The 110,731-nt window shown below is 33.5% G+C and carries 95 protein-coding genes; 65 read left to right on the top strand and 30 right to left on the bottom strand.

The window, feature by feature from the left end; all coding sequences use genetic code 11:
* The first annotated feature begins 777 nt into the window (after positions 1 to 777).
* From B0A65_RS21805 to B0A65_RS21785, 5 genes are all read left to right on the top strand, one after another.
* The gene (locus B0A65_RS21805) at positions 778 to 11,187 is read left to right on the top strand and encodes an Ig-like domain-containing protein (protein ID WP_074657519.1); all 10,410 of its coding nucleotides are present in this window, start codon (positions 778 to 780) and stop codon (positions 11,185 to 11,187) included.
* Between the two features lie 47 nt (positions 11,188 to 11,234).
* Positions 11,235 to 12,167: a PorP/SprF family type IX secretion system membrane protein gene (locus B0A65_RS21800; RefSeq protein WP_074657522.1), complete on the top strand. Its 933-nt coding sequence runs from the start codon at positions 11,235 to 11,237 to the stop codon at positions 12,165 to 12,167.
* An 11-nt stretch (positions 12,168 to 12,178) separates the two neighbouring features.
* A complete protein-coding gene (locus tag B0A65_RS21795) occupies positions 12,179 to 14,113 on the top strand; it encodes an OmpA family protein (protein ID WP_074657526.1) in 1,935 nt (644 codons plus the stop codon).
* 246 nt (positions 14,114 to 14,359) lie between these two features.
* Positions 14,360 to 16,366 (top strand): NAD-dependent DNA ligase LigA, encoded by a 2,007-nt coding sequence (gene ligA / locus B0A65_RS21790; RefSeq protein WP_074657528.1) that lies wholly within the window; start codon positions 14,360 to 14,362, stop codon positions 16,364 to 16,366.
* On the top strand, positions 16,353 to 17,048 hold the full coding sequence (locus B0A65_RS21785) for a lysoplasmalogenase family protein (protein WP_074657530.1): 696 nt from the start codon (positions 16,353 to 16,355) through the stop codon (positions 17,046 to 17,048). Before ligA ends, B0A65_RS21785 begins: the two co-directional genes overlap by 14 nt.
* Here the strand turns inward: B0A65_RS21785 and B0A65_RS21780 are convergent.
* Positions 17,034 to 17,945 carry a bifunctional metallophosphatase/5'-nucleotidase gene (locus B0A65_RS21780; RefSeq protein WP_074657533.1) on the bottom strand — a complete coding sequence of 304 codons (912 nt, stop codon included), beginning with the start codon at positions 17,943 to 17,945 and terminating at the stop codon, positions 17,034 to 17,036. The two genes, B0A65_RS21785 and B0A65_RS21780, sit on opposite strands and share 15 nt — an antisense overlap.
* Before the next feature lie 52 nt (positions 17,946 to 17,997).
* The gene (locus tag B0A65_RS21775) at positions 17,998 to 18,777 is read right to left on the bottom strand and encodes a 5'-nucleotidase C-terminal domain-containing protein (protein WP_074657536.1); all 780 of its coding nucleotides are present in this window, start codon (positions 18,775 to 18,777) and stop codon (positions 17,998 to 18,000) included.
* A gap of 47 nt (positions 18,778 to 18,824) precedes the next feature.
* Between B0A65_RS21775 and B0A65_RS21770 the strand changes: the two genes are divergently transcribed.
* The 15 genes from B0A65_RS21770 to B0A65_RS21700 all read left to right on the top strand — a co-directional run bounded on the left by B0A65_RS21770 (position 18,825) and on the right by B0A65_RS21700 (position 33,990).
* A complete protein-coding gene (locus B0A65_RS21770; RefSeq protein ID WP_074657538.1) occupies positions 18,825 to 19,337 on the top strand; it encodes a DUF6913 domain-containing protein in 513 nt (170 codons plus the stop codon).
* Positions 19,338 to 19,352: 15 nt separating this feature from the next.
* Entirely contained in the window at positions 19,353 to 20,240 is an 888-nt protein-coding gene (gene dapA / locus B0A65_RS21765; RefSeq protein WP_074657541.1) for a 4-hydroxy-tetrahydrodipicolinate synthase, read from the top strand.
* A 130-nt stretch (positions 20,241 to 20,370) separates the two neighbouring features.
* Positions 20,371 to 21,165 (top strand): outer membrane protein assembly factor BamD, encoded by a 795-nt coding sequence (locus B0A65_RS21760; protein ID WP_074657543.1) that lies wholly within the window; start codon positions 20,371 to 20,373, stop codon positions 21,163 to 21,165.
* 8 nt (positions 21,166 to 21,173) lie between these two features.
* Positions 21,174 to 21,491, top strand: a complete 318-nt coding sequence (locus tag B0A65_RS21755; protein ID WP_007807938.1) for a DNA-directed RNA polymerase subunit omega — start codon at positions 21,174 to 21,176, stop codon at positions 21,489 to 21,491.
* A gap of 9 nt (positions 21,492 to 21,500) precedes the next feature.
* Positions 21,501 to 22,715 (top strand): bifunctional phosphopantothenoylcysteine decarboxylase/phosphopantothenate--cysteine ligase CoaBC, encoded by a 1,215-nt coding sequence (gene coaBC / locus B0A65_RS21750; protein WP_074657546.1) that lies wholly within the window; start codon positions 21,501 to 21,503, stop codon positions 22,713 to 22,715.
* Between the two features lie 67 nt (positions 22,716 to 22,782).
* Positions 22,783 to 23,667: a type IX secretion system protein PorD gene (gene porD / locus B0A65_RS21745; RefSeq protein ID WP_074657548.1), complete on the top strand. Its 885-nt coding sequence runs from the start codon at positions 22,783 to 22,785 to the stop codon at positions 23,665 to 23,667.
* Positions 23,668 to 23,720: 53 nt separating this feature from the next.
* On the top strand, positions 23,721 to 25,373 hold the full coding sequence (recN, locus tag B0A65_RS21740) for a DNA repair protein RecN (RefSeq protein WP_074657551.1): 1,653 nt from the start codon (positions 23,721 to 23,723) through the stop codon (positions 25,371 to 25,373).
* 106 nt (positions 25,374 to 25,479) lie between these two features.
* Positions 25,480 to 26,670, top strand: coding sequence for an enoyl-ACP reductase FabV (gene fabV / locus B0A65_RS21735; protein WP_074657554.1), 1,191 nt, complete (start codon positions 25,480 to 25,482; stop codon positions 26,668 to 26,670).
* 121 nt (positions 26,671 to 26,791) lie between these two features.
* Positions 26,792 to 27,790 carry a glycosyltransferase gene (locus tag B0A65_RS21730; protein WP_074657557.1) on the top strand — a complete coding sequence of 333 codons (999 nt, stop codon included), beginning with the start codon at positions 26,792 to 26,794 and terminating at the stop codon, positions 27,788 to 27,790.
* A gap of 1 nt (position 27,791) precedes the next feature.
* On the top strand, positions 27,792 to 28,388 hold the full coding sequence (gene coaE / locus B0A65_RS21725; RefSeq protein ID WP_074657559.1) for a dephospho-CoA kinase: 597 nt from the start codon (positions 27,792 to 27,794) through the stop codon (positions 28,386 to 28,388).
* A 59-nt stretch (positions 28,389 to 28,447) separates the two neighbouring features.
* Positions 28,448 to 30,034, top strand: a complete 1,587-nt coding sequence (locus B0A65_RS21720; RefSeq protein ID WP_074657563.1) for a sensor histidine kinase — start codon at positions 28,448 to 28,450, stop codon at positions 30,032 to 30,034.
* A 3-nt stretch (positions 30,035 to 30,037) separates the two neighbouring features.
* Complete coding sequence (locus B0A65_RS21715) at positions 30,038 to 30,754, top strand: response regulator transcription factor (protein ID WP_026985497.1); 717 nt, start codon at positions 30,038 to 30,040, stop codon at positions 30,752 to 30,754.
* Between the two features lie 530 nt (positions 30,755 to 31,284).
* Complete coding sequence (locus tag B0A65_RS21710; RefSeq protein WP_074657566.1) at positions 31,285 to 32,676, top strand: RtcB family protein; 1,392 nt, start codon at positions 31,285 to 31,287, stop codon at positions 32,674 to 32,676.
* A 13-nt stretch (positions 32,677 to 32,689) separates the two neighbouring features.
* Positions 32,690 to 33,379 carry a peptide chain release factor H gene (gene prfH / locus B0A65_RS21705; RefSeq protein ID WP_074658310.1) on the top strand — a complete coding sequence of 230 codons (690 nt, stop codon included), beginning with the start codon at positions 32,690 to 32,692 and terminating at the stop codon, positions 33,377 to 33,379.
* Between the two features lie 77 nt (positions 33,380 to 33,456).
* On the top strand, positions 33,457 to 33,990 hold the full coding sequence (locus tag B0A65_RS21700) for a hypothetical protein (RefSeq protein WP_074657569.1): 534 nt from the start codon (positions 33,457 to 33,459) through the stop codon (positions 33,988 to 33,990).
* 320 nt (positions 33,991 to 34,310) lie between these two features.
* Here B0A65_RS21700 and B0A65_RS21695 read toward each other — a convergent pair whose 3' ends face one another.
* The 9 genes from B0A65_RS21695 to B0A65_RS21655 all read right to left on the bottom strand — a co-directional run bounded on the left by B0A65_RS21695 (position 34,311) and on the right by B0A65_RS21655 (position 42,037).
* The gene (locus B0A65_RS21695) at positions 34,311 to 35,057 is read right to left on the bottom strand and encodes an acyl-[acyl-carrier-protein] thioesterase (RefSeq protein WP_074657572.1); all 747 of its coding nucleotides are present in this window, start codon (positions 35,055 to 35,057) and stop codon (positions 34,311 to 34,313) included.
* 78 nt (positions 35,058 to 35,135) lie between these two features.
* Positions 35,136 to 36,056 (bottom strand): tRNA (adenosine(37)-N6)-dimethylallyltransferase MiaA, encoded by a 921-nt coding sequence (miaA, locus tag B0A65_RS21690; RefSeq protein ID WP_074657575.1) that lies wholly within the window; start codon positions 36,054 to 36,056, stop codon positions 35,136 to 35,138.
* A 155-nt stretch (positions 36,057 to 36,211) separates the two neighbouring features.
* Complete coding sequence (locus B0A65_RS21685) at positions 36,212 to 37,051, bottom strand: ion transporter (RefSeq protein ID WP_074657577.1); 840 nt, start codon at positions 37,049 to 37,051, stop codon at positions 36,212 to 36,214.
* Positions 37,052 to 37,080: 29 nt separating this feature from the next.
* Complete coding sequence (locus B0A65_RS21680; RefSeq protein WP_074657579.1) at positions 37,081 to 38,442, bottom strand: exonuclease domain-containing protein; 1,362 nt, start codon at positions 38,440 to 38,442, stop codon at positions 37,081 to 37,083.
* Between the two features lie 222 nt (positions 38,443 to 38,664).
* Positions 38,665 to 38,892: a four helix bundle protein gene (locus B0A65_RS21675; protein ID WP_242670333.1), complete on the bottom strand. Its 228-nt coding sequence runs from the start codon at positions 38,890 to 38,892 to the stop codon at positions 38,665 to 38,667.
* Between the two features lie 46 nt (positions 38,893 to 38,938).
* Positions 38,939 to 39,598, bottom strand: coding sequence for a YggS family pyridoxal phosphate-dependent enzyme (locus B0A65_RS21670; protein WP_074657583.1), 660 nt, complete (start codon positions 39,596 to 39,598; stop codon positions 38,939 to 38,941).
* Positions 39,588 to 40,073, bottom strand: a complete 486-nt coding sequence (locus B0A65_RS21665; RefSeq protein ID WP_074657586.1) for an HIT family protein — start codon at positions 40,071 to 40,073, stop codon at positions 39,588 to 39,590. Before B0A65_RS21665 ends, B0A65_RS21670 begins: the two co-directional genes overlap by 11 nt.
* 20 nt (positions 40,074 to 40,093) lie before the next feature.
* On the bottom strand, positions 40,094 to 40,981 hold the full coding sequence (locus B0A65_RS21660) for a 3-hydroxyacyl-CoA dehydrogenase family protein (protein ID WP_074657589.1): 888 nt from the start codon (positions 40,979 to 40,981) through the stop codon (positions 40,094 to 40,096).
* A gap of 90 nt (positions 40,982 to 41,071) precedes the next feature.
* Positions 41,072 to 42,037, bottom strand: a complete 966-nt coding sequence (locus tag B0A65_RS21655) for a Gfo/Idh/MocA family protein (RefSeq protein WP_026985489.1) — start codon at positions 42,035 to 42,037, stop codon at positions 41,072 to 41,074.
* Positions 42,038 to 42,180: 143 nt separating this feature from the next.
* Between B0A65_RS21655 and B0A65_RS21650 the strand changes: the two genes are divergently transcribed.
* Positions 42,181 to 42,822, top strand: a complete 642-nt coding sequence (locus tag B0A65_RS21650; protein ID WP_074657591.1) for a protein-L-isoaspartate(D-aspartate) O-methyltransferase — start codon at positions 42,181 to 42,183, stop codon at positions 42,820 to 42,822.
* A 27-nt stretch (positions 42,823 to 42,849) separates the two neighbouring features.
* Here the strand turns inward: B0A65_RS21650 and B0A65_RS21645 are convergent, their stop codons facing one another.
* The 3 genes from B0A65_RS21645 to smpB all read right to left on the bottom strand — a co-directional run bounded on the left by B0A65_RS21645 (position 42,850) and on the right by smpB (position 45,167).
* A complete protein-coding gene (locus B0A65_RS21645; protein WP_074657594.1) occupies positions 42,850 to 43,899 on the bottom strand; it encodes a Fic family protein in 1,050 nt (349 codons plus the stop codon).
* A gap of 95 nt (positions 43,900 to 43,994) precedes the next feature.
* Positions 43,995 to 44,633 carry a hypothetical protein gene (locus B0A65_RS21640; RefSeq protein WP_074657596.1) on the bottom strand — a complete coding sequence of 213 codons (639 nt, stop codon included), beginning with the start codon at positions 44,631 to 44,633 and terminating at the stop codon, positions 43,995 to 43,997.
* A 78-nt stretch (positions 44,634 to 44,711) separates the two neighbouring features.
* Positions 44,712 to 45,167: an SsrA-binding protein SmpB gene (gene smpB / locus B0A65_RS21635; protein WP_074657599.1), complete on the bottom strand. Its 456-nt coding sequence runs from the start codon at positions 45,165 to 45,167 to the stop codon at positions 44,712 to 44,714.
* A gap of 140 nt (positions 45,168 to 45,307) precedes the next feature.
* Here smpB and B0A65_RS21630 point away from each other — a divergent pair, with 140 nt between their 5' ends.
* Positions 45,308 to 45,952 carry a porin family protein gene (locus tag B0A65_RS21630; RefSeq protein ID WP_074657602.1) on the top strand — a complete coding sequence of 215 codons (645 nt, stop codon included), beginning with the start codon at positions 45,308 to 45,310 and terminating at the stop codon, positions 45,950 to 45,952.
* 108 nt (positions 45,953 to 46,060) lie between these two features.
* Positions 46,061 to 46,282 carry a VF530 family protein gene (locus B0A65_RS21625; protein WP_074657604.1) on the top strand — a complete coding sequence of 74 codons (222 nt, stop codon included), beginning with the start codon at positions 46,061 to 46,063 and terminating at the stop codon, positions 46,280 to 46,282.
* On the opposite strand, the gene B0A65_RS21620 is transcribed toward B0A65_RS21625, so the two are convergent.
* The 3 genes from B0A65_RS21620 to B0A65_RS21610 form a co-directional block, all read right to left on the bottom strand.
* On the bottom strand, positions 46,279 to 46,836 hold the full coding sequence (locus tag B0A65_RS21620) for a DUF3575 domain-containing protein (RefSeq protein ID WP_074657607.1): 558 nt from the start codon (positions 46,834 to 46,836) through the stop codon (positions 46,279 to 46,281). The two genes, B0A65_RS21625 and B0A65_RS21620, sit on opposite strands and share 4 nt — an antisense overlap.
* A 133-nt stretch (positions 46,837 to 46,969) precedes the next feature.
* Entirely contained in the window at positions 46,970 to 47,518 is a 549-nt protein-coding gene (locus B0A65_RS21615) for a GNAT family N-acetyltransferase (protein WP_074657609.1), read from the bottom strand.
* A gap of 12 nt (positions 47,519 to 47,530) precedes the next feature.
* Positions 47,531 to 48,382, bottom strand: coding sequence for an aldose 1-epimerase family protein (locus B0A65_RS21610; RefSeq protein ID WP_074657612.1), 852 nt, complete (start codon positions 48,380 to 48,382; stop codon positions 47,531 to 47,533).
* Positions 48,383 to 48,568: 186 nt separating this feature from the next.
* Here B0A65_RS21610 and B0A65_RS21605 point away from each other — a divergent pair, with 186 nt between their 5' ends.
* The 12 genes from B0A65_RS21605 (at position 48,569) to argH (ending at position 62,646) form a co-directional block, all read left to right on the top strand.
* A complete protein-coding gene (locus B0A65_RS21605; protein ID WP_074657615.1) occupies positions 48,569 to 50,836 on the top strand; it encodes a M1 family metallopeptidase in 2,268 nt (755 codons plus the stop codon).
* A gap of 615 nt (positions 50,837 to 51,451) precedes the next feature.
* On the top strand, positions 51,452 to 52,093 hold the full coding sequence (locus B0A65_RS21600) for a GNAT family N-acetyltransferase (protein WP_074657617.1): 642 nt from the start codon (positions 51,452 to 51,454) through the stop codon (positions 52,091 to 52,093).
* A gap of 64 nt (positions 52,094 to 52,157) precedes the next feature.
* Complete coding sequence (locus B0A65_RS21595; protein WP_074657620.1) at positions 52,158 to 53,351, top strand: argininosuccinate synthase; 1,194 nt, start codon at positions 52,158 to 52,160, stop codon at positions 53,349 to 53,351.
* On the top strand, positions 53,344 to 54,321 hold the full coding sequence (gene argC, locus B0A65_RS21590) for an N-acetyl-gamma-glutamyl-phosphate reductase (RefSeq protein WP_074657622.1): 978 nt from the start codon (positions 53,344 to 53,346) through the stop codon (positions 54,319 to 54,321). The genes B0A65_RS21595 and argC overlap by 8 nt, the downstream gene beginning before the upstream one ends.
* A gap of 83 nt (positions 54,322 to 54,404) precedes the next feature.
* Entirely contained in the window at positions 54,405 to 55,544 is a 1,140-nt protein-coding gene (locus B0A65_RS21585) for an aspartate aminotransferase family protein (protein WP_074657625.1), read from the top strand.
* A 9-nt stretch (positions 55,545 to 55,553) separates the two neighbouring features.
* Positions 55,554 to 55,913 (top strand): hypothetical protein, encoded by a 360-nt coding sequence (locus B0A65_RS21580; RefSeq protein ID WP_074657628.1) that lies wholly within the window; start codon positions 55,554 to 55,556, stop codon positions 55,911 to 55,913.
* An 88-nt stretch (positions 55,914 to 56,001) separates the two neighbouring features.
* Positions 56,002 to 57,195 (top strand): glutamate-5-semialdehyde dehydrogenase, encoded by a 1,194-nt coding sequence (locus B0A65_RS21575; protein WP_074657631.1) that lies wholly within the window; start codon positions 56,002 to 56,004, stop codon positions 57,193 to 57,195.
* 98 nt (positions 57,196 to 57,293) lie between these two features.
* On the top strand, positions 57,294 to 58,055 hold the full coding sequence (gene proB, locus B0A65_RS21570; protein ID WP_074657634.1) for a glutamate 5-kinase: 762 nt from the start codon (positions 57,294 to 57,296) through the stop codon (positions 58,053 to 58,055).
* A gap of 133 nt (positions 58,056 to 58,188) precedes the next feature.
* Entirely contained in the window at positions 58,189 to 59,136 is a 948-nt protein-coding gene (locus B0A65_RS21565; protein ID WP_056185276.1) for an N-acetylornithine carbamoyltransferase, read from the top strand.
* Between the two features lie 94 nt (positions 59,137 to 59,230).
* Positions 59,231 to 60,007: an acetylglutamate kinase gene (argB, locus tag B0A65_RS21560; protein ID WP_074657637.1), complete on the top strand. Its 777-nt coding sequence runs from the start codon at positions 59,231 to 59,233 to the stop codon at positions 60,005 to 60,007.
* A 190-nt stretch (positions 60,008 to 60,197) separates the two neighbouring features.
* A complete protein-coding gene (locus tag B0A65_RS21555; RefSeq protein WP_074657640.1) occupies positions 60,198 to 61,268 on the top strand; it encodes a M20 family metallo-hydrolase in 1,071 nt (356 codons plus the stop codon).
* Positions 61,269 to 61,365: 97 nt separating this feature from the next.
* A complete protein-coding gene (gene argH / locus B0A65_RS21550) occupies positions 61,366 to 62,646 on the top strand; it encodes an argininosuccinate lyase (RefSeq protein ID WP_074657642.1) in 1,281 nt (426 codons plus the stop codon).
* 72 nt (positions 62,647 to 62,718) lie between these two features.
* Here the strand turns inward: argH and B0A65_RS21545 are convergent, their stop codons facing one another.
* Complete coding sequence (locus tag B0A65_RS21545) at positions 62,719 to 64,032, bottom strand: pectate lyase family protein (RefSeq protein WP_074657645.1); 1,314 nt, start codon at positions 64,030 to 64,032, stop codon at positions 62,719 to 62,721.
* 224 nt (positions 64,033 to 64,256) lie between these two features.
* On the opposite strand from B0A65_RS21545, the gene B0A65_RS21540 reads away from it, so the two are divergent.
* Together B0A65_RS21540 and B0A65_RS21535 are read left to right on the top strand one after the other, a co-directional pair.
* Complete coding sequence (locus B0A65_RS21540) at positions 64,257 to 65,258, top strand: DUF2157 domain-containing protein (protein ID WP_074657648.1); 1,002 nt, start codon at positions 64,257 to 64,259, stop codon at positions 65,256 to 65,258.
* A complete protein-coding gene (locus tag B0A65_RS21535) occupies positions 65,255 to 66,421 on the top strand; it encodes a hypothetical protein (protein ID WP_074657650.1) in 1,167 nt (388 codons plus the stop codon). The genes B0A65_RS21540 and B0A65_RS21535 overlap by 4 nt, the downstream gene beginning before the upstream one ends.
* Before the next feature lie 94 nt (positions 66,422 to 66,515).
* Here B0A65_RS21535 and ytxJ read toward each other — a convergent pair whose 3' ends face one another.
* Positions 66,516 to 66,905 (bottom strand): bacillithiol system redox-active protein YtxJ, encoded by a 390-nt coding sequence (gene ytxJ / locus B0A65_RS21530; protein WP_074658312.1) that lies wholly within the window; start codon positions 66,903 to 66,905, stop codon positions 66,516 to 66,518.
* 207 nt (positions 66,906 to 67,112) lie between these two features.
* Between ytxJ and clpB the strand changes: the two genes are divergently transcribed.
* The 5 genes from clpB to B0A65_RS21505 all read left to right on the top strand — a co-directional run bounded on the left by clpB (position 67,113) and on the right by B0A65_RS21505 (position 73,431).
* A complete protein-coding gene (gene clpB / locus B0A65_RS21525) occupies positions 67,113 to 69,716 on the top strand; it encodes an ATP-dependent chaperone ClpB (RefSeq protein ID WP_074657653.1) in 2,604 nt (867 codons plus the stop codon).
* 387 nt (positions 69,717 to 70,103) lie between these two features.
* Positions 70,104 to 70,994, top strand: coding sequence for a DUF808 domain-containing protein (locus tag B0A65_RS21520; RefSeq protein WP_074657656.1), 891 nt, complete (start codon positions 70,104 to 70,106; stop codon positions 70,992 to 70,994).
* Between the two features lie 337 nt (positions 70,995 to 71,331).
* The gene (locus tag B0A65_RS21515) at positions 71,332 to 71,742 is read left to right on the top strand and encodes a fimbrillin family protein (RefSeq protein ID WP_074657658.1); all 411 of its coding nucleotides are present in this window, start codon (positions 71,332 to 71,334) and stop codon (positions 71,740 to 71,742) included.
* Between the two features lie 159 nt (positions 71,743 to 71,901).
* A complete protein-coding gene (locus tag B0A65_RS21510) occupies positions 71,902 to 72,159 on the top strand; it encodes a hypothetical protein (protein ID WP_123890411.1) in 258 nt (85 codons plus the stop codon).
* Positions 72,160 to 72,543: 384 nt separating this feature from the next.
* Entirely contained in the window at positions 72,544 to 73,431 is an 888-nt protein-coding gene (locus tag B0A65_RS21505) for a carbon-nitrogen hydrolase (RefSeq protein WP_074657663.1), read from the top strand.
* A 112-nt stretch (positions 73,432 to 73,543) separates the two neighbouring features.
* On the opposite strand, the gene B0A65_RS21500 is transcribed toward B0A65_RS21505, so the two are convergent.
* Together B0A65_RS21500 and B0A65_RS21495 are read right to left on the bottom strand one after the other, a co-directional pair.
* Complete coding sequence (locus tag B0A65_RS21500; RefSeq protein ID WP_074657665.1) at positions 73,544 to 74,806, bottom strand: OmpA family protein; 1,263 nt, start codon at positions 74,804 to 74,806, stop codon at positions 73,544 to 73,546.
* Positions 74,807 to 75,006: 200 nt separating this feature from the next.
* On the bottom strand, positions 75,007 to 76,524 hold the full coding sequence (locus B0A65_RS21495; protein WP_074657668.1) for a choice-of-anchor I family protein: 1,518 nt from the start codon (positions 76,522 to 76,524) through the stop codon (positions 75,007 to 75,009).
* A gap of 187 nt (positions 76,525 to 76,711) precedes the next feature.
* Between B0A65_RS21495 and B0A65_RS21490 the strand changes: the two genes are divergently transcribed.
* The gene (locus B0A65_RS21490; RefSeq protein WP_074657671.1) at positions 76,712 to 77,752 is read left to right on the top strand and encodes an agmatine deiminase family protein; all 1,041 of its coding nucleotides are present in this window, start codon (positions 76,712 to 76,714) and stop codon (positions 77,750 to 77,752) included.
* A gap of 188 nt (positions 77,753 to 77,940) precedes the next feature.
* On the opposite strand, the gene fahA is transcribed toward B0A65_RS21490, so the two are convergent.
* Positions 77,941 to 79,224: a fumarylacetoacetase gene (gene fahA, locus B0A65_RS21485; RefSeq protein ID WP_074657673.1), complete on the bottom strand. Its 1,284-nt coding sequence runs from the start codon at positions 79,222 to 79,224 to the stop codon at positions 77,941 to 77,943.
* 108 nt (positions 79,225 to 79,332) lie between these two features.
* On the opposite strand from fahA, the gene glyA reads away from it, so the two are divergent.
* The 5 genes from glyA to B0A65_RS21460 all read left to right on the top strand — a co-directional run bounded on the left by glyA (position 79,333) and on the right by B0A65_RS21460 (position 83,905).
* Positions 79,333 to 80,607, top strand: a complete 1,275-nt coding sequence (gene glyA / locus B0A65_RS21480; protein ID WP_074657675.1) for a serine hydroxymethyltransferase — start codon at positions 79,333 to 79,335, stop codon at positions 80,605 to 80,607.
* Between the two features lie 209 nt (positions 80,608 to 80,816).
* Positions 80,817 to 81,410 (top strand): tRNA-(ms[2]io[6]A)-hydroxylase, encoded by a 594-nt coding sequence (gene miaE, locus B0A65_RS21475; protein WP_007810758.1) that lies wholly within the window; start codon positions 80,817 to 80,819, stop codon positions 81,408 to 81,410.
* Between the two features lie 342 nt (positions 81,411 to 81,752).
* Positions 81,753 to 82,793, top strand: a complete 1,041-nt coding sequence (locus tag B0A65_RS21470; protein WP_074657677.1) for a GMP reductase — start codon at positions 81,753 to 81,755, stop codon at positions 82,791 to 82,793.
* A 21-nt stretch (positions 82,794 to 82,814) separates the two neighbouring features.
* Positions 82,815 to 83,324 (top strand): GNAT family N-acetyltransferase, encoded by a 510-nt coding sequence (locus B0A65_RS21465; protein WP_074657679.1) that lies wholly within the window; start codon positions 82,815 to 82,817, stop codon positions 83,322 to 83,324.
* A 59-nt stretch (positions 83,325 to 83,383) separates the two neighbouring features.
* The gene (locus tag B0A65_RS21460; protein ID WP_074657681.1) at positions 83,384 to 83,905 is read left to right on the top strand and encodes a hypothetical protein; all 522 of its coding nucleotides are present in this window, start codon (positions 83,384 to 83,386) and stop codon (positions 83,903 to 83,905) included.
* Positions 83,906 to 84,069: 164 nt separating this feature from the next.
* Here the strand turns inward: B0A65_RS21460 and B0A65_RS21455 are convergent, their stop codons facing one another.
* Positions 84,070 to 84,648, bottom strand: a complete 579-nt coding sequence (locus B0A65_RS21455; RefSeq protein WP_074657683.1) for a pentapeptide repeat-containing protein — start codon at positions 84,646 to 84,648, stop codon at positions 84,070 to 84,072.
* 247 nt (positions 84,649 to 84,895) lie between these two features.
* Here B0A65_RS21455 and B0A65_RS21450 point away from each other — a divergent pair, with 247 nt between their 5' ends.
* The 5 genes from B0A65_RS21450 (at position 84,896) to B0A65_RS21430 (ending at position 90,195) form a co-directional block, all read left to right on the top strand.
* Positions 84,896 to 86,116, top strand: a complete 1,221-nt coding sequence (locus B0A65_RS21450; RefSeq protein WP_242670334.1) for a BamA/TamA family outer membrane protein — start codon at positions 84,896 to 84,898, stop codon at positions 86,114 to 86,116.
* Positions 86,117 to 86,322: 206 nt separating this feature from the next.
* On the top strand, positions 86,323 to 86,997 hold the full coding sequence (locus tag B0A65_RS21445; protein WP_074657687.1) for a response regulator transcription factor: 675 nt from the start codon (positions 86,323 to 86,325) through the stop codon (positions 86,995 to 86,997).
* Between the two features lies 1 nt (position 86,998).
* Positions 86,999 to 88,402, top strand: coding sequence for a sensor histidine kinase (locus B0A65_RS21440; RefSeq protein WP_074657689.1), 1,404 nt, complete (start codon positions 86,999 to 87,001; stop codon positions 88,400 to 88,402).
* A 77-nt stretch (positions 88,403 to 88,479) separates the two neighbouring features.
* Complete coding sequence (locus B0A65_RS21435) at positions 88,480 to 89,202, top strand: adenine nucleotide alpha hydrolase family protein (RefSeq protein ID WP_074657692.1); 723 nt, start codon at positions 88,480 to 88,482, stop codon at positions 89,200 to 89,202.
* Between the two features lie 45 nt (positions 89,203 to 89,247).
* Positions 89,248 to 90,195, top strand: a complete 948-nt coding sequence (locus tag B0A65_RS21430; RefSeq protein ID WP_074657694.1) for a bestrophin family protein — start codon at positions 89,248 to 89,250, stop codon at positions 90,193 to 90,195.
* A 61-nt stretch (positions 90,196 to 90,256) separates the two neighbouring features.
* Here the strand turns inward: B0A65_RS21430 and B0A65_RS21425 are convergent, their stop codons facing one another.
* On the bottom strand, positions 90,257 to 91,675 hold the full coding sequence (locus B0A65_RS21425) for an aminotransferase-like domain-containing protein (protein ID WP_074657695.1): 1,419 nt from the start codon (positions 91,673 to 91,675) through the stop codon (positions 90,257 to 90,259).
* Positions 91,676 to 91,776: 101 nt separating this feature from the next.
* On the opposite strand from B0A65_RS21425, the gene B0A65_RS21420 reads away from it, so the two are divergent.
* Complete coding sequence (locus B0A65_RS21420; protein ID WP_074657696.1) at positions 91,777 to 92,694, top strand: EamA family transporter; 918 nt, start codon at positions 91,777 to 91,779, stop codon at positions 92,692 to 92,694.
* Between the two features lie 232 nt (positions 92,695 to 92,926).
* A complete protein-coding gene (locus B0A65_RS21415; protein ID WP_074657697.1) occupies positions 92,927 to 95,188 on the top strand; it encodes an acyl-CoA dehydrogenase family protein in 2,262 nt (753 codons plus the stop codon).
* Between the two features lie 300 nt (positions 95,189 to 95,488).
* Here the strand turns inward: B0A65_RS21415 and B0A65_RS21405 are convergent, their stop codons facing one another.
* The gene (locus tag B0A65_RS21405; protein WP_074657699.1) at positions 95,489 to 95,833 is read right to left on the bottom strand and encodes a 5-carboxymethyl-2-hydroxymuconate Delta-isomerase; all 345 of its coding nucleotides are present in this window, start codon (positions 95,831 to 95,833) and stop codon (positions 95,489 to 95,491) included.
* Between the two features lie 219 nt (positions 95,834 to 96,052).
* Between B0A65_RS21405 and B0A65_RS21400 the strand changes: the two genes are divergently transcribed.
* From B0A65_RS21400 to B0A65_RS21385, 4 genes are all read left to right on the top strand, one after another.
* Positions 96,053 to 97,684 (top strand): DUF6377 domain-containing protein, encoded by a 1,632-nt coding sequence (locus B0A65_RS21400; protein WP_242670332.1) that lies wholly within the window; start codon positions 96,053 to 96,055, stop codon positions 97,682 to 97,684.
* Between the two features lie 206 nt (positions 97,685 to 97,890).
* The gene (locus tag B0A65_RS21395; RefSeq protein WP_074657703.1) at positions 97,891 to 100,107 is read left to right on the top strand and encodes a glycoside hydrolase family 3 C-terminal domain-containing protein; all 2,217 of its coding nucleotides are present in this window, start codon (positions 97,891 to 97,893) and stop codon (positions 100,105 to 100,107) included.
* A gap of 135 nt (positions 100,108 to 100,242) precedes the next feature.
* On the top strand, positions 100,243 to 100,893 hold the full coding sequence (locus tag B0A65_RS21390) for a DUF1349 domain-containing protein (RefSeq protein WP_074657705.1): 651 nt from the start codon (positions 100,243 to 100,245) through the stop codon (positions 100,891 to 100,893).
* 236 nt (positions 100,894 to 101,129) lie between these two features.
* A complete protein-coding gene (locus B0A65_RS21385; protein WP_074657707.1) occupies positions 101,130 to 102,284 on the top strand; it encodes an acyltransferase family protein in 1,155 nt (384 codons plus the stop codon).
* 204 nt (positions 102,285 to 102,488) lie between these two features.
* Here the strand turns inward: B0A65_RS21385 and B0A65_RS21380 are convergent, their stop codons facing one another.
* Together B0A65_RS21380 and B0A65_RS21375 are read right to left on the bottom strand one after the other, a co-directional pair.
* On the bottom strand, positions 102,489 to 103,595 hold the full coding sequence (locus B0A65_RS21380) for an NADH:flavin oxidoreductase (protein ID WP_074657710.1): 1,107 nt from the start codon (positions 103,593 to 103,595) through the stop codon (positions 102,489 to 102,491).
* A 6-nt stretch (positions 103,596 to 103,601) separates the two neighbouring features.
* Positions 103,602 to 103,904, bottom strand: a complete 303-nt coding sequence (locus B0A65_RS21375) for an ArsR/SmtB family transcription factor (protein ID WP_074657712.1) — start codon at positions 103,902 to 103,904, stop codon at positions 103,602 to 103,604.
* 262 nt (positions 103,905 to 104,166) lie between these two features.
* On the opposite strand from B0A65_RS21375, the gene B0A65_RS21370 reads away from it, so the two are divergent.
* Positions 104,167 to 104,667, top strand: a complete 501-nt coding sequence (locus B0A65_RS21370) for a TlpA family protein disulfide reductase (protein WP_074657714.1) — start codon at positions 104,167 to 104,169, stop codon at positions 104,665 to 104,667.
* 19 nt (positions 104,668 to 104,686) lie between these two features.
* Positions 104,687 to 105,157 (top strand): hypothetical protein, encoded by a 471-nt coding sequence (locus B0A65_RS21365; protein WP_074657716.1) that lies wholly within the window; start codon positions 104,687 to 104,689, stop codon positions 105,155 to 105,157.
* Positions 105,158 to 105,394: 237 nt separating this feature from the next.
* Here the strand turns inward: B0A65_RS21365 and B0A65_RS21360 are convergent, their stop codons facing one another.
* Genes B0A65_RS21360 through B0A65_RS21350 form a run of 3 tightly spaced genes read right to left on the bottom strand, consistent with a single transcriptional unit; the run spans position 105,395 to position 107,211 of the window.
* Positions 105,395 to 105,895, bottom strand: a complete 501-nt coding sequence (locus B0A65_RS21360) for a hypothetical protein (RefSeq protein ID WP_074657718.1) — start codon at positions 105,893 to 105,895, stop codon at positions 105,395 to 105,397.
* Positions 105,896 to 105,951: 56 nt separating this feature from the next.
* Positions 105,952 to 106,818, bottom strand: coding sequence for a chromate resistance protein ChrB domain-containing protein (locus B0A65_RS21355; protein ID WP_074657720.1), 867 nt, complete (start codon positions 106,816 to 106,818; stop codon positions 105,952 to 105,954).
* A gap of 9 nt (positions 106,819 to 106,827) precedes the next feature.
* The gene (locus B0A65_RS21350) at positions 106,828 to 107,211 is read right to left on the bottom strand and encodes a hypothetical protein (protein WP_074657722.1); all 384 of its coding nucleotides are present in this window, start codon (positions 107,209 to 107,211) and stop codon (positions 106,828 to 106,830) included.
* Positions 107,212 to 107,535: 324 nt separating this feature from the next.
* On the opposite strand from B0A65_RS21350, the gene B0A65_RS21345 reads away from it, so the two are divergent.
* The 4 genes from B0A65_RS21345 to B0A65_RS21330 all read left to right on the top strand — a co-directional run bounded on the left by B0A65_RS21345 (position 107,536) and on the right by B0A65_RS21330 (position 110,685).
* Positions 107,536 to 108,408, top strand: coding sequence for a helix-turn-helix domain-containing protein (locus tag B0A65_RS21345; protein WP_074657724.1), 873 nt, complete (start codon positions 107,536 to 107,538; stop codon positions 108,406 to 108,408).
* Positions 108,409 to 108,590: 182 nt separating this feature from the next.
* Complete coding sequence (locus B0A65_RS21340) at positions 108,591 to 109,004, top strand: (R)-mandelonitrile lyase (protein ID WP_074657726.1); 414 nt, start codon at positions 108,591 to 108,593, stop codon at positions 109,002 to 109,004.
* Positions 109,005 to 109,031: 27 nt separating this feature from the next.
* Positions 109,032 to 109,436 carry a cupin domain-containing protein gene (locus tag B0A65_RS21335; protein ID WP_074657728.1) on the top strand — a complete coding sequence of 135 codons (405 nt, stop codon included), beginning with the start codon at positions 109,032 to 109,034 and terminating at the stop codon, positions 109,434 to 109,436.
* Between the two features lie 196 nt (positions 109,437 to 109,632).
* Entirely contained in the window at positions 109,633 to 110,685 is a 1,053-nt protein-coding gene (locus tag B0A65_RS21330; RefSeq protein ID WP_074657730.1) for an NAD(P)-dependent alcohol dehydrogenase, read from the top strand.
* Positions 110,686 to 110,731: the final 46 nt, after the last annotated feature.

The following is a 110,731-nucleotide window of genomic DNA, read 5'->3' as shown; positions in this document are numbered from 1 at the left end:
CACAAAATGCTTATAAGGCTTAAAATTTTGTTTCTTTTTTTGGAAAGAAAATGTAATTAGTTTTTATTTCATTTAGAGTTTAAAGTTTTTTAAAATAACTTAATTAATTTGCTTATGGAATTGACAGTTACTCTACTTATCAAATTTGCATTAGGTCTTCAAATTATTTTAGCTTTATTTTTTATTTCTTTAGATAAAATTAAGCGTATTCAAAAAGCAAATTTTAATTTCACTATCAACGTTTTTCAAAAAAACCAACATTATGTCAGCTTTTTATTTACAAACCCCAGTCTGCGGTTTTGTTTATAAAAGGTAATGTCATATTTTTTTTTTGATAATCCTTAGCATTTAAATAATGTTTCAAAAGTTTTCGAATCTCTCAAATTTTTTAAATTAAAGATAGATTGTCTAATCAACACTTTATCGATTGAAACATACTCACAATATTTAATAGAATTTCCCCAAATTCTACTTTAAAACATAGATTTTCTTTCAGGAAATTAACCTAACAACAAATCACTCCATTTATCCGGAAATTGATTCATATCAATATTCCACAAAATTTTTAAGACATTTTTTATTCGAAGGAACAAGAAGTGGTCTTTGTATGCTTCCGTATACGCAACATTTTTTAATGAAATGAAATTTAAATTAACAGTCGACTAGTATTTTAAATTTCATTTTAAGTAGCTGATTATTAACGTTTTTTAAAATTGCCTAAGCATACGTGCTTATCGCAACAGGTATTTTATTGTCCATTTTCTAATCTTCCAAATTATGAAAAAAAAATTTACTTTTTATGATCTCATCGTAAAGAAGAGATTATTTGGTTTGTTGTTTTTGTTGCTTTTTTGCAGTAAAAACTTTGCGCAAACTTTTTGTAGACCAGACTCCCAGACCAATAGTACTGGTGGTCTTTTATGTGTAGGAATGAGTGTTACGAATCCAACCAATGCGTTCGATACTAGTATGACAACTTATGCATCGATTACAAACACGCTTGGTTTGGCTTGTTTTGCTCAGGAAACATTACATTTTAATCAGACTGCAAAAGCAGGAGACCAAATAGTTATCTATTTTGGTGAAGGAAATGGAGTGTTAGATGTTGGTTTATTGTCAAACGCAACTATCCAGGCAAAAAATGGCTCAACTGATGTTGGTGGTGCGGTTGCGATGAATAATTCGTTACTGAATCTTCAATTATTATCTGCGACTAATTCGGCAGTAATAAAATACACATTGCCGGGAGATGCCAATCAGATTCAAATTCAATCTGGAGGGCTTTTGGCAGTACTGGTAAATTTAAGAATTTATGATGTGCGTTTGCAATTTGCAAAACCAACAATTGTTGGAGGAGAAACACAATCTGTATGTTCGGGGCAATCTGTAGCGCTTACAGCAACTGCAGCAGCAGGAACAACGGTTGCCTGGTATGATTCTCCGACATCTACTACAGCACTTTCTAATGTTGCTACATTTACTACGCCAAACCTGACAGCTACAACTACTTATTATGTTAGTACTTCGAGAGTTGCAGGTTGCGAAAGCAGTGATCGATTACCTGTTACAATAAATGTTATCAATCCTGTACAGCCCACAATTAGTACTCCAGGCACAGCGATTTGTTCTGCGGGTGCAACTCAGGCAACTACATTATCAGTAATTAGTCCGGTACCCGGAACTATATATTCCTGGTATAATGTGCCAAATGCAGGTGTAGCTTTAGCAACAGGTAGCACTTATACGCCATCTGTCCCAACAGGAGCGACTGATTTTTATGTAGAAGCTTCTATTGGTACTTGTAAATCGGCACGAACTCAGGTTACTGTGACATCAACTCCGGTTCCTGCGCTTGCATCGATACTGACACAAAGTGTAACAATTATATCCGGACAAAATGCAAATTTAAGTGCCTCAACGACTGAGGCAAATGTTGCGTTAGACTGGTACGATGTACCTACAGGCGGAGTAAAATTATTAGGAGATTCTAATACTTTTACAACTCCAATTTTAACTGCGAGTAAAACCTATTATGTTGAGTCACGCAATACTATTGGTGGTTGTGTTAGCGCTACAAGAGTTGCTGTTCCTGTAACAGTTTTACCTGCTGCGTTAGGAGGTTGTCTGGAAGCGAATAGTCAACAAACAACTCAAAACGGACTTTGTTTGCTTTGTTCTTCTACAACTCCAAATAATTCTGTAGATGGAGATATTAATACCGCGGCGAGACTTACTCTTCCGGTTGGTTTATTAAACGGATATATTCAGCAAACGTTACAATTTAATAATCCTGGAAAAGCAGGTGATATTGTAGATGTAGTATTGGCTTTGCCGGGTGGTATTGCCGATCTTTCGTTATTAGGAGCTGTGAGTTTAGCCACTTACAATGGAGCTACTTATAATAATGACAGAGTTTCTACTAATAATAATGCTTTGGTGACTCTGCAATTATTATCAGGAAATCGCTTTAGAGCCAGTATTGTTGCTGGTGCCAATTTTGATCGTGTCGAAATTAGATTGGGTGGTTTGGTTACTGCCTTAACCAATTTAGATATTTATCAGGCAACTTATAGATATAAAGCGCCAACTATAACTGGTAACAGTACTCCAATTTGTGGTGGATTGACTACTACCTTAACAACTGTTACAAATTTAGGGGATACTATAAAATGGTATGATGCTTTAACAGGCGGAAACTTATTGGTTAGTACACCATCTTATACAACACCAGCATTGACTGCTAATACAACTTATTACGTAGAACTTACTCGGAATGGTTGTGTAAATAGTGAAAGAAATCCTATTCTGGTTACTGTGAATAATCCTTTGGCACCATCGACAGTTGTTGCTACTCCGGTAAATTTATGTAGTGGAGAGACAACTACTTTAGCGATTCAAAATCCGGTTTCAGGGACAACCTATAATTGGTATGATGAATCTGCTGGTGGAAATTTATTGTTTACGGGTACTTCTTTTACAACTCCAAGTTTGACTACTTCTTTGACTTATCATGTTGAAGCAGTTATTGGAAATTGTGTAAGTGCAACTCGTACTCCGGTACCTGTAACTGTTAACCCATTGCCTGCGGCACCTGTTCCTGTATCTTCAAATGTTATTATTCAGTCAGGTCAAAGTGTGATGTTGGCAGTTACGAATAATCCGGGATTTTCATATATGTGGTATGATGCTCCAACGGGAGGAAATCTTTTGCAAGGAACTGGAAGCAGTACTTATATACCTAATCCGGTTTTAACTGCAAATAAAACATTTTATGTTGAGGCAAGAGATTTATCATCTGATTGTCCCAGCAGTACAAGAGCTGTAATTAATGTTGTGGTAATTAGTACGGTTAGTAGCTGTTTACAACCTAATGCACAGGTAACATCTACAGATGGTTTGTTATGTTTGTTATGTACTTCTACTAATCCAAATAATTCTGTAGATGGAAATATAAATACAGCAGCAACTCTTTTTACTCCTGTTGCGGCAGCCGGTGCATATATACAACAACAACTTACTTTTCCTACACCTGGTCAGGCAGGAGATATCATTGATGTTGAATTAGATTTGCCAGGAGGTCTTGCTGATCTTTCATTACTGGGAGGAGGGATTAGTTTGGCAACCTATAATGGGGTCACTTTTAATAATGACAGAGTCTTGCTTAACAATAATTTATTAAATGTACAATTATTGTCAGGAAATAAATTTAAAGCCAGCTTTACTGCAACAGCAGCATTTGATAAACTTGAAATTCGTATAGGAAATGGTTTAGCTACTTTATTAACTACTTTGAATATTTATGGCGCTTCTTATAGATTTCCAAATGCAACAATAACAGGAGCGACAGCGCCAATTTGTGCAGGAGGAACTGCTACATTATCTGCATCTTCTACAGGAACGGAAACATTTACTTGGTATGATGCTCCTACTGGAGGAAATATAGTGGCTGTAAGTCCAACTCTTCCGTTGACTGCTACTAAAACTTATTATTTAGAAGGAACTCGTGCCGGATGTGTAAACAGTGTTCGTCAAGCTGTTACGGTTAATGTATTAGATATTCCAACGGATGCAAATATTACAATTGCAAGTCCTTTGACGGCTTCTTGTGCCGGAGGTATTGTATTGGCTCCAACATCGGCTTTAGCTGGAGCGACATTTAAATATTATACAGATCAAAATAAAACAGTTGAGATTACATCAGGAACTGTTGGCGGAGTAACTTATGTTAAAGACGCTACAACAGGTGCTTTAACTATTAGTGGACTTATTGCTGCAAATGCTCCTTATACTTATTATGTTTCTGTTCTTAACGGAGGTGTATGTGAGAATGTAAACGGAACTTTAAAAGCAGTTGTCGTAAATTATCCGGCAGGTTCGGCTTTAACAGTTACGCCAACTTTGGCTGGTTGTGCTAAAGCAAATCTAAAAGATGCTATTGCAAATTTTGATACATCGGGAAATACAACTTATACTTTCTTTGATCCTTCAAATAATCCAATAACAGATGTAGCTGCGGCAAATATTACTGTTAACGGAATTTATTCAATTCAGGCTCAAACTACGGGTATTGATTGTCCTTCGATAAAATTACCAGTAACAGTTACAATTAATCCATTACCAACGTTAACAGGAGTAACAAATTCGATAGCAGTTACACCAGGAACTTCAGTTGCATTAGCTGCAACATCAAACGGAACAATTACTTGGTACGGACCTCAGGGGAATGTTTTACCAACAAATAATACCGGAATTCTTAATACTGTAGGTGTTTATACTTATACAGTAATTGCCACTCTTGGAACTTGTACCACTAGCCAGACAGTTACTATTAGTGTTATAGATCCTGCGACTTGTGATCCATTATTCGAAAGAGTTTATGCTACTACAGAGTTATCAGGTTCAATTATTACTGGTGGAGTAACAAGCGGACCTTTGGCTGTAGATGGTGATCCAAGTACATTTTCTACAATAACTACAGGTTTAGGACTTTTAGGCATTGGAACTACATGGCAAAATTTACAATGGCCAACAACTATTGCAAAAGGTACTCCTGTAACAGTAAAATTAGGCTTAGCTAATAGCGCAGTTGCAGTTGGACAAAGTATTTCTGTAATAGGTACTAAACGCAATGGTTTAAATAATCCAATTGATATTGGAACTTTACAATCGGCTTCAGGATCATTACTGAACTTATTGCCGGGTCAAAATTCATTTGAATTTACATTTGTACCTTCTAATACTTCAGGACCTCAGGATTATGATGGTATAAGAGTACAATTAGGATCTGTTCTTAGTCTTGCACAAAATATCAATGTTTATGATGCTCATTATAGTAAACAAGTAACTCAAATTTCTTGTGGAAAAGGTGATATTGAAGATCTTTTTTATGGAGTAAGAGATTTAGGAGTTGGAGCATTAACAGCTACTGTAGGTGTTTCTAATGCCTGGAATGTTGCTGACGGAGATGTTGCTACTTATGCAACAATGTTTAGTGGAGTAGGTGTACTTGCTGCCGCTGAACTTACGACTAAGTTTAGAACACCATCTATGGTTGGTGACAGTTTAAGAATTACTATTTCAAAACCAGGAACAATTTTAAATCTTAATTTGCTTACAGGATTCACGATCCAGCTTTATTCAGGAAATATTGCAGTTGGTGCGCCAATACAAAATACAAGCAGTTTATTGACTTTAAAATTACTTTCAGGAGATACAATGGCAATGACAATCGTTGCACCTCAAACACAGCCGTACGACAAAGTTGTAATCACTTTTGGAGGAGTTGCAAGTGTTTTAGATCAGCTTAGAGTTCATACAATTGATCGTGTAACTAATACCAAAGTTATTGGCAGTGATCCTGATAATAAAATCACGGTCTGCCCCGGCGCAGATATAACGCTCACGGTTCCGCCAAAAGCTTGCGCGAATTATGCTTGGTATGATTCTCCAACAGGAGGAAATCAAGTTGCTACAGGTCAAACGTATACACTTCCTGCATCATTAGCTGCTGGTACTTATAAATATTACATTCAACCAATTCGCTACGGTTGTCCTGCTCTTGAAAGAGGTGAAGTTACTGTAGTAGTAAGAGCAACAACGCCAGCAAGCGCAATAGCAAATGTTACTATAAACGGAGGAAATAATACTGTAATTTGTGCCGAAGATGGAAAAGTAACCTTAGATGCAGTTTTAAACACTACACCTGTACTAACTAATCCGATATATCACTGGTATAAATTTGATGGCACAACAAGTGTGGCTGTCGCTGGCGAAACAACTTCTAAATTAGTATTGACAGGATTAGTTCCTGGAACATATACTTATTATGTGGGAGTTAGCTCAGATGAGTATTGTGAAACTATGGAAGCTGATAGAAAACAGGTAACATTCACGATTTTACCAACTTCACTTGAAACTGATATTATAGTAGACAATGCTAGTATTTGTCATGATACAGATGCTGTGTTGACACCAACAAGTTCTTTAACAAATCCCGTGTTTTTCTGGTATTTAGATGCTAATAAAACGCAGCCAATTTTTAACGGAGTAATTGGAGGAGTAACTTATACAATTAGTTCTACCGGAGCATTAACAGCTTCAGGATTAACAACCGCAATGAGCCCTATTACTTATTATGTAGCTGTTACTAGCGATAATACATGTCAGAATAAAAATGGCGAACTTAAAGCAGCAACTGTAATTGTTAATGATCCTGCTACACCAACGACTAATGATCCAACACAAGATTTCTGTTTGGTAAGTAATCCAACGGTTGCAAATCTTCAGGTAAATGAGGCGAATGTAGTTTGGTACAATGTATCAACAGGAGGAACAGCATTAGCAACTACAGCAGCATTAGCAAATGGCCCTTATTATGCAGCAATTTTAGATCCGGCTACCAGTTGTGAAAGTTCAGTTCGATTATTAGTAACTGTAACTGTAACCGATCCGGGAACACCTGTAATTACCAAAACTACTCAGGATTTCTGTTTAGTTGATAAACCAACATTTGCAACAATAGACGTAACTCCGGCTACAAATATTGTTTGGTATGATGCGTTGACTGGAGGAAACTTAATTCCATCAACTACAGCATTAACAACTGGAACATATTATGCTGCTATCAAAGATCCGACAACAACTTGTGAAAGTAAAGTTAGATTAGCAATCACGATTAATGTAACCGATTCTGGAACACCAATAATAACCAAAACTACTCAGGATTTCTGTCTGATTGATGCTCCAACATTCGCAACAATCGACGTAACTCCAGCTACAAATATTGTTTGGTATGATGCATTAACTGGCGGAAACTTAATTCCATCAACTACAGCATTAACAACTGGAACATATTATGCTGCTATCAAAGATCCGACCACTACTTGTGAAAGTAATGTTAGATTGGCTATTGTAATTAATGTAAACGATCCGGGAACACCTGTAATTACTAAAACTACTCAGGATTTTTGTTTGATTGATGCGCCAACATTTGCAACAATTGACGTAACTCCAGCCACGAATATTGTTTGGTATGATGCGTTGACTGGTGGAAATTTAATTCCATCAACTACAGCATTAACAACTGGAACATATTATGCTGCTATCAAAGATCCGACAACAACTTGTGAAAGTAAAGTTAGATTAGCGATCACGATTAATGTAACCGATCCGGGAACACCTGTAATTACCAAAACTACTCAGGATTTCTGTTTAGTTGATAAACCAACATTTGCAACAATTGATGTAACTCCGGCTACAAACATTGTTTGGTATGATGCGTTGACTGGTGGAAATTTAATTACATCAGCTACAGCATTAACAACTGGAACATATTATGCTGCTATCAAAGATCCGACAACAACTTGTGAAAGTAAAGTTAGATTAGCGATCACGATTAATGTAACCGATCCTGGAACACCAATAATTACCAAAACTACTCAGGATTTCTGTCTGATTGATGCTCCAACATTCGCAACAATCGACGTAACTCCTGCCACAAATATTGTTTGGTATGATGCGTTGACTGGTGGAAACTTAATTCCATCAACTACAGCATTAACAACTGGAACATATTATGCTGCTATCAAAGATCCGACCACTACTTGTGAAAGTAATGTTAGATTGGCTATTGTAATTAACGTAACCGATCCTGGAACACCAACTTTGGTAACAGCAGGAACACAAAATTTCTGTTTGGTAAATGCACCAACATTTGCAAGTGTTCAATTTAATCAGACCAATATTGTTTGGTACGATGCTTTAAGCGGTGGAAATATAATTCCTTCTACTACAGCGTTGACAAGCGGAACTTATTTTGCAGTACTAAAAGATCCGGTATCAGGATGCGAAAGTGCGGCAAGATTATCAGTAACGATCAGCGTTACAGATCCAGGAACACCGACACTAGTAAATGCAGGAACACAAAACTTCTGTTTAGTAAACGCACCAACATTTGCAAGTGTTCAATTTAATCAGGCAAATATAATTTGGTATGATGCCTTATCCGGTGGAAATGTAATTCCTTCTGCTACAGCATTGACCAGCGGAACTTATTTTGCAGCGATAAAAGATCCTGTATCAGGATGTGAAAGTGCGGCCAGATTATCAGTAACGATCAGCGTTACAGATCCAGGAACACCGACACTAGTAAATGCAGGAACACAAAACTTCTGCTTGGTAAATTCACCAACTTTTGCAAGTGTTCAATTTAATCAGACCAATATTGTTTGGTACGATGCCTTAAGCGGTGGAAATATAATTCCTTCTACTACAGCGTTGACAAGCGGAAATTACTTTGCAGTACTAAAAGATCCGACTACTACTTGCGAAAGTGCAGCCAGATTATCAGTAACAATTAGCGTTACAGATCCGGGAACACCGACACTAGTAAATGCAGGAACACAAAATTTCTGTTTGTTAAATGCGCCAACATTTGCAAGTGTTCAATTTAATCAGACCAATATTGTTTGGTACGATGCTTTAAGCAGTGGAAATTTAATTCCATCAACTACAGCATTGACAAGCGGAACTTATTTTGCAGTACTAAAAGATCCGGTATCAGGATGCGAAAGTGCGGCAAGATTATCAGTAACGATTAGCGTTACAGATCCAGGAACACCGACACTAGTAAATGCAGGAACACAAAACTTCTGTTTAGTAAACGCGCCAACCTTTGCAAGTGTTCAATTTAATCAGGCAAACATAGTTTGGTATACAGCGCTGACCGGAGGAAATTTAATTCCTTCTGCTACTGCGTTGACAAGCGGAACTTATTTTGCAGCGATAAAAGATCCTGTATCAGGATGTGAAAGTGTAACAAGATTGCAAGTTACTATTAGTGTAACTGATCCGACTACACCAACAACAACTGCTCTTACTCAGGTTTTCTGTTCAGGAAATAGCCCAATTGTTGCTAATATTCAGGTTAACGAGAGCAATATCATTTGGTATAGTTCGGCTACTGGAGGAACAGCAATTGCTCCAACTGCAGCGTTAGTAAATGGAGATTATTTTGCAGCATTAAAAGATGCAACTACCGGTTGTGAAAGTAGTGTCAGACTTAAAGTAACAGTGACTGTTGGAAATTCAAATAACCCAACAACAAATAGCGCAGCGCAGAGTTTTTGTATAAACAACGCTGCAACTGTTGCCAATATTCAGGTAAACGAAAGCAATGTAAGTTGGTTTACTAGTGCGACAGGAGGAATCGCAATTCCATCTAACACACTATTAACTTCTGGAATCTATTATGGTGAAATTACAGAAGCAACAACAGGATGTAAAAGTGCAACTCGTTTGCAGGTTGCCGTAACGATTGTAAATCCTGCAGCAACACCAACTACAAATTCTGCAATTCAAAACTTCTGTACATTAAATGCACCAACAATTGCAAATATTCAGGTTAATGAAGCAAATGTAATTTGGTATAGTACAGCTACAGGTGGGACAGCATTGCCTGCAACAACGGCTTTAGTTACGGGTACTTATTATGGAGTTGTTTCAAGTGCAGTAAATTGTGAAAATCTGGTACGATTAGCAGTTGTGGTAAATGTAAATACGCCTGCAGTCATTACAACGCCAAGAACAACGCAAACATTCTGTTTATCAAAATTACCAACTCTTGCTAATATATTGGTAAATGAAACAAATGTAGTGTGGTATTCTTCTGCAACAGGAGGAACTCCGTTAGCAGCAAATACCCAACTTACAGCCGGAACATATTATGCCGGTGCCCTAAATAACAATACAAATGGTTGTACAAGCGCTACAAGGTTAGGGGTTTCAATTAATTTCGAAAATGATGCTTTAGTACCACTTGTATCTACTGATGATACACCATGTGTTTTCCAAGGGGTGACGTATTCAATTGCAAACGGAAAATCAAACTATGTATGGTCTGTTACAAATGGAACGATTACTTCTGGTGGAGGAACTGCCGATGGTTCTGCAACTATTTCGTGGTCTGATATCGGACCGGGTAAAGTTACGGTTACCTACATTAATAACTGTGATGAAACTACTACTAAAACATTGAATGTTACTGTTGCTACTTGTTCTGATTTAACAATCACAAACACAGTAAGTAATCCGACTCCAAATTTTGGGGAACAGATAACATTTACAGTAACTGTTAACAATGTTGGACAAGGTAATTTCATAAACACAATCGTTAGTGATTTATTACCAAGCGGATATGATTTAGTAAGCAGCACTACAAGTTCTGGTGTTTATGATCAGACAACATGGACTATTCCAACACTAAATGCTGGTCAGAGTGCGACACTTACTATTGTTGCAGAAGTTTTGCCAGGTGGTAATTACCTAAGTGTTGCAACTGTTGAAAATTCAACTCCTTTAGATGTTGATGCAGCAAACAATTCGGCTTCGGTTTCTGTTGAACCTATTTGTTTGACAGTTTACAATGAGTTTACTCCAAACAATGATGGATCGAACGATTTTTTCAGAATTGACTGTATCGAATCACATCCAAATAATGAACTTAAAGTTTATAATAGATATGGAGCATTAGTTTACAGCAAACAACATTATGAAAATGATTGGAACGGAACTGCCAATGTATCAGGAGTTATAAATAGAGGAGATATGTTGCCAACAGGTACTTATTTTTATGTGATAGACATTGGAGACGGAACGGTTAAAAAAGGATGGTTATCTATAATGAGATAAGCAAACTATGTTAATCATCTAATTAATTAAACTAAATAAGTATCGTTATGAAACTATATATAAAATCATTAGAAACGTATTTTATCTTAATATGTTCTTTTATTACTTTTTGTGTCAGTGCACAACAAGATCCGGAGTACACACAATATATGTACAACACTATGGCGGTAAATCCAGCTTATGCTGGATCTACCGGCACTTTAGAAGCAGCTCTTTTATACCGTTCACAATGGATAGGAATTGACGGAGCACCAGAAACACAATCGTTTACTATTCAGTCACCGCTTAGAAATGAGCAAATAGGTTTAGGATTAAGTGTCGTTAATGACAAAATTGGTCCATCAAACGAATTATACATTGATGGAAACTTCGCTTATTCAATTCCTTTAGGATATGAAAAAAGATTGGCCTTTGGGTTAAAAGCTGGAATGAGAATGTTAAATGTTGACTGGTCAAAAGGGAGATATTATGATCAAAATGATGTTTTGTTGAATCAGAACATCGATAATCAGGCAAAACTAGCAGTAGGAGCCGGGATTTATTATTATACTGATAAATGGTATGTGGGATTATCAGTTCCAAGTTTTATTCAGAGTAATTATTACGATGATGTACAGGAATCGATTGACTACGATCGTTTGCATTACTACTTAATGGGAGGTTATGTTTTTGATTTGAATCCGAATCTTAAATTCAAACCTGCCTTTTTAGTAAAAGCAGTGACTGGTGCTCCGGTTACTGCTGATATTTCGGCGAATTTTATGATTGCAGAAAAATTTGTAATAGGTGGTTCTTATAGGACAGATGATTCTATAAGCGTCCTGGCAGGTTTTCAAATATCAAAAAGTTTTTATATCGGATATGCTTTTGATTACACCGTGAGCGATCTGAATAAATACAACGATGGATCGCACGAAATCATTTTGCGTTATCAGTTTAACAAAGGCGAAAGTAAAATTAAATCCCCTCGATTCTTCTAAAAGTAAAACCTATGAAAAAATTATATATCCTAAGTTTAGTTTTGAGTTTTACATTTAGTTTTGCTCAGACTAATTTAAAAAAGGCCGATGCCCTGTTTAGAAATTATGCTTACGCTGATGCTTCAAAAGCTTACGAAGAAATTTTACAGAACATCAAAAGTCCCACAGCCCAAACATTAAAGAATGCTGCTGACTCGTATTATTTTATTTCAGATGCCAGAAATGCATTAAAATGGTATAAAAAATTATACGAAGTTCAAGGCAATAATTTAACGGATATTTACTACTTGCGTTATATTCAGTCACTGAAAGGTGTTATGGATTATGATGAAGCAGATAAAATGACAAAAGAATATCTTTCTAAAAAAGGAGATCAGAATGAAATAAACAAATACATTGTTCAAAAGAAGCAAATGGATAGTTTGTCTAAAGCGAAATCGCTGTATACAGTTAAAGATTTAGATATTAATACAAGTAAATCTGATTTTGGCGCTACTTTTTTTCAGGATCGAATTGTGTTTACTTCGGCAAGGGATACAACAAAGTTTAGTGAAAAATTGTATACCTGGAACAATCAGCCTTTTCTAAATTTGTATACTGCAGAAAGAAATCCTGCTGATGGCAGTTTGTTTAATGAAACAGTATTTCTTCCGAATGTAATGACCAAATACCATGAAGCAACAGCATCTTTTGATGCAAGTGGAAAAACAATTTACTATTCGACAAACATTGTTAAAAAGAACAAATTGGTCATCGATGAAAGTAAAACGAATAATTTTCAAATTGTTAAAGGTGAAATCGTAAATAATAAATTAGAAAATCCACAAAAGGTTTTCTTTGATAGTGATGATTATTCTGTTGGACATCCTTCTTTAAGTGAAGATGGAAAATGGCTTTTCTTCGCATCAGATATGCCGGGAGGAATTGGTGAAACTGATTTATACTATGTAAAAATTGCTGCCGATGGTACGATGAGTTCACCTGTAAATCTGGGATCAAAGATTAATACAATCGGAAATGATCTTTTTCCGTTTTTCCGTAATGGAAAGCTGTATTTTTCTTCTGATGGACACTATGGTTATGGAGACCTGGATGTTTATGAAAGCTCTCTTTTGGCTGATGGAAGTTTCTCAGATCCTGTAAACTTAGGATCTCCAATTAATAGCAATAAAGATGATTTTTCTTTTGTTATTGATGCCCAGGATAATTACGGTTATGTTTCTTCTAACAGAGCAGGAGGAAAAGGAGATGATGATATCTATTCTTTTACAAAAGGCAAACCTGTTTGTAATCAAAGTATTTCGGGTATGGCTATAGATCGTAAAACTAAACTACCGCTGTCTGATGTTTCTATTATGGCGTACAATTCTTATAGTGAGATTCTTGGTGAAACCAAAACAAATTACGAAGGTAAATATGCTATTGAGGTTCCATGTGGAAAAATAGTTAAAATGATCGCCGCGAAACAAAACTACAGTAGTGACGAGAAAACTGTAGAAACTACTAAGGAAAACGGTGGAGAAATTAAAGATGTTAATTTTGAATTGAGCAATTATGATGATCTGGTTGTTAAGAAAAAAGGAGTCGAGAAAGTAGATGTTAACCCAATTTACTTTGATTATGACAAGTATGATATAACGCCTCTGGCTATAGAAGAATTAACCAAAGTGGTTTTTATCATGAAGAAATTTCCAAACATCAGAATCAAGATTGAATCACATACAGATTCTCGAGGAAAAGATTCTTATAACCTGAAACTATCAGATAACAGAGCCAAATCAACAAGAGATTATATTGTTTCACAGGATATTGATCCGTCCCGAATTGAAAGTGCAATTGGCTACGGGGAAAGCCGATTGATTAATAAATGTAAAAATGGAGTAAAATGTACAGAAGATGAACATTTGTTAAATAGACGTTCAGACTTTATCATTATCCAAAAATAGCTTTATATTTGTACTCTAATTATTTGATAATCAGTGTTAAAATATAAAACGAAGAAACCATTTGGAAGTTGGTTTTGTTTAATTCTTTTTTAAGAATAGTGGACAAGAAGAAAATCAAGTTGCATCATTTTGCAGCTTGATTTTTGATTTTTTAAAACTTTTGTTTTTTGATGTTTTTCAGCGAAAATAATTCTAATTTTGATATTCAGTTAGTCAACATTACAATCCGCATCATTTTAATATTTTATGAGTATTCAAGAAACAATTCAGGCTTTACGAGAAGAACTTAATCAGCACAATTACAATTATTATGTGCTTGATAATGCCACAATTTCAGATTATGATTTTGATATTAAATTAAAACAGCTTCAGGATCTCGAAGAAAAAAGTCCGGAGTTTTTTGATGAAAACTCGCCAACACAACGTGTTGGAGGTACAGTTACCAAGAATTTTAAAACCATTGCACATCAATATCGCATGTATTCTTTGGATAACTCCTATTCAAAAGAAGATTTGCTCGATTGGGAAAACCGAATTCAAAAAGTTTTGGGGAATGTCAAATTAGAGTATACCTGCGAATTAAAGTATGATGGAGCCTCTATTAGTATTACCTATGAAAACGGAAAACTGACGCAGGCATTAACCCGCGGTGATGGCTTTCAGGGAGATGAGGTTACAAATAATATTAAAACAATAAAATCGATTCCGTTACAATTAAAAGGAAATTATCCGGATAAATTTGATATCCGTGGTGAAATTATTTTGCCTTTAAAGGGTTTCGAAAAAATGAATCAGGAATTAATTGAGATTGGAGAAACTCCTTATTCAAATCCGAGAAATACAGCTTCAGGAAGTTTAAAATTACAAGACAGTGCTGAGGTTGCAAAACGCCCGTTAGAATGCCTTTTGTATTTTGTTACCGGGAATAATTTACCTTTTTCTTCTCAGTTTGGAGGATTGGAATCAGCCAGAAAATGGGGATTTAAAGTGCCAAATGAAGCGAAATTAGTAAACAATATGCAGGAAGTTTTTGACTTTATTGATTATTGGGATACGCATCGTCATAATTTGCCTTATGAAACGGATGGCGTTGTAATTAAAGTCAATAGTATTCAGTATCAGGAAGAATTAGGATATACTGCAAAATCACCACGTTGGGCTATAGCTTATAAGTTTAAATCAGAGCAGGTTTCAACTAAATTAAAATCAATTTCTTATCAGGTTGGGCGCACAGGAGCAATCACTCCGGTTGCAAACTTAGAACCAGTACAATTGGCCGGAACGATCGTAAAAAGAGCTTCCTTACACAATGCAGATCAAATTGAGAAACTAGATATTAGAATAAATGATACTGTTTTTGTTGAAAAAGGAGGAGAAATTATCCCTAAGATTATCGCTGTCGATTTGGGTCAACGTCCTGAAAATTCAGAAAAAACAGTCTATATTACACATTGTCCGGAATGCCAGACAGAATTGGTACGTTCAGAAGGTGAAGCAAATCATTATTGTCCTAATTTCTACGGCTGCCCTCCCCAGATTATTGGCAGAATTCAGCACTACATTTCAAGAAAAGCAATGGATATCGAAGGCCTTGGTGGCGAAACGGTTGCATTACTTTTTAAAAATAATTTAGTTCATAATTATGCTGATTTGTATGAATTGAAAGTGGAGGATATTTTGCATTTAGAAAGAATGGCGCAGAAATCAGCTGAGAATCTGGTAAATGGAGTTGAGAAATCAAAAGAAATTCCGTTTGAAAGTGTTTTATTTGCGTTAGGAATTCGTTTTGTAGGAGAAACTGTTGCTAAAAAATTAGCCAAACATTATAAAAATATCGATGCATTAAGTAAGGCTTCTTTAATGGAATTAATTTTAGTTGATGAAATTGGAGAACGAATTGCAAGAAGTGTAATCGAGTTTTTTGAAAATGAAGAAAATCAAAAAATAATAGAACGCCTTAAAAGTTATGGAGTTCAATTTGAAATAGTAGAAAAAATCAACCCAAATGCTACAGAAAAATTCATCGGAAAAACTTTTGTTGTTTCAGGAGTTTTTACTCAGTTTTCGAGAGATGAATTAAAGAAAACAATCGAAGATAATGGTGGAAAAGTGGGAAGTTCCATTTCTGCAAAAACGGATTTTGTTGTTGCAGGAGATAATATGGGGCCGGCTAAATTAGAAAAAGCGAATAAATTAAATATTCCGATATTATCTGAGGAAGATTTTATAAACAAACTGAATGAAAGCGAATAAACCGTCATTGATTTTGTATTTTCTGGCGTTGCTGTTGACCATTATTTTTGATTGGGCAGAGCAGGATTTTTTGGCAATCTATGCAAAAGCTATAGTGTTGCCGGCAATATTTTTTTATTTTTTTATAAGCAATGAATCTAAAGTAGGAAAAACAGAAGCTCTTGTGTTTTTATTTTGTTTTGTAGGTCAGGTGTTTGATTTGATGGATGTTGAGGTTTCTGAAATTGGTGGCGTTTTAAGCTTTTTGGTTGTTTATCTACTTCTCTTAAAAATTTTCATCCAAGAGAGGGAAAAAGTTAAATTAAGTAAGAAAGACATTTTACCAGTTTCAATAGTGGTAATCTTTATAGTTTATTTACTTGTTTCTGTTTTAAGTCTACAGTCAGATAATATGAAAAAGTACAATGCACTTTATACTTTTTACGGAATAGTTCTTAGTGTTATGAGTTATTTCTGTTTTGTACGTTATATTACAAAAGGTACACACATTGCCTTAATAATGTCTTTAATGGCAGTCTGCTATATATTTTCAGATATCTTTTATATTTTTAATGAATATTTTTCGCACTCAGTTGTTTTGGTTTTAATTCGTGATGTAACACAAATTTTAGCCTATTACTTTATGGTCGAATATTTTCTTGAAAGAGCAAAAGCACAGAGAAAAGTATTATACAATGATTGATTTTCCTTGATTAGTATGTGCTTTGTTTTTATCAAAATAAAAATCAATTCTGCCTAAGTTTATTCCGTAGCAACCCACCTGATTCACTAAAACATTTTCTCCAGCCTTATTTTTTACAATAGTAGGTTTGTCAAGAAATGTATGTGTATGTCCGCCAATGATTAAATCAATATCTTGAGTTAATTCAGCCAATTTCAAATCGCAAATTTTAGATTCGTCATCTCTATAATTGTAACCTAAGTGAGAGAGGCAAATAACCAAATCACATTTTTCATCTTTTTTTAGTAATTGTGTCATGTCCTGAGCAACTTCTACAGGATTGTTGTACACCGTTTCTTTGTACATTTTTTTGTCAACCAAGCCATCAAGTTCAATTCCTAATCCAAAAACGCCTACTTTAATTCCATTTTTATTGAAAATTTTGTAAGGTTTTACCAGCCCGTTCATCACGGTGTTTTTAAAATCATAATTAGAATTGATAAATTCAAAAGTGGCATGTGGCATTTGTGCGTATAAACCATCAAGACCGTTGTCAAAATCATGATTTCCAATAGTTGACGCATCGTATTTCATCATGCTCATCAACTTAAATTCAAGTTCACCTCCATAATAATTAAAGTATGGAGTTCCCTGAAAAATATCGCCGGCATCTAATAAAAGTACATTCGGATTTTCCTTTCGAATAGTTTCAATCAAAGCTGCTCTTCGAGATACACCACCTTTATTTGCATTACGCGGATCATCAGCCGGAAAAGGGTCTATGTGGCTGTGAACATCATTGGTATGCAAAATAGTTAAGTGTTTTATATCGTTAGTTTCAAAACTACTTAATGACAAACCTAAACTTAATAGGGCAGTACTTGCAGCTGTTTTCTCGATAAATTCTCTTCTTTTCATTGTATATATTTTTTGCCTGAGTGCAGTAATTTAATTTTTGTGTAAGAATGTTTTATTCGACTGTAATTCGAACATCGTTTTTGACCGGGATAGTATCAACTTCCTTAAAATAATCAATCAGCACATTTCTGATTTTGTAATTCAGGTCAAATTTATCAGTAGCTTTTAGGAAGAAATTCATATTATCGCCTCCATTAGCCAAATAATCATTAGTAACTACATAATACGTTTTATTCGTATCAACAGGTTTTCCCTGTATCAATATATTTTTGGCAGTATTGTCTTTTGCTATCGTAAAAGTCATTCCGGATAAAGGTTGTGGTTTTTTCTCCTTAATAATATAACTCGCAATATCAAGAATTTGATTACCATTTAAAGCAACAACAATCAAACTGTTTTCAAAAGGCATAATTTCAAAGGCAGTTCTTGTAGTTACATTTCCTTTTGGTAAAATAGCACGTATTCCACCATGATTTAACAAACACAGATCGATATTTTTTTTCTCACGCGCTTTAAAAACTACATTACCTTTTTCTAAACAAACATCGGCCATTAAATTACCAATGGTAGTTTGCCATTTCCCGGTACTTTTATCTAAGGTTTCAGGGCAATAAGCCAGGACACTGTCTAAATCTTTATTAATATGATCGCGATAAGGTTTGATAAATTTTTCGATTTGAGGAGTTTCATTTCCTTTTTCTGTTATTGGAAGCTGTTTTCCTTCTATCTTCGTCAAATTATAATTTTTCTGACTGCAGGAAAATATAAAAAAAAGTGTTAAGAATATAACAAAAAGTTTTAAAAATCCGTTATACTTTTTTAGTTTTACCATCTTAAATGCGACTTAAATAATTAATTTTGTAATCTGGTAAAAGTACTATGTTTTTAAATTATATAAAGGAATTTTTTGTAAAAAAATCATTAAAAAATAACCTGCATATTCTCAAAAACGAAGTCTTTACAAGTAATGTACAAACAATTGGTTTATTGATAGATGAAAATCAATTTCGTCATTCAACGGAATTAGTAAAGGAGTTGGTTCTTCAGGGGATTGCCTTCGAAAACATAAAAATTGTTGCGTATAGAAGTAAATTGGAGAAAGAAAAGACGTATTCGCACCTTACTTTTTGTAAAAAGAATGTCAATTGGAAAGGGGATTTTACTGAAGATTTTCTAAATGAATTTGCCAAAACAGAATTTGATCTTTTGATTAGTTATTATGAAATTGAAACACCAATTTTAATGATGGTAACAAGTAAGTCAAATGCGAAGTTTAAAGTAGGATTTTCTTCTGTCGATATAAGATTAAATCGATGGATGATTGATACCGAAATAGGGAATTATAAACTATTCGTTTCCGAATTGTTTAAGTATTTAAAAAGTATAAAATAAATTATAAATTAGAATATGCAATCATTAATAGGAACTGGTGTTGCGCTTGTAACCCCATTTAAAAAAGACTTTTCAGTTGATATCGAAGCTTTACAGCGTATTGTTAATTTTTCGATTGATGGAGGAGTTGAATATCTTGTTGTTATGGGAACAACGGCAGAAAATGCTACCTTGACACAAGCCGAAAAAGAGTTAGTTTTAAAAACAGTAATTGATACTAACAAAGGAAGATTGCCTTTGGTTCTTGGTGTTGGTGGTAATAATACAATGCAAATTGTTGAGGAATTAAAGTCAGGAGATTTTTCTGCTTTTGAAGCTATTCTTTCTGTTTCTCCTTATTATAATAAACCAACGCAGGAAGGAATTTACCAACATTTTAAAGCTATTGCAGAAGCTTCTCCAATTCCGGTCATTTTGTACAATGTTCCGGGAAGAACATCCAGTAATATGTTGCCTGCGACTGTAGTTCGCCTGGCAAACGATTTTAGTAATGTTGTAGCAATAAAAGAAGCAGCAGGCGATATGGCTCAGGCTTTACAATTGTTAAAAAATGCACCAAAAGATTTTCTTGTAATTTCTGGTGATGATATGATTGCCTTACCAATTGTTTTAGCTGGTGGAGCAGGAGTAATCTCCGTTATTGGACAAGGATTTCCGAAAGAATTTTCAGAAATGATACGTTTAGGCCTGAACAGAAAAGTAAATGAAGCTTTCAAAACGCAATACTTTTTGTCAGATTGTATTGATATGATTTTTGAGCAGGGAAATCCAGCCGGAATTAAACAAGTGTTTCAAGCCCTTGGTATTGCTGAGAATACAGTACGTTTACCTTTGGTAGCTGTCGATGAATCATTGGCAGAAAGATTGAATAAATTTGTTAAAAACAGCATTAAATTAGAGTAAGATTGCCGGTATTTTATTATACTAAAAAATATTTTGTAGTAGCTAAATTAATAACTAAATTTGCCACCGGAACTTCGGTGTGATTTTGCTTTGGCATAATTGTCTAAGAAATCATAATAAAAGTAAGAAAATGAAAAAAATAGTATCTCTATTAATTGTTGTTGTCCTTTTTTGTTCTTGTAGTGATTACCAAAAAGCTTTGAAAAATGAAGATGTTGCGGCTAAATTTGCAATGGCAACAGAGATGTATGATGCAGGAAAATATTCAAAAGCGATCCGTCTTTTTGAGCAATTAGCACCATCATATAGAGGTAAACCTCAGGCTGAAAAGCTTTTTTATATGTTTTCGCAATCTTACTACAAAACAAAACAATATTATTTAGCTGGTTATCAGTTTGAAAGTTTTGTTTCAGGTTATCCTCGTAGTGAAAAAGTACAGGAAGCTGCATTTTTAGGAGCTTACAGCTATTCAAAACTGGCACCGGTTTATAGTTTAGATCAGGCAGACACTGTGAAAGCTTTAGAGAAATTACAAGCTTTTATTGATAATTACCCAAATTCAGAATATATAGCTCAGGCAAATGAGACTGTAAAATTACTGAATGGTAAATTAGAGAAAAAAGCATATGAAAATGCTAAAGGATACAATACTATTTCAGATTACAAGTCTGCATTAATAGCTTTTGATAATTTTATTGCTGATTTTCCGGGAACACCTTTGAAAGAAGATGCATTGTTCTATAAATACGATTCAGCATATAAACTAGCAATCAACAGTATTCCATCAAAAATGGAAGAACGTCTTAATGTTGCTAAAGTTGCTTATAATAACTTATTGAAGTATAAAAGCGACACAAAATATAAAAAAGAGGCAGATGAGATGTATGCCAGAGTTGAAACAGATTTACAAAAATTTACTAAATAAATAAAGTCATGGATTTAAAAAAGACGAATGCTCCTGTAAATACAATAACATACAATAAAACTGTTATTGAAGAGCCAACAGGAAATGTGTATGAAGCAATTACCATTATGGCTAAAAGAGCAAATCAAATTAATTCTGAAATTAAAAAAGAATTAACTGAGAAATTAGAAGAGTTTGCTACTTATAATGACAGTCTTGAAGAAGTTTTTGAAAATAAAGAACAAATTGAAGTTTCTAAATTTTACGAAAAATTACCAAAACCACACGCTTTAGCTGTTCAGGAATGGTTAGACGGAAAAACTTACCACAGAGGTTCAAACAAATAATATAGTATAATGTCAGTTTTAAACGGGAAGAAAATTTTACTGGGAGTTTCTGGTGGAATTGCAGCCTATAAAACAGCTTCATTAGTACGACTCTTTATAAAAGCAGGTGCACATGTCCAAGTGATAATGACACCTGCTTCTAAGGATTTTGTAACGCCACTTACATTATCTACGTTATCAAAAAATCCTGTACACACTACTTTCTTCAATCAGGATAATGACGATGCAGTTTGGAACAATCACGTTGAATTAGGTCTTTGGGCTGATTTGATGATAGTTGCTCCGGCAACTGCCAATACATTATCTAAGATGGCTACAGGAAACTGTGACAATCTTCTTATTGCAACCTATTTATCCGCTAAATGTCCTGTCTATTTTGCTCCTGCAATGGATCTGGATATGTACAAACACCCTTCTACTTTATCAAGTTTTACTGCCTTAAAACAGTTTGGAAATGTTATGATTCCTGCTGAAAATGGGGAGCTTGCCAGCGGTTTGTCCGGAGAAGGAAGAATGGCAGAGCCGGAAAATATTATTGCATTTCTTGAGGCTGATTTGGAAAGTAAATTACCACTTAAAGGAAAAAAAATACTTATTACTGCAGGCCCGACATACGAAGCAATAGATCCTGTGCGTTTTATAGGAAACCATTCTTCTGGAAAAATGGGTTTTGATATTGCGAATGAAGCTGCAAAATTAGGAGCGCAAGTCATTTTAGTTGCAGGTCCAACTCATTTTAAAGCAAACAACGGTTTGGTTGAAGTTATAAATGTAATTTCGGCACAAGAAATGTACGATGTATGTCATTCTTATTATAATGAGGTTGATGTTGCTATTGCAGCAGCAGCAGTTGCTGATTATAAACCGAAAGTTGTTGCTTCGCAGAAAATTAAAAAAGCGGCAGACGAATTCTCAATTGAGCTCGAAAAAACAAAAGACATTTTAGCATCATTAGGAGCAATTAAAAAAGATCAGTTTTTAATTGGATTTGCTCTTGAAACTGAAAATGAAATTGAAAATGCTAAGCTGAAAATTCAGAAAAAAAACTTAGATTTGATTGTTCTTAATTCCTTGCAGGATGAAGGGGCTGGTTTTAAAAAAGAAACCAATAAAGTTACTTTTATTGATAAAGATTTTAAAATTGAGCCAATGGAATTAAAAGCAAAAGAAGCGGTAGCAAGTGATATTTTAAATAAAGTGATTTTGCACTTTAGAAAATCATAATTGTTTTAAGGTTTCAGAATAAATAGCAGTATTTTTATATTTACGCCAAGGCAAACAGTATCTTTCTATGAAAAAAATAGTTACTCTTTTAGTGTTTTTGATTTTTGGCTTTACACAAGCACAACAGCTAAATTGTACCGTAACTATAAACACTGAAAGGTTGCCAAATCCTAATCAGCAGGTTTTTAAAACACTTCAGACATCTTTGTCTGAATTTGTGAATAAAACAGACTGGACAGGGTCAGTGCTAAAACAGAACGAGCGTATCAATTGTTCAATGTATATTACATTGTCATCAAATAATTCGGATCAGTTTTCAGGAACAATTCAGATACAATCGTCCAGGTTGATTTTTAATTCAACATACTCTTCTCCTATATTCAATTTTAACGACAAAGATTTTAGTTTTCGTTACACGGAATATGAACCATTGTTGTTTAATCCTACCACTTTTGAGTCAAATTTAGTATCTGTTGTTTCTTTTTACAGCTATTTGATTTTAGGTATGGATGCAGATTCGTTTCAAATGGGAGCAGGAAATCAATATCTTGAAACGGCACAGAACATTGCAAATGTAGCACAGCAAGGTGGTTACAAAGGTTGGAGCCAGGCTGATGGAATTCAGAATCGTTATTATTTAATAACAGATATGATTTCGCCAATGTATAGTGATTTACGTCAGGTTACATTTTTATATCACAGTGGGTTAGATAAGATGAGTGATGATTTAAAAGGTGCTAAAGAAAGAATAAAATCTTCAATACTACTTATCGGAAAATTTAATTCGGTTAAACCAAATGCTTTTTTAACCCGGGTATTTTTCGATGCCAAGTCAGATGAGATTGTTTCTATCTTTTCAGGAGGACCAAGTATTACGGTAACTGATATGTCTGATGTTTTGAATAAAGTTTCGCCTCTGAATTCTACAAAGTGGTCACAAATTAAATATTAATTACTTTTCGATTTCAATATTTTATTAACTTCTATAATTTACATTTTTATCCTATGATTACTTCCCTGTCAATTAAAAACTATGCTCTGATTGAAAAATTATCAATAGATTTTTCAAAAGGCTTTTCTATAATTACAGGTGAAACCGGTGCCGGGAAATCTATTATTTTAGGTGCTTTGGGATTAGTTTTAGGAAAAAGAGCAGATTTAACTTCTTTAAAAAATAAAGAAGAGAAATGTATTATAGAAGCACAATTTGAAATTTCTAAATACAACTTAAAAGAGTTTTTTGAAGCAAATGATCTTGATTATGAAGACGACACCATTATAAGACGCGAAATTTTGCCTTCAGGAAAATCCCGTGCTTTTATTAATGATAGCCCGGTAAATCTTCAGGAATTACAAGATTTAAGTTTGTTTTTGATTGATATTCACTCGCAACAGCAAACTCAGGAATTATCAGATGAAACTGTTCAGTTTAAAATAATTGATGCTATTGCAAATAATTTTGATGTGATTACTTCTTATCAAAAGTTGTTGAAAGGATATAAATCAGATAAATCAAAATTGAACGCTTTGTTGAAAAAACAAAGTGATTCAGGAAAAGAGCAGGAGTATAATACTTTTTTACTGAACGAATTGATAGCTGCTAAATTAAAATCAGGTGAACAAGAAGAATTGGAAGCTGAATTTGAAAAGCTAAACAACGTTGAAGTTATAAAAGAATCAATAGATAAGTCTTTAATTATTGCAAATGAAGAACAATTTGGAGTTTTTCATAATCTGAATGAAATAAAAGCATCACTTCAAAAAATCGCTCCATTTTCGACAGAATATCAAAGTTTATTTGAAAGGGTAACGAGTGTTGCAATCGAATTTGATGATGTTTCAAGAGAGTTACAAAACGTTTCTGAGAAATTATTAAATGATCCTGAAAAACTGGAACTTACAAACCAGAAATTGCAATTGATTTATAATTTACAGAAGAAACATCAGGTGATTTCTGTTGATGAATTACTGCAAATTCAGGCTAATTTAGAAAATGCGGTTATTGAATTAGGGAATATTGAAGAAGAAATCACTTTATTGACAAATTCAATAGCAATAAAAGTAGAAGAATTAGATGCTTTTTCAGCTTTAATTCATCAAAACAGAGCAAATGCAATTCCGGTTTTATCAAATAAATTAATTTCAATTTTAGAAACTTTAGGGATGCCAAATGTTCGTTTTAAAATGGAACTTTTGCCATCAGAAACCTATTTCCAAAATGGAAAAGATGAATTGCAATTTTTATTCTCTGCCAATAAAGGAACTGATTTTGGATTATTGAAAAAAGTAGCTTCAGGAGGAGAAATGTCACGTATTATGTTGGCTGTTAAAGCAATTTTAGCACAATATTCTAAGCTTCCTACTTTAATATTTGATGAAATTGATACAGGAGTTTCTGGGGAAATTGCTATCAGGATGGGGGAAATTATGAAAGAAATGAGTGCTAAAATGCAGATTTTTGCTATTACACATCTACCGCAAATAGCAGCAAAAGGCGATTCACATTTCAAAGTATTCAAATCAACTGTTGATGATGATACGCAATCAGAATTAAAGCTTCTGTCTCAGGACGAAAGAGTTATCGAAATAGCCCAGATGTTATCTGGTGCAGTTGTCTCAGATTCGGCTTTAAATCATGCCAAAGCCTTGTTGAACTAAAGAAATACTTTATATTTGTCATCTTAAAACTAAATCAATAAGCGTAAATAAACTAATCATTTACCTCACTTTAATGGTTAGCAAATGAACGATAAACAATAAAAATATGATCATAGAACCTAGAATGAGAGGCTTTATTTGCTTGACAGCACACCCAAAAGGAGCCGAGCAAAATGTTAAAAATCAAATAGAATATATAAAATCAAAAGGATCAATTGCCGGTGCAAAAAAAGTATTGGTTATTGGAGCTTCAACAGGTTTTGGATTAGCGTCAAGAATTACAAGTGCTTTTGGATCTGATGCTGCAACTATTGGAGTATTTTTTGAAAAACCACCAGTTGAAGGTAAAACGGCTTCTCCGGGTTGGTATAATTCTGCTGCTTTTGAAACTGAAGCTCACAAGGCTGGTCTTTATGCAAAAAGTATCAATGGAGATGCATTTTCAAATGAAATAAAAAGACAAACACTAGATTTAATTAAAGCTGATTTAGGTCAGGTTGATTTGGTTATTTATAGTTTGGCTTCACCAGTGCGTACAAACCCTAATACAGGCGTATTGCATCGTTCGACTTTAAAACCAATTGGACAAACTTTTACAAATAAAACAGTAGATTTTCATACAGGAAATGTTACGGAAGTTTCTATTGCTCCTGCAAATGAGGAAGATATAGAGAATACTGTAGCCGTAATGGGAGGTGAAGACTGGGCAATGTGGATGGATGCCTTAAAAGATGAAAATTTATTGGCTGAAGGTGCTACAACAGTAGCTTATTCTTATATTGGGCCATCATTAACTGAAGCAGTTTACCGTAAAGGTACAATCGGACGCGCGAAAGATCATTTAGAGGCTACTGCTTTTTCTATTACAGATAGTTTAAAATCTATCGGAGGACAGGCTTATGTTTCTGTAAACAAAGCTTTGGTTACTCAGGCTAGTTCTGCAATTCCGGTAATTCCATTGTATATTTCTCTTTTATATAAAATTATGAAAGAAGAAGGAATTCACGAAGGTTGTATTGAGCAAATTCAACGTTTGTTCCAGGACAGATTATATACTGGATCACCAATTCTTGTTGATGAAAAAGGCAGAATCAGAATTGATGATTGGGAAATGCGTGATGATGTTCAGGCAAAAGTGGCAAAACTTTGGGAAGAAGCTACTACCGAAACATTGCCGGCTATTGGAGATTTAGCAGGATATAGAAATGATTTCTTAAACTTATTTGGATTTGAATTTGCCGGAGTTGATTATAAAGCTGAAGCAAATGAAGTTGTAAATATTGAAAGTATCAAATAAGAACGTATTACTATAAATAAAAACCATCAACCTAAAGTTGGTGGTTTTTTTATGAATATAGTATATCTTTGTTAAAATTTTGAAATTAAAAAAATTGCCACTTTAATACGCACATCCCATTATGATTTTTTCTTTAATTATACCCGTGTATAATCGTCCGGATGAAGTTGATGAACTTTTAGAAAGTCTCTCGAAATCTGATTATAATGAACCTTTCGAAATTGTACTTGTTGAGGATGGTTCGTCGATTCCATGTAAAGATGTTGTAATGACTTATCAGGGGAAATTGAATATTTCTTATTATTTTAAAGAAAATTCAGGTCCGGGAGATTCGAGGAATTTTGGAATGCAAAAGGCAAGGGGTGATTATTTTATCATCTTTGATTCAGATTGTATTATTCCGCCTAATTACTTAACTGAAGTGCGTAAAGCGATAAATGAAGAATATGTGGATTGTTTTGGTGGGCCAGATAAAGCATTGGATAGCTTTTCTGATATACAAAAGGCGATCAATTTTGCAATGACTTCGTTTTTGACGACTGGAGGAATACGTGGTGGTTCTGAGAAAATAAATAAGTTTCAGCCAAGAAGTTTCAATATGGGAATTTCTAAAAAGGCTTTTGAAGCATCAAAAGGATTTGGAAATATTCATCCAGGTGAAGATCCAGATTTATCAATTCGTTTATGGAATTTAGGTTTTGAAACCAGATTGTTTTCTGAAGCCTATGTCTATCATAAACGTAGAATAGATTGGGAGAAATTTTCTATTCAGGTACATAAGTTTGGAATTGCAAGACCAATATTAAATAGTTGGTATCCAGAGCATAATAAAATTACTTTTTTCTTTCCAACGGTTTTTATACTCGGATTATTATTAGCTTTTTTACTATTAATTTTCAATATTGATATTTTATTACAATTATATTTCGTATATTTCGTTGTAATTTTTCTTACAGCAAGTGTTCGAAATAAAAGTGTTAAAATAGGATACTTATCAGTAATTGCAGTTTGGAAACAATTCTATGGTTATGGAATGGGATTTTTAAAATCATTTATAAAAATCATTCTTTTAAAGAAAAAACCACAAGAAGCTTTTCCGCGTATGTTTTTTAAAATATAATATGACAAAGGTTATCGGTTTAACAGGAGGAATTGGTAGTGGAAAAACAACTATTGCCAATTATTTTGCAGAAATGGGAGTTCCTGTCTATATAGCCGATAATGGTGCAAGGGTAGCAATGCAATTGGATTATGTTATAAATGAAGTAAAAGATGTATTTGGAGAAAGCGTTTTTGAAAATAATATTTTAAACAGAGCTAAACTTGCTGAAATTGTATTTAACGACAAGGAAAAGTTAGCTAAATTAAATGCAATAGTCCACCCAGCTGTAAAAAAGGATTTTGAGGTATGGTTATTGCAGCATAAGAATTACGAATACATAATTTATGAAGCCGCTATATTATTTGAAAGTGGCCGATATAAAGAGTGCGATTATATTATAACAGTAACCGCACCAGAAGATATTAGAATTGACAGAGTCTTAAAACGCGATAATACCACCCCAGCGCAAGTTTTAAGCAGAATGCAAATGCAATGGAAGGATGAAGATCGAATTTCCAGAAGCAATTTTGTTATTAATAACGTAAATCTTAAAATTGCTAAGGAAGAAGTTGTTAAAATTCTTAAAATTTTAGATATTAAACAAAATCAGTCTTAAATGTTAATATTTGGTTAATGTATTATTTAGTATATTGTTAAAATATTAATTTTGTTTCGATGAATAAATTATTTTTTAGAATACTTGTTTTGCTTATGAGTTTGTCTCTTATTGGGATAATACTTGTTCAAGTATTTTGGTTCAACTCTTCGTTCAAAAATAATGACGAACAATTTAAATACCACGTTACCCAGGTAATTGGTAATGTTGCTGATAAACTAGAACAGCAGGAAGAATATAGTTTTTATGATAAATACAATCGTATAAAAGACAGTACTGGTAAAATTCCTAAAAAAGAAGATTTACTGGAAGTTCTTTATGTGCAAAGAAATACCAAAACAAATAAAACAATTGTTTATTCGAATACATTAACCTCTGAAGATTATGATATAAGCGGTTCGCTTTTTAATAAAAAATTCAGTAGTGAACGATTTAAAAACTTCAGTTCAAAGCGTGTAACAGAAGTTTACAATAACAATAATGGCATTGATAATAATGCTTTAGGACAAAGTATTATTCCGGATTTAAAAATCGAAAAATCAGGAAGTTTAGATATTTTAAATAAAGTACAGCAACAAATTCAATACAAAGATATTGCGTCTTTGACACCTATTGAAGGAAGAATTACAAAAGACAAGCTTAATAAATTATTGAAAAAGGAATTAGAAGAATATGGTGTAAAAACCAAATTTGAATTCGGTGTTTTGAATAGTGGTTTGCCTACAAAAGTAAAATCGGATGGATTTCATTTTGATAAAGATGCAAGTTATCATATTCCGATATATACTGATAATGAAGGAAATAGTAAGTATGAATTATATATCACTTTTCCTTATAAAAAGAAATTTTTGTTATCAGAATTATTAAGTATTACAATATTATCAATTGTATTTACGCTTATTATTATAATTGCTTATACAAGTGCATTAAACCAATTGTTGCGACAAAAACATATTTCTGAAATTAAAACAGATTTTATAAATAATATGACGCATGAGTTTAAAACTCCAATTGCAACTATAAATTTAGCGCTTGATGCAATTAGAAATCCTAAAATTATTGAAGATAAAGAGAAAGTCTTTCGTTATCTGCAAATGATTAGGGATGAAAATAAAAGAATGCATGCTCAGGTTGAAAACGTTCTGCGCATCTCTAAATTAGAAAAAAGAGAATTGGATATTACAAAAGAACCAACTGCAATTCATGATATTATCGATGATGCAATTGAACATGTAAATTTAATTTTAGAAGATAGGCATGGTACGGTTGTAAAACATTTTAATGCTTCAAGAACAACATGTTTGGTAAATGAAGTGCATTTTACAAACGTTTTGGTAAACATTTTAGAAAATGCTATAAAATATTCTCCGGATGTTCCTGAAATTGAAATTTTTACAGAAAATATCAAAGATATGATTCTGATAAAAGTAAAAGATAATGGTCTTGGTATGAGTAAAATAGCTCAGAAAAGAGTTTTTGAGAAATTTTACAGAGAACATACAGGAGATTTACATAATGTAAAAGGACATGGTTTGGGTCTGGCTTATGTAAAACGAATAGTTGAAGATCACAATGGTCAAGTATATGTTGAAAGCGAAAAAGGAAAAGGTAGCACCTTTATAATAAAAATACCATTAATAAATTAAAATATGGAAAATAATAACAAAAGAATACTTTTAGTAGAAGATGACCTTAATTTTGGGGCAGTTCTTAAAGATTATCTAATGTTAAATGACTTTGAAGTTACTTTAGCTAAAAACGGTATGGAAGGTTTCGAAAAATTCAAGAAGGATGTATATGATTTATGTATTCTTGATGTGATGATGCCTTATAAAGATGGTTATACTTTAGCCAAAGAAATTAGAGAAAAGAATAGTGAAGTGCCTATTATCTTCTTAACTGCAAAATCTATGAAGGAGGATGTGTTAAAAGGTTATAAAGCTGGTGCTGATGATTATTTGAATAAACCTTTTGATTCAGAAGTTTTATTGATGAAGATAAAAGCAATTATTCAAAGAAAGTCTGCAGATACAAAAGCAGAGCAGGTTCAGTTTGAGTTTAACATTGGTAAATTCCATTTAAATTCTAAACTTAGATTTTTGACTTTTGAAAATGACGAGCCAATAAAATTATCTCCAAAAGAGAACGAATTGCTTAAAATGTTGATTCTTCATGAAAATGATTTAATGCCAAGAGAGTTAGCGTTAACAAAAATCTGGAGAGATGACAACTACTTTACTTCAAGAAGTATGGACGTTTACATCGCTAAACTTAGAAAATATCTAAAAGCAGACGAAGATGTTGAGATTCTTAACATTCACGGAGAAGGTTTCAGATTAGTTGTTAAAAGCAAAGTCACTGAATAACAAAATTCACCAAACTAATAAAATAGTAAAGCTCTGAGAAATCAGAGCTTTTTTTTGCCTTTTATTTTTTAAGGATTTAAATTTTAAGTTGCTTATTGTTAGTTGTTTAGATTTGTATTTATTGATGAGTTTTAGTGTTGAAAATATTTTTACATGAATTTTCTTAAAATAAATTTGGAAAATCAAAAAACAATTATGAATATTTGCAGACGAAAAAAAATAATAACCCTATAAAACGAAGAGAAATGTTTGTACTTACATCAACATCACAAAGCTTCACACCAAACGGATTTGGTGCTGCGCTTCTTCGTGGCTTATTTCAATCTTAGAAATTCATTTTTAGATATATAAAAAGCCCGAAGACATTTATTTTCGGGCTTTTTTTATTCTAGACACTTCAAATTTTCCCGAATAACAGTTTCATTATTTATCCGAAAGGATGAAAATTAGGTACGCTTATGTTTTGTTCGAACTTTTCAGTTTTAACGAGCATCGGTTTGCAAAAAAATAATAAGAATAATTAAAAATTTATGGGAAATAAATTATCCGGAAAAGACCTGATTAAATTAGGCTTTCCAAAAAACAATGCAATAAACATTGCCTTAGGGCAAATAAACAGATATAGAAAAAGAGAAAAAAAAGAATCTATTCTAACAGAAGCTAAAGAGGTTTTGCTTCATCCGGAAAAGTTTGAAGGAAACGGAACTTGGGGTAAAGTAGCTGAAGGTTTGATAAATCCTGTTCAGGTAAGAATGCGTCAGTTGAAAAACACACGGGCACCTTTTACCATTTTTGGAGAAAATGAGATTGATCAACAAGCAAAATTTCAATTGTTTGATTCTTTGAAGTTACCAATTTCAGTTGCTGGAGCTTTAATGCCAGACGCACATTCAGGTTATGGATTACCAATTGGCGGAGTTTTGGCGACAGATAATGCTGTGATTCCATACGGAGTTGGAGTAGACATCGGTTGCCGAATGAGTCTTTCGATTTTTGATTTACCAGCATCGCATTTTAAAGGAAAAGAACATCAATTAGAAGCGATTTTAAAAGATAATACCAAGTTTGGAATGAATGAGGTTCATGCTTCAAGAGTAGATCATGAAGTTTTTTACAAAAGTGAGTTTCAGGATATTCCGTTATTAAGGAATCTTTTACCTAAAGCTTACAAACAATTGGGAAGTTCTGGCGGAGGAAACCATTTTGTGGAATTTGGAATTGCAAAAATTGAGAATCCTGAGAATGAGTGGAAGATTGGAGCTGGTGAGTATTTTGCTGTTCTGTCACACAGTGGCTCCCGAGGATTAGGCGCTAATATTGCTAAACATTATACCTATCTGGCGACAAAACAATGTCCGTTGCCTAAAAATGTGCAGCATTTGGCCTGGTTAGATTTGAATACGCACGATGGTCAGGAATATTGGCTGGCAATGAATTTGGCTGGAGAATATGCTAAAGCCTGTCATGATGATATTCATAGAAGAATTGCTAAAGCTATTGGAAAAAGAGTGGTAGTAAATATCGAAAATCATCACAATTTTGCATGGAAAGAAATGGTAAACGGCCAGGAATGTATTGTACACAGAAAAGGAGCAACCCCAGCGGCAGAAGGTCAATTGGGAATTATTCCCGGATCTATGACTGCACCTGGTTATATTGTGAAAGGAAAAGGCAATGCTGAAAGTTTAAACTCGGCTTCGCATGGAGCTGGTCGTTTATTTTCGAGAGCAAAATGTAAAAGCACTTTTACGCAAAGCGAAATAAAAAAGGTTTTGAAAGCCAATGATGTAACCTTGATTGGAGGAAATATTGATGAGGCTCCAATGGCTTACAAAGACATTACAAAAGTGATGGGAAATCAAACGGATTTGGTTGAAGTTCTGGGAACTTTTACTCCAAAAATTGTTAGAATGGACCGATAAAAAGAAATTAAAAGTGGAAAAAATAATTCAGATAACAGCAGGTCGCGGACCTGCAGAATGCACTTGGGTAGTTGCCCAAGTGCTTAAAAAAGTTTTGGAAGAAGCGCAGGAACAACAATTAGAAACTGTTCTGTTACAAAGAGAAGGTGGTCAGGAAAATGGAACTGTTGAAACTGCGTCAATTGCTGTAAAAGGAGAAAAAGCAGATCAATTTGTAAAATCGTGGCTAGGAACAATTCAGTGGATTGGGCAGAGTCAGTTTCGGAAAATGCACAAACGCAAGAATTGGTTTATTGGTGTTTTTGAAATTGATCCACAGAAAGGTGCGCTAGTTTCGGAAAACGATATTCAATATCAGGCCATGCGAAGTTCAGGAGCTGGTGGACAGCACGTAAATAAAGTGAGTTCAGCAATAAGAGCGACTCACATTCCGACGGGAATCGCTGTAGTTTCGATGGACAGCCGATCGCAACACCAAAACAAAAAACTGGCAAAAGAAAGATTATTAAAAAAATTAGAAGACGAAAAACTAGCCCAACTTAAGAATCATGTAGGTAAACAATGGGAAAACCAGCTTAATATTGAGCGAGGAAATCCCGTTAGAGTTTTTACAGGAAGTGATTTCAAAAAAAATAAAGTAGAGAAAGGTTATAAAGGAATTCGTCAGAAATTAAAACAAGATTTACGAAATGAGCATAATTAAAAAGTTGGTTGCAGAAAACAATCATGATGTGCGAATTAAATGTGACCAAAAGAAAACAATAAATAGCAACACATAAAATGAAAACAATTGATAAATACCTTTTTCAGGCTTTGGATAATTATCCATATTCGCTTGAAGAAACGATTGAATCTCTAGATTATGCTTTTTCTTATGATGATAAAAATACAATGGTTTTGTGTTTATATGGAAGAATTCAAGCAGAACAATTATGGAATTATGAAGAGGCTAAATCTTATTTTCAACAGGCTCTTGCCATAAATATTCATGCACTTGAAGTGTATCCGCATTATTTGCAAACTTTAATTTTAAATGAAGATTATGAAGAAGCGCAAAAGTTGATTGATTTTGCTTTGACAATTAAAGGGATCAATAAATCTGATATATATGTGAAGAAAGCTATCCTTTTAGAAGTGCAACATCAATTTAAAAATGCACTTAGGGAAATTAAAAATGCTAAACTTTGCAATTTGCACTTTGCTTTTGATTCTGATATTAGTGAAGTTGAGAAAAGAATCAAAGTTAAAATGGAGTTGCTGAAAAAGAAAAAGAAGCCTAGTAAATCAATAAAGGATTCAAAAAAGAAATCATAATAATTTTAGTAGAAAAAAAACGATGCCATTCAAATTTGAATGGCATCGTTTTGCATTTATAGCATAATAAATATGCAGTCCCTACGGGACACTCTATTGGTATACTAAATTTATTTTACCAATATTTTCTACCATTATTTAACTCCTAACGGAGCATTTGGATGAAATAAATTGATATTTGTATGATTTTACTTCGTTTGTCGCCAATAGTTGACTTGTAATAAAATACTTCGTAGAGATTACATATTGGTAGAAAATAGTATTAGAAAAAGAATATTTGTCTCGTAGGGACTCTACATAATCTCCAATATCAAATAATATTATTTCCAATGCAATTCTAAAGCAAAACAGGTTTTTTCGTTCTTGGTTATGCTGAATGTTGCTGTAGTGTGATCATCGTCTTCACTTTCATGAATAACAACATTATCTTTTAGAGATAACTCTTTCATAAAATTCATTTCAAAGCTTTTTACTTCCTGTTTCAGAATTCTTTTTGGATCAACATGATCAAGGCACCATTCTAAATATTTGACATTATTAACATGGTTTACAATATCTAAATCAGATAAATAAACTGTTTTTTCAAAAACCGCTTCTTTTTCATGATTGATATTGATTTTAGAAAAACCTTCAGAAGTGGCTCTGTTTTCAGGAAATAATTCAAAGTGTTCATACGGCAAAGCCAAAGGTTCCGGACGACGTAATTGTGTGTTAAAAACGGCCCAATACGTTTCGCAGCCTACTATCTTTTTACCATTCACATACATTTCTAATGCACGAACAGAACGTGAATTCTCTAAACTGTTAATCCATGTTTTTACAGTAACAACATGCTGCCATTTCGGCAATTCTGAAATCTCAACTCTCATTCGGCTTAAAACCCAGGCTTGATGAAATTCCTGCATATCAAAGAAACTGATGCCTCCAACTTCAGAATGTGCAGCTGCGGTTAATTGTAAAATATTACACAAATCAGTGTATTTTAAATAACCGTTTGGCGTGCATTGCGTGAAATTGATTTCCCAGTCTTTGCTTAAAACTGATGTGAAGTTTGGTGATATAGGCATTGTAAATTTTAGATGTTAGATTGTTGATTTTAGATTTTTCCTGAGAGAATAGAATATAGAATAAAGAAAATAGATTTCTTATGTGATAAGATTTTCTATGTATCTTATGATTTCTTTTCTATCTGTTGCATAGTCAAACCATTTCGTATTTTCATTTCTCTTGAACCAGGTTAATTGTCTTTTGGAAAATCTTCGTGTATTTTTCTTGATTTCTTCTATTGCAAATGGAAGAGTAAAATCTCCGTCAAAATAACTAAATAATTCTCTATAACCGACGGTTTGGAGCGCATTTAACGCTTTATTAGAATACAATGCTTTTGCTTCTTCGAGTAAACCTTGGTTCATCATAATAGCAACGCGCTGGTTAATGCGATCATAAATTACTTTTCTATCTGCTTCTAAACCAATTAAAACAGGAATGAAGTTTCGGTTGTTTTTCTTCTGATTTAAAAAGGAAGAATATGGTTTTTTGGTTCCTAGACAAACTTCTACAAAACGCATCATTCGTTGTGGATTTTGAAGTGTTTGTGGATTTTCTAAAGTTATTTTTTGAAAATAGTCGGGATCTAAATTCTGTAATTGCTCTTGTAAATAATTGATTCCAAGTTTTTCATAATTTGAATTCACTTCAGAACGAATTTCTGGTTTGATTTCAGGAAATTCGTCAAAACCTTTTAAAACAGCATCGACATATAATCCTGAACCACCAATTAAAATGGCAAAATCATTCTTCTGAAATAATTCTTCTAATTTTAGAAGTGCTTCTTTTTCGTAATCACCAACAGTATAATTTTCGAAAATGGACTTGTTTTGAATAAAATGATGCTTTGCTGAATCTAACTCTTCCTGATTTGGAACTGCTGTCCCGATCGTCATTTCTTTAAAAAATTGTCGGCTGTCGCAAGAAATTATTTCACAATTGAAATGTTGTGCCAAAGCAATGCTTAAGGCTGTTTTGCCTATAGCTGTTGGTCCGACAATGGTAATTAAGTATTTCATATTTCTTATAGCCCAGATGGGAGTGGAAACCCCGGACTTATATTTGTTAGTTTTTTTGGGATAAAAGAGCGACCAGCGGAAGCTCCTTTTATACCTTAAAAAAACAACAAAGATAAGGAGGAGTTGGAGCGTACAGCTGGAAATAGCTCCATAAATTAAATATTAGGTAATTCTGTTCCGCATTCGTAGCAATATTTTGCATTATCAAAGTGGACTTGTGAACCACATTTTTCACAAGCTTTCTTAGTGCTAATGGTACTATTTTTAAGACTGTTTTTGGCAAATTCTGCAGTTACAATTCCGGTTGGAACTGCAATAATTCCATAACCCAAAATCATAACAAATGAAGCAACGAACTGGCCTAAAGGAGTTATGGGCGAAATGTCTCCATACCCTACAGTTGTCAATGTCACTATAGTCCAATAAATGCTAACCGGTATGCTCGTAAAACCGCTTTCTTTGCCTTCTATCACATACATAACTGAACCGATAATTACGGTACTAATCAGTACGAAATATATAAAAACGAGAATTTTTTCTTTGCTGGCTTCGATTGCTTCGCGTAATTGAACGGATTGATGGGAAATTTGTGGGATATGAAGTATTTTGAATAAGCGGAAAAAACGTAATGCTCTTACGACTGATAAAATACTCGCACCAGGGAAAAATATTGATAAGTACATTGGGAGTACAGCTAATAAATCGATAATTCCATAAAAACTGAAGATGTATCTAACTGGTTTTTGAATTGAAATGATACGAAGGATATATTCGATTGTAAAGAAGACGGTAATCACCCATTCGCACATAATGAGCTGAGAATGGTATTTTTGGTTGATTCCCTGAACGGTTTCCATCATGACCAAAAGGACACTCAATAAAATTAATCCGAGTAAGACCAGATCGAAAAGCCTGCCTAAAACGGTATCAGTTCCGTAAAGAATTACTTTGATTTTTTCTCTAAAGATTTCGTATTTGGATTTCATTTGTGTCATATCACTAAGATAATTAAAATTAGGATACTTTAAAAATGAAGAATTTTAAGTGATTTGCTTTTGCGCATGTAATTTTGAATTATGTTTTTTACATCGCGATTGTTTTGCATCGGAATTAAAATGTTTTTTAGGATTTCAATATTCGTAATCTGATAATTCAAATCGTAAAACGCATAACCTTTATAAATCCCATTTTCAATTAATACAGCGCTTCGTTCGTTTATATTTCGGCCACGATCGATAAGAATCATGCTTTTGTTTTCAAAACTGTGTTCAGAAATGAATTCTTGTACGCGTGCATTGTATATTTCCGGGCTTACTTCGCCAATACAAGCACCATCGCATTCTTTGATTTTATATTGAAAACACTCTTTCTTAGTTTGATATAAACCTGTTAATTTTTGGCACAAATGATACTTCGTTGAGAATTTGAAAAGCATATTTTTACCTTCCTGTAAAGAAGCAAACGAGGTAATCTCTTTTTTACGACCATCAGCTTTTTGAAGTTTTATATTCAAATAGCCATTTGAGTCTTTTTCTGCATATAAAGCAAATGGAAATACTGTTTTTTTCTGTGCACGATTATGTCTTGGTCGGTTTATTTTTACTTCTTCGCTTTCTTTTAAGAGCGCAATTAATTCGCTTCCGGTTTCATCATAAGTGATGGTGAAAACTTCAGCCTGGATTTTTTTGCTTTTTGTTGTGATTCCGGTAAAATGTTGATTTACTCTTTTTCTGATATTTTGACTTTTTCCTATATATATTAAAGTTCCGCCTTCGTTATGTATGTAGTAAACACCAGTTTTAGTTGGCATTTGTCCAACCAAATCTAATAATTTTGGAGCAATACCTTTTTCAACTTCCAGTTTTATAAAATCTTTTACAATTGTTTTTTCAAGATCTTTTTCTAAAAGCATCTTAAACAACTTTGTCGTTGCCATGGCATCACCACTCGCACGATGGCGATCTGCCATTGGGATACCAAGTGCGCGAACCAATTTTCCTAAACTATAAGAAGGTTGTTCCGGAATTAGTTTTTTAGCCAATTCGACTGTACAAAGTGTTCTGGCCTCGAAATCATATCCTAGGCGTCTGAATTCAGTACGTAAAATTCGGTAATCAAAAGAAGCGTTGTGTGCTACAATTATACAATCTGAGGTGATTTCGATGATTCGTTTTGCAACTTCAAAGAATTTAGGAGCAGAACGCAACATAGCATTATTTATCCCGGTTAATTTCACCACAAAAGGCTGAATCGGAATTTCAGGATTAACAAGACTAATGAATTGATCAACTACTTCATGGCCATCAAATTTATAAATGGCGATTTCAGTAATTCCTTCTTCATTAAACTGGCCTCCAGTGGTTTCTATGTCTAGTATTGCGTACATTTTCAATGTCAATATCAATATCAAAAATCAATAACAATGTCAAAAAATCAATATTTTAAAAATTGAATTTTGTTATTGTTATTGTAATTGTCATTGAAAAATTATTTTTTATTTAGTATCATTTTTGATGAAATTGCAATTAATTGTTCAACTTCAATAAGAAGTTTATTGCGCTTATCATTATCTCCTTCTTTTATATAATCTAAAATTTTTAATGAGTTTCTAGATTCTTTTAACTCTTTTTACAACTAATGAAACTTTGAAAATAAAATCTTTATCAGTTATTGTTCCCTGGGCTTCTCCAAAATTTAATGATGCACCTCCAGATGATCTGATCAATTGATTTTTATAATATTCATTTTCAAATATCTTTTCTAATTGTCTTGTAAAGAAAATACATTCTCCTGCAAATCTCACCAACCTATCTTCAAAATTGAAAATTTTCTCCATTAATACTATTGTAATTGACTTTTGATATTGTCATTGATTTTTGAAATTATCTTCCTCCAAAGATACTGCTTCCAATTCTAACCATTGTGCTTCCGCAATCAATGGCAAGCTGGAAGTCTCCGGACATTCCCATTGAAATTGTAATTAGTTTTAAATTTTCGTTTTCGATGGATTGAATTGAATCAAAAATAGATTTCAAATGTGTAAATTCTTTTTTAATTTGGTTTTGGTTATCTGTAAAAGTTGCCATTCCCATTAACCCTAAGATACGAATGTTTTTCATCTCTTTGAATTCTGGAGAAGATAATAATTCATTTAATTCATTTTCATCCAAGCCAAACTTAGATTCTTCTTCGGCTATGTACATTTGAAGCAGGCAATCAATAACTCTATTGTTCTTTATTGCTTGTTTATTAATTTCCTGCAATAATTTCAAACTATCTACACCATGAATCAAGCTCACAAATGGTGCCATAAATTTGACCTTATTCGACTGAACATGACCAATCATATGCCATTGAATATCTTTGGGCATTTCTTCCCATTTATCCGTCATTTCCTGGATTTTGTTTTCTCCAAAAATGCGCTGGCCTGCTTCGTAGGCTTGCATTAAGTCAGAAACAGGTTTAGTTTTAGAAACGGCAACTAGAGTTACATTTTCTGGTAAACTATTTTTTATATTTTCTAAGTTAGATTTAATACTCATTACAATTGTGTTTTATCATTTCTGATCTCAATTTATTCGCTAATTCAAAATTTCTATCGGCATTAAGCTTATTATTCCCAAGTCGTAAAACTCTTCTTTTCAAGTCATAAATTCCAGGAAAAGAAGCTATGATTCTATCTTTTAAGGAATTACAAGGGACAATATGAATGTGACAATGGAATATTGATTGTCCAGCTTCCTTATTCACTGCTGTCCATATTCTAATGCCTTTACAACTATATGCCTTTTGCATAGAATAATTTATATTTTTTAGAATAGGAATTAGTTCTATTGAATGATCAACAGAAAGTTCTAAAATGTTCGTGTAATGTTTTTTAGGAATTAATAAACAAATAGAACCAATGCTTGTTTGCCGGTATTTATCAGTAAGAACTATAAATAATTCATTTTCAAAAATAATTTCTTCTTTGATTCGATCTCCTCCTATTATTTTACAAAAACGACATTCTTCCATTGGAATCCAAATATTTCGACCTAAACAAACTGCTTAGAGATTTTCTCTGCTTTCTTACTTTCACTATAATCATAAAAACCTTCTCCAGATTTAACTCCCAATTTTCCGGCTCTAACCATATTCACTAAAAGTGGGCAAGGAGCGTATTTTGGATTTTTAAAACCTTCGTACATTACGTTCAAAATTGCCAAACAAACATCAAGACCAATAAAATCAGCTAATTGTAGTGGACCCATTGGGTGTCCCATTCCTAATTTCATCACCGTATCAATTTCGTAAACACCGGCTACTTTATTGTATAACGTTTCGATTGCTTCGTTTAGCATTGGCATCAAGATTCTATTTGCTACAAAACCTGGATAATCGTTTACTTCGACAGGCGTTTTTCCTAGTTTTACAGATAAATCCATGATAATTTTTGTGACTTCGTCGCTGGTATTGTATCCACGAATGATTTCCACTAATTTCATAATCGGCACCGGATTCATAAAATGCATTCCGATAACGCGTTCCGGATGTGCTACAACTGCTCCAATTTGTGTAATGGATATAGAAGAAGTATTCGTTGCTAAAATGGTATTATGAGAACAAGCTTCGTTTAATTGCTTGAAAATATTTAATTTTAATTCAACATTTTCTGTCGCTGCTTCAACGACTAAATCAACTCCCACAACACCGTCTTTAATATCTGTATAAGTTATAATATTAGTGATGGTTTTGGCAACATCTTCCTGAGTGATAGTTCCTTTAGAAAGCATTCTGTCTAAGTTGGAAGCGATAGTTGCCATTCCTTTATCTAGAGATTTTTCAGAAACATCAATAAGTTTTACGGTAAAACCACTTTGTGCAAAAGTATGAGCAATTCCGTTACCCATTGTTCCAGCACCAATTACAGCTATAGTTTTCATTTAAATTCAGGTATTATATTTATGATTTTAGCCACGAATTCACCAATTAAATTCGGGAATTCGTGGCTAATTTATTTTTGAAATTATATTTTATTTATCGAAACAATCAATAATCTGATATGCCACACGTAAAGCATCTGTAGCTTGTTCTAAAGTTACAACTGGCGTGGTGTCAGTGTTAATAGCATTTGCAAATGATTCTAGTTCATCTAAAATCGCATTGTTTTGCTCGACATCAGGATTTGTAAAGTAGATTTGTTTTTTTACACCTTCAGCATTTTGAAGAATCATATCAAAATCTCCAGGAACTTCCGGAGCATCTTTCATACGTACCACTTCACATTTTTTCTCCAGAAAATCAACAGAAATATAGGCATCTCTTTGAAAAAAACGTGTTTTACGCATATTTTTCATCGAAATTCTGCTTGCTGTTAAATTTGCCACACAACCATTTTCGAATTCAATTCTGGCATTTGCAATATCAGGTGTGTCACTGATAACTGAAACACCACTTGCATGAATGTCTTTTACTTTTGAATGCACAACACTTAAGATTGCATCAATATCATGAATCATCAAATCTAAAACCACAGGGACATCTGTACCACGCGGATTAAATTCGGCCAAACGATGTGTTTCAATAAACATCGGATTTTCGATCATGTTTTTCGTTGCAATAAAAGCAGGATTAAAACGCTCCACATGACCAACTTGTCCTTTTACATTGTATTCTTTGGCTAAAGCAATAATCTCTTCCGCTTCTTCTACAGTGTTGGCAATAGGTTTTTCTATAAAGATGTGTTTTCCTGATTTAATGGCCACTTTAGCACATTTATAATGTGAAAGTGTTGGTGTTACAATATCGATTACATCCACGGCGTGGATTAATTTTGCAATAGTGTTGAAGTTTTTATAGCCGAATTCTTTTGAAATTCTTTCGGCATTTTCTTGATTTTCGTCGTAAAATCCAACTAATTCGTATTTGTCAGATTGTTGCAATAAGCGTAAATGTATCTTACCTAAGTGACCAGCACCTAAAACTCCTACTTTTAACATGAGAATGTATTTTAAACAAAAATATAATTTATTTGTTGAAAGTAAAAGTTAATGCAATAAAGATTTAGCGATTTAATAATTAAAAATCAATATTTGATTTCTTTTTTACTTTCTTATTTTTGCCAAAATAAAACCTACCCATTTTGAAAGACACTGCCAAACATCAAGGACTTCGTAATCAATTAGTAAGCACTTTAGAACAAAAGGGAATAACTGATAGATCAGTTTTGGATGCGATAAAAAAAATCCCAAGACACCTTTTTCTGAATTCAAGTTTTGAAGATTACGCTTATCAGGACAAGGCGTTTCCTATTGGTGCTGGACAAACTATTTCTCAGCCCTACACTGTGGCTTTTCAGTCACAATTATTAGAAGTAAAAAAAGAACATAAAATTCTTGAAATTGGAACAGGTTCTGGTTATCAAACTGCAGTTTTATGTATGCTGGGTGCTAAAGTTTATAGTATAGAAAGACAAAATGAGTTATTTAAACAAACCTCAAATTTATTTCCTAAATTAAATATCCGGCCTAAACATTTATCTTTTGGCGATGGTTATAAAGGATTACCAAGCTACGCGCCATTTGATAGTATTATTGTTACGGCTGGCGCTCCGTTTATTCCTCAGCCCTTAATGGCACAGTTAAAAATAGGAGGAAGGTTGGTTATTCCGTTAGGTGAAGATGTACAGATTATGACTTTGTTGATTCGTAAAAATGAAACGCAATTTGAGAAACATGAGTTTGGAGAATTTCGATTTGTTCCTTTATTAGAAGATAAAAATTAGATAAAAAGCCCAATTAGTTGGGCTTTTTTATTGGGTAAGAATATTAATATATCTTTCCAGGCTTTCTTTTTCTATCTGAGCAATAAAAAGTAAAAAATCTTCCTTGTCTTTTTTTGTTTGGGCTTTTTCTAATGATTGATAATATTGTATTCTGTTTTCGTAATCCCCTTTTATGTTAGCAATCAAATAGCCTTTTTGCATTAATATTAAATTCATAACTAAACGTGAGGTTCTTCCGTTTCCATCAATGAAGGGATGAATGGTGACTAGTCTTTCATGCATTTCAGCAGCAAGAATAATTGGATGTAATTTGTTTTTGTTTATTTCATACCAAATAAAATATTCTTCCATTTCCTGAGCAACCATTAAGGGCTGCGGAGGCATATGAGTGCTTCCTTGAATCATTACCTGAACTTTTCGATAACGTCCGGCATCTTCAGGAATAATTCCACGGAGGATTAAATTATGAATTGATAAAAGATCACGTTCATTCAACGCGTTGTTTTTCTGCATTAAATCTTTGATAAAGCCAATTGCTTCCTGATGATTTATAGCTTCCAGATGTTCTCTCATGCTTTTTCCGGAAATAGTCAAGCCTTCATTAATAACCATATCGGTTTCACGAAGTGTCATCGTATTTCCCTCAATTCTATTACTTTCAAAAGTATATTCTAATTCAAGAGCCTGCTTGATTTTATAACTATCAAATTTTCTGTAGGTATCTAATTTATCTTTTAGAATATCAATTTCTTTTAAAATCTTTTCTAAGGAAGTTGATATTTTTAAGTTTGATATTGCATTATTATATTTTATCTCATCTTCGGCAACTTTTAAAGCTTTTAAAGCAAATTCATCATCTCCAATTTCATATAGAATTTTTTCTTTTAACCAGGCAATCATCAAAGTTTCAAAGTCAATTTCTAAGAGTTGAGAAAGTTTAGAAATTTGCTCTTTAGTAGGTTTTCTTGTTCCTGACTCAAATTTACTTATTAATGCCTGATCAATTCCAAGAAGTTGGGCTACTTCACGGGTTTTTAATCCTTTTTGTTCTCGTGCATTTTTAAGTAACGTTTTCATTTTTTTTTAGTGAAATGATTTAAATTGTCTTGACAAAATTAGTCATTTTTTAAATTGAAAAAAAAAGCAATATATTATTATTGCTTTTAATTCTTTTATTTAGGTAAAGATCCGTCTTTTTTCATTTCACCAACAACAGCTTGCATGATTGCATCAACAGTTTGTCCTAAATCCGTAACATACTCAGATTTGGTAGTTCCTGTCCAGATTAATTTGTTTTGTTTTAATGAAAAAATATTGGTTTCTACCATGTAAGATGTAGTTTCCTGATAATATCCCGGATCGTAAAAGCTTGGAGAATACATTCCGTACCAGTTTCCAAATCCATAACCATACATTCCTGTGTACATTCCGTCAAATCCTCCATAATACATACCTGTATAAGTTCCGGGAACGTAGTTTGTTTCTTTTTCAGTACTTACTAAACGCATTGTAACAACTCCGTCAAAATTTTCATCTTGTAGAATTTTTAATTTTTGTTCCTGTGTGAGTTGCTTAGTAGTTTCGTTTAAAAATTGATATGAAGTTTTAAAAATTTGATTACTGGCTGCAATCCTATTTTCTGTAATTCTTCTGGAAGCTTCATCTTTAACTAAAGCAACAACTAAAACTTTTTTAAAATGTTCCTGAGCAACTGTTACGTCAGGATCTCTCCAGCTATTTACAATTGAAGTATTACTGCCACAACTTGAAAGTGCCAGTACGGCAATTAACAAAACTAAGTACTTTTTCATATTTTACAGTTAAATTGTTTTTATAAAAATAACGATAAAATATTAATAAACACTTCTTTAAAATAAATTTAAAGCATTTTAATTGTAAGCTTTTTTAATTCGATCTAAATCACGTTTTGTGTCTTGCTCTTTCAAAGACTCGCGTTTGTCGTAGTTTTTCTTTCCTTTACAAAGGCCTATTTGCAGTTTTGCAAGACCTTTTTCATTTGTGAATAATTTTAGCGGTACAATAGTAAGTCCTTTTGCCTGCACACTTTTATGAAGGCTTTTTAATTCTTTCTTATTTAAAAGTAATTTTCGTTCACTTCTCGACTTATGGTTGAATTGATTTCCAAAAGAATATTCTTCAATATAAGTATTGATAGCAAAAAGTTCAAGGTTGCTAAATTCGCAAAAGCTTTCGGTAATATTAGCTTTTCCTAAGCGTATAGATTTGATCTCTGTTCCGGATAAAACGATTCCTGCAACATAGGTGTCGATTATCTCGTAATCGAAACGAGCTCTTTTATTAAGTATATTGACTGTTTTTAACATAGTTGCAAATGTAAAACAAAATTGAAAAACTTTCATGCTATCTAAGATAATTAAAGATTTTTTTTAATCAATGACTTTGATCATGTTTAAAGAAAAAACTTACATATAAGTTTGTTGAATAATTTAAAACAAACTCAAACATGAAAAAAATTTTATCATTAGTTGGTATTGTGTTAATCGGTTTAACTGCAAAAGCACAGGATGCAAATCAAGGTTTAAAAGGCGCATGGTTTGCTACTTCACAATTTGGTTATCAGCAAACTAAAACAGGAGATGTTAAGAATACAAATTTATCAGTTGTGCCAATTGTTGGAACATTTGTCACACCATCTGTTGCGGTAGGAGCTGCAGTTGGTTATATTAACATAAAATCGGATGGTTATGATATGGGTGATTCAAATATTAAAACTCTTGCAAAAACAGATTTGATTGTAATTGAGCCGTTAGCAAGAAAATATTGGAATGTTGCTGGTTCTTTATACTTCTTTGGACAATTAGCTGTTCCAATTATTACAGGTAAAGAAAAAGAAAGTGATTTAAAAGTAAATCAGGTTGGTTTAGCCTTGTCAGGTGGATTTGATTACTTTGTAACAAAACATTTTTCTGTTGAATTCTCTTATGATTTAGCTAATTTTACATCAACGACTTTAGACCCAAAAGTTGGAGAAAAAACAACTGTAACCAATTTTGGATTAGCACATATGGCAAATGTTGATTCAGCTTATTTAGTTGGAGCTTCAAGTTTAACAACGCCACTTTCTGTCGGATTTAAATTTATATTCTAATAGTAGTCGATTTGATTTAAATTTAATTTCAATTCGTTAATTTTGTAAAAAAGAAAGACCGTACTTTTTTGGAGTACGGTCTTTTTATTATTATTTTAAAAATATAAAATGCAAAATCAATCAAAAGATCCTTTACATGGAATTACACTTCAGGTAATATTAGAAAAATTAGTTGCTCATTATGGATTTGATACATTATCAGAATTAATTCCGATAAAATGCTTTACTTCAAATCCGAGTATAAAATCTAGTTTGACCTTTTTAAGAAAGACCGATTGGGCACGTAAAAAAGTGGAAGATTTATATATTAAATCGTTGAGTAAATTTTAATTCAATTTATAAGAAAGCATTACACCACCGCGATACGGTAACCATTCACCACTTTTGTTCCAATGTACAGCTTTTTCGTATCTTCCGGGAGTACCATCATTGTAGTAACCGTGATAAAATCCTTGATGCCAACCACCTCCGGCAAAAATATCTAATAAAAACTTATCGTTAATTTTAACATTATAGCCAACAGTTACTCCTAATCGATATCCAAATCCATGCTCATATTTAGCACTATCCCAATAATTCCATTTTTGAATTTCATAAACATCCGGGCCAGCATGAGCACCTACATAAAATCCATTGTATTTTTCTTTAAAATGATAGCGTATCTCAGGTGTTAAAGTATAAAATTTCATGGGGCTATGACCATTGAAAGATTCCCAAAATGATGCCATAACATCAACACTAAAAGTAGTTTTTTCTCCAATACTTGTTTCTATTCCTACATTTGGAATTGCAAATAAAGCAGTAGCAGCATTAAATTTTATATAAGTTTGACTTTGAGAATGAATTGAAAATAAAAGAACGATTAAGACAAGAATTTTTTTCATAAGGTAAGTTTTCGCAATTCGAAATAAGGTTTAATTTTATATTTCGCGTGCAAATATAACGCATTAGGCTACTTAACTATTATGTTTTTTTAAATTTAACAGGATATTTTTTTAAAGAAATTAGCAGTATTTTTTACTTGTCTAGTAATGAGTAGATTACTTTGTCAAGAAAGCGTCCCTCATAAAAATCAGATTCCTTAAAATGTGCTTCTTTAATAAAGCCACACTTTTGTAATACTTTTTCTGAAGCTAAATTGTCCGGATCAATTACTGCTTCGATTGAGTGTAGTTTTAAATCATCAAAACCAAATCTGATTAATCTGTTTACAGACTCTGGAATAATTCCTTTTCCATGAAATTCCGGTAATAACATGTAGCCGATTTCAGCACGGTAATTTTCAGGTTGCATTCTGTAATAGCCAATAATGCCAAGCAATTTAGGGTTATCTCTTAAAGAAATACCCCAATTGATCCCAACGTTTGTTATGATTTTATCTTCAATCATGGCAATATGTTCCAAAGCATCTTCATTTGTTTTAACCAAAGGACGCGGAATATATTTCATGGTTTCTGGATTTGAACGAAGTTCAAAAATTTCATTCACATCTTCACTAGTAATTCTTCTTAAAACTAAACGTTCGGTTTCTATAATTGGAAATGGTGAAAAATTGAATTCTAACATTTTTTTCGACTGTTATAATATTTGTATACTGAATTTTGAAGTGAAGGTCTGATTGGCATCCAATATTAAGACACCTTCTTTTTCAAATAGATCACCAGAGTTTTGAGGTGTGTCTGAATAACCAAACCAAGGCTCAATACAGATAAAGGGAGCCTGTTCTTTTGTCCAGATTCCTAAACTTGGGAAATCCTCAAAATCTACTTTTACATAAGGTTTTAAATTTTTCAATATAGTAAGGGATTTTGATTTTAATGTTTTAAAAACCAAAGCATCGTTTTCGAACAGTTTGTAGTTCAGCGGAACTAAATTTTCAATAGTTTCTAAAATTTTAGTTTTGTTAGAAACCAGATCGTTTTCTAAAAGTGAAAATTGTAAAACTTCCTCTTTTTCAAATTCAAATGCATAATCTTCAAAATTATCAGGTAAAGCAATCGCCGGATGTGCACCTATCGAAAAAGGCATTTTAGTTTCATTTTTATTAATTACTTTATATGTAATGTCTAATGCCGCTTCATGCAGGGTATAAATAAGTTGTAATTCAAAATAAAAAGGATATTTTTTTATGGTTTCGTCATCTGATTTTAACGAAAAAGTAGCACTGTTTTCTGTTTTATCTACCAATTGAAATTCCAAATCACGAGCAAAGCCATGGCGCGGCAATTGATATTCTTTCCCATTAATCCTATAAGTGTTATTCTTTAAAGTGCCTACAATCGGAAAAAGAACAGGAGAATGCTTTCCCCAAAAATCAGGATTACCTTCCCATATAAATTCTTTGTTCTGCTTGTTCTTTAATGAAGATAATTCGGCTCCTGCGTGTTTAATAGAAGCTTTAAGTGTTGAATTTGAAATAGTTGTAGTCAAAGTAATTTATTTGAAAAGAATTAGTTTTTATCTGACTGTAAATATATTTTATAAATTTTATTTTTTGAAGGAAATTGCTTAAATTATTTTTTTGATAAAATTTTCCTAAAATTAAATTTAAGCTTAAATTTTTCTCTGTACATACCTTTTTTTTTCATTAATTTGCTAGATAAACAGCTAAAAAATATGAAAAAACAATCCTCTAAAGCCTTATTAACTATGGCTTTGTTTGTAGGGATTACTTCTGTTTGGGCACAACAAACCCCAGCTACAACAGCAGCAACCCCGGTAAATAATTATAATTATCATGATGCTTTTGCACCTCATTTTTATACAAAAAACGGTACGCCAACTCGTTCTGCAAGTGGTCAGCCTGGAGCTGAGTACTGGCAAAATAGAGCTGATTATCAGATAACAGCAAAATTAAATGGAGTAAAAAATGAAATTATTGGTACTGATGAGATTACCTATACTAATAATAGCCCGGATAAATTGTCATTTGTTTGGTTAAACTTAGATCAAAACTTGTTTAAGGAAGATTCGAGAGGGAATGCTGTAGTGCCTTTAACGGGGAGTCGTAATGGAGCCCAAGGTCAGGTTTTTGATGGTGGAAATAAGATAAAATCAGTAAAAGTTATTTCTGGCGGAAAAACAAAGGTTGAAACGGATGCAAAATTTATTGTTACAGATACAAGAATGCAAATTTTTCTTCCACAAGAGTTGGCTTCAAAAGGAGGATCTGTAAAAATCAAAATTGAATTCTCATTTATTGCGCCATTCGAAGGATCAGACAGGATGGGGGTTCTTGAAACTAAAAATGGTAAAATCTTCACTATAGCGCAATGGTATCCGCGTATGTGTGTGTATGATGATGTGCGAGGCTGGAATACGGCACCGTATTTAGGGGCTTCTGAATTTTACTTGGAATATGGAAATTTTGATGTGAAACTTACAGTGCCGGCAAATCATTATGTAGTGGGATCTGGAGAATTATTAAATGGAGCAGAGGTTTTGCCTGCAGAACAATTTAAACGTTACAAAGAAGCTTCACAAAGTGATAAAACCATTATGATTCGTTCTGCGGACGAAGTTGCAGCAACTGCAAATTCTAATACTACTGCTGAGAAAACATGGCATTATCAAATTAAAAATGCTCGTGATTTTTCTTGGGCATCTTCTCCTGCATTTATTTTAGATGGAGCAAAAATTAATTTGCCAAGTGGTAAAAAGTCTTTGGCTTTGTCTGCTTATCCTGTTGAAAGCGCTGGTAACGATGCTTACGGACGTTCAACAGAATATGTGAAGTCGTCAATTGAAAATTATTCAAAAAGATGGTTTGAATATCCTTATCCGGCTGCAACAAACGTAGCAGGAAACGAAGGAGGAATGGAATATCCCGGGATTGTTTTTTGTGGATGGAAATCTAAAGGAGATGATTTATGGGGAGTTACAGATCACGAATTCGGGCACATTTGGTTTCCTATGATTGTAGGTTCTAACGAGCGTTTGTTTGCCTGGATGGATGAAGGTTTTAATACGTTTATTAACTCTGTAAGTTCTTTTGATTTTAACAATGGAGAGTACAAACAAAAACCTGCTGATCTTCATGAAGATGTAGAGTATTATACAAGCCCAAAATTAGAAACTATTATGAGTTCTCCTGATAATATGAAGGAAGCTAATATCGGTGTTTTATGTTATGCAAAACCAAGTGCAGGATTAACAATCTTGAGAGAACAAGTTTTGGGACAAGAGCGTTTTGATAAAGCATTACGTACTTATGTTGAGCGTTGGGCTTACAAACACCCAACTCCGGATGATTTTTTCAGAACAATTGAAAATGTTGCAGGAGAAGATTTAAGTTGGTTCTGGAGAAGCTGGTTTGTAAACAACTGGAGATTTGATCAGGGAATTAACTCTATTAAATATGTAAAAAATGATCCATCAAAAGGAGTTGTAATTACAGTGGAGAATTTTGATAAAATGCCGATGCCAATCATTTTAGATGTAAAAACAAAAAGTGGAAAAGTAACCAGAGTGAAATTGCCAGTTGAAATATGGCAACGTAATAATGATTGGTCTTTTAAACATAATTCTACAGAGGAAATTGAAAGTATAACTTTAGATCCTGATCACGCTTTTCCGGATTATAACCAAAGTAATAATGTTTGGACGGCGGGAAACGGTAAGGTGGAGAAAGATATTATCTTGGATGGTTATGTTGGGAATTATTCTACTGCAAAAGCACCTTTGAAAATTGAATTTACAGAGAAAAGCAGTGTTCTTAGTGCAGAAATTACAAATTATCCAAAATTTTCTGTTGAACCGGTGGCTGGAGAAAAAGATACTTTTCAGTCAAAAAGAGCAGGAGTTAAATTTAAGTTCAATGATGCCAAAACAGCTGTTGATATGATTTTAGGTGATGGAAAAGTAATTCCGTTTACTAAGAATTAAATAATATAAGCATGGTCATTTTAAACCCGATCGTTATTTTTTATAACTATCGGGTTTTTCTTTTAGTAGCCTCATGTAAGATTTCAACTCGCGAGTTTCGGTCTAGTTCCGCTATTGGTTGTTGGATAAAACGATCCAATATGAAACTTTTTATAAAACATGAATTTTAGAAAAACTCAAAACCTTAGCGTATAAGAATCTTAGGATCTTTAAAAAATAACATTACGCTAAAAAAATGTTAGAATTTTATTTTTTTGTTTTGTAAATAAAAAAATAGTGTACTTTTGCACTCGATGAATAAAATAAGTTTACATATAACTTCTTTGTCACGGACAAACTCTCCTGTAACTTCTCCCGAAGTACGGATGCTATCTCTATAGTATTCAAAGAGTTTTTCGCCGCGTATTTATTTATATTCATTTTTCATTTTGAAATCACACAATTTGTCCATTGGACAAACATATCCTAAAAGTATATATAATTTTGTAAATTTTCTTAATCAAGTTTTTGATTTTGAGAATGTTACTTCTATTTTGTCTAAATTTATTGGATTAAATTTCAGATTTCAAACTAAACAATACGTTTTAATTTTTAACTCTAACTTCAACTATTGAAATGAAAATCTCTATTGTTGTAACTCAGGAAGAACACTTCAAATTCGCACAGGAAATTTGCGATACAATAGAATCATCTGCCTTGTTAAGAGGTACAGGGATTGCTAAAAGAACTCCTGAATACATTCAGAAAAAAATGGCGAACGGCGATGCGATGATTGCTCTGGCAGATGGAAAATTTGCAGGTTTTTGTTATATCGAAAGTTGGCAGCACGGAAAATTCGTGGCCCATTCCGGCTTAATCGTTCATCCGGATTACAGAAGTTTAGGTTTGGCTAAAAAGATCAAATCTAAAGTTTTTGATTATTCTTTAAAAAGATACCCAGATGCAAAAATATTTGGAATTACAACTGGTTTAGCCGTAATGAAAATCAACTCTGATTTAGGTTACAAACCAGTGCCTTTCTCTGAATTAACAACTGACCCAAGTTTTTGGTCAGGCTGTAAAACCTGTACCAATTATGAAATTCTAAAAAGCAAGGAAAACAAAATGTGTCTTTGTACCGGAATGTTGTACGATCCAAAGGAAAAACAAAAAGATCCGCCAAGACATCCTTTTAACGAAGCTGTTTTGAACAGATTGAAAAAAATAAAACAAGCTTTATTCTTAAATAAAATGCTTTCTTTTATTTTTTTGCCATAAGAATACCATAAAAAAGAAATCTCAAACTTGCTACATACGAAAGTATTAGCCTAAATTATATAAAATGAAAAAAGTTGTATTAGCTTATAGTGGAGGATTAGATACCTCGTATTGTTTGAAATATTTAAAAAATGAAAAAGGATACGAAGTTCACACCGTACTTGTAGATACAGGAGGATTTGATGCTGAAGAATTATCAGCAATTGAAAAAAGAGCTTACGAATTAGGAAGTGCACAACACGCAAATCTTACCATCGTAGATAAATATTATGATAAAGCGATAAAATATTTGATTTTCGGAAATGTATTAAAAAACAATACGTACCCATTATCAGTAAGTGCAGAGCGTGTTTTTCAGGCAATTGAAGCTATTAAATATGCTAAAAAAGTAGGAGCAAGCGCTATCGCACACGGAAGTACGGGTGCAGGAAATGACCAAATTCGTTTTGATTTGATTTTCCAGACTATTGCTCCGGAAATTGAAATTATCACGCCAATTAGAGACTTGAAACTTTCAAGACAAGAAGAAGTAGATTATTTAGCTAAAAATGGTGTTCACTATTCTTGGGAGAAAGCGCAATACTCTATCAATAAAGGGCTTTGGGGAACCAGTGTTGGAGGAAAAGAAACATTGACTTCTAGCCAGCCATTACCAGGTGATGCTTACCCTTCGCAATTGCAAAAAGAAGGCGAAGAGAAAGTAAGATTGCATTTTGAGCAAGGAGAATTGGTTGGGTTAAACGGTATAATGGATAAACCTTCTAATAATATTGTGGCTCTTGAAAAACTGGCAAATGCTTTTGCAATTGGTAGAGATATTCACGTTGGAGATACCATTATCGGAATTAAAGGAAGAGTTGGTTTTGAAGCTGCTGCTCCATTAATTATCATCAAAGCGCACCATTTATTAGAAAAACATACACTTGGAAAATGGCAACAATACTGGAAAGAACAATTAGGAAACTGGTACGGAATGTTATTTCACGAAGGTCAGTTTTTAGATCCGGTTATGAGAAATATCGAAACATTCTTGCAAGACACACAAAAAACTGTAAATGGTGTTGTAACCGTTTCTCTAAAACCATATCATTTTTCGCTTGACGGAATTGAATCAGATAATGATTTAATGAATACTGGTTTTGGTCAGTACGGAGAAATGAACAATGCCTGGACATCTGATGATGCAAAAGGATTTATTAAGATTTTAGGAAATGCCCAAAATATTTTTTCATCTGTAAATCATTTAGATCATGATTAATGTCGGAATAATTGGTGGTTCGGGCTACACAGCCGGAGAACTTATCAGAATATTAATGTATCATCCCAATGTAAATATCGATTTTGTTTACAGTACAACCAATTCAGGTAAACCGCTTTCTGTGGCGCATCACGATTTGTTGGGTGATATTGAAATGAATTTTACTGACACCATCAATCCAGAGGTAAATGTTGTGTTTTTGTGTCTTGGACACGGAAAATCGATTTCCTTTTTGAAGGAAAATCAATTTGCAAGTCATACTAAAATCATTGATTTAGGAAATGATTTCAGGTTAAATAAAGACGCTCATTTTGAAGGAAAAGATTTCGTTTACGGTTTGCCTGAATTGAACAAATCAGAAATTAAAAAAGCAAATTATATTGCTAATCCAGGTTGTTTTGCGACAGCGATTCAATTGGCACTATTGCCTTTAGCAAAACATAATCTGTTGAATAATGATGTTCATATTAATGCAACGACAGGAAGCACAGGAGCTGGAGTTGGACTTTCAGAAACTTCGCATTTTAGCTGGAGAAACAATAATATGTCGCATTATAAAGCTTTTGAACACCAGCACTTGGGAGAAATCTCAGAAAGTTTGGTGCAATTGCAGGATGATTTTGAAAGTGAATTGCTTTTTATTCCGAACAGAGGGGATTTTCCAAGAGGAATTTTTGCAACCTTATATACATCTTCTGACGAAAGTTTGGAGCAAACAGTTGCCAAATACGAAGATTTCTATATAAACGAACCGTTTGTGACGGTTACAACGACAAATATTAATATGAAACAAGTCGTACAAACCAACAAATGTATTATCAGTTTAATGAAAAAAGGAAACCGGATTTTAGTTACCTCAATTATTGACAACTTAACCAAAGGTGCTTCAGGACAAGCAATTCAAAACATGAATTTAATGTTCGGGTTAGAAGAAACCACCGGTTTACATTTGAAACCAAGCGGATTTTAAAATAGTAAGATGTTAGAAGTAAGATGTTAAACGTCTGTACTTAAACTTCTAACTTTTTACAGATAACATTTAACTTAGAAGAAATGAATTTATTTAACGTATACCCACTTTACGACATCACACCTGTAAAAGCAGTAGACTGTACCATTACAGACATTAACGGAGTGGAATATTTAGACTTATATAGCGGACATGGTGTGATTTCGATTGGCCATACGCAACCTGATTATGTTGAAAAACTAAAAAATCAGTTAGATCACTTAGGATTTTATTCGAATGCTATTCAGAATCCTTTGCAGGTTGAATTGGCTCAGAAATTAGGAAAACTTTCAGGATTAGAAGATTATGAACTGTTTTTGTGCAGTTCTGGAGCTGAAGCAAACGAAAATGCCTTAAAATTAGCGTCTTTCCATAACGGAAAATCAAGAGTTGTTGCTTTTGATAATTCTTTCCATGGAAGAACTTCTGCAGCAGTTGCTGTTACGGACAACAAAAAGATTGTTGCGCCAATTAATGCACAGCAAGTCGTTACTTTTTTACCATTAAACCAAATTGAATTAGTTGAAGCTGAACTTGCAAAAGGTGATGTAACTGCAGTTATTATTGAAGGAATTCAGGGAGTTGGTGGTTTAGACCAAGGAACTACCGAGTTTTTTCAGGCTTTAGAAAAAGCATGTAAAAAACATGATGTTGTTTTGATTTTGGATGAAGTACAATCTGGATATGGAAGAAGCGGAAAATTCTTTGCTTTCCAACATCACGGAATTAATGCTGATATTATTTCTGTAGCAAAAGGAATGGGGAACGGTTTTCCTGTTGGAGCGATTTTAATTTCTCCAAAATTTGAAGCAAGTTTCGGATTGCTAGGAACTACTTTCGGCGGAAGCCATTTATCTTGTGCAGCTGGAATTGCAGTTTTGGATGTAATTAAAAAACTAGATTTACAAAAGAATGTAAACGAAGTTTATGAATATTTCTTAGAACAAATCAAACAAGTTCCTGGAATCAAACAAGTAAAAGGAAAAGGCTTAATGCTTGGAGTTGAATTTGATTTTGATGTTGCTGCTTTAAGAAAGAAATTAATTATCGAGAAACATATTTTTACAGGAAGTGCAAACAACAAAAATCTGTTAAGAATTTTGCCGCCATTGACAGTGAAAAAATCAGATATTGATACATTTATTGTCGCTTTAAAAGAAAGTTTAGAAGAGCTTAAATATTAGAATTCTAAAATGAATATTTCAAAAAATTTTAAATCAAACAGAATATTTAGGATTTGGATGTACACAGTCAGTCATTCAACATTAATATTAAGAAGTGAAAAACAATATTCTGATGTTGTTTACGATTTTAATTACGATGATCCTGATACTACTATCGATTTAATTTTTAGTGTAGTCGATTTTATTTCTATTCCAGATTGGTTTGATAATGTTGAAATTGAGAAGCATGACGATAAATTTATTTTCAACAATAATCAAAATTGGTTTGTAAAAGCTGTTTTTTGTAATGTTGGAAAATATTCAGGAGAAAATGAAGATGATATTTGGCATCGAAACTTAGAATATAATGAAGTTATAAATATTAAATAAATATTCTAACAGGTTTCCAAAACCTGTTAGGTATCATAAAGTTTCCCTTAAAAGAAACAACCGAAAAACAACCAACCAACTATAAATTATGAATCCATTATCAATTGAAAAACGCAACCTCGTTTTGCGTTCCATGACAAAGCTGGTCGAGCAGGAGCGGAATCAAATAATTCTCACTAATCAGGAGGATTTATTGGCTTATGATGGCTCAGATTTAGCTATGGAAGAACGATTAAAAGTAGATGATAAAAAGGTTAATGAGATGATTTTATCATTGAATCAATTGGCTTCACAAGAAGATCCGGTTGGAGTAGAGCGTTTTCATTTTGTTCATGATAATGGAATCAAAGTCATTAATAAAACAGCTGCATTTGGGACGATTTTGATTATTTACGAATCGCGTCCCGACGTAACAATCGAAGCAGGTGGAATTGCTTTTAAATCCGGAAATAAGATTTTATTAAAAGGAGGGAAAGAATCCTTAAAATCAAACTTAAAGATTGTTGATCTATGGCATCAGGCTTTAGAAGAAAATGGAGTTTCTAAAGATTGGGTTGAATATTTGAATTATAATCGTACAGAAACACAAGCTTTCTTAGAAAAACCAACTCAAAAAGTAGATTTAATTGTTCCAAGGGGAGGAGAAAAGTTGATTGAATTTGTCAAAGCACACGCGACTTGTCCAGTTATTGTAAGCGGTCGCGGAAACAATTTTGTGTACGTTCATGAAAAAGCAGATACAGATTTGGCTTTAAAAGTAATTTTAAACGCTAAAACATCTAAAATTTCAGCTTGTAATGCAGTTGATAAGGTTTTAATCGATTCTAAATTACCTAATTTTGAAGGTTTTGTAGCTATTTTAATTGAAGAATTAAAAGAATTTAATGTTGAAGTAATTGTAGATGAATCTTTGAAAAGTTTTGAAGATACAGAAACACTTCAGAATGAAGATATTTGGTACGAAGAGTTTTTGGATTATAAAATTGTAATTGGAACAATTGATTCTGAGGCAAATGCGATTGAAAAAATCAATAAATATTGCGGAGGACATTCGGCAGTAATTATTACGAGAGACGATAAAGCAGCGCAGGAATTCATGGAAGCAGTTGATGCAGCAGCAGTGTATCAAAATGCTTCACCACGTTTTACAGATGGAGGACAATTCGGCTTGGGTGGAGAATTGGCTATAAGCACAGATAAATTGCACCAAAGAGGGCCAATTGGACTTCAGCATTTGGTTACTAATAAGTGGTACGTGTACGGAGAAGGACAAATCAGGTAATTGAGATAATTTGACAATTAGAAAATTAGAGAATGTTCAATTGAGTTTTGAAAAAACTTAGAATCTTAGTATCTCAGAACCTTAGCATCTTAGAAAAAATGAGCAAAAAAAGGATTTTATTAAAAATAGGAAGTAACACTTTAACCAAGGAAACCAACCATATTTCGCGGGGAAAGATTGAAGATATTGGTATGCAGATCGCCGCTTTGAATAAAGATTACGAATTTGTAATTGTGAGTTCAGGAGCAATCGCAGCCGCAAAACAATTTGTGAAACTAGAAAGTAAAGGCAAAGAAATTGCATTGAAACAAGCTTTGGCGTCGATTGGTCAACCCCATTTAATGCGGATTTTCCATGAAAATTTCAGTGATTTAGGTTTGTTGACATCGCAATGTTTATTGTCTTATTCTGATTTTGAAAAGCAGCAATCGAAAGTAAATATTGTCAATACAATTAATGTTTTGGTGGAGAATAATTACATTCCGATTATTAATGAAAATGATACCGTTGCCACAGATGAGATTCGGTTTGGAGATAATGATAAATTAGCGGCTTTAACAGCGGTTCTTTTAAATGTTGATATTCTGATTATTGCGACCAATACAAACGGAATTTATACGAAGGATTCTATTCATGATGAAAATCCTGAAACCATTAAATTAGTAAACGATTTAAAAGTATTAGAAAAAGAAATCGGAGAATCAAAATCATCACACGGTACAGGCGGAATGCAATCGAAAATTGAAGCAGCCGGAATTGCAAAAGCCGCCAACATAGAAACCTGGATCGTAAACGGATTAAATGATAATTTTATTTTAAAAGCATTAAAGGAGGAAATTCCGTTTACCAGAATAGTTTAATTGTTTATTTGTTTAATCGTTTAATCGATTGAATAAAGAACCATAGAGAACTATTTAAAAGCATAGAAGTTAAATTTGTTTAGTTAAGAAACCGATTAAACAAATTAACGATTAACCGATTAAACAAAAAGTTATGAATTATATTTCAATTCAAGATATCAACTCATTATCAAAATGGGTAAAAAGCGCATTAAAAATCAAAAAAAATCCGCTTAAAAATCAAAGTTTAGGAAAGAACAAAACATTAGGAATGTTATTCTTTAATCCGAGTTTAAGAACGCGTTTGAGTACTCAAAAAGCAGCTTTAAACTTAGGAATGAATGTTATGGTAATGAACTTTACCAACGAAGGCTGGACATTAGAGTTCGAAGACGGGGCTGTTATGAATTCTGGTGCTTCAGAACATATTAAAGAAGCAGCAGAAGTCGTTTCTCAATATTGCGATATTATCGCTATTCGTGCATTCGCAGGTCTGGCAGACAAAGAAAAAGATTATGCTGAAACCGTTATTTCAGGATTCTTGAAACACGCAACTGTTCCAATCGTTAATATGGAAAGTGCCGTGCGTCATCCATTACAGTCTTTGGCAGATGCAATTACAATGGAAGAATATAAAACGAAACACAAACCAAAAGTGGTCCTTTCCTGGGCACCGCATCCAAAAGCTTTGCCTCAGGCGGTTGCCAATTCATTTGTAGAAATGATGCAAATGCAAAAAGATATGGATTTTGTAATCACACATCCGGAAGGTTACGAATTGAGTCCAGAAATTACCAAAGATTGTAAAATAGAATACGATCAAAATAAAGCATTCGAAAATGCAGATTTCGTTTACGTGAAAAACTGGAGTAATTTTAATGACTACGGAAAAGTAACCAATATCGACCCAAGCTGGACAGTTACTGCTGAAAAAATGGCTTTGACAAACAACGGAAAGTTTATGCACTGCCTCCCTGTGCGTCGTAATGTAATTGTAAGCGACGAAGTAATTGATAGCGAAAATTCAATTGTAATTCAGCAAGCGAATAACAGAACATATTCAGCGCAATTAGTTTTACAAAAGATTTTGAAGAAATTATAATTTTTTAAGGGACTAAGGTTCTAAGTTTCTAAGATACTAAGAAACTGCCGATTAAAAACCTTAGTTCCTTAGAACCTTAGCAACTTAGAACCTAATGAAAGAAGTTACCGTAATAAAAATTGGTGGAAATATAATCGACAATCCAACAGAACTAGAACAATTCCTAACTGATTTTTCTAAAATAGAAGGATATAAAGTTTTGGTTCATGGCGGTGGAAAATCGGCTACAAAAATGGCACAAAGTATTGGTTTAACGCCTCAAATGATTGAAGGTCGCCGAATTACAGATGCTCCAATGCTTGATGTTGTGGTAATGATTTATGCAGGAGAAATCAATAAAAATGTTGTAGCGCAATTGCAGGCAAAAGACAATAATGCAATGGGATTTTCAGGAGCTGACGGGAATTTAATTCAGTCAGTAAAAAGAAACCATCCAACAATTGATTATGGATTTGTAGGCGATGTAAAAAAAGTGAACACAGCTTTGTTAAAAACATTGCTTGAAAGCGGAATTGTACCCGTTTTCTGCGCGATCACGCACGATAAAAACGGTCAATTATTAAACACAAATGCCGATACCATTGCAAGCGAATTATCAATTGCTTTGTCTGAAGTTTTTGATGTTACACTAACATATTGTTTCGAAAAACAAGGCGTTTTACAAGATTCAGAAGATGATTCATCTGTAATTACAGAAATAAATGAAGCGTTGTATAATAAGTTAAAAGAAGAAAAAGTAATTCATTCCGGAATGATTCCGAAATTGGATAACTGCTTCAACAGCTTGTCAAGAGGTGTTCAGAAAATCAAAATTGGACATCATAGAATGTTGCAAAATCCAGATGTTTTGCATACTACAATTACATTATAAAAAATAGCCACAGATTAAATGATTAAAAGGATTTATAAATCTGCGAAAATTGTTTTAATCTGTGGCAAAAAAATAGAATTGCGGAAGGTGTTTTAAATATTAATTTAAGAAATTTGCGCATATTAAAAATGTCACAGATTTAATAAAAACTTTGTGACTTCGAGCCTTCGTGGCAAAGAAACCATTAACTATGAAAAATATTGCAACGCTTACCCAGGAAGCAATTAGTTTATTAAAAAGGCTTATCGAAACCCCTTCATTTTCAAGTGAAGAAGATCAAACGGCTCTTCTAATAGAAAATTGGTTCAATCAAAACGAAATTCCTTTTAAAAGAGAAAATAACAATGTTTGGGCATTCAATAAGTATTTCGACGAAAATAAACCAACACTTTTACTGAATTCTCACCATGATACGGTTAAACCAAATCAAGCTTATACAAACGATCCTTTTAAAGCAATTGAAAAAGACGGGAAATTATATGGGTTAGGAAGTAATGATGCCGGAGGCTGTCTGGTTTCATTGTTGGCAACTTTTGTTCATTTTTATGAGAATCAAAACTTGTCGCATAATTTGGTAATTGTGGCTTCCGCCGAAGAAGAAAGCAGCGGAAAAAATGGTTTAAACAGCGTTTTAAAACATTTACCAGAATTAGATTGTGCCATTGTAGGCGAACCTACATTAATGCAATTGGCTGTAGCCGAGAAAGGGTTATTGGTTTTAGATGTAAAAGTAAAAGGAACTGCAAGCCACGCCGCGCATCAAAATGATGATAATGCATTATACAAAGCAATTCCGGTAATGGAATGGTTTAAAAACTATAAATTCGATAAAATTTCTGATGTTTTAGGTCCTGTAAAAATGACCGTAACGCAGATTAGTGCAGGAAAACAGCATAATGTTGTGCCGTCAGAATGTGATTTGGTCGTTGATATTCGTGTAACTGATCGTTATTCAAATACGGAGATTTTAGAAGTGGTAAAGGCAAACGTAAATGCCGAAGTAACGCCAAGATCAATGCATTTAAATGCTTCGTCTATTCCAATTGCACACGGTTTAGTTCAGGCCGGAATTGCATTGGGTAGAACAACGTACGGATCACCAACACTTTCAGATCAATCCGTTTTAAGCTGTCAGTCTTTAAAACTAGGACCAGGAGAAACACTGCGGTCACATTCAGCAGACGAATTTATTTTTGTAAATGAAATTGAAGAAGGAGTCGACTTGTATATCAAAATACTAAGCGATTTCTTTAAATTATAAGAAAAGAAAAACCGCCACGAATTCACGAATTATTTTAAAATTAATTCGTGAATTCGTGGCGGAAAACTAACCGTAATAGGATCTAAAAATATCACCTATGAAACTTTGGGAAAAAGGAATACCAACAGATAAACAAATTGAACATTTCACCGTTGGAAACGATCGTGAATTAGATTTAGTTTTGGCAAAATACGATGCTTTAGGTTCAATTGCACACGCTAAAATGCTGGGGCAAATTGGTTTATTAACTTTAGAAGAAACAACTTCTTTGGTTGATGCATTAAACGATATTATTGCTGATATCGTAGTTGGAAATTTCGAAATTGAAGACAGTTTTGAAGATGTGCATTCTAAAATCGAATATTTATTGACAGTAAAACTTGGCGATGCCGGAAAGAAAATCCACACCGCGCGTTCACGTAACGATCAGGTTTTGGTTGATGTTCATTTGTATTTAAAAGATGAATTAAAAGCCATAAAAGAGCAGGTAAAAACATTATTCGACTTGTTGATGGAATCAGCAGAGAAACACCAAAACGTTTTATTACCAGGTTATACGCATTTACAAATCGCTATGCCATCGTCATTCGGAATGTGGTTTTCTGCTTATGCCGAAAGTTTAATTGATGATGTAACAATGCTGAATGCAGCGTTGAAAATTGTGGATCAAAATCCACTAGGATCTGCTGCAGGTTACGGAAGTTCTTTTCCAATCAACAGAACATTTACAACTCAGGAGTTAGGTTTTGAAACCTTAAAATTTAATGCTGTTGCGGCACAAATGAGTCGTGGAAAAGCAGAAAAAACAGTTGCTTTCGCTATGAGCAGTGTTGCAGCAACTTTATCAAAATTTGCAATGGATGTTTGTTTGTATATGAGTCAGAATTTTGATTTTATCAGTCTTCCGGCGCATCTTACAACAGGTTCAAGTATTATGCCGCACAAGAAAAACCCTGATGTTTTCGAATTAATCAGAGGGAAATGTAATAAGATTCAGGCGCTTCCATACGAGATCACTTTAATCACGAATAATCTTCCAAGCGGTTATCACAGGGATTTACAACTTTTAAAAGAAGGCTTGTTTCCGGCACTTCAAAACTTAAAAGCATGTTTGGATATTGCGATTTTCTCTGTAAAAGATATTACCGTTAAAGACAATATTTTAAAAGATAAAAAATACGATTATTTGTTTACGGTTGATACTTTAAACGAAATGGTTGTGGCTGGAATGCCTTTTAGAGATGCTTACAAAGCCGTTGCAGAACAACTGGAAGCAGGAACTTATCAATCTCCAAAAGAAACAAAACACACGCACGAAGGCAGTATCAATAATCTGTGTTTGGATGCCATTAAAGATAAAATGAAAGCTGCTTTTTAAAGTTGACTATTTCAAAAAAGAAAGCCGATTTGTTTAAATGCAAATCGGCTTTCTTTTTATTAGCGTTGATTCTTAGTTTTTTATAAACTTGAAAGTTTTGATTCTCTTGTCAATTTGAATTTTACAGATATAATTCCCTTTTGCTAAACTTCCCATATTTAATTCAATTTTTTCATCAGCAGTAATGTTTTTCGAATTGGAATATACTTTTGATCCATTTGCAGAAAATATACTTATAAGTGCCGTTCCATTTTCTTTATTTGAAAACTGAACATATAACAAACTGTCTATAACAGTTGGGTAATATTTTAAATCTAAATTGTTTGCATTTTCTGCAATTCCTAAATTACTACAAGAGGTAGAAATTACACCAGCAGCAGAAACCTGAAGCGTTGCTCCGGCACCACAGGATGTATTAGCAATGGATCCTGCAACATCTGAAACAGGAAGAGTAGTGTAGGTATAGGCAGGTTTAGTAACGGCTTCGCCATAATCAGCTGAAGCTTTCAGGCAGTTTGAAAACACAATTCCAACTGTTCCTCCGTCAGTACTAATATAATTTTTAAATGCTGTTCCTATTTTAGCAAAGTCAGTTCCTTCAACATAACAAGTCGAATTTTTATCACCACCGCCCAAACCAATAGCCAGTGAGCTTGTCACAGAAGTATTGTAATAGCAATTCAGAATATGAAGTTCAGTATTGCGGCCACGTGGCATACGTTCTCTGCAGCCATCGGCCCAATAACAGTTTTTAAAAGTAATACTATAATGACCATCAGCTGGAAAATCACTTTTTCCTGAACCAACTAAATTGGTAAATCTATGATCATCGGCACCACCGGAACCTCCCGCTTTAGGAGTTTTTAGATAGGTAAATTTACACCATGAAATGGTAACATTATCAGCAGCTCCTTTGTTATCAAAATTACCGTCCATTCCATCCTGAAATTCACAATGATCAACCCAGATATTAGTTGCCTCTGAAGTAAGATTATCGTGACCATCAACATCATAAGCGCCCGGACCCTCAAATATTAGGTTTCGTATAATAATATTATTTGAACCTGGCTTTAAACTCAGGATTCCGGATCCGGCAGCAGTCTGATCTGTATTGACCAATCTTGCGCCAGGTAATCCAATAATAGTTTTATCATTGACTAGTACACTTGTATATGAAAATGCAATAGTTCCTGATACTAAAATAACCTGTGGAGTTGTTAATTTTAATTTTGCTGTTAAATCAGTATAAGTAGAAACGGTTACAGGAGCTGTGTTTCCGCCTCCCGTAGCGGCAGCTCCATAGCCTTCTGGTGCCGTCATAAAATAATTTTGTGCAGACAGGTTGGTTAAGCCCATTGCAAAAATAAATACAATTAGTTTTTTCATTTTAAGTAAATGTTTGGTTTCTCATAAAGTAAAGCGGTTTAATGTAATCGATTACACGAATGTAATAATAAAAATGAAACAGTATGTTTTTTTTGTAAAATATTATACTTTCTAATTTTTAAATTCTATAAAATCAAGTAAAACAGGAAAGATTTTGTTTACAAAAAAAAGCTTGATTGAAGCAAAAAAGACTATTTTTGATTTGCTATTTATAAAACCAAAACATGAATAAATTTGATGACCAGGCGACGCAAGCGCTGCTGGATAAGAGTTTAATTACTGAGAATCAATATCAGGAAATTACGGCTTATCGAAATCTGAATATTTTCTCATTAAATGCAGAACTGAAACTTTTCCTGTATTTATCCGTTTTACTTTTTACTTCCGGAATTGGAATTTTGATTTATAAAAATATCGACAGTATTGGTCATATTGCCATTCTTTCGATATTGCTTATTGTTATCGCAGTTTGTTTTTATTACTGCTTTAAAAACTCAAAAGGATTTCAGAGAACAGAAACTGCTTTTGAGAATCCAATTTTAGAATATTTAGTTTTAGCGGCCAATATTCTGACTTGCATTTTTATTGGTTATCTGCAATTCCAGTATAAACCTTTTGGGACGCATTATGATCTGGCAACTTTAATTCCAACAATAGTTAGTTTCTTTTGTGCCTATTATTTTGATAATAAAAGTGTTTTAACTATTGCTATTACTGGTTTAGCAGCTTATATCGGACTTTCGGTGACGCCACAGGATTTATTGCATAATGATTTTTATGCCAATCCAAACCTGAGTTATTCAGCCATTATTTTGGGCGGTTTACTTATTTTGTATACCATTTATAGTTCAAAAATAAATCTCAAAACGCATTTTAATATCATCTATCTAACTTTTGCTTTGCATTTAATAAGTATTGCATCTATAAGTAATCTTGTAGGCGATAACAGCGATGGTGGTATTTGGATGCTTTTTGGATTAGTTTTATTAGCTTCATCGTATTATTTTTATAAGGTGAGCCATAAAATTAAGGCAATGTCACTATATGTTTTTATGATTGTTTACGCTTATATTGGTTTGAATATATTTTTATTCCGAATTTTTGATACTATTGATTCCTCAGATATCTGGAGATTGTTTGTTTTTCTTCTGCCTATCTATTTTATTGGTTCAATAGTATTATTTATTAAATTGATTAAAAACTTCCATAAAGAAATAACCGAATGATAGCGCACGATAAACAATTACTGAACGATTTGGCATTGTTGGAAGAAGCGAATTCTTTGCAAAATGCTGGTTTTATTAGTAAAGAACAAAGAGATTTAATAAAAAAAGAGTTGCCAGATTTTCATACTCAAAAGAATATTCTGGTTCGTTTGGGATTCTTTTTATTAGGATCATTTTTGTACGCATCAATTTGCGGAGCGATTTCTTTAATTGGAATGTTTGGTGATACGTTATACTTCAAAATCTGTTGTTATATTTTTGCAGGAATTGGTTTTGCAGGAGCAGAAATTCTAGCCAATCAAAAATATTATAAACATGGTTTAGATGATGCCTTTAGTTTAGGAACCATTTTAAATATTGGTTTAGCTATCGGAATTTCAACTGATGGATACGAATTGATTATTGTTATTTTTATGGCAATTGCAGCGTTTGTAATCTACAAACGATATTTGCATTTGCCATCTTTATTGGCTTTTTGTTTGGCAAGTTCAGCAGTTTTATTTTACGGACTATTTGAATTTGGTCCAATCGGAAAAACTATTTTGCCTTTTGTTGCAATGTTTGTTTCTGCAGGATTTTATTTTTTTACTAAAAAATCAATTGCTAATCGTACAGAAAGTTATTATTACAAAGGCCTTTTGTTAGCCAATAGTTTCTGTTTAGTTCTTTTCTATCTTTCATGCAATTATTTGGTTGTGAGAGAACTTTCTGTAATGCTTTTAGGAAATGAAATTCTTCCGGGAACCGATATTCCTTTTGCTTATTTCTTTTATGCTTTTACACTAATTGTTCCAATTGTTTATTTGGTACAAGCTTTAAAGACAAAGGACAGAATAATGCTTTGGATCAGCTTTTTAGCCATTGGTTTTTCAATTTACACCATCCGATTCTATTATTCTGTTTTGCCAATTGAAGTTGCCTTAACGCTTGGTGGGTTAGTGTTATTTGCAATAGCTTATTTCTCTATAAAGAAATTAAAAGAGAAGGAAAGTGGATTGACTTTTAAACCGGACAGAATCAATAATTCAAATGCAATTTTAAATGCTGAAGCCCTAATTGTAGCCTCGGCTTTTGGAATGAAACCAGCAGTAAAACCACAAGATTCCCCAATGGAATTTGGAGGTGGAGGTTTTAGCGGCGGAGGTTCAGAAGGAAATTTTTAGAGTTGTGAAATGATTTTTGTAAAATGTAAAATGTGAATTGTGAGAAATATAACATCTCACAATTCACATTTTACATTTTACATTTTACAAAAAACTAAACTTTACTTTTCAATGCCTCAGCATCAATATCGCTATGCGAAACATCATAAACAGCTTTGCCATTTTTAATCAAGATAAGCTGTGGTGATTCATGATAAACACCAAATTTATTGGCAATTTCATTTGAAACGTCACGATGTTCGATTAAATCTAAAAAGAAAGCATCAACCGTTTCGTCTAAATCATAATCTCTTTCGAATTGTTTTAAGGCAAAACGACTTATACTGCATCTGGTGCTATGCTTAAAAATTACGATAGGCTTAACATTAGACATGTTCTCTATATCATTTAACTGTGCTAAATTTGTAAGAGGAATCCAGTTTACATTTCTTTTTTGTGACTCAGGATTGTCTGAATTTCCGAAGATAGAATTTAAAAAACTCATATTTTGACTGTGTTTATGACTTTTTGACATTTAAAATTAGGTAAAAACCAGTTTTAAATGTCAATTTGTCTGTATTTTTAGAATGGAATATAATTTGAAAGTTCATTAGCAAAATTACACCATTTAAAATTAAAAAGTGGATTCAATAAATTCGAATTTTAATGGTATCGATTATTAAAATAAAAATCAAACCTAAATATTAGATATATGAACATAAATAAATTTACAACTAAATCGCAGGAAGCCATTCAGCTTTCACAGCAATTGGCACAACGATACGGACAACAACAAATAGAAAACGAACACATTTTTAAAGCCATTTTTGAGGTTGATGAAAATGTAGCACCGTTTATTTTGAAAAAACTGAATGTAAATGTGCCGTTGTTTTTACAAATATTAGATTCAACTATTCAAAGCTTTCCAAAGGTTTCCGGAGGCGATATTATGCTTTCCAGAGATGCGAATAAAGCGTTGAATGAAGCAGAAATCATTGCACAAAAAATGAACGACGAATACGTTTCGATCGAGCATTTAATTTTGGCTATTTTCGACTCAAAAAGCAAAGTGGCTCAAATTTTAAAGGATCAGGGCGTTACCGGAAAAGCTTTAAAAGCAACAATTGAAGAACTTAGAAAAGGGGAGAGAGTAACCTCGGCATCAGCAGAGGAAACATATAATGCCCTAAATAAATACGCTAAAAACTTAAACGAATTAGCGCGTGAGGGAAAACTGGATCCGGTTATCGGGCGCGATGAAGAAATTCGTCGTGTATTGCAAATTTTGACCAGAAGAACCAAAAACAACCCAATGTTGGTTGGTGAACCAGGAGTTGGTAAAACTGCTATTGCAGAAGGTCTAGCACACAGAATTGTTGATGGCGACGTGCCTGAAAACTTAAAAGATAAAATAGTTTTCTCTTTAGATATGGGAGCATTGATTGCCGGTGCAAAGTACAAAGGAGAATTTGAAGAAAGATTAAAATCGGTAGTAAAAGAAGTTACCGCTGCCGAAGGTGATATTGTTTTATTTATTGATGAGATTCATACCCTTGTTGGTGCAGGTGGAGGAGAAGGTGCTATGGATGCAGCTAATATCCTGAAACCAGCCTTGGCTCGTGGAGAATTAAGAGCGATTGGAGCAACAACTTTAGACGAGTATCAAAAATATTTTGAAAAAGATAAAGCTTTAGAACGTCGTTTTCAAAAGGTTTTAGTAGATGAACCGGATACCGAAAGTGCGATCTCGATTTTGCGTGGAATCAAAGAAAAATACGAAACACATCATAAAGTTCAAATTAAAGATGAAGCAATTATTGCTGCTGTTGAACTTTCGCAACGTTATATTACGAATCGTTTTCTACCGGATAAAGCCATTGATTTAATGGACGAAGCGGCTTCTAAATTGCGTATGGAAATCAATTCAAAACCAGAAGAATTGGATGTTTTGGATCGTAAAATCATGCAATTAGAAATTGAGATTGAAGCTATTAAACGTGAAAAAGAAGAGAATAAACTCAAGCTTTTGCGTATGGATTTGGCCAATTTGAAAGAAGAGCGAAATGAAATTTATGCAAAATGGAAATCGGAGAAAGACGTTGTGGACGGAATCCAGTCCGTAAAACAAGAAATTGAAGATTTTAAATATGAAGCAGAGCGTGCAGAACGCGATGGTGATTACGGAAAAGTAGCTGAAATTCGTTACGGAAAAATTAAGGAAGCGCAGGAACGTCTGGATGTTTTATTGAAACAATTGCAGGAATACCAATCAGGTAACTCTTTAATAAAAGAAGAAGTTACACGTGAAGATATCGCCGAAGTTGTTGCAAAATGGACCGGAATTCCGGTAATGAAAATGCTTCAGACAGAAAGAGAGAAACTGCTTCACCTGGAAGAAGAATTACACAGAAGAGTAGTAGGTCAGGAAGAAGCGATCGAAGCTGTGAGTGATGCCGTACGCAGAAGCCGCGCAGGTTTACAGGATATGAAAAAACCTGTTGGAACATTCTTATTTTTAGGAACAACAGGAGTGGGTAAAACAGAGTTGGCAAAAGCTTTGGCCGAATATCTTTTTGATGACGAAAATGCCATGACGCGTATCGATATGAGTGAGTATCAGGAGCGCCACAGTGTGAGCCGTTTAGTTGGTGCGCCTCCGGGATATGTCGGCTATGATGAAGGTGGACAATTGACAGAAGCCGTTCGTAGAAAACCTTATTCTGTGATTTTGTTAGATGAGATCGAAAAAGCGCATCCCGACACTTTCAATATTTTATTGCAGGTTTTAGATGAAGGACGTTTGACAGATAATAAGGGTCGTTTGGCTGATTTCAAAAACACCATTATCATCATGACATCCAATATGGGAAGTCAGATTATACAGGAGAAATTTGAGAATTTAAAAGGAAGTATCGATTCTGCAACCGAAGCTGCCAAAGTGGAAGTTTTAGGATTATTAAAACAAACTGTTCGTCCGGAATTTATAAATCGTATTGACGAAATCGTAATGTTTACGCCACTAACGGTTGATAATATCTCCAGAATTGTGAGCTTACAATTGAAAAGCGTTAGCAAAATGCTGGCTTTACAAGGTATTACAATGGATGCAACGCCCGAAGGAATCAAATATCTTTCAGATAAAGGTTATGATCCTGAATTTGGTGCAAGACCAGTAAAACGCGTAATTCAAAGAGAAGTTTTAAATCAATTGTCAAAAGAAATTCTGGCAGGAAATATTACAACAGACAGTATTATTTTAATAGATGCTTTCGACGGAAAATTGGTTTTCAGAAACCAAACACACCCAGTCGCATAACTTAAAAAATATTTTTTTTTTAAAACACCAGTTTAAAGCTGGTGTTTTTTTTTGAATACAAGTAAAACCGTGAATCATGAAACTTTTTTTGAAAGTCCTATAAAATAATTTACTAATTAAATGCTCAATTTTATGATACTATAAAAATCATTATATTTAATCAAATAAATAACTAAAAACCAATATTATGAATAACATTTTTAGAGGATTGATCGCGGGTTACGGAGCAAAAAAATTAGGCGGAGGGTGCTTTGGTACTATCTTAGTTTTTATAATTATTTGGGTGCTTTTAGGACAATGCCACTAATTTTTTAGAGGAAAATTGAATCAAAAGTAGTAGATTCGCACTACACAATTAAGTAGAATCACAAAATAAAAACAAGTATAATGGCATCAGGGTTTTTCGTACTATTAGACGATATTGCAGCAATTATGGACGATGTTGCCGTAATGAGTAAAGTTGCAGCAAAAAAAACTGCAGGTATTTTGGGTGACGATTTAGCTGTTAATGCCGAAAAAGCTTCCGGATTTGCCTCTTCAAGAGAACTTCCGGTATTATGGGCGATCAGTAAAGGTTCGCTTCTTAATAAAATCATCATTCTGCCAATCGCCTTTTTGTTGAGCGCTTTTTTTCCAGTTGCTATTATTGTAGTCTTAGTTTTGGGTGGGTTATTTTTAGCGTACGAAGGAGCCGAAAAAATATACGAATTTATAGTTCCTCATTCGCATGAAGAATCAGAAGGAATAACCGAAGAAAACTTCACTGAAGAAGAAATTCTGGCAATGGAAAAAGGAAAGATAAAGTCGGCAATTGTAACCGATTTTATTCTCTCTGTCGAAATTGTAATTATTGCACTAGGAACAGTTATAGGCCAACCTATCACGCAACAAATCATAGTAGTTTCTATTATTGCAGTCATTGCAACAATTGGTGTTTACGGAATTGTAGCATTAATCGTTCGCATGGACGAAGCAGGTTACAAGCTTATTAAATTCGGTAAAAAAGAAAAAAGTATATCAAAATTTATTGGTAATATATTAGTAAAGGCTCTTCCGCTAGTTATAAAGGCGTTAACCGTAATTGGTACAATTGCATTATTATTAGTTGCCGGAGGTATTTTCGTGCATTATATTCCATTTTTTCATCATCTATCACCTAAAATTAATCTCCCTGATATTATAAAAGAATTTGTAGTAGGCTTAGCATTGGGGCTTGTAGTTTTAGTAATTGTAAATTTGATAAAAAAAATACTTCCTAAAAAACCTACTGCAGTATAATCTAATTAATAAAAGATATTTAAACACCAGTCGAAAGGCTGGTGTTTTTTTTTTTTTTTTGAAGCACAATAATCTTTTTCAAAAGACGACCTGTCCCGCTTTCGCCTTTATCTTTTATGGCAAACCCTGCCATAAAAGGATAACGGCTCTATCGGGGCTAAGCGAGAAGTTCTGGTTTTTATAAGAAATAACGGTTGTTGCGCAATTTTTTTTCAATTGACAAAAAACTGACTTACAATTGTTTAGTGTAGTTGCAGAAACATTTAACATTTTGCATAAGCAACCAATGTAACGCATTTGCATCTTCATAGTAATTAACAATTAATTATTATTTTATATGAAAAGTTTTAAAATTAAATCAGTTTTAGTAGTATTATTTTTATCTACTGTGTTATTTTCTTGCAGCAATGACGACGAAAAAGTTGTAGATAACGGAACCACAAAAAGTGCTTTTGCGTCTGAAGTTAAAGGTCCCGTAACCGGAAAAATAAATGAAGAATTGAGCTACGAAGTAACTTTTACAGCAGACAATGCATGCGGAGTTTTCAATAAATTTTCAGAAGTAACAATTGGCGCAGAAAAAGGATTGCAAGTAGAAGTAAAATATCCATCTCAAGTTTGTACATTACAAGTACCAACACCTCAAAAAGAGGTTTATAAATTCAAATCAGCAGTAAAAGGAACTTTTGATATTAAATTCAAAAAATCTGAAACTGAATTTATCACACAAAAGGTGGTTATTGAGTAATACAGTTTTTAGGTTATAAATTTAGGTTTAAGCCATTTTGCAATTCGTTGATTCAATTTTAAATGAATTAAGCTAATTGTAAAATGGTTTTTTTTAAGAAAATGAATGTGTTTCTGTTATTTTAAATTCAAATCAAAATGACTATCTTTAAATGATCAAATGAATATAATTATGGGAGCTTTAGAGGTAAGAGATAGTGTTTTAGAATATATAAATACTGCAGATGAACGTCTTTTAAAAGTTGTAAAGGCAGTTATTGAAAGTTACCAGGAAGAAGAAATTGTTACATTTTCCGTTGATGGAAAAGCTATCACAAGAATGGCTTATAAAACAGAATTAGCATCTGCAAAATTAGAAATTAAAAACGGAGAAATAATTTCGCAAGATGATTTAGAAAAAGAAGCTGGGAATTGGTAATGAGTAAGGTGAAAAATGTAATTTGGACTAATGTAGCCAAGAATAAGTTAAAACAATTTTTAATTTTTATAAAGAAAAATCAATTCAGGGAGCAAATAAGTTAAAGGATGATATTTTAGAAACTACTAAAAATATTCATTTTTCTGAACAATATCAAAAAGATGAGATTGAACCAGAATATAGAAAAATTGTAGTTAGAAGTTTTAAAATATTATATACAGAAGAAGAAAATGTAATTTATATTGTTAGGATTTTTTCTAATAGACTAAATTCAAACTCACAAATCGAAAAGAGCTGGTAAGCTCTTTTTTTAATTTAGTACTGAGATTGTTCCTTTTGTCATTCCTCTAAAAATTACTATTTTTGCATTCTAAATTTTAAGTCATGCCGAAAAGAAAATATAAAATAGCCGTTATTCAGTTAAATCTGAATGACGTTGCTGAAAATAATCTTAAAAAATGTATCAGTTGGGTAAAAGATGCAGCCAATAAAGGTGCAGAGGTAATCTTGTTGCCAGAATTATATAGCAGTCATTATTTTTGCCAAAGCGAAGATGTAGATAATTTTGCTTTAGCAGAACCATTGTATAGTACTTCTTTTATTGCTTTTAGTGCGTTGGCAAAAGAATTGGGAGTGGTTATTATTGTTCCTTTCTTCGAAAAAAGAATGGCTGGAATTTACCACAACAGTGCTTACATCATCGATACAGACGGAACAGAAGCTGGTTTATACCGTAAAATGCACATTCCGGACGATCCTCATTTTTATGAAAAATTCTATTTCACTCCTGGGGATTTAGGATTTCAGGCGATCGAAACTAAAAAAGGAAAAGTTGGAACACTTATTTGTTGGGATCAATGGTATCCGGAAGCAGCTCGAATCACCGCTTTAAAAGGTGCTGAAGTGTTGTTTTATCCAACAGCAATTGGATGGCATCCAAAAGAAAAAGAACAATACGGAGAAAATCAATACGGTGCGTGGATGAACGTAATGAAAGGACATGCTGTTGCAAATGGCGTTTTTGTTGCTGCTGCTAACCGAATTGGTTTAGAACAATACATCGACGGAACTGACGGAATTCAGTTTTGGGGAGCATCGTTTATCGCTGGACCGCAAGGTGAAATTTTAGCTCAGGCATCTCATGATCAGGAAGAAATCCTGATTGCTGAAGTTGATTTAGATTTACAGGAAAATGTCCGTCAAAACTGGCCATTCTTCAGAGACAGAAGAATTGATGCCTTTGGAGATATTACAAAAAGAGCAATTGACTAATTAAGTCGAAAACTATAAAAAAAGGACAAATCTAAATTTGTCCTTTTTTTTTGGGCAATAAAAAAGGCGGTTTCAATATTGAAACCGCCTTTTTGAATTTATATTTAAGAAATTATTTCACCTGGAAAGTAACTCTTCTCACAATTTGACGTGCTTCTTTAGAATTTTTATTCACAGAAGTATCTTCACCACTTGCAATAACGTTCAATCTTGAAGCATCAATTCCTGCATTTGTAGCTACTTTTTTCACAGCTTCAGCTCTTTTTCTTGATAATTCAGTATTGTAGCTTGAATTTCCAATTTCGTCAGCATAACCTATAATATCTGCATTTTTTCCTGGGTTGTTTTTCAAGTATTTCACTAAGAAATCAACACCTGATAAAGAAGCATTAGTTGGTTTAGAAGAGTTAAAGTCGAAATAAACATTTACGTATCCACCATTAATCAATTCTTCTACAGTATTGTTTGTTAGGTTATTATCGCCTTTTTTAGCATAAGTTTTGTCTAAATAGCTTTCTAATTCATCAGGAACACCATTTTGGTTTGTATCTATAGATTGTCCTTTTGTATTTACAGCAACACCTGTAATTGAATTTGGTTCTAAATCATATAAATCAGCTACACCGTCTTTGTCTGTGTCAAGAAGACCAGTTTCAATTAAGCTAACTCTTTGATCAAGTTCATTGTATCTGTCTTCTTCGCCAACCCAGTCAGCATGTTTTCCGTTTTTACCCAAATAGAAAGTCAAACCTACTGAAGCATTTAACAATACACCATCAAATGCACCTGTTTTTGTTGTACCCATCCCGTCAAAGTTCCAGTTTTGTCTTCCATTTACAATTCCGGTAAGATCTCCAGTCAAAGCAACTCTATTGCTTAATTTTATTTGACCTGTTAATCCTAAAATTCCGTGGGCCATATAATCCTGACCACCATATCCGGTTTCAGTACTTATTTGCGAAACTCCAAAACCACCATGTGCCAAAACACCAATAGTATTAGTCCACGTTTCAAAGTTCAAAGCTCGTCCAATATTTACAACTCCTTGTAAACTTGCTCTAACATAACGGCTTTCAAAATCAGGAGTATCATCTTTCTCATTAAATTGGTCATAACCAACATCTAATTTTACCCCAAATTTTGGATTAAACATATATCTAACACCTAAATCTGCGTGAAAAGGGTTAAGAGTTGAAGTAGTGTAACCCGGAGTCATTGTTCTGGTAGGTTTGTTAAGACCGCCATTTAGTTCGATAGACCATTTATCATATGGTGCTTTATCAATAGAAGGTTGTGTTGAAGTAGTTGCCATATTTTGTGCATTTGCTGCAAATGCCAGTAGTAACAGTGATACGGAGGCTAATTTCTTTTTCATGATATTCAATATTAAGTTGGTTTTTATTTTAAACTCATGACAAAATTATACTTCGAGTCTTAGATTCTGTTGTATATACTCTTACATAATTCCCACGTTTTAGGTTTTTATTGTGTATAATTGTTAATAAAACCTAAAATTCAGGCAAAAAAAAAGGGTAAAATGTATTTTACCCTTTTTCTAAAATTGATGATTGAAACTTATTTTAAATCTGGCTGATAGATCTTTACGGTTCCATCACCTTCGCTACTAACAACCAATAGACTTCTTTTTGTTGGACTTTTAGAAGCAGGAATAAATAATACACCTTCTGGTGCTACTCCGGTCTTAACTGTTTGTAAATATTGTGGTGATGTTGGATTTGTTACATCGTAAGACATAAAAGCGTTTGACCTTTCCAGACCTACAAACAAAATATTCTGATTACCCATTTTTACTACTTTAACAGCTTCTGGCTCAGAACCTTTGTCGTCACTACGTTTGTCATCATAAGTACCTAATTCCTGTGACTTTTTATCTACATCATTTTTACTGTCATAAACAATTTTTCCAGTGCTTCCATTCCAGATAGAGAAAGAACGTGCTCCAAAACTTACCATTTCATCTAAATCACCGTCTCCGTCAGTATCTCCCATATCAGCGATAAGATTTAATCTTCCTAAATTTGGTTCTAATTTTAAAGTTGCAGCATCAGGAAAAACAGTTGCGTCTAACTTCATGTCTTTCATTCTTTTAATATCTGTATTAGCAGTATATTCTCTTGCATCACCTTCATTAGCTGTAACGAAATAAGGAACATTGTTAGAAGAAAAATGACTGATCGCATCCGGCATATACATTCCTTTTACTTTCCATGGATTGAAAGCAATTTTGTCATCCTTATCGCTCACATCAATAGCGTTCTCAGCAGTATTGAAATTTTTGTATCCTAAAGGATAGATGGCAGTAATAGTTTTAGATGCGATATCGACTTTTGCCACACCATTATTTTCTTGTAAAGTAACCCACGCTGTTTTAGAATCGTCTGAAATAGTAATGTATTCTGGTTCAATATCCTGAGCAAAACTTTTTGCAACTTTTGAAACTCTGAATCCGTCTTTTTTCAAAGTTTCAGCCTGAGAGCTAAAAGAAGCGAAATCTAGTGTTGTAACTGCATATGTACTCGTTTCAATAATAGAAATAGTTCCGTTTGGATCTTGAGAATAATCTGTGTTTGGCTCTCCTTCATTTGCAGTCATAATATATTTCCCGTCTGGAGAAAATGTAATCATGTCTGGCAATGCACCTACGGTAACTTGTTTAATTAAACTATAATCTGTAGTATTAAAAATAACAACTTTTCCGTTTCCTTGTTTGTTTGTAGTTGATTCTAAAGCAACGGCTAATTTTCCGTCGTAAACATCAACACTATTTGAAGCTCCTTCGTAAGGAGTTAAATCAATTTTACCAATTTTAACTGGTTTTGTAGGATCTGAAATATCAATAACATCAATTTGATTTGTTCCGCTATTATTTACAGTGAAAAGTCTTTTTGTTTTTTCATCATAAGTAGAAATTTCAGCTGCTCCTTCGCCACCAATAGTGATAGAACCAATTTCTTTAAAAGTTGCTGGATTTTCGTTTACGACAACCTCTGGTTCATTGTTTGAATTTTCGTCGTTATTACAACTCGTCATAATTAAAAGAGCTGTTAATAATGAGATACTTAATTTTTTCATTTTATTAGTTTTTAGTTCCGCCAAAAGTAATTAGCAGATCTTGGCCGAATATTAAGTCTTCATTATTTAATCTTTAACTTAATTTTTATCAGATATTTTGGCTTAATTGTAATGGATTTCCAATTGACTGTTTTATAATCCTTACTGAATGATTATCTTTGTGCTCTTTCAAATTTAGAACCTCTATATGTCAACAAATAATAGAAGATTTCCAGCAGAATGGGAAAAACAACAAGGAATTGTATTGTGTTTTCCGCATAATGGTAATGACTGGCCAGGAAAATACGAAGCTGTTCAATGGGCTTTTGTAGAATTTATTAAAAAAGTAGCCACTTTTGAAACTGTTTTTTTGGTTGTAGCCGATGAAAAAGGTAAAGAAAAAATAAACGAAATGTTAGAAAGAGCACGCGTAAATCTTGCGAATGTTTCTTTTATTATCCATAAAACAAACAGAAGCTGGATGCGTGATTCCGGACCAATTATTGTAAAAAACGGTTCAAAAAGAGAAGCATTAAATTTCAATTTTAATGGTTGGGCAAAATATAAAAACTATCAATTAGATAAATTTGTTCCAGGTAAAATTGCTGATTTTATTGATGTTCCGTTAACGCAGGTAATGTATAAAGGAAAACCGGTAATTGTTGAAGGTGGTGCGATTGATGTGAACGGAAAAGGTACTTTGTTAACGTCTGAAGAATGTTTAATGCATCCAACTATTCAGGTTCGAAATGAAAATTTCACCAAAGAAGATTACGAAGCTGTTTTTAAAGAATATTTGGGAGTTACCAATGTAATTTGGCTTGGAGATGGAATAGAAGGCGATGATACACACGGACATATCGACGATTTATGCCGATTTGTAAACGAAGATACCATCGTAACAATTGTTGAAACAGATAAAAACGATTCGAATTATAAACCATTACAGGATAATTTAAAGCGTTTGCAAAATGCAAAATTAGAAGACGGAAAATCGCCAACGATAGTTGCATTACCAATGCCAAAACGCGTCGATTTTGAAGATTTAAGATTACCGGCGAGTTATGCTAATTTCTTAATTCTGAATAAATGTGTTTTAGTGCCGACATTTAATGATAGTAACGATCGTGTGGCTTTGAATATACTTTCAGAATGTTTTCCTGACAGAGAAGTAATCGGAATTAGTTGTATCGATTTTATCTGGGGATTCGGAACATTACATTGTTTGAGTCAACAGATTCCGGTGTAAGTAATCGCCACAAAGGCACAAGGACACTAAGTTTTTTAAAACATAATTTATTGTACTGTTTGTCATTGAAAAAATCATTTTAATCCTTTAATCTGTGGCAAAGTATAGTATAAAAAAAGCTTGTTAGAGCAAACTAACAAGCTTTTTTTTATTTCTATCCTTTACAATTAATGTATTGAATCTTCTCTTCATGCTCTAACAAAAGGAGGTAGTAATTGACTGCAAACTTCTCCGAAACCAATACGAACTTCATTGCTTTCGCAGAAACCTCTAATGATTACGGTATCATTATCTTCGATAAATTTACGTTCACTACCATCTTTTAATTTTATAGGATTTTTTCCTCCCCAAGTCAATTCTAACATTGAACCATAACTATCAGGAGTTGGACCAGAAATAGTTCCTGAACCCATCATGTCACCAGAATTTACACGACATCCGTTTGAGGTATGATGTGCTAATTGCTGTGCCATATTCCAATATAAATATTTAAAATTTGATTTAGAAACTATTGTTTCTTCTGCATCTTCAGGTTGTATCGAAACCTCTAAATGAATATCAAAAGCTTTTTTCCCTTTCGTTTGTAAATAAGGAAGCGGCGACGGATCTTGTTTTGGGCCTTTAGTTCTAAAAGGTTCCAAAGCATCCATCGTTACAATCCATGGAGAAATTGACGTTGCAAAGTTTTTGGCTAAGAAAGGTCCTAGTGGCACATATTCCCATTTCTGAATATCACGTGCGCTCCAGTCATTCAATAAAACCATTCCGAAAATATAATCTTCGGCTTCGTATGTTGGGATATTTTCTCCCATTACATTAACATCTGTTGTAATAAAAGCAGTTTCCAGTTCAAAATCTACTAAACGAGACGGCCCAAAAACAGGGTATTTTTCTCCAGCTGGTAATGTTTGTCCCATTGGTCGGTGTACCGGAATTCCGGACGGAACAATAGTAGAACTTCTTCCGTGGTAACCCACCGGAATGTGTAACCAGTTTGGTAATAAGGCATTTTCAGGATCACGGAACATTTTTCCAACGTTCGTAGCGTGTTCTTTACTGGAATAAAAATCGGTATAATCTCCAATTAAAACGGGCAATTGCATTTCTACATCATCAATTTTAAAAATAACAATATCGCGATCTTTTGTTGAATCTCTAAGTTGTGGGTTGGTTGCATCAAATATATCAGCGATACGGTTTCGCACTAATCGCCATGTTTTTTTTCCGTCAGAAATAAAATCATTTAGCGTATCCTGCATAAACATATCATCAGTTAAATCTATTCCTTCAAAATAGTTTAATTGTTGCAAAGCCCCTAAATCTATAGCGTAATCGCCAATTCTTGTTCCTACTGTAACGACATTTTCTTTGGTAAGAAATACACCGAAAGGAATATTCTGTATAGGGAAGTCACTATTTTCTGGTACTTCTAACCATGATTTTCTTTTGGTATCGTTGGCGGTTATTGGCATGTGTATGTTAATTATTTGTTGAAAAATTCTATGTCAAATATATCATAATCTAACAGTATCACAAACGTTTTTTTGTATTTTTGCATCAAATTAACGAAAAACGAAAAAATGCAACGCGACGAACAAATTTTTGACCTTATACTAGAGGAACAAGACAGACAAATTCACGGATTAGAACTTATCGCTTCTGAGAACTTTGTAAGCGACGAAGTAATGGAAGCAGCTGGTTCTGTTTTAACTAACAAATACGCTGAGGGATATCCTGGCAAAAGATACTACGGCGGTTGCGAAGTAGTTGACGTTATTGAGCAAATTGCTATCGACAGAGCTAAAGAATTATTTGGTGCTGAATACGCAAACGTACAGCCTCACTCAGGTTCTCAGGCAAATACGGCTGTTTACCACGCCTGTTTAAATCCTGGTGATACTATTTTAGGTTTTGATTTATCTCATGGTGGTCACCTGACTCACGGTTCTCCTGTAAACTTTTCAGGTCGTTTATACCGTCCTGTTTTCTACGGTGTTGATGCTGAAACTGGTCGTCTAGACTATGATAAAATTCAGGAAATTGCTACTAAAGAACAACCAAAATTAATTATCGCCGGAGCATCTGCTTATTCTCGTGATATGGATTTTGAGCGTTTTAGAGTAATTGCTGACAGTGTAGGTGCAATCTTATTTGCTGATATTTCTCACCCTGCAGGTCTTATTGCTAAAGGATTGATGAATGATCCAATTCCACATTGTCATATCGTTTCTACAACAACGCACAAAACTTTACGTGGACCACGTGGAGGTTTGATTTTAATGGGGAAAGATTTCGAAAACCCACAAGGTTTAAAAACTCCAAAAGGTGAAATCAGAATGATGTCATCTTTATTAGATCTTGCTGTTTTTCCTGGAAATCAAGGTGGACCTTTAATGCACATTATCGCTGCTAAAGCGGTTGCTTTTGGTGAAGCATTAAAAGATGAGTTCTTTACTTACGCTATGCAATTGCAAAAAAATGCAAATGCTATGGCAGATGCTTTTGTAAAAAGAGGGTACAAAATTATTTCTGGCGGAACTGATAACCACATGATGCTTATTGACTTAAGAAATAAAAATATTTCTGGTAAAGAAGCTGAAAATGCATTAGTAAAAGCAGAAATCACCGTAAATAAAAATATGGTTCCATTTGATGATAAATCACCATTTGTAACTTCTGGAATACGTGTTGGAACAGCTGCAATCACAACTCGTGGTTTAGTTGAAGAAGATATGGAAACTATCGTAGCATTAATCGATAAAGTATTAGCTGATCATACCAATGAAGCTATTATCGAAGAAGTAGCCAACGAAGTAAACGAAATGATGAGCGAAAGACCGATTTTCGTATACTAAAAATTAGTCATAAAGTTTTAAAGTCGAAAGTCGAAAGTCTTGAATAGAATGTGAACGTCTATTTTAGTTTTGACTTTCGACTTTTGTTTTTTCGACTTTCAACTTTATGACTTTGGACTTTCGACTTTTGTTTTTTCGACTTTCAACTTTATGACTTTGGACTTTATGACTTTATTACTTTATGACTTTCAAACCTTAAGACTTAAAAAATGGGCGTACTAAGATTACAACTTCCAACAGACCCAAGATGGGTAAATATTGTAGAGAAAAATATTGAGGAAATCCTGACCGATCACGCTTGGTGCGAGCAAAAAGCAGCAACAAACGCGATTACGATTATCACCAATAACTCGGAGCATCAGGATTTAGTGAAAGATTTATTGGCTTTAGCCAAAGAAGAAATCGACCATTTTGAACAGGTTCATAATATCATCATCAAAAGAGGACTAAAATTAGGCCGCGAACGCAAAGACGATTATGTAAATGAACTCTATTTATATATGAAGAAAAGCGGTGACGGAAGCCGTGTTTCTGGTTTAGTTGAAAGACTACTTTTTTCGGCTATGATCGAAGCCAGAAGCTGCGAGCGTTTTAAAGTTTTATCTGAGAATATTCAGGACGAAGAATTAGCTGTTTTTTACAGAGAATTGATGGAAAGCGAAGCCGGACATTATACAACTTTCATTACTTACGCAAGAAAATACGGAGTTGGAATCGACGTTGAGAAGCGCTGGAGAGAATGGCTTGCCTACGAAGAATCTATTATTTCGAATTACGGAAAAGGGGAGACGATTCACGGGTAGATTTTAGTTATCAGTCTCAGTCTCAGTCTTCAGTGTGACGTTTGTCACGTTGAGCGTAGTCGAAACGCGTTCAAATTGAAGTCTTTGTGAATCTCTGAGAAACTTAGAGTATCTCTGTGAAATTTCAAAAATAAAAAATCCGTTTTAAATCTGCGCTTTCGCTTTAGCGAATCACTTTCATCCGCATTCTAAATTAAGCATTCCGTTTTTGGCAATCTAAAATCAACAATCTAAAATCTAAAATTGAATAATTGTTAATAACTGAATAATTAGTTTTCTATTCATTTTAAAGACGTCATTTTCTAAATTAATATCTTTGAGAGTAACAGAAAATTCAAAGCCATGAGAATAGAAACTGATTTGAAATTAGGATTTAAAGATGTAATGATTCGCCCTAAAAGATCAACATTAAAAAGTAGATCTGAAGTGTCTCTAGAACGAAATTTTAAATTTTTGCACAGCACCACAATCTGGACCGGAATTCCAATTATGGCTGCGAATATGGATACCGTTGGAACTTTTGAAATGGCACAGGTTTTAGCCAAAGAAAAATTGTTTACCGCTATTCATAAACATTATTCACCGGAGGAATGGAATAATTTTCTTAAAAATGCATCTCCGGAATTCTACGACTATATTGCCATAAGCACTGGTACGGGCAAAGAAGATTTTGCTAAAATCGGTCAAGTTATAACAGCAAACCCACTCTTGAAATTTATTTGTATTGATGTTGCAAACGGCTACTCCGAGCATTTTGTTCAGTTTTTAAAACAAACCCGAAAACAATATCCTGATAAAGTAATTATTGCCGGAAATGTAGTTACCGGAGAAATGGTTGAAGAATTGCTTTTGGCTGGTGCCGATATTGTAAAAGTCGGAATTGGCCCCGGATCTGTTTGTACAACGCGTGTAAAAACAGGAGTTGGTTATCCACAACTTTCGGCGATTATAGAATGTGCTGATGCTGCTCACGGTTTAGGCGGACATATTATCAGTGATGGTGGTTGTTCCACTCCTGGAGATGTTGCAAAAGCATTTGGTGCAGGATCCGATTTTGTGATGTTGGGCGGAATGTTAGCAGGACATACGGAAAGTGGAGGAGAACTGATCGAAGTTAACGGTGAAAAATTCAAACAATTTTACGGAATGAGTTCGACAACCGCCATGGACAAACATGTTGGCGGCGTTGCTGAATACAGAGCCAGTGAAGGTAAAACAGTTCAGGTTCCGTTTAAAGGGAAAGTGATCAATACAGTTTTGGATATTTTAGGAGGCTTAAGAAGTGCTTGTACTTATGTTGGTGCATCGAGATTAAAAGAACTAACCAAACGCACAACTTTCATCCGGGTAAGCGAACAGGAAAATCAGGTTTTTACTAAATAATAAAAGGATTTTAAATACAATATGATTACAATTTCAGAAGCAAAAATTAGCGATATTAAGCTAATTCAAAATATAGTACATATAACCTGGCCTATTACGTACGGCGAAATTCTGTCAAAAGAACAATTAGATTATATGTTAGGTCTTTTTTATTCTGATGAAGCATTAATTGACCAATACAATAAACAAGAGCAATTATTTTTTATGATTAATGAAGATGAAACTAATTTAGGTTTCATCGGAATAGAACATAATTATAATAGTAAAGCTGTAACTAAAATTCATAAAATATATCTTCTGCCAGAAACACAAGGAAAAGGAATAGGTAAAAAGGTTATTGATGAAATTGGAAAATTAGCTTTAGCAAATAATTCGACTGCATTACTATTAAATGTAAACCGATTCAATTCGGCTTTAGGTTTTTATAAAAAAATAGGTTTTGAAGTTGTCGATGAAGTTAATATTGATATTGGAAAAAATTATTTAATGGAAGATTATGTGATGGAGAAACGATTGAACCGAATGTTTTAAAAGTAATCTTTTACATGTTAATTTTTATTGTAAATTTGTCAGATAAATGATAGATTTAAATGAAAGAGATAATTGTAGGGATAGTAATTAGTATTATTACAGGAGTAATTTCATCCTATTTATTTTTAATGTATTTCCTAAATCGAAAACGAGTAAAAATTGAGATTTCGTCTTATATAAGCAAAGTAACTTTTGAAGGACAAACGAATTACTTTTTTAAATTTATAAATAAAACAAATTCTGAAATATTTGATATTCGAATCGAACCTACTTTCTATAAACAAATTGGAGGTGTTGGAGGAATGAACATTCAGGGAAAAGATATCGTTTTGAAAGATAATTTTATTTCCTATATTCCCTGTAAGAAAAAGAGCGATAACAATAGCCTCCATGCAATGCGGGTAAGAACTATAGAAGATATCGAATCGAATTGGAGTGATACATCATCATATATCAGACTTACTGTAATAGCAAAACATTCCTTATCTGGTTTTACAGATATATTTGTAAAGGATTTTTATTCAAAAGATGTAATTACAACGAGAAAATTTAAGTCCGGAGATGATTTAGATGTTGTGTAAGTTTTAACACATGAAAGTTGTATAATGTGTAAAAAAACGATAATATTGTGATATAATTAATTTAAAATTATTTATCATGAAAAGAGACGTTATAGTAGGATAATTTCCTTAGTAAAAAATATATGTAATCAATAGCCAGTTTTATACTGGCTTTTTTTATTTTCCTAGCTCACAATCACATCATGTTTAAACAATAACCCCTTCACTTCTTTCAAAGCAAAAACAGCTTTTTTCAATTTTGTTTTTGATGGATCGATGGTGTAATTGTAACTTGTTTTAAAATCGGCTTTGTTGGCGATTGCTTTATCAAACTCAGACCGGTATAAATCGCAATTGTCAAAAAGAACAGCTGTAAGATCTGCGGCCATAAAATCTACAGCAACCAGACTGCAATTGGTAAATGTTGTTCCTTTTATTTTTAAAGTATAAAACTTCGAAAAATCCAGTATACAATCGTAAAAATGAATTTCGAAAATTAATTTATCGCACATCGCAAAATTTACTTCTTTGATTTCACAGCGATTAAAAGTAGCCGTTCTAAAAGCTACGTAATTGATTTTGGCTTCACTAAAAATGCAGTCATTAAAAGTACAATCAATAAAAGTAACGGCTAAAAAGGTGCAGGCAGAAAAGTTACAATTATTAAAAACACAACATTCAAAATCTTTGAAATTGGCTTCGTCTCTACCAAAAATGATAGAATTGTATTCTTTATCAAGAAAATATTCAGACTCTTTTTTCAATGTTGTTTTTTGATGATTATTTGAGAGTGAAAAGATACAGATTACCCTAATAATTGATGCGTTTTGAATCTTAAAATTTTAAATTGTTATATAAGTTATCCTTTTAATTTAAAAGAATATTCGCGTAAAATATTGAAAATAAGACTTATATTTACAGTAAGGTTGAATCGTTATTTCCAAAAAATAAAACTTTCAGATGGTAAAATTTTTAAAAAATAATAGCTTTCAGAAGAAATTTAAAATCTTGGTGTTATTGTTTTTTATACATTTTGTTTCAATCGCCCAAAACGACTCCATCAATCCTACTGTTTGTCCTCCAAAAACAATAATAGAAATCTTCAAAAAGAAAGATTCCGTTTATGTAGTGAAACCTATAAAAAACAGTTTCTTTTTAATTATTCCGGCTATTGGTTCTCAACCAGCGACTGGTTTCTTTTACGGTGCAGTAGCGCAATATACTTTTAAAGGAAAAGAAAAAGCAGATAAATATTCGATAGCCAATGTTGGGATTACCTACACGACAAAAAAACAATGGCTGGTCAATATCAAGAACAATATATTATTAAGAAATAACAGGATATTTTTAAGTGGAGATTATAGAATGTATCTATTTTCACAACCTAATTATGGTTTAGGAACCAACATTATTCCGGCTGCCCGCGATAAAGCACCAGGTTTCAGTATTGATTCAATTGCACAAGCGATGGATTATAATTACTTTAAATTTCATCAAACAGCATCCTTTGAAGTAAAGAAGAATTTTTATGTGGGTGGCGGTATTAACATCGACTGGTATTCAAGTATTGTTGATAAAGAACTTGATGTGGCCAACGGAAAATTGACCTATCATTATGAATATAGCCAAAAATATGGGTTTGATAATTTAGAGTATTTTTTGACAGGAGTGAGCTTAAACTTGGTGTACGATTCCAGAGATAATCAGGTCAATGCAACACACGGATGGTTTGCGAACATAAATTATCGTTTTAATCCGGTATTGTTTAAAAACCAGGATAATAGTAATGTTTTGTTTGCAGAGTATCGTAATTTCATCCCGCTTTCTAAGAAAAACGAACGTTATATTTTGGCACTTTGGACCTATGGACAATTTGTAACAAGAGGAAAGGTTCCTTATTTAAATTTGCCTGCCATCGGTTGGGATCAACGCAGCCGAAGTGGAGAAGGGTATACGCAGGGTTTATTCAGAGGGACCAACTTAGTTTATCTGGCAACAGAATTCAGGTTTCCAATTACCTGTAATCAAATGTTCAGTGGAGTCGTATTTACGAATTTTGTAACGACAAGCAATCCAGACACGAATACAAATCTTTTTCATTCTATTCAACCTGCTGCAGGTTTAGGTTTGCGTATTTTAATAGATAAAGCAACCCGTACCAATTTGATTGTTGATCAGGCTTGGGGAAATAGTTCTAAAGGATTCTATTTAAATGCCGGCGAAACTTTCTAAAAATAATTTTAGATTTTAGATTATACAATTTAAAATCTAAATTATAAATCTAATTTAAGGTAACAAGGTTCGGAAATCTACTTTCTAAAATCAAAAATCTAAAATCGCCTTCATTCAACTGTTCATAATTAAATCATAATTTATACGGAACGAGATTTAGATTTTTAAAGGCAATCCTTATTTTTGTTACTCATACAATTATTCAAATGAAATTACTCATAGTCGAAGACGAACCAAATCTCTTATCTATTTTACGTAAAGGATTCGCTGAGAACAACAATGATGTCAGTGTTGCTCTTGATGGTAAAACGGCTTTAGAGATGATTCAGAATTATACTTTTGATGTGGTAATTTTAGATGTAATGTTGCCTGACATAAACGGTATCGAAATTTGCAGAAGATTAAGAGCAGACAAAAACTTTGTACCAATTTTGCTTTTAACTGCCCTCGGAACTTCAGAAAATATTGTTACCGGATTAAATGCCGGAGCAGATGATTATGTGGTAAAACCCTTTAAATTTGGTGAACTCGACGCAAGGGTTAACGCATTATACAGAAGAGCAAATCAGGAAACTGAAAAAGTAGATTCTATTATAATTAGTGATTTAGAAATTAATAGTAAATCAAAAACAGTTAAAAGAAACGGAGAATCGATTGTTTTGACTGCCAAGGAGTTTAAATTACTCTATTATCTAGCTAAAAATACAGGCAGAATTGTATCTCGTGATCAGATATTAGATAATGTTTGGGATATCAATTTTGATATGAATACCAACGTAGTTGATGTCTACATTAATTATTTACGAAAAAAAATAGACAAACCTTACACAACCAAACTGATTCATACCATGAAAGGTTTAGGTTACGTTATACAGCCATAAAATGGATATAAGAAAAAAAATTACTTTTACTTATGTTGCCCTTTCTACTTTTAGTACACTGTTATTGTGTGTTTTAGTTTTTGTATTGTTTCGTGAAAATAACCGATACCATTTTTTAAAACGTCTAGAGGACAGAGCAAAAATTGTGGCTTCGATTCATTTTCAAAAGGATCCCGAAAAAATTAAGTACTATAGTAATCTTAAAAAAAATGGACTGGAAGAACTTATTGAAGAAGAAGAATATGTTCTTAGAATAAACAGCGCCAATAGTTTTGATTATAATACTAAATTAAATTTACCAAACGAATTTTACTCTAACATTCTCGAAACCGGAAGAGATTATTTTGAAGTAAATAGTAAATATTATCTGGGTCAGGTTTTTACCGAAAATAATCAAAAATATATTGTAATTGTTGGTGCGCGTGACCGAAGAGGAAAAACTACCACAATTTATATTGTAAAAATATTGTTGTTTGGAGGAATCGGATTTGTAATTTTAGCTTTCTTTTTAGGGCGTTTTCTGGCCAAAAGAGTCATTGATCCAGTAGCAAGAATTACTAAAGAAGTAAACCGGATAAGTGCTTCAAATCTTCATAACAGATTGCCCGAAGTAAAGAATTCTGATGAAATATCAGATCTTACACATACTTTTAATGATATGCTGGACCGACTGGAAACTTCTTTCGAAATTCAGGCGAACTTTATCAATAATGCTTCGCATGAGCTAAAAACTCCAATAACAACTATTATTGCGGAGTCTGAAATTATGCTTCTGAAAGAAAGGCAAATTCCTGAATACATTGAATCTCTTGGAAATATTTATAGTCAGGCTTCTAGATTAGGAAATTTAACAGAAAGTTTGTTGAAATTAACGCAAACCGGTTACGATGGAAAAAAACAAGTGCTGGATATCGCCAGAATCGATGAATTATTAATGGATGTAAAATCGGATTTGGATAAAATTTATCCGGATAACCGTGTTAGCATCAAACTTAATTTTGCTCCTAAAGATTCTAATTTACTTTTAATTCCGTGCAATAAGCCTCTTTTAGAATTAGCGATCAATAATATTATTACAAACGGAGTAAAATATTCAGATAATAATGAAGTATTTGTAACGCTTTCAGCCAATAAAGACTGGATTAAAATTAGTATTAATGATATCGGAATCGGAATCCCGCCAGAGGATATTCCGCATTTATATGAACCTTTCTTTAGAGGAAAAATTGCTGCGAAATATATAGGTTACGGTTTAGGACTTCCTTTGGCTTCTAAAATTATACGTATGCACGATGGTGAAATACAAGTACAATCGGAGCAAAATAAAGGAACTATTGTAACTATTATTTTTAAGAAAGACATTGGTAAAAAAGTCAACATTAGAAATTCTAATGTTGAATCTTAGGAAATTCTAATTTTAGATTAAGAACCCTCTAATATACGAGTAGTTATTTTGTATGTATAAACTAAACGATTATACATATGAAAAATTTCCTTATACCAACCACTTTAGAAGAAGATACTATCAGCGCTGTAAAATCAGCTGTTAATCAGGCAAAAAATAACAATTGCGAGATTATTTTAATGATAGTCTCAGATACTCCTGATACTTTTTCAGCTTCACAGTTTTTGCGTGAAATGAGAGTTAGTCTTACTGCAAGCCAGGAATTGGTTCTTGAAACTTGCAGATATATTATAGGACACACTACGAACTGCAAAATAAAAATTCACAATCAATACGGGTTATCTTCCCCAATCTTTAAAGGTATCATTGAAGCCTTTGATGTTAAATTGATTGTTTTGACGCAATCTTACAAACAGGAAACAAAACGAATTCATCAATATTTGATGCAATTAGCAGGAAATCAGAAATGCCCGATTTTACATTTAGGAAATGAGCATTATAAAGAAGATTTTAATAAAGCACTTTACATAGAAAATGGTAAGGCCAATATGCATGTTAAAGATGTTCAGCAGTATTTAAGCGCCAATTTCTCTTTTGAAATCGTGAGTCAAACCTCCAAATTTGATGATAATTACGAAGAATTTGCACCTTATTTATCTGAAGCTATTTCAAAATATGATATCGATTTATTAGTCGAAACACGTAAAGGTGAGAAAATTAAATTCACAAAAAATAAGAAAGAAAATATCAACGATAGATTAGGACTACCTGTTTTATCGCTATATGAAGAACAGGTATAATAGCCAGCTTCAAAAAAGAATACGTTTCATTTTAAACGAAAAATTATGTTATTAAAGAAAAGAATTCCAATGAAATACGTTCTTGGAAAAATAAAAGTTGAGTTGGGACTGGTATTAACTTATACGATATTGTTTGAAGTTTTTCATCATTATTTCATCAATGTCTCTGTTGACGTTCCAATTGCGATTCCAACGATGATCGGAACCATTATATCTTTATTATTAGCTTTTAAATCAAATCAGGCTTATGATAGATGGTGGGAAGCACGCATTGTTTGGGGCGCTATCGTAAATGAGTCAAGAACTTTGGTAAGACAGATGCTAACTTTTTATAAAGACCCTGATTTTTCTGTGGAAGCCAATGAGTTCAAAGAAAATTTTACAAAAAGACAAATTGCATGGTGCTACAGTTTAGGTCAGGCACTGCGAAATAAAGATGCGATAAAACCGATCAAAGATTTGATTAGCGAAGAAGAAATAAATTTTGTAAAAAATCATCAAAATGTACCAAATGCAATCTTATTGCTGCATGGTAGAGATTTAAGAATTGCACGAAAAGACAGGCGTCTTAATGCTTATCAGCAAGTTGAAATCGATAAAACCATAACAAGATTATGTGATGCAATGGGGAAATGCGAACGTATAAAAAATACGATTTTCCCAACCACTTATAGTATGTATATCAGAATGACTTTGTGTTTATTTATTCTGTTGTTGCCTTTTGGATTGGTTAATTTGTTAAGCTGGTTTGCAATTCCGCTAATTACAATTATTGGAGGAATGTTTTTCCTGATTGAGAAAATGGCAATTCATTTGCAGGATCCGTTCGAAAACAGACCAACAGATACGCCTGTAACAGCAATTTCGAATACAATTGAAAAGAACTTAATGCAAATGCTTAATGAATATCAAAGTGAATTTGATATTATTAAGGAATTTGATCTTAAACCGGAAACCAAAAAAGCGACAGCCGATGCTTATTTTGTTTTGTAATTAAATGTTGGAATTAGATTAGTTAGGAACCAGACAACGATTATGTTGTCTGGTTTTTTATTTAATAATGCAGCAGTCTTCCTAATGTTTTGATTGATTCCCGCAATTCGTTGGTCCATGGCAAACCAAAACTCAAACGCATGCAATTGGAGAATTGATCCTGAAAAGAAAAAATTCGGCCGGGAGCAATGCTAATATTATGTTTCATGGCTAAATGATAAAAAGCTGCTGTGTCAACATTTTTATCCAGTTCTATCCAAAGAAAAAATCCGCCTTGTGGCTGACTTACTTTAGTTCCTGTTGGAAAAGATTCCAAAACCGTATTAATATAATTATTGCAATTGTGATTCAGAATCTGGCGAATTTTTCGGAGATGATTTTCATAACGCCCATTTTTTAGAAAATCACCTACAACTTCATGTGTAATAGTAGGAGAGGAGAGCGTATGGTAAATTTTATTACGTAGTATTTGTTTTTTAAATTTTCCAGGCGAAACCCAACCCACACGGTATCCCGGAGCCAATGTTTTGGATACAGAACTACAGCAAAGAATGATACCACTTTCGTCATATGTTTTGCAATTGGTTGGGCGGCTGGAGCCAAAGTACAAATCACCGTGAATATCATCTTCGATTAACGGAACGTCGTAAAATTCCATTAACTTAACTACTTCTTTTTTATGTTCAACAGGCATCATACTCCCAGAGGGATTACTGAAATTACTCATCAACAGGCAAAGCTTTATTTTTTTTGTGGCAAGTGCTTTTTTTAAAGCCTCCAGTTCAATTCCTGTTGTGATATTTGTGGGCAATTCCATAATGTATAAACCCAGTGATTTTGCTAATTGTAAAATTCCAAAATACGCAGGGCTCTCTGTAATGATAGTATCTCCCGGTTGTGTCAACGTCATCAAACAATGTGATATGGCACTAGTGCAGCCTGGCATTGTAATAATATCATTTTCGGTTAACGAACCACCCCAGGTAAAAGACCAGCGCGCAATTTCCTTTCTCAAATTAAGGTTTCCCTGCACTTGTTCATAACTCGTTCCGCTGTTGGGAAGCTGGCGCGTAGCCTGAATTATTCCTTTATTTAATTTAGCAATAGGAAGCAGCTCATTCGAAGGAAAACCCAAAGAAAGCATCGTAATATTTTTATCCGTCATATTACCATAAACCTGATCAATTAAATCTTCCCGATCAATATTCAGGCATTTTAAATCCGGACTACTTGGAGAAGGTTCTGTAATAATCCTGGCCGAAGTATTACTCACATAATAACCAGATTGAGGTCTTGATTCAATTAAAGATCTGCTCTCGACTTCATAATAGGCCTTGCTCACGGTGCTCATGCTGTAACCTGTTTCAGCACAGACTTCGCGTATTGACGGAAGCTTATCACCAACATTCAAAACGCCCGATTTTATTTGCTTTTCAATACGATCAGCAAACTGCAGATATAAGTAAGTGGAATTCTTCATAAAAAAAAACTGTTATGGTGCAATTTACAAAAACTGTATCTGTATTGCTGTTTTATTTTTAAGAAATTTGCTTTAATAGAAAACTAATCAAAATAATCATCGTGAAAACAACCAAATATTACATAGCAGCCATAACTTGTTTTGCAATCTGGGGCTTTTTTAGTCTGGCTCTAAAGCCCATACATGAATACGCTTCTTTAGATATTTTATTTTATCGCGTCTTTAGTTGTAGTATTTTGATGTTGCTTATTGCTTTTGCTTTTAAGAAAAAAAAAATAGTAGAAACCGTTTCAATTTTTAAAGCGTTGTCAGCTGCAGAAAAACGAAAAGCAATTTTATTAAACATTGGCGGAAGTGTTTTTTTAATGTTAAACTGGTTTACTTTTATTTATGTAATGAACCACATCAGTGTAAAAGCAACATCGCTGGCGTATTTGGTTTGTCCAATTTTAACGACTTTATTGGCTTATTTTATTTTAAAAGAAAAATTGAGTAAAACACAATGGATTTCTGTTGGATTGAGCGTTTCGGGTTGTTTGTTATTGTCGTACACTGCAATTATGGATATGTTTTTCAGTATTATTATTGGTTTTACTTATGCATGTTATTTAGTAAGCCAACGTATCAATAAAGGTTTTGACAGGTTTATCATTCTTACTTTTCATATTACATTGGCAGCCTTGTTTTTATTGCCTTTTTATCCGGCATATAGCGGGCCAGTTCCAACCGAATTTAAGTTTTATTTCTGTATCGAAACCATTGCAATTTTGTTTACTATATTTCCTTTGTTCCTGAATCTTTATGCACTTTCAGGTATTAATTCATCAACAGTCGGGATGCTTTTAAATATTAATCCAATGATTGCTTTTTGTTTGGCAAACTTCGTTTATCACGAACAAATTGGATCTTTGCAGATTGCAGCCTACAGCATTATTTTTATAGCGGTTATCGTTTTTAATTCACACCATATTTTTGCGTTAAAACAAAAATATATCCTGTCGTCTAAAGATTCTATTTAAATGTAATTTGCATACTTTTTATTGGTTTAAAAATAAATTACCAGAATCTTAACAGGATGTTAAAGCAGGAATGAGTATTTTCATTCCTGCTTTTTTTATTAAGCAAATTTAAAAGGGCCACAGATTTCACAGATTAAAAAGATTTTAAAATTAGTACTGAAAAAAATCCTTTTAATCTCTGAAATCTTTGGCAAAAAAATAAATTTTATTGCTAAAACAGATTCTATATTTTATGAAAAATACCAAACTTCAAGCCTTTATACCGTTATTCTATTTAGTGTGGTCTGATGATTTGTTAACTCAAAAGGAGTTTGCAACGATTCAGCAATTTATTAATAATTTGGTCTGGCTTTCGCCCGAAGAAAAACAACAATTGCTTTCTAAGGTTGATATTTCAAATCCGCCTTCGCGAAATGAACTCACACAATGGAAGTCAGATATCGAGAAAAGTATTCAGGATAAAGCTTCCATAAAATCAATTTTTGACATTGCTGAGGCACTTTCTGAAAAAGATGTAGACATTTCGACTGTAAAACCAGAGTTTATAAAGCTTGAAAATGATCTTGGAATTCTAGGCGAAGAAGTCATTCAGAACTTCAAAACTAAAGCGGATTCTTTTACAGCAAATTCTCAAACGACTTCTAATTTTGATATTCAGAAAATAACCGATCTTTTAGACGGAAAAGAAGCCGCCATTATCAAAAAAGTAAAATCGGTTATTTCAAGACCTGAATTTACTTATGAAACTTCAACAGATATCAACGTTTACCGCCAAACGGTTTACAATTGGTGCAAAATTTTAGCCGAAGAAAACCTGGGCAATATGGCGTATCCCAAAGAATACGGCGGTGGAGGAAACGTAGAAGATTATTTTGCGATTATGGAAACTTTGAGTTATCATGATTTGAGTTTAGTGATAAAATTTGGTGTTCAATTTGGTCTTTGGGGAATGAGCGTTCAATCGTTAGGAACTGAGAAACATTATGCTAAATATTTAAAAGATATTGGTTCACTTAAAATTCCGGGTTGTTTTGCAATGACGGAAACGCATCATGGTTCAAACGTAAAAGGATTAGAAACAACTGCAACTTACAATCATAACGATCAGACTTTTACTATTCATACGCCCAATAAAAATGCGCAAAAAGAATACATAGGTAATGCCGCTGTTCACGGACAAATGGCAACCGTTTTTGCCAAGTTAATTATTGATGATCACGATTATGGTGTAAACGCTTTTGTGGTTCCATTTCGCGATACAAACGGAACTGTTTTAAACGGCGTTACTATTGGTGATTGCGGACATAAAATGGGCTTAAACGGCGTAGACAACGGAACAATTTCATTTGATAATGTGGTTATTCCGAAGGAAAATATGCTGGATCGTTTTGCTTCTGTCAATGATAATGGAGAATTCGAAAGCCCGATTCCGAGTGATAACAGACGATTTTTTACCATGTTGGGCACTTTGGTTGGAGGACGAATCGGAATTCCACGTTCCGCTTTAGCAGCAGCTAAATCAGGCCTGACAATTGCGATTCGATATAGCGATCAAAGAAGGCAATTTGGCCCCGAAGGAGGTTCTGAAGTGCCAATTCTAAATTACAGAATGCACCAACGTCGTTTGATTCCGCCATTGGCAAAAACATATGCCGTTCATTTTGCTTTGCAATATCTGACCAATAGATTTTTGAATAAAACGGAAGATGAAATGCAGGAAATTGAAGCTTTGGCAGCCGGTATGAAATCCTATTCTACCTGGAGTACCAGAGATATTTTGCAGGAATGCAGAGAGGCTTGCGGCGGAAAAGGATATTTATCTGAAAACAGAATCGATGCCTTAAAAAACGATACCGAAATCTACACCACTTTTGAAGGTGATAATACTGTTTTGATGCAATTAGTAGCTAAAAATCGTTTATCAGAATTCAGAAAAGCATTTGGGGAAATGGGATCTCTGGGAATTATTAATTATGTCTATGAAAATGCCAAAGTAGCGATTACCGAAAAAAATCCGATAGCGACCCGCAGAACAGATGATGAACATTTATTGGATGATCAATTTCATTTGCAGGCTTTTATTCACAGGGAAAAAACAATTTTGGCCTCGGCAGCACAACGTATTAAAAAATTAGTTGATGGAGGTTTAGAACCTTACGATGCTTTTAATGTTGTACAACATCAAATGATAGATGTTGCACAGGCCTATTTGGAACGCGTAGTTTTAGAACAATTTCAGGCAGCGATTAAAACAGTGGAGGATGAAAAATCAAAAGAAATATTGACCAAATTAAATCAGTTATACGCACTTTCACAATTAGAAAAAAACAAAGGCTGGTATCTTGAAGATGGATATATGGAAGCGGTGAAAACCAAAGCAATCCGTAAAATAGTTAATCAATTGTGTTGGGATATTCGCCCGGATGCGGTCGCGTTAGTAAATGCTTTTGATATTCCGGAAAGTTGTCTGGCGGCGCCAATTGCTGTTAATTGAGAATATAGAATATAGAATATAGAATATAGAATATAGAATATAGAATATAGAAAATAGAATATAGAAAATAGAATATAGAAAATAGAAAATAAAAAATAGAGTATAGAAAATAGAATAAAGAAAATAGAATAAAGAAAATAGACTTTTTAAGGGCTTGTAAAAGTTTTAAACTTTGACAAAGTTTTTTTTTAGCCACGAATTCACGAATTTTTTGAAAAACTTATTCGAAATCATTTGTGAATTCGAGGCTATTTTTATGTCAAAATAAATTTGTTATAATTTTTTTTATATCATTAAATGTTAAATCATCGTTTTATTAAAATAACTCGCCTTCTCAAAATCCTTAATATTGATTGAAATCACTGGGACTTCAGCTACTATATTATTTAATGAGGTTACAATTGCCTTTGATAATTTTGCTTTTTGATCTGACGTTCGGCCTTCCATAATATATCCGAAGACATGAATGAAATCATCTAAAGTATTTCCGTTATTGTAATAAGAAAATGGATTGATGCGAACCTTAATTTCAGAGGCACTAAAAAGATCGGTTGATAAAGCCGCATTAAAAACCTCCTGCATAATTTCTTCGGCCGAGTTTAATCGGATGACGTTTTCGGAACAATCAATAATAAAATGTGGCATGGTGGTGTCGTTTTAATTTAGAGAAATTGTTCTGACAAAATTATAAAAACATTGTTAGGATTTCTTTAAAATGTCTTTTTTATAAAATGTTTTGCTTTATTTTTTGTAACTAAATTTGAAATTTTCCTAAAATTTGCCAATTATAAATAATTCTAATTAATTGTATCACTTTAGTATATTTGTAGGTATCATTTATTTTTATTCCCCTTGAAAAATTGTTTGTTATTTCTTTTATTGGTTCTTTTAGGTAACCCCGTTCATGCATCTGATAGTACAGATACTATTTTGGATAAGCTAAACAATGCATTAAGAAATAAACAGCGTTATGTTCAGCTTAAAGAAGAACGTATTTTAAACTTCAAAAAAATTAAATCAGAAGATTTAACGAAAGAGCAGGAGTACAACTACAATAAAACCTTATACACAGAATATTTAAAATTCAATTCTGATTCGGCTATTTTCTACGTAAAAAAGAATTTGAAAATTGCAGCTGAACTTCAGAATAAAAAATTAAAAGACCAAGCCGAACTTCAATTGGCAACACTTTATTCGTCGTCAGGAAAATACCGTGAATCAGAAGCTCTTTTAAAAGGAATTAATAAAAAAGAATTATCAACGGTACTGCTACCGGAATATTATGAAGCTTATCGAGAGTTTTATGAGCATTATGTAGCCAATAGCTATGATAAAAAATACATACAGCAAATCAGGAGTTATCGTGATTCTTTATTAACTGTACTAAATCCGCAAACGCTGAAGTATAAAATCAATTTGATTCAGCAGCATATTTCAGATAAACGTTTTGGAATTGCTAAGAAGAAATTAATGCAATTGCTGGAAACCGCTGATCAGGATAATACGCAATATGCAATGATTGGTTATCTCCTCGGAAGTATTTATGAAACCACACATCAATCAGAATTAAGAAAAAAATACTACGCACTGTCTGCCATTTCAGACATTAAACATGCTATAAAAGATAATGCTTCTTTGCAGGAATTGGCTTTGGCTTATTATGAATCTGGTGATGTTGATATGGCGTATAAACTAACACAGTCCGCTATTGCTGATGCACTTTTTTGCAATGTTCAGTTTCGTACGCTTCAAATGTCTGAAGTCTATTCAATCATTAATACTTCTTATTTAGAAAGAGAGGCAAAACGTAAAATGCAATTGCAATTGTATTTGCTTTTCATTAGCATTCTTTCAGTATTTTTGATTGTTGCCGTAATTTATGTTTACAAACAAATGAAAAAAGTATCCAGAATTCGGGGAGAACTTTTTGAGACAAGTCAAAAATTAGCCGAATTAAACAAAGATATTACCGAAACCAACAATCAGTTGCAGGAACGTAACGCACAATTATCAGAATCAAATCATATTAAGGAAGAGTATATAGCACATTTCTTCAGTCTGTGCTCGACTTACATCAATAAGTTAGAAAATTATCGTATTATTTTAAATAAAAAAGCAACTGCGAAGCAATTTGACGAAATCTATAAAATGCTTAAATCAACAACGCTGGTTGATAATGAGCTGGAAGAGTTATACAAGAATTTCGATATTATCTTTTTGAATCTGTATCCAACCTTTGTGAAAGATTTCAATGATTTACTTATTAAAGAGGAGCAGATTGTTTTAAAACAGGGTGAATTATTAAATACAGAACTTCGTATTTTTGCACTTATCCGACTTGGGATTACCGACAGTGTAAAAATCGCTGCCTTTCTCCGTTACTCTTTAAGCACGATTTATAATTATCGTACCAGAGCAAGAAATAAAGCGGCAGTTTCCCGAAATGATTTTGAAGAAATGGTCATAAAAATAGGTTTAATTTCATTAAAAATGTAACGATTTATTTTAAATCTACTACTTTTTTTGCCTTTTTTAAATTATTAAATACTTGATAATTAATAGTTTAATTTTTTATTTCACTACTTTTTTTCGTCCAAAATTCTAACACGGACTATAACGTTATAGCTTTACAATATTATTATAAGGTACTTTTGACTAAAAGTCTCTGCTTATAAATTAAATGCTTTAATAAATTAATAGTTATGTTCAAAAACGTTAAAACTCTTCTTGTTTTACTTGTGTTGAGTTCGTTTGGGATTAATGCCCAAAACAAAGTTCCGGTTTATCTGGATGATAAAAAGCCAATTAACGAACGTGTTGAAGATGCACTTTCGAAAATGACAACTGCCGAAAAAATTGCCATGATTCATGCGCAATCAAAATTTAGTTCACCAGGTGTAAAACGTTTGGGAATTCCGGAAAACTGGATGACCGACGGGCCACACGGAATTCGTACTGAAGTGAAGTGGGATGAATGGGATCAGGCAGGATGGACAAACGATTCTTGTATTGCATTTCCGGCTTTAACGGCACTTTCTGCAACATGGAATAAGGAATTGGCTTCTTTATACGGAAAATCAATTGGAGAAGAAGCACGTTACCGTAACAAAAATGTATTATTAGGGCCTGGAGTTAACATTTACAGAACACCATTAAACGGTCGTAACTTCGAGTATATGGGTGAAGATCCTTTCTTAACTTCAAAAATGGTGGTTCCTTATATTAAAGGAGTTCAGTCCAATGGAGTTGCAGCCTGTGTAAAACATTTTGCCCTGAACAATCAGGAAACGAATCGTAACTCAGTAAACGTAATTGTTGATGATCGTGCCTTGTACGAAATTTATCTTCCGGCTTTTAAAGCGGCTGTTCAGGAAGGTGATGCGTGGGCAATTATGGGATCTTATAACAAATACAAAGGACAACAATGTTGTCATAATGAGTTTTTATTAAACGATATTCTTCGTGGAGAATGGGGTTTCAAAGGTGTTGTAGTTTCAGATTGGGGCGGAGTTAATGATACAAAACAGGCAATTCATAATGGCTTAGATATGGAATTTGGATCCTGGACAAACGGACTTTCATGGGGAACTAGTAATGCTTATGACAACTATTATTTGGCAAAACCTTATTCAGAAATGATCAGAAAAGGAGAGATTGGAACTAAAGAATTAGACGAAAAAGTGCGTCGTATTTTACGTTTGTCCTTCTTAACTACAATGGACAAAAACAGACCTTTTGGATCTTTCGGAACGGAAGAACATGCTCAGGCAGGTTTGAAAATTGCAGAAGAAGGAATCGTATTGCTTCAAAATAATAATAACATTTTGCCAATCAATCTTTCTAAAACTAAAAAGATCGCTGTTATTGGTGAAAATGCCATTAAAATGATGACTGTTGGTGGTGGAAGTTCTTCACTAAAAGCAAGATATGAAATTACACCGCTTGAAGGATTAAAGAAAAGAATTGGCAATCAGGCAGAAATCGTTTATGCCCGTGGTTATGTTGGAGATCCTACAAGTAATTATAATGGTGTTATTGCAAAAGTAAGTTTAGAAGAAAAACGTTCTCCGGCAGAATTGACTGCAGAAGCTTTAAAAGTAGCTAAAGATGCTGATATTGTTCTGTTTATTGGAGGTTTAAATAAAAGTGAAAACCAGGACGATGAAGGACACGATCGTAAAGGATTAGAACTTTCGTATGGTCAGGATAAATTAATTTCTGAATTAGCGAAAGTAAATAAAAACATTGTTTACGTAAATATTTCTGGAAACGCAGTGGCAATGCCGTGGGTAAAAGAAGTTCCTGGAATTGTTCAGGGTTGGTTTTTAGGTACAGAAGCGGGAAATGCTTTGGCAGCGGTTTTAGTTGGAGATGTAAATCCTTCTGGAAAATTGACTTTCACTTTCCCGGTAAAATTATCTGATAACGGTGCACACGCTTTGGGAGAATTTCCAGGTGGAGAAGATGTAACGTATAAAGAAAGTATTTTTGTAGGATACCGTTGGGCTGACAAACAAAAAATCAAACCATTATTCTCTTTTGGTCACGGTTTAAGTTATACCACTTACGAATATGGAAAAGTGACTGCTGACAAAAAACAAATGTCGGCTGGAGATCAAATCACGTTTTCTGTGAAAGTTAAAAATACCGGAAGCAGAGACGGTTCTGAAGTAGTTCAGCTTTATATCAGCGATTTAAAATCTTCTTTGGTTCGTCCAATTAAGGAATTAAAAGGTTTTGAAAAAGTTTCGCTAAAAGCCGGAGAAGAGAAAACGGTAACTTTTACGGTTGACAAAACTGCTTTAAGTTTCTTTGATGATAAAAAACACGACTGGGTCGCTGAGCCGGGAGCTTTTGAAGCTTTAATAGGAGCATCATCTACAGCTATAAAATCTAAAGTGAGTTTTTCACTTCAATAATTTCATTAATTTTCTAAATTGGTTGGTTGTAAAGCTGCAATGGTAAAAAGTTGCAGCTTTGCTTTTTAAAGAAAAGTTATATGTAAAATGTTAGATGTTAGATGTTAGAAGTTTTGCATCTTAAAAAAAATATTTATGAAACAAATAGTACTATTGGTCACAGCATTTATTTTATTTCAAAACCTTTCGGCGCAAAGCCTGAATAAAATGCAGTGGTTTAATGAACCTGAAAAATGGGAAATTAAAAACAATGCTTTGATTATGAATGTAACCGCGAGCAGTGATTACTGGCGTATTTCACATTACGGATTTACCGTTGATGATGCACCGTTTTACTACGCAACTTACGGGGGAGAATTTGAAGCTAAAGTAAAAATAACAGGCAATTACATTGCTCGTTTTGACCAAATGGGATTAATGATTCGTGTTGATGAAAAAAACTACATTAAAACCGGAGTAGAATTTGTAGATGGAAAGTTCAATATCAGCACTGTGGTAACACATGATAAAAGCGATTGGAGTGTAACAACACTGGATAAAGCACCACCATTTGTCTGGATAAAAGTGGTGAGAAGACTAGATGCTGTTGAAGTATTTTTCTCTTATGATGATAAAAATTATATACTGACAAGAAATGCGCCGCTACAAGACAATACACCCGTAATGGTTGGTCTGATGGCTGCGTCTCCAGACGGAAAAGGTTTTGAAGCTAAGTTTGAAAATTTTAAAGTAACACATTTGCCGGATCAAAGAAGACTGGAGTGGCTTAAGAAGCATCAGGAATAGATTAATTAGATAATTAGGAGAATTAGAAAATTAGATAATTATGTAGTTTTACTTAAGGCTTTGCGAATTTTACCGCAAAGTGCGCTAAGTATTTTTTATCGTTGTGTTTATGTTGTCTTTTTAAGTTCGCAAAGCTATATGAATAAAACTTGGCGAACTTGGCGTAAACCCTTTGTGTACTTTGCGGTAAAATGGACACCAACCAAATTAACCTTTAAACCAAAAACAATATTTTTATGAGTTCAACTTCTATTGATATTCAACCAAAAAAACATTACGAAATTCTCGACGGTTTGCGTGGAGTAGCTGCTATTTTAGTGGTTGCTTTCCATATTCTGGAAGCACATAACGGAGGGAGCCGATTTAATCAAATAATCAACCACGGCTATTTAGCTGTTGATTTCTTTTTTCTATTGTCCGGATTTGTTGTAGCTTATGCTTATGACGATCGCTGGGCAAAAATGACACAATGGGAGTTTTACAAACGACGCCTAATCCGTTTACAGCCTATGGTCATTATGGGAATGATCATTGGCGCGATATGCTATTATTTTCAGGCTTCTGATATTCTATTTCCACAAATTGCCGGAATGGAAGTTTGGAAAGTAATTGTAACCATGGTTATCGGTTTTACATTATTACCAATTCCACCCTCTTTGGAAATCAGAGGTTGGGGCGAAATGCATCCTCTTGACGGGCCGGCCTGGTCGCTTTTCTTTGAATATATTGCCAATATTTTATACGCTGTTTTATTTCGTAAATTCTCGAATAAAGTAATGACCGTTTTTGTATTGATATTTGCTGGAATGCTGATTAATTATACTGTTTTCGGGCCAAAAGGAGATGTAATTGGTGGATGGTCATTGAATCTGGAACAAATGAATGTTGGATTTACCCGTTTATTATACCCATTTTTTGCTGGGGTTTTACTTTGCCGCTTAGGAAAGTTAATTCACATCAAAGGTGCTTTCTGGATTTGCAGTTTGATGATTTCAGCAGTGCTTATTATACCAAGAATTGGAGATGAAAACAGTTTATGGATGAACGGTTTATATGAATCCTTCTGTATTATTTTAGTATTTCCCTTAATTGTTGCGATTGGAGCAGGAGGTGAAATTAAAAGTGCTTTTTCCGCTAAAATATGCAAGCTTTTAGGTGATATATCCTATCCAATTTACATTACACATTATCCCTTAATTTATTGGTATACTGCCTGGGTTATCGATAATAAAATAGAGATAAAAGATGGTTACATAATTGGAATAGGTGTTTTAATTTCAAGTATTGTTATTGCTTATTTATGCTTGAAATTATACGATGAACCCGTTAGAAATTGGCTGCAAAAGAAAGTGCAAGGTTCAAACGTACAAAGGTTCAAAGGAACAAAGTAAAAAGGTTCAAAGGAAAACCTTTGCCCCTCTGTTCCTCTGCAACTCTGTACCTAACTTAAAAATATTGAATTTCTAATTTTGTTAGTTATTAGGTATTCAAAAAAGGGATGAAACATAATTTGTTTCATCCCTTTTATATTTTTAGAAAAAGGTTCAAAGTTTAAAACCTTTGTCCCTTTGAACCTTTATAACTCTGTACCTTCTTTATTCTAAAACCAATTGTCCTAAAGCTTCTTTACTGAAACCTTTCAACTGATCCATTTTTCCCGCTTTGATTTTCGCAACCCAATTTGGATCAGATAATAAAGGTCTTCCAACAGCAACCAAGTCAAAATCGCCTCTGTCGAAACGTCTGTTTAATTCTTCTAAAGAAGTTGGCTCTGAACTTTCTCCTGCAAACGCTCCAAAGAAATCTCCAGAAAGTCCCACAGAACCTACTGTAATAGTCGGTGCTCCGGTAACTTTTTTAGCCCATCCTGCAAAGTTCAAATCAGAATCTTCAAATTCAGGTTCCCAGAAGCGACGTTGTGAACAGTGTAAAATATCAACTCCTGCCTCAACAAGAGGTGTAAGCCATGCTTCTAATTCTTGTGGATTTTTAGCCAGTTTATAATTGTAATCAGAAGGTTTAAATTGAGAAAAACGCATGATCACAGCGAAATCATTCCCAACTTGTTTTCTTATTTCTTTTACTACTTCAATAGCAAAACGATTACGTTCCGGCAAAGTTTTTCCACCGTAAATATCAGTACGTAAATTTGTTTCAGCTCTAAAGAACTGGTCAATCAAATATCCGTGTGCACCGTGAATTTCGATAGTATCAAAACCTAATCTTTTAGCATCAGCGGCAGCTTGTCCAAAAGCGAGAATAGTATCTTCAATATCTTTTTCAGTCATGGCAACTCCATTTCTAAAATCAGGTCGGTTTAACCCAGACGGACCTTCAAAAGGAACTGGAGGAACCCATCCTGAATGATGGTTGTCCATGATTCCCATATGCCAGATCTGTGGTCCCATTGAACCTCCGGCTGCGTGCACTTCGTCAATCACCTTTTTCCATCCTTTTAAAGCTGCGTCACCATAAAAATGAGGCACATTAGCATCATTTGATGATGAAGCTCTGTTGATCACAGTTCCTTCAGATAATATTAATCCAACTTCACCTTCAGCTCTTTTTTGATAATAAGAAGCTACTTCATCAGTTGGAATTCCGTTTGGCGAGAATGAGCGTGTCATTGGCGCCATTACGATTCGGTTTTTAAGATTTAACGTTTTTAAGTTAAATGGCGAAAACAGGTTGTTTGTACTCATAGTAATTTACAAATTAGTTTGAATTAATTTACTGAGTGCTTCAAAGGCACCTTCGTTGCGTTTATAGTAAGTCCATTGTCCCACGCGTTTGGCTTCGATAAAGCCGGCACGTTGTAAAATAGACAAGTATTCAGAAACAGTTGATTGCGTCAGGCCTGCCTTGGCTTGTATTTGCCCTACACAAACACCGTGTTCAAATCCTGCATGCTGGAGTTGATCAGGAAAGTGTAATTCGGGTTCTTTTAGCCATTCCAGCATTTGTAATCTGGATTTGTTCGACAGTGCCTTAAAGATTTCTATTTGTTCCATGGTGCAAAGATATCGACTTTTCCCGATATACCAATTTAAGAAAAAATTTTTAGGAAAATTTTATGAAAGCGAGGATGAATATAAAATACAATTGTTTGTCAAAATATATTGAAAGAAGTATTTATATTTGTTGATATATTTATCACGCAAAGCCGCAAAGGCGCAAAGTTTTTAAAGCAAATAAATTATACTTTGCGACTCTGCGACTTTACGTGAGATTCAAATCTGATAACCCAAATTATCAAAAAAACTTAACCATTTTATGAAAAAAACTTTACTTATTTTAGGATTCTTATGTTGCGTGATAACCAGTTCAAAAGCTCAGGTTGTAGGACTTGAAGTAGGTGATATCGCTCCAGAAATCGATCTTCCGGATACAAAAGGAAACAATGTAGCCTTAACTTCTTTAAGAGGAGATTTAGTTTTAATTGACTTTTGGGCATCGTGGTGCGGACCTTGTATTAAAGAACAGCCAGAATTGTTAAAATTATATAATACGTATTCAGGTAAATTATCCATTTACAGTGTTTCAATGGATACTAAAAAACCACTTTGGTTAGGAGCTATTGCCAAACAAAAACTCCCATGGATACAAGTAAGCGATCTTAAATATTGGAAATCTCCAGCTGCTGTAGATTATATGCTTCAATCTGTACCCTTAAATTTTTTAATAGACAAAAACGGAATTATTTTGGCTAAAAACATTCACGGAAATGCTTTGAATGAAATGGTGAAGAGTGTATTGACACCACAGCAGAACTAGAAAGGAAATTAGAATTAAGATGGAATCAAAACTCAGCTTAGAAGAATTTCGACTAAGATTAAAAAATAATACTGAAATTGGTTCACCAAAAGCAGCATTAGGACAGGTTAGAATATTTCCTATATCTGGTGGCATAAAGCCTTTTTACGGATTTTTTGATGATAACAGTTTTAGTTTAACTGTAAATTCGACAAAGTCATCAACAAATTTTATCATAAGAGGGAAATATGAGAGCATTAATAATAGACTTAAAGTTGATTGTATTGTTGAACCCGGTAATAAATATAAACAATTTTGGGCGTACTATTCTCCAATAATTCTTATCGTGGCAATCAATATCTTTTTTCTCTTTTTTGCTAAAGGACTTAGGCGAGCGTCTACAATTGTTAATTTGTTTTTACTTTTTATGGCTTTTTATTCGAGATGGAATGAAGAGAGAAAAAGAAAAAAATTAGAACAAAAGTTTATCAGCATTTTTGAAATTAGATAAGATTTGTATGGTGAGTTTACCGAATTAATTTTACCGCACGCAAAGTATTATTTTTGATGTGTTTGCCAGTTGACTTTGTTAAGTTCGCAAAGCTGTATGTGATTAGCTTCACGTAAACCATTGCGAACCTTGCGTAACCCTTTCCTCCCGATAGCTATCGGGATTGCGGTTAGGCACAGAATTCAACAACTTGAAACCTGATACGAGGCCAAACAAAGAAAACCTGAAAACAAATCTTTAGAAGGCAATTCCAAATTGAAAACCTACCGTAAATGTGGCCGGATGATCGTTGCCAAATCTCACCGGAAGCGGAACTGCAACAAAATAACTGCAATTATCACTTTTAAGAACGGTTTTGTTTATTACTGGTGTAAAACCATATCTTCCGCTGCTTTCAAAGGCGGCTCTTCCGGCAAAAGTGTAACCTTTTCCTAAGGCAACCAGAACACCGGGATGAAATAAAATATTGGTTACTTTATCACTAGCGCCTTGCACTTTTATATTTGGAACAATTTCGAAAGAGAAACCTATTTTCGAGCTTTTCCAGATGTTGATTCCTGTTGGAAAACCAACGGCATAATAATCCCTGAAATTTAAATTAGTTTGTTCGCTGCTAATCGTTACAATGGGATGAAGAATACCAAAATAGCCCGTTATTTTAGGATAAGTTGTTTGAGAAAATATGCTAATCGTTGTAAAAAATGAAGTAATAATTGCAATGTGTCTAAATGTAATCATGATAGTTTTTGTTGATCAAACAAAACTATATACACTTGGTAGATATAAATAGAACGCTATTTACTTTTTGTATCTGGTTTACTTTTTAGTGAATTTTTTCTGTAGGAGGAAGGATTTTTTCCGGTATGAAGTTTAAAAATTCGTGTAAAATGACTTTGGTCTGAAAAGCCCGTCATATAAGCAATTTCAGTTAAGGTATAAGTTGAATTCTGAATCAGATTTATGGCTTTTTCTATTCGCAGTTTTCTAACATAATCGCCAAAATTTAAATCTTCAAAATATTTAGAAAATTCACGGGATAAATAAGACGGATTTAATTCTAATTCGCTCGAAATTTTTTTCAGGTCAAAAGCAAATTGGGTATCGATTTGATCCTGAATAATCTCCTTTAAATCCTTAACCCATGAAGGTGTTTTTTGATTGGTTTTCTTTTCGAGTAAAAACTTTTCGTAAACTTCATGAAGCAAACGCTCAAAAGGACTATTTTGCAAATGATTTTGTTTGTACAAATGCGTTGCCCAAGTGTAGAGCGCGTCATAAATAACCATTCCACTTGTCAATAATTCGGCATCGTTGGTGATATTATGAGAAAGCCCGGCAGAAATGGCCCAGAGCCCGGCCGATTCTTTTGCAAGATCATGTTGATCTGTATCGGCGCCACGAACAATTTTGGCTATTATTAAAATAGCTGGATCTTTGAGTTCATGCTTTTTTACAATGTAGTCAAAAGTGCATTCTTCGTTGTAATGGGTATATTCTACATTTGGAATGTCAAACGGAATCGCATTTAAAACTTCGGCTTTAGCCAAAACTTCATCAAAAGGGACATAAATAAACTCAGCATCAGGGTCGACAAACTTTTTGATTAGCCATGGGCACGCAATTCTGTCAATTTTAGGTCTTTCTCTGGTGATCCATTTCATTGGCTATAGTTAATTCATTCCTTCAGTAACATCTCTCACGCCTCCAAAACTGGTTTTTAACAACTCTCTTACCTGAAATTGTGTTTTATTTCGGGTAATGCTGTTCCATTCTTTAAAATCATATACATGAATTTCTTTGGCATAAGGGTTTGTTACGAAAGAAAGCCTGGAAATGGAATATTTGAAATATTTTAATTCGTGTGATATATGTCGGTTTGGAACCACGATAAGTATAGTTTCAAAGTCTAGGAAATTCTTTGGTACATCGTCTCTTTTGGTTAATCCAAGGTGGTCAAAAAAGGCAATTATTTTTTGATCATTTAATTTATCTATCTTTTCATCAATACGCTTAATGGTGCTAAGAAGCGTAGTTTCGTCTTTTATAACACTCATGATTAATTTGGTTTTGTTAAATTTCAATATAAAATTACATCAAAAGAATAAGATTTGTTCCAGAAGCACTGATAGAATGATTCTAAATTTTTAACGTCTAATTTTCAGTTATTATTGTCTCAGAGAAAGAGCACATTTTGCTAAAATTTTAAAATCGGGGAACTAGAAATGAAATAGTTTATAGCTATCGGGAGCTAAGATCTACGCAAGGCACGCAAGAAAAAAAAGCTTAACGGTTAAACGAGCCGCAACCTGAAACCTGAAACCTGAAACAAAAGAAACCTGAAATAAACTTTTTTTATTTGATTTTCATAACTTTGCAAAATGAAAGAACAAATAGAATGTCAGGCAACAGAACTTGGTATAAACGATTTAAAGCTGAAGGGTTTTAAAGTATACGAAGTAAATGGTGATGTGAGTAAAATTCCGACTTATAATCGCAGGGATTATTACAAAATTTGTATCAATACCAGTAAAAGCCTTATACATTACGCAGATCGCGGTATAGAAGTTGACGGAACTATTATGTTTTTCGGGAATCCGCATATTCCCTATTCATGGGATATTATTTCCCCTTCTTATGAAGGTTATGCCTGCGTTTTTACCGAGGATTTCTTGAAGGTAAAAGACCGTTCAGAAAGTCTTCATGAATCACCTTTGTTTAAAATAGGCGGAACACCAATTTTTTCGTTATCGGCTGAACAAAAGTTGTTTATAGATTCGTTGTTTAAAAAAATGATCGAAGAACAGGAAACAGATTATGTTTTTAAAGATGATTTAATTCGCAATTATATCAATTTGATTCTGCATGAATCGATGAAAATGCAACCTTCTGAAAACTTTTTTAAACATAAAAATGCTTCATCCAGAATCACTTCCTTATTTTTAGAACTTTTAGAAAGACAATTTCCGGTAGAAACAAAAGATCAGCCACTGATTTTGAAAACACCGCAAGATTACGCGCAAAGCCTTGCAGTACATGTAAATCACCTCAATCGTTCGGTAAAAGAAGTGACCGGAAAACCTACTACAGCGCATATTACAGAACGAATTATCGGCGAAGCCAAAGCTTTATTACAACATACGGACTGGAGCATTGCTGACATCGGTTACTCACTCGGATTTGAATATCCGAGCTATTTTAATAATTACTTTAAAAGACTCACCGGAACAATTCCGAAATCGTTAAGAACATAAATTGTTTCATATTCTTAATTTTTTGTTTGATTATCATTATCTGTGGTCGGTTTTACTAAAGTAAATTTGCATCGAAATAATTAGTATTAATCCTTTATCGGTTTCTATAAACTAAATCTAACTTCTTAAAGCGCATTCCTGCTTTTCGGATTTGGTTGTTCCGATAGTAAAAACAAATAATTATGAAAACTTCAGAAAATCAATTAAACGAAATTTTTCCAAAAGGCGATTTGGCTTCGGCGGATTACTTTACAGGAAATGCCTGGGTTAAAATGCTCGTGCCAAACGACCCGGTTTTAAATACTGCAGTTGGTAATGTCGTTTTCGAACCCGGTGCAAGAAACAATTGGCACACCCATCCCGGCGGACAAATTCTTATAGTAACAAACGGAACAGGATATTATCAGGAAGTTGGCAAACCTATTCAGCTACTACAAGTGGGTGATGTTGTCAATATTCCTCCCGACCTTAAACACTGGCATGGTGCTTCTCCCGATAGCGAATTTACCCATATAGCCATAAGCACGAATACCCAAACCGGAATTGTAGATTGGTTAGAACCCGTAACCGATGAACAATACAATAGTTTTAAATAAATACTAACCCCAAAAAATAAATAAGTTATGTCAACAAATTATACAACTGTTATTGAAGAAGGAAAAGTCCCGAACACGTATATGACGGGCGAAGTATCTTATAAAAAACAAACTAGTAATATCCATCCTGAAAATACAATGATTAAGGAAGTTACTTTTGAGCCTTGTGCAAGAAGTAATTGGCATATTAATTCAAGCCTGCATATGCTTATTGCAAAAGAAGGTGTAGGTTATTATCAGGAAAAAGGAAACGCAGTTCGCTTAATTCATAAAGACGAAGTGATTACAATTTTGCCTGGAATCGAACACTGGTATGGAGCAACCCCGTTTAGAAAATTTTCTTATTTAGCTATTATTACTGAGATAGACAAAGGTCATGGGGAATGGCTTGATAGCGTTACTGATAAAGAATATCACAGTTTTGGAAGTTAGAGGAATTAGATAATTTGTCAATTAGATAATTAGATAATTAGATAATTAGATAATTAGATAATTCTGAGCTTACTGACCACTAGGGATCACACTAGATACTCCTTTGCTATAAGTTGTCAATCTTTGCGACTTAGTGCTTTGTGGCAAATGTAAAACAACCTGAAACTTGAAACTTGAAACAAAAAAAACTTAAAACATGGAAACAAAAGACGTAAAAGCCTTTGGTACAGAAGCTGCTGAAGCACCATTACAAACATTAGACATCAAACGCAGAGCAGTGCAGGCGCATGATGTAGAAATAGAAATTTTGTATTGTGGAATCTGTCATTCTGATTTGCATTCTGCCAGAAACGAATGGCACGGTACTGTTTACCCAATTGTTCCCGGACATGAAATTGTGGGAAGAGTGGTAAAAGTAGGCGACCACGTAAAGAATTTCAAAGTAGGTCAATTGGCAGGTGTGGGCTGCATGGTTGATTCTTGTAGAGAATGTGAACATTGCAAAAATGATTTAGAGCAATTTTGTGATGAAGGAAACATACTTACTTTCAATTCTCCTGATAAACATTTAGGTGGACAAACTTTTGGTGGCTATTCTCAAAGTATTGTGGTTGATGAGAATTATGTTTTGCATATTTCAGACAAATTAGATTTGGCCGGAGTTGCTCCGTTATTATGTGCAGGAATCACAACTTATTCTCCATTGAGACACTGGAAAGTAGGCCCTGGTCAAAAAGTGGGGATCGTTGGTATTGGTGGTTTAGGCCATATGGGAATAAAATTAGCGAAAGCAATGGGGGCTCATGTAGTGGTATTTACAACATCATTATCTAAAACCGAAGATGCAAAACGTCTGGGTGCCGATGAAGTAGTTTTATCTACAGATCCGGAACAAATGGCGAAACATGCTAAAACATTGCACTTTATTTTAGATTGCGTGTCGGCTGAACATAGTATCGATTCGTATTTGAATTTACTTAAAGTAGATGGAAATCTGGTATTAGTTGGTGCTCCGATGGATCCGCTTCCTGTAACCTCATTCAGCCTAATTTTAGGAAGAAGAAGTTTTGCAGGATCTGCCATTGGTGGAATCAAAGAAACTCAGGAGATGCTCGATTTCTGTGCAGAACACAATATCACTGCGGATATCGAAATAATAGGAGTAAACGAAGTAAATGATGCTTACGAAAGATTATTAAAAGGAGATATTAAGTATCGCTTTGTGATTGATATGGCTTCCTTGAAATAAGGTTCTAAGATACTAAGATTCTAAGATTCTGAGGTTCTATATTACT

It is taken from the genome of Flavobacterium frigidimaris (genome assembly GCF_002217275.1).
GTDB classification, from domain to species: domain Bacteria; phylum Bacteroidota; class Bacteroidia; order Flavobacteriales; family Flavobacteriaceae; genus Flavobacterium; species Flavobacterium aquidurense.
The sequence above is the reverse complement of the archived record's forward strand: the minus strand, read 5'-3'. Positions and strand labels throughout refer to the sequence as shown.

Coding starts and splice junctions, on each gene's coding strand:
- B0A65_RS21595 (WP_074657620.1), top strand. CDS start 52,158: ATGAAAAAAGTTGTATTAGCTTATAGTGGAGGATTAGATACCTCGTAT.
- B0A65_RS21340 (WP_074657726.1), top strand. CDS start 108,591: ATGAAAACTTCAGAAAATCAATTAAACGAAATTTTTCCAAAAGGCGAT.
- miaE (WP_007810758.1), top strand. CDS start 80,817: ATGGGCGTACTAAGATTACAACTTCCAACAGACCCAAGATGGGTAAAT.
- ytxJ (WP_074658312.1), bottom strand. CDS start 66,905: ATGAGTTTTTTAAATTCTATCTTCGGAAATTCAGACAATCCTGAGTCA.
- B0A65_RS21655 (WP_026985489.1), bottom strand. CDS start 42,037: ATGTTAAAAGTAGGAGTTTTAGGTGCTGGTCACTTAGGTAAGATACAT.
- B0A65_RS21620 (WP_074657607.1), bottom strand. CDS start 46,836: ATGAAAAAAATTCTTGTCTTAATCGTTCTTTTATTTTCAATTCATTCT.
- B0A65_RS21760 (WP_074657543.1), top strand. CDS start 20,371: ATGAAAAAAATAGTATCTCTATTAATTGTTGTTGTCCTTTTTTGTTCT.
- B0A65_RS21430 (WP_074657694.1), top strand. CDS start 89,248: ATGTTATTAAAGAAAAGAATTCCAATGAAATACGTTCTTGGAAAAATA.
- B0A65_RS21405 (WP_074657699.1), bottom strand. CDS start 95,833: ATGCCACATTTTATTATTGATTGTTCCGAAAACGTCATCCGATTAAAC.
- B0A65_RS21685 (WP_074657577.1), bottom strand. CDS start 37,051: ATGACACAAATGAAATCCAAATACGAAATCTTTAGAGAAAAAATCAAA.
- B0A65_RS21615 (WP_074657609.1), bottom strand. CDS start 47,518: ATGTTAGAATTCAATTTTTCACCATTTCCAATTATAGAAACCGAACGT.
- B0A65_RS21645 (WP_074657594.1), bottom strand. CDS start 43,899: ATGAAAACGTTACTTAAAAATGCACGAGAACAAAAAGGATTAAAAACC.
- B0A65_RS21370 (WP_074657714.1), top strand. CDS start 104,167: ATGAAAAAAACTTTACTTATTTTAGGATTCTTATGTTGCGTGATAACC.
- B0A65_RS21365 (WP_074657716.1), top strand. CDS start 104,687: ATGGAATCAAAACTCAGCTTAGAAGAATTTCGACTAAGATTAAAAAAT.
- B0A65_RS21605 (WP_074657615.1), top strand. CDS start 48,569: ATGAAAAAACAATCCTCTAAAGCCTTATTAACTATGGCTTTGTTTGTA.
- B0A65_RS21805 (WP_074657519.1), top strand. CDS start 778: ATGAAAAAAAAATTTACTTTTTATGATCTCATCGTAAAGAAGAGATTA.
- B0A65_RS21680 (WP_074657579.1), bottom strand. CDS start 38,442: ATGTACGCAATACTAGACATAGAAACCACTGGAGGCCAGTTTAATGAA.
- B0A65_RS21520 (WP_074657656.1), top strand. CDS start 70,104: ATGGCATCAGGGTTTTTCGTACTATTAGACGATATTGCAGCAATTATG.
- B0A65_RS21350 (WP_074657722.1), bottom strand. CDS start 107,211: ATGAGTGTTATAAAAGACGAAACTACGCTTCTTAGCACCATTAAGCGT.
- B0A65_RS21395 (WP_074657703.1), top strand. CDS start 97,891: ATGTTCAAAAACGTTAAAACTCTTCTTGTTTTACTTGTGTTGAGTTCG.
- B0A65_RS21440 (WP_074657689.1), top strand. CDS start 86,999: ATGGATATAAGAAAAAAAATTACTTTTACTTATGTTGCCCTTTCTACT.
- smpB (WP_074657599.1), bottom strand. CDS start 45,167: ATGTTAAAAACAGTCAATATACTTAATAAAAGAGCTCGTTTCGATTAC.
- B0A65_RS21545 (WP_074657645.1), bottom strand. CDS start 64,032: ATGAAAAAACTAATTGTATTTATTTTTGCAATGGGCTTAACCAACCTG.
- B0A65_RS21720 (WP_074657563.1), top strand. CDS start 28,448: ATGAATAAATTATTTTTTAGAATACTTGTTTTGCTTATGAGTTTGTCT.
- B0A65_RS21660 (WP_074657589.1), bottom strand. CDS start 40,981: ATGAAAACTATAGCTGTAATTGGTGCTGGAACAATGGGTAACGGAATT.
- B0A65_RS21445 (WP_074657687.1), top strand. CDS start 86,323: ATGAAATTACTCATAGTCGAAGACGAACCAAATCTCTTATCTATTTTA.
- B0A65_RS21505 (WP_074657663.1), top strand. CDS start 72,544: ATGCCGAAAAGAAAATATAAAATAGCCGTTATTCAGTTAAATCTGAAT.
- B0A65_RS21755 (WP_007807938.1), top strand. CDS start 21,174: ATGGATTTAAAAAAGACGAATGCTCCTGTAAATACAATAACATACAAT.
- B0A65_RS21380 (WP_074657710.1), bottom strand. CDS start 103,595: ATGAGTACAAACAACCTGTTTTCGCCATTTAACTTAAAAACGTTAAAT.
- glyA (WP_074657675.1), top strand. CDS start 79,333: ATGCAACGCGACGAACAAATTTTTGACCTTATACTAGAGGAACAAGAC.
- fahA (WP_074657673.1), bottom strand. CDS start 79,224: ATGCCAATAACCGCCAACGATACCAAAAGAAAATCATGGTTAGAAGTA.
- argB (WP_074657637.1), top strand. CDS start 59,231: ATGAAAGAAGTTACCGTAATAAAAATTGGTGGAAATATAATCGACAAT.
- B0A65_RS21415 (WP_074657697.1), top strand. CDS start 92,927: ATGAAAAATACCAAACTTCAAGCCTTTATACCGTTATTCTATTTAGTG.
- B0A65_RS21355 (WP_074657720.1), bottom strand. CDS start 106,818: ATGAAATGGATCACCAGAGAAAGACCTAAAATTGACAGAATTGCGTGC.
- B0A65_RS21575 (WP_074657631.1), top strand. CDS start 56,002: ATGAATCCATTATCAATTGAAAAACGCAACCTCGTTTTGCGTTCCATG.
- dapA (WP_074657541.1), top strand. CDS start 19,353: ATGCAATCATTAATAGGAACTGGTGTTGCGCTTGTAACCCCATTTAAA.
- B0A65_RS21385 (WP_074657707.1), top strand. CDS start 101,130: ATGAGTTCAACTTCTATTGATATTCAACCAAAAAAACATTACGAAATT.
- B0A65_RS21630 (WP_074657602.1), top strand. CDS start 45,308: ATGAAAAAAATTTTATCATTAGTTGGTATTGTGTTAATCGGTTTAACT.
- B0A65_RS21435 (WP_074657692.1), top strand. CDS start 88,480: ATGAAAAATTTCCTTATACCAACCACTTTAGAAGAAGATACTATCAGC.
- B0A65_RS21555 (WP_074657640.1), top strand. CDS start 60,198: ATGAAAAATATTGCAACGCTTACCCAGGAAGCAATTAGTTTATTAAAA.
- B0A65_RS21800 (WP_074657522.1), top strand. CDS start 11,235: ATGAAACTATATATAAAATCATTAGAAACGTATTTTATCTTAATATGT.
- B0A65_RS21500 (WP_074657665.1), bottom strand. CDS start 74,806: ATGAAAAAGAAATTAGCCTCCGTATCACTGTTACTACTGGCATTTGCA.
- B0A65_RS21695 (WP_074657572.1), bottom strand. CDS start 35,057: ATGCCTATATCACCAAACTTCACATCAGTTTTAAGCAAAGACTGGGAA.
- B0A65_RS21715 (WP_026985497.1), top strand. CDS start 30,038: ATGGAAAATAATAACAAAAGAATACTTTTAGTAGAAGATGACCTTAAT.
- B0A65_RS21470 (WP_074657677.1), top strand. CDS start 81,753: ATGAGAATAGAAACTGATTTGAAATTAGGATTTAAAGATGTAATGATT.
- B0A65_RS21600 (WP_074657617.1), top strand. CDS start 51,452: ATGAAAATCTCTATTGTTGTAACTCAGGAAGAACACTTCAAATTCGCA.
- B0A65_RS21730 (WP_074657557.1), top strand. CDS start 26,792: ATGATTTTTTCTTTAATTATACCCGTGTATAATCGTCCGGATGAAGTT.
- B0A65_RS21540 (WP_074657648.1), top strand. CDS start 64,257: ATGAATAAATTTGATGACCAGGCGACGCAAGCGCTGCTGGATAAGAGT.
- coaBC (WP_074657546.1), top strand. CDS start 21,501: ATGTCAGTTTTAAACGGGAAGAAAATTTTACTGGGAGTTTCTGGTGGA.
- B0A65_RS21360 (WP_074657718.1), bottom strand. CDS start 105,895: ATGATTACATTTAGACACATTGCAATTATTACTTCATTTTTTACAACG.
- B0A65_RS21585 (WP_074657625.1), top strand. CDS start 54,405: ATGAATTTATTTAACGTATACCCACTTTACGACATCACACCTGTAAAA.
- B0A65_RS21330 (WP_074657730.1), top strand. CDS start 109,633: ATGGAAACAAAAGACGTAAAAGCCTTTGGTACAGAAGCTGCTGAAGCA.
- proB (WP_074657634.1), top strand. CDS start 57,294: ATGAGCAAAAAAAGGATTTTATTAAAAATAGGAAGTAACACTTTAACC.
- B0A65_RS21665 (WP_074657586.1), bottom strand. CDS start 40,073: ATGGAAGAATGTCGTTTTTGTAAAATAATAGGAGGAGATCGAATCAAA.
- B0A65_RS21780 (WP_074657533.1), bottom strand. CDS start 17,945: ATGAAAAGAAGAGAATTTATCGAGAAAACAGCTGCAAGTACTGCCCTA.
- B0A65_RS21425 (WP_074657695.1), bottom strand. CDS start 91,675: ATGAAGAATTCCACTTACTTATATCTGCAGTTTGCTGATCGTATTGAA.
- B0A65_RS21515 (WP_074657658.1), top strand. CDS start 71,332: ATGAAAAGTTTTAAAATTAAATCAGTTTTAGTAGTATTATTTTTATCT.
- B0A65_RS21640 (WP_074657596.1), bottom strand. CDS start 44,633: ATGAAAAAGTACTTAGTTTTGTTAATTGCCGTACTGGCACTTTCAAGT.
- B0A65_RS21335 (WP_074657728.1), top strand. CDS start 109,032: ATGTCAACAAATTATACAACTGTTATTGAAGAAGGAAAAGTCCCGAAC.
- coaE (WP_074657559.1), top strand. CDS start 27,792: ATGACAAAGGTTATCGGTTTAACAGGAGGAATTGGTAGTGGAAAAACA.
- B0A65_RS21670 (WP_074657583.1), bottom strand. CDS start 39,598: ATGAGTATTAAATCTAACTTAGAAAATATAAAAAATAGTTTACCAGAA.
- ligA (WP_074657528.1), top strand. CDS start 14,360: ATGAGTATTCAAGAAACAATTCAGGCTTTACGAGAAGAACTTAATCAG.
- B0A65_RS21465 (WP_074657679.1), top strand. CDS start 82,815: ATGATTACAATTTCAGAAGCAAAAATTAGCGATATTAAGCTAATTCAA.
- fabV (WP_074657554.1), top strand. CDS start 25,480: ATGATCATAGAACCTAGAATGAGAGGCTTTATTTGCTTGACAGCACAC.
- B0A65_RS21490 (WP_074657671.1), top strand. CDS start 76,712: ATGTCAACAAATAATAGAAGATTTCCAGCAGAATGGGAAAAACAACAA.
- B0A65_RS21390 (WP_074657705.1), top strand. CDS start 100,243: ATGAAACAAATAGTACTATTGGTCACAGCATTTATTTTATTTCAAAAC.
- B0A65_RS21710 (WP_074657566.1), top strand. CDS start 31,285: ATGGGAAATAAATTATCCGGAAAAGACCTGATTAAATTAGGCTTTCCA.
- B0A65_RS21460 (WP_074657681.1), top strand. CDS start 83,384: ATGAAAGAGATAATTGTAGGGATAGTAATTAGTATTATTACAGGAGTA.
- B0A65_RS21535 (WP_074657650.1), top strand. CDS start 65,255: ATGATAGCGCACGATAAACAATTACTGAACGATTTGGCATTGTTGGAA.
- argH (WP_074657642.1), top strand. CDS start 61,366: ATGAAACTTTGGGAAAAAGGAATACCAACAGATAAACAAATTGAACAT.
- B0A65_RS21785 (WP_074657530.1), top strand. CDS start 16,353: ATGAAAGCGAATAAACCGTCATTGATTTTGTATTTTCTGGCGTTGCTG.
- B0A65_RS21375 (WP_074657712.1), bottom strand. CDS start 103,904: ATGGAACAAATAGAAATCTTTAAGGCACTGTCGAACAAATCCAGATTA.
- B0A65_RS21580 (WP_074657628.1), top strand. CDS start 55,554: ATGAATATTTCAAAAAATTTTAAATCAAACAGAATATTTAGGATTTGG.
- recN (WP_074657551.1), top strand. CDS start 23,721: ATGATTACTTCCCTGTCAATTAAAAACTATGCTCTGATTGAAAAATTA.
- B0A65_RS21700 (WP_074657569.1), top strand. CDS start 33,457: ATGAAAACAATTGATAAATACCTTTTTCAGGCTTTGGATAATTATCCA.
- B0A65_RS21675 (WP_242670333.1), bottom strand. CDS start 38,892: ATGGAGAAAATTTTCAATTTTGAAGATAGGTTGGTGAGATTTGCAGGA.
- B0A65_RS21625 (WP_074657604.1), top strand. CDS start 46,061: ATGCAAAATCAATCAAAAGATCCTTTACATGGAATTACACTTCAGGTA.
- miaA (WP_074657575.1), bottom strand. CDS start 36,056: ATGAAATACTTAATTACCATTGTCGGACCAACAGCTATAGGCAAAACA.
- B0A65_RS21775 (WP_074657536.1), bottom strand. CDS start 18,777: ATGGTAAAACTAAAAAAGTATAACGGATTTTTAAAACTTTTTGTTATA.
- clpB (WP_074657653.1), top strand. CDS start 67,113: ATGAACATAAATAAATTTACAACTAAATCGCAGGAAGCCATTCAGCTT.
- B0A65_RS21795 (WP_074657526.1), top strand. CDS start 12,179: ATGAAAAAATTATATATCCTAAGTTTAGTTTTGAGTTTTACATTTAGT.
- B0A65_RS21510 (WP_123890411.1), top strand. CDS start 71,902: ATGAATATAATTATGGGAGCTTTAGAGGTAAGAGATAGTGTTTTAGAA.
- B0A65_RS21495 (WP_074657668.1), bottom strand. CDS start 76,524: ATGAAAAAATTAAGTATCTCATTATTAACAGCTCTTTTAATTATGACG.
- B0A65_RS21345 (WP_074657724.1), top strand. CDS start 107,536: ATGAAAGAACAAATAGAATGTCAGGCAACAGAACTTGGTATAAACGAT.
- argC (WP_074657622.1), top strand. CDS start 53,344: ATGATTAATGTCGGAATAATTGGTGGTTCGGGCTACACAGCCGGAGAA.
- B0A65_RS21565 (WP_056185276.1), top strand. CDS start 58,189: ATGAATTATATTTCAATTCAAGATATCAACTCATTATCAAAATGGGTA.
- porD (WP_074657548.1), top strand. CDS start 22,783: ATGAAAAAAATAGTTACTCTTTTAGTGTTTTTGATTTTTGGCTTTACA.
- B0A65_RS21770 (WP_074657538.1), top strand. CDS start 18,825: ATGTTTTTAAATTATATAAAGGAATTTTTTGTAAAAAAATCATTAAAA.